Source organism: Nonomuraea sp. NPDC050783 (assembly GCF_040802095.1).
GTDB lineage: Bacteria > Actinomycetota > Actinomycetes > Streptosporangiales > Streptosporangiaceae > Nonomuraea.
This window is the reverse complement of the sequence record NZ_JBFAHK010000010.1, coordinates 230687-329213: the sequence shown is the minus strand read 5'-3', so window position 1 is coordinate 329213 and position 98527 is coordinate 230687. Positions and strand designations below refer to the sequence as shown.

General features: G+C 69.9%; 84 protein-coding genes (1 of these 84 only partly in view). 44 read left to right on the top strand and 40 right to left on the bottom strand.

Features of this window, described 5'->3' with window-relative positions; genetic code table 11:
* Positions 1-1863: 1863 nt before the first annotated feature.
* Both AB0H75_RS27230 and AB0H75_RS27225 read left to right on the top strand, forming a co-directional pair.
* Complete coding sequence (locus AB0H75_RS27230) at positions 1864-2463, top strand: TetR/AcrR family transcriptional regulator (protein WP_367800804.1); 600 nt, start codon at positions 1864-1866, stop codon at positions 2461-2463.
* Positions 2464-2581: 118 nt separating this feature from the next.
* Positions 2582-3985, top strand: coding sequence for an MFS transporter (locus AB0H75_RS27225; protein ID WP_367800802.1), 1404 nt, complete (start codon positions 2582-2584; stop codon positions 3983-3985).
* An 881-nt stretch (positions 3986-4866) separates the two neighbouring features.
* Here the strand turns inward: AB0H75_RS27225 and AB0H75_RS27220 are convergent.
* Positions 4867-5766, bottom strand: a complete 900-nt coding sequence (locus tag AB0H75_RS27220) for a LysR family transcriptional regulator (RefSeq protein WP_367800800.1) — start codon at positions 5764-5766, stop codon at positions 4867-4869.
* Positions 5767-5913: 147 nt separating this feature from the next.
* Between AB0H75_RS27220 and AB0H75_RS27215 the strand changes: the two genes are divergently transcribed.
* From AB0H75_RS27215 to AB0H75_RS27205, 3 genes are read left to right on the top strand one after another with little or no spacing between them, the layout of a single operon-like run.
* A complete protein-coding gene (locus AB0H75_RS27215) occupies positions 5914-7143 on the top strand; it encodes an FAD-dependent oxidoreductase (protein WP_367800798.1) in 1230 nt (409 codons plus the stop codon).
* The gene (locus AB0H75_RS27210) at positions 7140-8027 is read left to right on the top strand and encodes an alpha/beta hydrolase (protein WP_367800796.1); all 888 of its coding nucleotides are present in this window, start codon (positions 7140-7142) and stop codon (positions 8025-8027) included. Before AB0H75_RS27215 ends, AB0H75_RS27210 begins: the two co-directional genes overlap by 4 nt.
* On the top strand, positions 8024-9301 hold the full coding sequence (locus AB0H75_RS27205) for a multidrug effflux MFS transporter (RefSeq protein WP_367800794.1): 1278 nt from the start codon (positions 8024-8026) through the stop codon (positions 9299-9301). Before AB0H75_RS27210 ends, AB0H75_RS27205 begins: the two co-directional genes overlap by 4 nt.
* A 16-nt stretch (positions 9302-9317) precedes the next feature.
* Here the strand turns inward: AB0H75_RS27205 and AB0H75_RS27200 are convergent, their stop codons facing one another.
* Complete coding sequence (locus tag AB0H75_RS27200) at positions 9318-10340, bottom strand: family 78 glycoside hydrolase catalytic domain (RefSeq protein WP_367800819.1); 1023 nt, start codon at positions 10338-10340, stop codon at positions 9318-9320.
* 156 nt (positions 10341-10496) lie between these two features.
* On the opposite strand from AB0H75_RS27200, the gene AB0H75_RS27195 reads away from it, so the two are divergent.
* The 9 genes from AB0H75_RS27195 (at position 10497) to AB0H75_RS27155 (ending at position 18666) form a co-directional block, all read left to right on the top strand.
* Positions 10497-10751, top strand: a complete 255-nt coding sequence (locus AB0H75_RS27195; RefSeq protein ID WP_367800792.1) for a hypothetical protein — start codon at positions 10497-10499, stop codon at positions 10749-10751.
* A gap of 102 nt (positions 10752-10853) precedes the next feature.
* On the top strand, positions 10854-11120 hold the full coding sequence (locus AB0H75_RS27190) for a hypothetical protein (RefSeq protein ID WP_367800790.1): 267 nt from the start codon (positions 10854-10856) through the stop codon (positions 11118-11120).
* Positions 11120-11353, top strand: a complete 234-nt coding sequence (locus AB0H75_RS27185; RefSeq protein WP_367800817.1) for a LysR family transcriptional regulator — start codon at positions 11120-11122, stop codon at positions 11351-11353. Before AB0H75_RS27190 ends, AB0H75_RS27185 begins: the two co-directional genes overlap by 1 nt.
* Positions 11354-11558: 205 nt before the next feature.
* Entirely contained in the window at positions 11559-11762 is a 204-nt protein-coding gene (locus AB0H75_RS27180; protein WP_367800788.1) for a hypothetical protein, read from the top strand.
* Between the two features lie 440 nt (positions 11763-12202).
* Entirely contained in the window at positions 12203-13366 is a 1164-nt protein-coding gene (locus tag AB0H75_RS27175) for a sugar ABC transporter substrate-binding protein (RefSeq protein WP_367800786.1), read from the top strand.
* A complete protein-coding gene (locus tag AB0H75_RS27170) occupies positions 13366-14952 on the top strand; it encodes a sugar ABC transporter ATP-binding protein (RefSeq protein ID WP_367800784.1) in 1587 nt (528 codons plus the stop codon). The genes AB0H75_RS27175 and AB0H75_RS27170 overlap by 1 nt, the downstream gene beginning before the upstream one ends.
* A complete protein-coding gene (locus tag AB0H75_RS27165) occupies positions 14949-16004 on the top strand; it encodes an ABC transporter permease (RefSeq protein ID WP_367800782.1) in 1056 nt (351 codons plus the stop codon). Before AB0H75_RS27170 ends, AB0H75_RS27165 begins: the two co-directional genes overlap by 4 nt.
* Before the next feature lie 518 nt (positions 16005-16522).
* Positions 16523-17749 carry an FAD-dependent oxidoreductase gene (locus AB0H75_RS27160; RefSeq protein WP_367800781.1) on the top strand — a complete coding sequence of 409 codons (1227 nt, stop codon included), beginning with the start codon at positions 16523-16525 and terminating at the stop codon, positions 17747-17749.
* A gap of 32 nt (positions 17750-17781) precedes the next feature.
* Positions 17782-18666, top strand: coding sequence for an alpha/beta hydrolase (locus AB0H75_RS27155; protein ID WP_367800780.1), 885 nt, complete (start codon positions 17782-17784; stop codon positions 18664-18666).
* Positions 18667-18792: 126 nt separating this feature from the next.
* On the opposite strand, the gene AB0H75_RS27150 is transcribed toward AB0H75_RS27155, so the two are convergent.
* The 7 genes from AB0H75_RS27150 to AB0H75_RS27120 form a co-directional block, all read right to left on the bottom strand.
* Positions 18793-19218 carry a heme-binding protein gene (locus AB0H75_RS27150; RefSeq protein WP_367800779.1) on the bottom strand — a complete coding sequence of 142 codons (426 nt, stop codon included), beginning with the start codon at positions 19216-19218 and terminating at the stop codon, positions 18793-18795.
* On the bottom strand, positions 19215-21407 hold the full coding sequence (locus AB0H75_RS27145) for a malate synthase G (protein ID WP_367800777.1): 2193 nt from the start codon (positions 21405-21407) through the stop codon (positions 19215-19217). Before AB0H75_RS27145 ends, AB0H75_RS27150 begins: the two co-directional genes overlap by 4 nt.
* 155 nt (positions 21408-21562) lie before the next feature.
* Complete coding sequence (locus AB0H75_RS27140) at positions 21563-22612, bottom strand: phosphotransferase family protein (RefSeq protein ID WP_367800775.1); 1050 nt, start codon at positions 22610-22612, stop codon at positions 21563-21565.
* Entirely contained in the window at positions 22609-23412 is an 804-nt protein-coding gene (locus AB0H75_RS27135) for an SDR family oxidoreductase (protein ID WP_367800773.1), read from the bottom strand. The genes AB0H75_RS27140 and AB0H75_RS27135 overlap by 4 nt, the downstream gene beginning before the upstream one ends.
* Positions 23409-24644, bottom strand: coding sequence for an acyl-CoA dehydrogenase family protein (locus tag AB0H75_RS27130; RefSeq protein ID WP_367800771.1), 1236 nt, complete (start codon positions 24642-24644; stop codon positions 23409-23411). Before AB0H75_RS27130 ends, AB0H75_RS27135 begins: the two co-directional genes overlap by 4 nt.
* A gap of 31 nt (positions 24645-24675) precedes the next feature.
* The gene (locus AB0H75_RS27125) at positions 24676-25236 is read right to left on the bottom strand and encodes a flavin reductase family protein (RefSeq protein ID WP_367800769.1); all 561 of its coding nucleotides are present in this window, start codon (positions 25234-25236) and stop codon (positions 24676-24678) included.
* A 166-nt stretch (positions 25237-25402) separates the two neighbouring features.
* Entirely contained in the window at positions 25403-26095 is a 693-nt protein-coding gene (locus tag AB0H75_RS27120; protein WP_367800767.1) for a GntR family transcriptional regulator, read from the bottom strand.
* 242 nt (positions 26096-26337) lie between these two features.
* Between AB0H75_RS27120 and AB0H75_RS27115 the strand changes: the two genes are divergently transcribed.
* Both AB0H75_RS27115 and AB0H75_RS27110 read left to right on the top strand, forming a co-directional pair.
* Positions 26338-27396, top strand: coding sequence for an LLM class flavin-dependent oxidoreductase (locus tag AB0H75_RS27115; RefSeq protein ID WP_367800765.1), 1059 nt, complete (start codon positions 26338-26340; stop codon positions 27394-27396).
* A gap of 123 nt (positions 27397-27519) precedes the next feature.
* On the top strand, positions 27520-28398 hold the full coding sequence (locus AB0H75_RS27110) for an alpha/beta hydrolase fold domain-containing protein (protein WP_367800763.1): 879 nt from the start codon (positions 27520-27522) through the stop codon (positions 28396-28398).
* Positions 28399-28725: 327 nt separating this feature from the next.
* Here the strand turns inward: AB0H75_RS27110 and AB0H75_RS27105 are convergent, their stop codons facing one another.
* The 4 genes from AB0H75_RS27105 to AB0H75_RS27090 all read right to left on the bottom strand — a co-directional run bounded on the left by AB0H75_RS27105 (position 28726) and on the right by AB0H75_RS27090 (position 32505).
* Complete coding sequence (locus AB0H75_RS27105) at positions 28726-28929, bottom strand: hypothetical protein (RefSeq protein ID WP_367800761.1); 204 nt, start codon at positions 28927-28929, stop codon at positions 28726-28728.
* Positions 28930-28948: 19 nt separating this feature from the next.
* A complete protein-coding gene (locus tag AB0H75_RS27100) occupies positions 28949-29119 on the bottom strand; it encodes a hypothetical protein (protein WP_367800759.1) in 171 nt (56 codons plus the stop codon).
* A gap of 72 nt (positions 29120-29191) precedes the next feature.
* On the bottom strand, positions 29192-30775 hold the full coding sequence (locus AB0H75_RS27095; RefSeq protein WP_367800757.1) for an acyl-CoA carboxylase subunit beta: 1584 nt from the start codon (positions 30773-30775) through the stop codon (positions 29192-29194).
* Positions 30772-32505, bottom strand: coding sequence for an AMP-binding protein (locus AB0H75_RS27090; protein ID WP_367800755.1), 1734 nt, complete (start codon positions 32503-32505; stop codon positions 30772-30774). Before AB0H75_RS27090 ends, AB0H75_RS27095 begins: the two co-directional genes overlap by 4 nt.
* A 145-nt stretch (positions 32506-32650) precedes the next feature.
* On the opposite strand from AB0H75_RS27090, the gene AB0H75_RS27085 reads away from it, so the two are divergent.
* From AB0H75_RS27085 to AB0H75_RS27070, 4 genes are all read left to right on the top strand, one after another.
* Positions 32651-33445, top strand: coding sequence for an enoyl-CoA hydratase-related protein (locus AB0H75_RS27085; protein WP_367800753.1), 795 nt, complete (start codon positions 32651-32653; stop codon positions 33443-33445).
* A 19-nt stretch (positions 33446-33464) separates the two neighbouring features.
* Positions 33465-35210, top strand: a complete 1746-nt coding sequence (locus AB0H75_RS27080) for a biotin carboxylase N-terminal domain-containing protein (protein ID WP_367800815.1) — start codon at positions 33465-33467, stop codon at positions 35208-35210.
* 26 nt (positions 35211-35236) lie between these two features.
* Positions 35237-35710, top strand: a complete 474-nt coding sequence (locus AB0H75_RS27075) for a MaoC family dehydratase (RefSeq protein WP_367800752.1) — start codon at positions 35237-35239, stop codon at positions 35708-35710.
* Between the two features lie 123 nt (positions 35711-35833).
* Complete coding sequence (locus AB0H75_RS27070) at positions 35834-36706, top strand: fumarylacetoacetate hydrolase family protein (RefSeq protein WP_367800750.1); 873 nt, start codon at positions 35834-35836, stop codon at positions 36704-36706.
* A gap of 29 nt (positions 36707-36735) precedes the next feature.
* Here the strand turns inward: AB0H75_RS27070 and AB0H75_RS27065 are convergent, their stop codons facing one another.
* Positions 36736-37440, bottom strand: a complete 705-nt coding sequence (locus AB0H75_RS27065) for a GntR family transcriptional regulator (RefSeq protein ID WP_367800748.1) — start codon at positions 37438-37440, stop codon at positions 36736-36738.
* A 799-nt stretch (positions 37441-38239) separates the two neighbouring features.
* Between AB0H75_RS27065 and AB0H75_RS27060 the strand changes: the two genes are divergently transcribed.
* The 6 genes from AB0H75_RS27060 (at position 38240) to AB0H75_RS27035 (ending at position 44248) form a co-directional block, all read left to right on the top strand.
* Entirely contained in the window at positions 38240-39628 is a 1389-nt protein-coding gene (locus AB0H75_RS27060; protein WP_367800746.1) for an FAD-binding oxidoreductase, read from the top strand.
* Positions 39629-39727: 99 nt separating this feature from the next.
* Entirely contained in the window at positions 39728-40486 is a 759-nt protein-coding gene (gene fabG, locus AB0H75_RS27055; RefSeq protein WP_367800813.1) for a 3-oxoacyl-ACP reductase FabG, read from the top strand.
* Positions 40487-40515: 29 nt separating this feature from the next.
* Complete coding sequence (locus AB0H75_RS27050; RefSeq protein WP_367800744.1) at positions 40516-41709, top strand: acetyl-CoA C-acyltransferase; 1194 nt, start codon at positions 40516-40518, stop codon at positions 41707-41709.
* A 59-nt stretch (positions 41710-41768) separates the two neighbouring features.
* Positions 41769-42554 carry an SDR family oxidoreductase gene (locus AB0H75_RS27045; RefSeq protein ID WP_367800742.1) on the top strand — a complete coding sequence of 262 codons (786 nt, stop codon included), beginning with the start codon at positions 41769-41771 and terminating at the stop codon, positions 42552-42554.
* Positions 42555-42588: 34 nt separating this feature from the next.
* Positions 42589-42900 (top strand): hypothetical protein, encoded by a 312-nt coding sequence (locus AB0H75_RS27040; protein ID WP_367800740.1) that lies wholly within the window; start codon positions 42589-42591, stop codon positions 42898-42900.
* Positions 42901-43000: 100 nt separating this feature from the next.
* Positions 43001-44248: a DUF3500 domain-containing protein gene (locus tag AB0H75_RS27035; protein WP_367800738.1), complete on the top strand. Its 1248-nt coding sequence runs from the start codon at positions 43001-43003 to the stop codon at positions 44246-44248.
* Between the two features lie 464 nt (positions 44249-44712).
* Here AB0H75_RS27035 and AB0H75_RS27030 read toward each other — a convergent pair whose 3' ends face one another.
* The 3 genes from AB0H75_RS27030 to AB0H75_RS27020 all read right to left on the bottom strand — a co-directional run bounded on the left by AB0H75_RS27030 (position 44713) and on the right by AB0H75_RS27020 (position 47745).
* Positions 44713-46242, bottom strand: a complete 1530-nt coding sequence (locus AB0H75_RS27030; protein WP_367800736.1) for a carboxylesterase/lipase family protein — start codon at positions 46240-46242, stop codon at positions 44713-44715.
* A gap of 194 nt (positions 46243-46436) precedes the next feature.
* Positions 46437-46742, bottom strand: coding sequence for an indolepyruvate ferredoxin oxidoreductase subunit alpha (locus AB0H75_RS27025; RefSeq protein WP_367800734.1), 306 nt, complete (start codon positions 46740-46742; stop codon positions 46437-46439).
* A gap of 1 nt (position 46743) precedes the next feature.
* Positions 46744-47745 (bottom strand): NAD(P)/FAD-dependent oxidoreductase, encoded by a 1002-nt coding sequence (locus tag AB0H75_RS27020; RefSeq protein ID WP_367800732.1) that lies wholly within the window; start codon positions 47743-47745, stop codon positions 46744-46746.
* 165 nt (positions 47746-47910) lie between these two features.
* Between AB0H75_RS27020 and AB0H75_RS27015 the strand changes: the two genes are divergently transcribed.
* The 4 genes from AB0H75_RS27015 to dmpG are packed head-to-tail and all read left to right on the top strand — an operon-like array spanning position 47911 to position 51628.
* Positions 47911-48873 (top strand): ABC transporter substrate-binding protein, encoded by a 963-nt coding sequence (locus AB0H75_RS27015; RefSeq protein WP_367800730.1) that lies wholly within the window; start codon positions 47911-47913, stop codon positions 48871-48873.
* A 48-nt stretch (positions 48874-48921) separates the two neighbouring features.
* Entirely contained in the window at positions 48922-49716 is a 795-nt protein-coding gene (locus AB0H75_RS27010) for a 2-keto-4-pentenoate hydratase (protein ID WP_367800728.1), read from the top strand.
* On the top strand, positions 49713-50609 hold the full coding sequence (locus AB0H75_RS27005) for an acetaldehyde dehydrogenase (acetylating) (RefSeq protein WP_367800726.1): 897 nt from the start codon (positions 49713-49715) through the stop codon (positions 50607-50609). Before AB0H75_RS27010 ends, AB0H75_RS27005 begins: the two co-directional genes overlap by 4 nt.
* Entirely contained in the window at positions 50606-51628 is a 1023-nt protein-coding gene (dmpG, locus tag AB0H75_RS27000; RefSeq protein ID WP_367800724.1) for a 4-hydroxy-2-oxovalerate aldolase, read from the top strand. The genes AB0H75_RS27005 and dmpG overlap by 4 nt, the downstream gene beginning before the upstream one ends.
* 41 nt (positions 51629-51669) lie before the next feature.
* Here the strand turns inward: dmpG and AB0H75_RS26995 are convergent, their stop codons facing one another.
* The 8 genes from AB0H75_RS26995 to AB0H75_RS26960 all read right to left on the bottom strand — a co-directional run bounded on the left by AB0H75_RS26995 (position 51670) and on the right by AB0H75_RS26960 (position 58663).
* Positions 51670-52062, bottom strand: coding sequence for an acyl dehydratase (locus AB0H75_RS26995; protein ID WP_367800722.1), 393 nt, complete (start codon positions 52060-52062; stop codon positions 51670-51672).
* The gene (locus AB0H75_RS26990) at positions 52059-52574 is read right to left on the bottom strand and encodes a MaoC family dehydratase N-terminal domain-containing protein (protein ID WP_367800720.1); all 516 of its coding nucleotides are present in this window, start codon (positions 52572-52574) and stop codon (positions 52059-52061) included. The genes AB0H75_RS26995 and AB0H75_RS26990 overlap by 4 nt, the downstream gene beginning before the upstream one ends.
* Entirely contained in the window at positions 52571-53371 is an 801-nt protein-coding gene (locus tag AB0H75_RS26985) for an IclR family transcriptional regulator (protein ID WP_367800718.1), read from the bottom strand. The genes AB0H75_RS26990 and AB0H75_RS26985 overlap by 4 nt, the downstream gene beginning before the upstream one ends.
* Complete coding sequence (locus AB0H75_RS26980; protein ID WP_367800716.1) at positions 53368-54156, bottom strand: alpha/beta fold hydrolase; 789 nt, start codon at positions 54154-54156, stop codon at positions 53368-53370. Before AB0H75_RS26980 ends, AB0H75_RS26985 begins: the two co-directional genes overlap by 4 nt.
* 11 nt (positions 54157-54167) lie before the next feature.
* Positions 54168-55025 carry an alpha/beta fold hydrolase gene (locus tag AB0H75_RS26975; protein WP_367800714.1) on the bottom strand — a complete coding sequence of 286 codons (858 nt, stop codon included), beginning with the start codon at positions 55023-55025 and terminating at the stop codon, positions 54168-54170.
* A gap of 2 nt (positions 55026-55027) precedes the next feature.
* Entirely contained in the window at positions 55028-55975 is a 948-nt protein-coding gene (locus tag AB0H75_RS26970; protein ID WP_367800712.1) for a hypothetical protein, read from the bottom strand.
* A complete protein-coding gene (locus AB0H75_RS26965) occupies positions 55972-57315 on the bottom strand; it encodes a M20 family metallopeptidase (protein ID WP_367800710.1) in 1344 nt (447 codons plus the stop codon). Before AB0H75_RS26965 ends, AB0H75_RS26970 begins: the two co-directional genes overlap by 4 nt.
* 109 nt (positions 57316-57424) lie before the next feature.
* A complete protein-coding gene (locus AB0H75_RS26960; RefSeq protein WP_367800708.1) occupies positions 57425-58663 on the bottom strand; it encodes a Rieske 2Fe-2S domain-containing protein in 1239 nt (412 codons plus the stop codon).
* Positions 58664-58795: 132 nt separating this feature from the next.
* On the opposite strand from AB0H75_RS26960, the gene AB0H75_RS26955 reads away from it, so the two are divergent.
* From AB0H75_RS26955 to AB0H75_RS26925, 7 genes are all read left to right on the top strand, one after another.
* Positions 58796-59563 (top strand): SDR family NAD(P)-dependent oxidoreductase, encoded by a 768-nt coding sequence (locus tag AB0H75_RS26955; protein ID WP_367800706.1) that lies wholly within the window; start codon positions 58796-58798, stop codon positions 59561-59563.
* Positions 59564-59971: 408 nt separating this feature from the next.
* A complete protein-coding gene (locus tag AB0H75_RS26950) occupies positions 59972-60742 on the top strand; it encodes an ABC transporter ATP-binding protein (RefSeq protein ID WP_367800704.1) in 771 nt (256 codons plus the stop codon).
* Positions 60739-61560 carry an ABC transporter permease gene (locus tag AB0H75_RS26945; protein ID WP_367800702.1) on the top strand — a complete coding sequence of 274 codons (822 nt, stop codon included), beginning with the start codon at positions 60739-60741 and terminating at the stop codon, positions 61558-61560. The genes AB0H75_RS26950 and AB0H75_RS26945 overlap by 4 nt, the downstream gene beginning before the upstream one ends.
* A gap of 5 nt (positions 61561-61565) precedes the next feature.
* Positions 61566-62516: a zinc-binding alcohol dehydrogenase family protein gene (locus AB0H75_RS26940; RefSeq protein WP_367800811.1), complete on the top strand. Its 951-nt coding sequence runs from the start codon at positions 61566-61568 to the stop codon at positions 62514-62516.
* 121 nt (positions 62517-62637) lie between these two features.
* Positions 62638-63501, top strand: a complete 864-nt coding sequence (locus AB0H75_RS26935; protein ID WP_367800700.1) for an alpha/beta fold hydrolase — start codon at positions 62638-62640, stop codon at positions 63499-63501.
* A complete protein-coding gene (locus AB0H75_RS26930) occupies positions 63501-65786 on the top strand; it encodes a CoA transferase (RefSeq protein WP_367800699.1) in 2286 nt (761 codons plus the stop codon). The genes AB0H75_RS26935 and AB0H75_RS26930 overlap by 1 nt, the downstream gene beginning before the upstream one ends.
* The gene (locus tag AB0H75_RS26925; RefSeq protein WP_367800697.1) at positions 65783-67258 is read left to right on the top strand and encodes an AMP-binding protein; all 1476 of its coding nucleotides are present in this window, start codon (positions 65783-65785) and stop codon (positions 67256-67258) included. The genes AB0H75_RS26930 and AB0H75_RS26925 overlap by 4 nt, the downstream gene beginning before the upstream one ends.
* Before the next feature lie 740 nt (positions 67259-67998).
* On the opposite strand, the gene AB0H75_RS26920 is transcribed toward AB0H75_RS26925, so the two are convergent.
* Positions 67999-70968: a chemotaxis protein CheB gene (locus tag AB0H75_RS26920; protein ID WP_367800695.1), complete on the bottom strand. Its 2970-nt coding sequence runs from the start codon at positions 70966-70968 to the stop codon at positions 67999-68001.
* A 499-nt stretch (positions 70969-71467) separates the two neighbouring features.
* Between AB0H75_RS26920 and AB0H75_RS26915 the strand changes: the two genes are divergently transcribed.
* On the top strand, positions 71468-72658 hold the full coding sequence (locus AB0H75_RS26915; protein WP_367800694.1) for a DUF2786 domain-containing protein: 1191 nt from the start codon (positions 71468-71470) through the stop codon (positions 72656-72658).
* A 313-nt stretch (positions 72659-72971) separates the two neighbouring features.
* On the opposite strand, the gene AB0H75_RS26910 is transcribed toward AB0H75_RS26915, so the two are convergent.
* The 6 genes from AB0H75_RS26910 to AB0H75_RS26885 form a co-directional block, all read right to left on the bottom strand.
* Positions 72972-75476 carry a S8 family serine peptidase gene (locus tag AB0H75_RS26910; protein ID WP_367800692.1) on the bottom strand — a complete coding sequence of 835 codons (2505 nt, stop codon included), beginning with the start codon at positions 75474-75476 and terminating at the stop codon, positions 72972-72974.
* Position 75477: 1 nt separating this feature from the next.
* Complete coding sequence (locus tag AB0H75_RS26905; RefSeq protein WP_367800690.1) at positions 75478-76695, bottom strand: hypothetical protein; 1218 nt, start codon at positions 76693-76695, stop codon at positions 75478-75480.
* Positions 76696-76705: 10 nt separating this feature from the next.
* The gene (locus tag AB0H75_RS26900; RefSeq protein WP_367800688.1) at positions 76706-77941 is read right to left on the bottom strand and encodes a hypothetical protein; all 1236 of its coding nucleotides are present in this window, start codon (positions 77939-77941) and stop codon (positions 76706-76708) included.
* A 14-nt stretch (positions 77942-77955) separates the two neighbouring features.
* Positions 77956-80358: a hypothetical protein gene (locus tag AB0H75_RS26895; protein ID WP_367800686.1), complete on the bottom strand. Its 2403-nt coding sequence runs from the start codon at positions 80356-80358 to the stop codon at positions 77956-77958.
* Positions 80359-80649: 291 nt separating this feature from the next.
* Entirely contained in the window at positions 80650-83577 is a 2928-nt protein-coding gene (locus AB0H75_RS26890) for an AAA family ATPase (protein WP_367800684.1), read from the bottom strand.
* Positions 83578-84370: 793 nt separating this feature from the next.
* Positions 84371-84913 (bottom strand): TIGR00730 family Rossman fold protein, encoded by a 543-nt coding sequence (locus AB0H75_RS26885; RefSeq protein ID WP_367800682.1) that lies wholly within the window; start codon positions 84911-84913, stop codon positions 84371-84373.
* 70 nt (positions 84914-84983) lie between these two features.
* On the opposite strand from AB0H75_RS26885, the gene AB0H75_RS26880 reads away from it, so the two are divergent.
* From AB0H75_RS26880 to AB0H75_RS26870, 3 genes are all read left to right on the top strand, one after another.
* Entirely contained in the window at positions 84984-85550 is a 567-nt protein-coding gene (locus tag AB0H75_RS26880) for a helix-turn-helix domain-containing protein (protein ID WP_367800680.1), read from the top strand.
* Between the two features lie 20 nt (positions 85551-85570).
* On the top strand, positions 85571-86026 hold the full coding sequence (locus tag AB0H75_RS26875) for a GNAT family N-acetyltransferase (protein WP_367800678.1): 456 nt from the start codon (positions 85571-85573) through the stop codon (positions 86024-86026).
* Positions 86027-86314: 288 nt separating this feature from the next.
* Positions 86315-86587, top strand: a complete 273-nt coding sequence (locus AB0H75_RS26870) for a MerR family DNA-binding protein (protein WP_367800676.1) — start codon at positions 86315-86317, stop codon at positions 86585-86587.
* 111 nt (positions 86588-86698) lie between these two features.
* Here AB0H75_RS26870 and AB0H75_RS26865 read toward each other — a convergent pair whose 3' ends face one another.
* Genes AB0H75_RS26865 through AB0H75_RS26840 form a run of 6 tightly spaced genes read right to left on the bottom strand, consistent with a single transcriptional unit; the run spans position 86699 to position 92655 of the window.
* Positions 86699-87625: a fumarylacetoacetate hydrolase family protein gene (locus AB0H75_RS26865; RefSeq protein WP_367800674.1), complete on the bottom strand. Its 927-nt coding sequence runs from the start codon at positions 87623-87625 to the stop codon at positions 86699-86701.
* Between the two features lie 11 nt (positions 87626-87636).
* Entirely contained in the window at positions 87637-88569 is a 933-nt protein-coding gene (locus tag AB0H75_RS26860; protein ID WP_367800672.1) for a VOC family protein, read from the bottom strand.
* On the bottom strand, positions 88566-89555 hold the full coding sequence (locus AB0H75_RS26855) for an amidohydrolase family protein (RefSeq protein ID WP_367800670.1): 990 nt from the start codon (positions 89553-89555) through the stop codon (positions 88566-88568). The genes AB0H75_RS26860 and AB0H75_RS26855 overlap by 4 nt, the downstream gene beginning before the upstream one ends.
* Positions 89552-90760 (bottom strand): FAD-dependent monooxygenase, encoded by a 1209-nt coding sequence (locus AB0H75_RS26850; RefSeq protein WP_367800668.1) that lies wholly within the window; start codon positions 90758-90760, stop codon positions 89552-89554. The genes AB0H75_RS26855 and AB0H75_RS26850 overlap by 4 nt, the downstream gene beginning before the upstream one ends.
* 7 nt (positions 90761-90767) lie before the next feature.
* Positions 90768-91706: a cyclase family protein gene (locus AB0H75_RS26845; RefSeq protein ID WP_367800666.1), complete on the bottom strand. Its 939-nt coding sequence runs from the start codon at positions 91704-91706 to the stop codon at positions 90768-90770.
* Entirely contained in the window at positions 91696-92655 is a 960-nt protein-coding gene (locus AB0H75_RS26840; protein ID WP_367800664.1) for a fumarylacetoacetate hydrolase family protein, read from the bottom strand. The genes AB0H75_RS26845 and AB0H75_RS26840 overlap by 11 nt, the downstream gene beginning before the upstream one ends.
* A 99-nt stretch (positions 92656-92754) precedes the next feature.
* Between AB0H75_RS26840 and AB0H75_RS26835 the strand changes: the two genes are divergently transcribed.
* Together AB0H75_RS26835 and AB0H75_RS26830 are read left to right on the top strand one after the other, a co-directional pair.
* Positions 92755-93663, top strand: a complete 909-nt coding sequence (locus AB0H75_RS26835) for a LysR family transcriptional regulator (RefSeq protein ID WP_367800662.1) — start codon at positions 92755-92757, stop codon at positions 93661-93663.
* Positions 93664-94203: 540 nt separating this feature from the next.
* Positions 94204-96117, top strand: a complete 1914-nt coding sequence (locus AB0H75_RS26830; protein WP_367800660.1) for an endo-1,3-alpha-glucanase family glycosylhydrolase — start codon at positions 94204-94206, stop codon at positions 96115-96117.
* 102 nt (positions 96118-96219) lie between these two features.
* Here the strand turns inward: AB0H75_RS26830 and AB0H75_RS26825 are convergent, their stop codons facing one another.
* Positions 96220-96678 carry a nuclear transport factor 2 family protein gene (locus AB0H75_RS26825; protein WP_367800659.1) on the bottom strand — a complete coding sequence of 153 codons (459 nt, stop codon included), beginning with the start codon at positions 96676-96678 and terminating at the stop codon, positions 96220-96222.
* Positions 96679-96762: 84 nt separating this feature from the next.
* Here AB0H75_RS26825 and AB0H75_RS26820 point away from each other — a divergent pair, with 84 nt between their 5' ends.
* The gene (locus tag AB0H75_RS26820) at positions 96763-97422 is read left to right on the top strand and encodes a TetR/AcrR family transcriptional regulator (protein ID WP_367800657.1); all 660 of its coding nucleotides are present in this window, start codon (positions 96763-96765) and stop codon (positions 97420-97422) included.
* A gap of 29 nt (positions 97423-97451) precedes the next feature.
* Here the strand turns inward: AB0H75_RS26820 and AB0H75_RS26815 are convergent, their stop codons facing one another.
* Positions 97452-98527, bottom strand: partial view of a BTAD domain-containing putative transcriptional regulator gene (locus tag AB0H75_RS26815; RefSeq protein ID WP_367800655.1) — the 3' end only. 2032 nt of this gene lie beyond the right edge of the window; the window shows 1076 of its 3108 coding nt (coding positions 2033-3108); its start codon lies beyond the right edge, outside the window; it ends in the stop codon at positions 97452-97454.

The following is a 98527-nucleotide window of genomic DNA, read 5'->3' as shown; positions in this document are numbered from 1 at the left end:
CGAGCATCACATGATCGAGAAAAGGACAGCCTCATCGGCCCTGCTGAGGACCGCTGTGGCATAGAACCGTCTCCACGTTTTCAGGGGATTGACAGCCCACAGCAACCAGTCTCTATCACACTCATACGAGTGGCCCACGGCTTGACAGCAGCATGAAGAGTGGATAGATCAATACGATGAAGCGCAGAATAGACCCCAGAAATCCTCCACTTGCTCCGTGTCCCCATGATGCCGCGTGTCCCGGACACCCTGCAGAGAAGCCGAAGCTTTCGGCCTTAGCAGTCGTCGGACTCGCTCTGGTCTTGTTGTCACCCGCAGTCCCCCGAGAAGGGGGCCTGTTGACCGCAGCCGTGGGCTTTCTCGTCAGTTTGGCCGGCATTTTTGCGACGCGGCGGAAGCGACAAGCAATCGGACTCAGTCTGGCAATCACTGGAGTGGCGCTTGCGCCCATTTGTTTTCTGCTTGTATTCGCGTCCGCCTCACTGCACTCCGAGGAGATCGACCGACTCGAAGGGAGGATCGGGAATCTTGATGACCGCATTCGGTCAGTGTGCCAACAGGTTGAGGTCCAATACTGTTGATTGAGAAGGTAGCAGCCCTCAGAGATCTGAACACAGCGCGCATGTGTGCTGTCCACAACGCCGTAAGCCAATGGACCATCAGTTGCAGTCCACGTTGCAGTTCAAGTCCATGCTAGGTCGTTCAGGCTGGAACAGACATGTCCACTGACCTGCATTGAACTATCTGTAATGGCTCGAACTGGATTTGATCCGCGAGCCCATGGCCAGCCCTCAGCCGCTTCGGTGTGGGCCAGGGCATACGGACGATCAGGCGAGCGAGGCGTACACGGACGTGCTTTTCAAGATCCGGCACATACGCGGAACGCCATCAGAGCGATCTGAGCAACGTCCCGCCAAGGCGCAGCTTAGAGCACCAACTGCCCACTAAGATCAACTCCACTCATAATCCGTGGGGCGTGGGTTCAAGTTCCACCCGCCCTACTCACCAATACCGCGTTCGACCTGGGGTTCCTCGGTTTTCGCCAGCCTCTGAGCATGTTGCTGATCATGGCTGTTGCTCGGTGGCCGCTCGTCGGCGTGGGTCGTGAAACGCGGTAGATCATTTAAGTCGCCTCCGTCATGGCAGGCCGTGGCGACGATCTAGAAAAGACCAATCCGGAACGCCCGCACCGCCTGCTCGGCCGAGCCACGGCAACGGCAACGGCAACGGCAACGGCAACGGCAACGGCACCATCTTCTATTGGTTCCTCAGCGCGTTCCCCCAGCCTTCGCCTCGGAACCGAGCGGACTTTTGGTCCGCTGGTTCACAGTAGCTGCAGGACGGGGCAGGGTCCGCAGAAGCCGCGGTCCCGCCTGAGCTGCTGCATGAGGCCGACAGGGAGCACTGCCGTCAGACCCGAAGGTGAGACCCTGCGGCGAGCCCGCCAAAGCGCTCCAGAGGCTCCGTATCACCTGTTCGCTGGACGTCTGCTTCAGGAGCGCAGCGTGCTCCGGCGGCGCAGTGGCTTGGGGCTGAGGGCGACCTTGGGTTGTGGCCTACCAGCGACCCACCGCCTGAGGCACGTCGGCAGGGGTGGACGTCGGCAAGGGTGGGCGTCGTCGCCGGACCGCCCATCGTGGCAGGCTTTCTCGTCGGATCCCTGGCGTGCCGGCCCTCCATCAACGCGGTTCCGCCCATACCTGGTGGCGCCACCTCGCCTCCAAGATCAGCCGAAAGATCGACGGCTCGCGCGGGGGCGGCTCGCACAGTTCGACGTCCTCGCCTCGCGTATGGAACGTTTGCGTTCTATCCATGCGATGGCCTACCTTGAAATAGAACGGTCTCGTTTTATTTGGGGGGTCAATGACCGTCGAGCACAACGCGGGCACCATCCGGCGCCCGCGTGTCACCGCCGAGCGGGAACGAGAGCTGCTGTCCACCGCTCTCGATGTACTCCGGGAAGCGGGCTATGAGGCCCTGACCATGGAGGACATCGCGAGCCGGGCGCACTGCGGCAAGGCGACGCTGTACCGGTTGTGGGGCGGTAAGGCCGGCATGATCGCCGCGGCGCTGCAGGCGACGGGGCAGGTACGTGCGGCCGAGGTCGACACCGGCAGCCTCCGCGGCGACCTGGTCACCGTGGCCGAGAACCTCGCCCAGCACGCCGCGCAGGACACCCGGCTGTTCGCGGCGATGCACCACGCGGTCCTGACCGACCCGGATCTGGCCGCCGCCGTGCGGTCCTCCTTGCTCGAACCGGACAATGCGCACGTCATGCGGTTCATCGATCGGGCCGTGGAACGCGGAGAGCTTCCCTGCCGCCCGCAAGCCGCGGACTTCCTTCCCCAGCTGTTCATGGGAGCGGTCATGAGCCGCCCGGCCGCCGAGGGACAGTACGCCGACTCCGCCTACCTCGTGCGGTTCATCGACCAGTGCGTTCTGCCGGCGCTGCGCAACGGCTGACCATCACCTTTTCTCTTCGCTTCGGAGTTTCTCCTTGTCTGTAGCAAGTGCTGCCCGGACACCCGTCCGCGCGCAACAGCCCGCCCGCCGTCACTGGTGGATTCTGGTCTTCATCGGCATGGCCCAACTGATGGTGGTCCTCGATGCCACCATCGTGAACATCGCCCTGCCGTCCGCCCAGGCGGACCTCGGCTTCTCCGACGGCGACCGCCAGTGGGTGGTCACCGGCTACTCCCTGGCCTTCGGCAGCCTGCTCCTGCTCGGCGGCCGGATCGCCGACCTGTTCGGCCGCAAGGTCACCTTCCTGACCGGGCTCGTGGGCTTCGCCGCGGCCTCCGCTCTCGGTGGTGCCGCCCCTGGTTTCGAGTTGCTCATCGTCGCCCGCGCCCTGCAGGGCGTCTTCGGAGCACTCCTGGCCCCGGCCGCCCTGTCGCTGCTCACCACCACCTTCACCGAGCCGAAGGAACGTGCCAAAGCCTTCAGCGTCTTCGGCGCCATCGCCGGCGCGGGAGGCGCCATCGGCCTGCTGCTCGGCGGGCTTCTCACCGAGTACCTCACCTGGCGCTGGACGCTCTACGTCAACGTCGCCTTCGCCATCGTGGCCTTCGTCGGCGCGTTCCTGCTGCTGAGCCGGACCGGCCGCGACCGCGACGTGGTCCTGGACGTGCCCGGCACCATCCTGGTCTCCGCCGGCTTGTTCTCCGTTGTCTTCGGCTTCTCCAACGCCGAGTCCCGGGCCTGGAGCTCCCCGTTCACCTGGGGCTTTCTCGCCGCTGGAGTGGTTCTGCTGGTCGCCTTCGTCTGGTGGCAGACCAGGGCGCGCCACCCGCTGCTGCCCCTGCGTATCCTGACCGACCGCAACCGCGGCGCCTCCTTCGTCTCCATCCTGCTGATCGGCGCCGGCATGTTCGGGGTCTTCCTCTTCCTCACGTACTACATGCAGCAGATCCTCGGTCTCACGCCCGTGTGGACCGGTGTGGCCTTCCTGCCGATGGTCGCCGGCATCATGACCGGCACGATCGTCGCCAACAACGTGCTGCTCCCCCGCATCGGACCCAAGCCCGTCGTCCCCGCCGGCATGGCCCTCGCCGCGATCGGCCTGCTCTGGATGACCACCCTCGAACTGCACAGCGCCTATCTCACTCACGTCCTGCCGCAGCTCGTCATCACCGGTCTCGGCATGGGCCTCGTCATGGCCACGTCGATGAACCTGGCCGTCTCCGGCATCGGCCCGCACGACGCGGGCGTCGCCTCCGCGGCCGTCAACACCATGCAGCAGATCGGCGGCTCCATCGGCACCGCGCTGCTCACCACCATCGCCACCAGCGCCTCGACCGGCTACCTCACCGGCCGGAACGTAAACGATCCCGCCGTGCTCGCCCGGGCATCGCTGGAGAGCTACTCCGCCGCCTACACCTGGACCGCTGTGATCTTCATCGTCGGTCTCGTCGTCAGCGTCCTGCTCTATCGTCGGGGTGTTCCCCGGCAGGACACCGAATCCGGCCCCGCCATCCACATGTGACTCCGAACGCAGTGATGTTCGCGTACGCCGCCAGGACACGGTCCGAAGACATCGGGTGGCGCGCAGCAAGAGCACGGTGCGGCTGGACACGCTGTCGGCGGAGGACGTCGGCATCGCTCGTCGGCGTGCACGGCCCGACGTGGCGCTCCGCCCTCCAGGCCATCATCGCGTGGAGCACCTCGCGGACGTTCCGCGAGGAGGTCATGACCTCCTGCGACTTCCCGCTCCCGGGTGACCTGCCGGCCTTCCCCTCGTGGTCGATCAGCTCGTCTACTTTCGACACGCTTGAACGTCTCCTGGCCAAGCTCGCCACGACCTTTGGCGTCCCGTCCGGGCACCCGTTCTCCGGCCCGCAGGGGCTGATGCGCTCTTCCGTCATCGCCGGCGGGTCTCGTCGAGGTCTTGGTCCTCGACCTGGAACCCGGTGAGCCTGGGGTGCGCCGTGTGGAGTGGGCGATCGCGGTGGAGAGCTGGGACGCCGGCGACCTCGAAGTGATCACCGAGGACCGGGGGCCCGGAGGTCAGCGGCGTCGGCGAGTACACCACGACGTTCACCCTCGGCCGGGCGCCCGCCCAAAGTGAGCGGTACGTGCTGGACCTCAGAGTCCACGGCGGGCGGTCTCGGCTCCGTCCGGGTGAACGGGGGTGCGGCCAGAGGCTTCGACACCTCGTGCCCGCGTGTGAGGGTCGCCACCGGCCTGCGGGAGGGCGAGAACACGGTGACGTCCGGGTCGCCGGTTCGCAGAACAACCAGCTGCTCGCCCGGGGCTACGACGACACCATTCCCGACGTGGTGGCCGGGATCGGCGGAAGCGGCCGAACGTTGCGGACCGAGGTGCACGATCACCGGCCGCTCGGGCCGGTGCGGCTGCTGCGGGCTGTCAGTCCAGGCCGGTGATGGTGGCCGCGGCGCGGGTGGCGGCCTCCCTGAGCCACCTGTGCCCGGGGTCGAGGTCGTTGATCGGGTGCCACCACAGCGCCTCGACCAGGATGCCCAGCTCGAACGGCAGGCGCGCCGTCGTGAGACCCGGCGTGCCGCCGTTCAGGCGGGCGACCCGCTCGGGGACCAGGCCGATCCGGTCGGTGCCGCGGACCAGGTGCGGGACCGCGAGGAAGTTCTCCGTGGTGATCTCGGCCCACGGCTCGACGCCGGCGGCGTGCAGCCGGTGCAGGACGGACAGGACGGGAAAGGGGCTGGCGTACGGCAGCACCCAAGGCCGGGCGCGCAGATCGGCGACGTCGAGCCCGACCGGCCCGTCGCCGTCCACCAGGCAGGCCCACCGGTCCTGGTACAGGTCGAGGCTCGGATAGCCGGTGAGGATGCCCTGCGGCAGCACCAGCATGTCCGCGTCGCGCAGGTAGGTCTCCGCCTGCAGCACCACGGACCTGGTGCTGTGCTGGAAGCGGACCCGCAGGTTCGGCGCCTCGCGCTTGAGCAGCTCGGCCAGCGCCCGGCCGAAGTTCGGCAGCTGCGCGTCGGAGGCGATGACGGTGAACTCGCGCGCGGCGGTGGCCGGGTCGAACTCCGCCCGATTCTCGAAGACCCGGTTGGTCCACGACAACGCCATCGCGGCCTGTTCGGTCAACCGCTCGGCCAGCGGCGTCAGGGTGTAGTGGTTGCCGGTGCGGTGCAGCAGCTCGTCGTCGAAGTGGCGGCGCAGCCGGCCGAGCGCCGCGCTGACCGTGGGCTGGCTGAGCCCCAGCCGCTGGGCGGCGCGGCTGACGTTGCGCTCCTGGAGCAGCGCGTCCAGCGCCAGCAGCAGGTTCAGGTCGGTGCTCATCGTCACGCCCTCCAGGTATCGACACTATCTATATGTTAACCCAATATTTCCGCCTTCCCTCGCCGTTCTTCTGCTCGTAATACTCGACATGTCGGCTCCGACGAGCGCGATCGCCGATGCCCTTCGAGATCGATGAGGTCTATACCCATGTCGTTTCACGTCTTGATCGCCGGCGGCGGGATCGGCGGGCTCTGCCTGGCGCAGGGTCTGCGCCGCGCCGGGATCAGCTGCGCGGTCTACGAGGCCGCGCCCGGCGTCGTCCGGGCCGGCTACCGGCTGCACATGAACGGCGCCGGCGGCGCCGCGCTCCGGCAGTGCCTGCCGGAGCACCTCTTCGAGCTGTACATGCAGACCTCCCGCAAGCCCCCTCGCCGCGAGTGCTTCGTCATCCTCGACCACCTCGGCAACGAGGTCGGCACCCGCCCGCACATCGGGCCGCCGAACGACCCGGAGCGCCCGCACACCGCCGTCAACCGCCGTACGCTGCGGCAGATCATGTGCGAGGGCATCACCGACGTCCTGCACTTCGGCCACACCCTCACCGGGTACGAGATCGTCGAGGACGGCGTCCGCGCGCTGTTCGCCGACGGCTCTTCCGCCACCGGTGACGTGCTCGTGGCCGCCGACGGCATCAACTCGGCGATTCGCGCCCAGTTGCTGCCCGGCGTGCCCGTGCTCGACACCGGCCTGCGCGGCGCGTACTCGCTCGCGCCGGTCGACGAGGCCCTGATGGCCGAGGTGCCCGAGGCGCTGAACGACGGCTTCGTCATCGCCATCGGCCCGGACGGGACGACGCTCGCCTTCGGCCTGTTCGACCCGCGCCGGCCCATCGAGGAAGCGGTCGCCGATCTCGCGCCGGGCGCCGCCGTCGACCCCGTGAGCCCGTACATGATGGTCAACCTCGGCGCCCAGGCCGGCTCGCCGGCCGCGAGCGCCCTGCCCGACCTGTTCACCCAGACCCCGCAGCAGCTCCACGACCTGATGCGCGCCGCGACCCGCGACTGGGCGCCCGGCATCCGCAAGCTGGTGGACCGGGTCGAGATCGCCTCGATCTTCCCGGTCTCGATGCGTCACCTCGAACCCGCCGAGCCGTGGGCGCCGAGCCGGGTCACGCTGCTCGGCGACGCGATCCACGCCATGCCGCCGACGTTCGGCGCCGGCGCCAACAGCGCCCTGCGCGACGCCGCCGCGCTCGCCACCGAGCTGGAGCACGCCGCCCACGGCCGCAAGGACCTGCTGAGCGCCATCGGTGACTACGAGGACGACATGCGCGCCCAGGTCTTCCCGATCCTGCGTGCCTCGGCCGACCCCCGGGCGTTCAGAAGCGACTTCCTGCCCGACGACGTCCAAGCCTCCCGAAAGGAACCCTCAGCATGACCACCGGAGAAGACCTCGAACTGCTCGTCGCCGGCACCCTCCTGCGCGGCAAGCTCTTCCACCCCGCCGGCACCGGGCCGCACCCTCTGATCATTCTGCAGGGCGGCCTCGGCGGACCGGCCGAGTCGTCGTTCGGCACCGCGGCGGCCTTCACCGCGCAGGGCCTGGCCTGCCTGGTCTACGACCACCGCGGCACCGGCTACAGCGACGGCGCGCCCCGCCAGCAGTTCGACCCGTGGCAGCAGTGCCGCGACCTGCGTGACGTCATCACCCTGATGACCCTGCGCGACGACATCGACGCCGGCCGGATCGGCCTGTGGGGCATCAGCATCGGCGGCGCGAACTCCCTGTTCGTCGCGGCCACCGACCGCCGCGTCAAGGCGGTCGTCGCCATCATCCCGCCGGTCAGCGGCTGGAGCGCGCGCAAGCTCCAGCCCGCCGATACCCTCGCCGAGCTGGAGGCGCTGATCCCCGTGGACCGGCAGGCCCAGGCCCGCGGCGAGCAGCCCATGACGATCCGGCTGCACGGCACCCCGGGCCCGGGCGACCCCGTCATGTTCAGCGACCACGAGGGCATCGAGTTCGTCGAGAACATGATCCACCACCTGCCCAGCTTCAAGAACGAGATCACCATCTCCACGCTCGACCGCCTCTTCGAGATGGAGGTGCGCGCCTACGCCGAACGCATCGACCAGCCGCTGCTCATGGTCCTCGCCTCCGAGGACACCGTGGCGCCGGTCGAGGAGGCGCGGGAGATGTTCGAGCGGATCCCCGGCGAGAAGGAGCTCGTCGAGTACCCCGGTCAGCACTACGAGATCCTGTCGAATCACTTCCCCGAGATCATCTCCCGCACCGCAGGATGGCTCGCCACCACGCTGCGATGACCGCCGACGCCTGGGCCGCCGAGCGGCGGAGCCGGCGGCTGCGGCCCGTCACTCTGGCGGTGCTCGGCGCGCTGTCGGCCATCGGCCCGCTGTCGATGGCCCTGTACCTGCCGGCCCTGCCCGCCCTCGCCGCCGGCCTCGGCGTCCGGCCGGCCCAGGCGGAGCTCACCGTCACCGCGTGCATGATCGGGCTCGCCGCCGGGCAACTGATCGCCGGCCCGCTCAGCGACCGCTACGGACGCCGCAGGCCGCTGCTGATCGGCCTGGTCCTGTACGCGGTGACCTCGCTGGCGTGCGCGTTCGCCGGATCGCTCGGGCCGCTGATCGGGCTGCGGTTCGCCCAGGGCCTGTTCGGCGGGGCCGGGATCGTCATCGCCCGCGCCATCGTCCGCGACGTCTGCGACACCGCGGCCGCGGCCCGGATCTTCTCCACGCTCGTGATGATCACCAGTGTGGCACCGGTCGTCGCGCCGCTGGCCGGCGGGCAGCTCCTCCGCCTCACCGACTGGCCCGGCATCTTCGTCGTCCTCTGCCTGGTCGGCGTGGCGCTGCCGGTCGCGGCGGCGGTGACGCTCCCCGAGACCCTCCCCGAGACCCTTCCCGAGACCCTTCCCGAGACCCTTCCCGAGACCCTTCCCGAGACGCCGCCCGCCGCGAGCGGGACGAGCGCCGCGAGCCAGGCGCCGCCCCGCCGGTGGTCCGCGATGGCCGCCGACCGGCGCTTCCTCGCCTACGCCGCCGTGCTCGCCCTCGGCAGCGCGCTGCTCTACTGCTACGTCTCGATGAGCTCATTCGTCCTGCAACACGACTTCGGGCTCAGCGCCCAGCAGTTCAGCTTCGCCTTCGCGACCATGGCGGTGGGGATGGTGGTGGCCGCGTCGATCGGCTCGGCCCTGGTACGCCGCAAGAGCGCCCGGTACGCGCTGATCGCCGGGCTCGTCGTCGCCACCGCCGGCTCCACGGCGCTGCTGGCGGCCACCGTCCACGGCGTTCCCGTCCTGGTGTTCCTGGCGATCCTGCTGCCGACCGTCTCGTCCGTCTCCATGATCGTCCCGAGCAGCACCGCCCTCGCCCTGACCGGCCAGGGCATGAACGTCGGCACCGCCTCCGGGGTGCTGGGGCTGCTGCAGTTCGGGGTCGGCGGCATGCTCGCCCCGCTGCTGTCCGGCGGCGGCTCCATCGCGATCAGCATGGCCGCGGGAATGGCCTGCTGCGCCGCCGGGGGCATCCTGGCCGCCGGACTCGCCGGCAGATTCCTCTCCACCCGGTCCTGATCCGACGTTGCGAGGCTTACCCGGCACCCTGGAGGCCGGCGAGCAGCTCGTGCCGGCCGGTACCGACGGTGCGTGCCAGGGAGCCGACCTCGATCAGCGCGGTGACACCGGCCGGCACCTCCACCGTCAGGGCGACCTGCCCGTCCCGGCGCGCGAAGGCCTCCCGGATGACGGCCGCGCGGGCGGCCGGCCGCTCGGCGTCGCTCTCGCGCCCGAGCACGCGAGCGACCTGAGCCACAGTCCAGGTCGAGCGGACGTGGAACATCGCCGCGACCATCTCGCTGTGCAGCGTGGGAAGCACCATCGTGATGGGGTCCAGCCCTTGAGCCACCCCACTCGGCGCCAGCCAGTCGCCGAACTGAGGGCCGGTGTTCCACATCGTCAGGTGACGTGCGCGCCGGGCCTCGTCAAGGTCGTCCCCGAGCCGGTCGGGGACGCTGGAGGTCGCCTGCCGCCACTGGCAGGCCACCCAGCGACACATCGCCTCGTCATTGTCCTGAAGAACCCTGCGGTCGGCGTAGCGCTCCCACAGCGCCCACGGCACCAGGGCGATGGCGTCGCTCCAGCCGGCTGCGGCGCGCAGGCTCGTCGGGCTCTCCATCGACGGGATCACGGGGACGACGGTGGGCGCCGCGCCCTCGTCGTGCTGCTCGGCGCGGACGTTGGCCGGCCATCGTTCGGCGAAGTTGCGCACGTCCACGTTGTTCGACGCGGCGGGCGCGAAGATCTGGAAGTCGCCCGTCCAGCCGGCGCGTTCGCGTTGCGGGCAGTCCGTGGGGACCGACAGGAAGTTGCCGCGTTGCGACCACACGACGTTCTGGTGCAGCCGGTCGATCGGCGGGTCGGACGTGCGCAGTTGGGAGGTTTCCGGCGGGTCGGAAGCGATGACGACGGCTTGCACGTCGGCGAGCCTGAACGGTGCCGACGCCGTGAGCCGGGCGTAGCGGAATCCGTGGAAGGTGAAGGCCGGCTCGTAGGTCAACGGCTGGTCGTCCGCGCAGATCAGCACGTCGGTCTGGTCCTTGTTCGGTCCGGCGATTCGGAAGGAACTCCGATTTCTCCATCCTCATAGCCTCAGCAGACACTCCTGTTATCAGACGGCCGCTCGACCAGCGCCCTTACCGGGATTCCGGTCCAACCGATATAGCGAGCAGAGGCGAGCTGCCGATGGCAAGGCATGCCGGCGTCGAACACCGTGTCACACCAGCTGCCCGCCCGCGGCATCGTCGGTGACGGCCTCATCGATCTCGGGCCGGACGGCGTCGCCGCCGTCGCCGAGGTCTCCACCGTCAGCTTCGCCCTGCGCACCCCCGACGAGCAGGACGTCCTGGCCGCCGTGTTCGGCCGCTGGCTCACCTCCCTGTCCGGGCCCGTCCAGACCCTGGTCCGCGCCGCACGTTCGGCACCCCGGCGCCGGCGGCGGCGTTCCCCTTCACCAGCCCGGACCTGACCACCGAGCTCGGCGAGCGTCACCGGCCGGCGCTGCCCGCTCCAGGTTCATCGCCAGCGCCCGCGAACACCACCTGGTCACCTCCTCCCCGCACTGCACCCGTTGCGCCAGATCGCCGTAGCCCGGCCTGCCCTCACCAAGGCCTGGGCCGACAGCGCCCACCGCACCAGCGTCATCGAGGGCGCCGTCATCCTGGGCATCGACCTCGAAGCCGTCCGCGAAGACCCCGCCGCCAAGGGATTCACTCCGCTGCCACGCCGCTGGGTGGCCGAGCGCACCTTCGGCCGGTTGGTGCCCCACCCCACCTGGACCCTGGACCAGACAGGATTGAACGCCCACCAGGTGGCCTCGTGCCGGATCTCAATCTGATGCGGGCCCTCGATGCGTTGCGGAAGGAGCACAGCGTGAGCGGGGCGGCCAAACGGCTCGGGTTGAGCCGACCCACGCTGAGCGCGTTCCTCAGCCGTCTTCGTCGTCACTTTGCAGACGACCTTCTGGGTACGTCGCGGAACCAGTACATCCTCACGCCCCTGGCGAGCGCCTCCTCGACCAGGTTTCCCAGGCGCTGCTGCCGGCGTTCGGTCGAGCACTCGCCGATCTAGTGCGTCTTGAGGCGCCGGGCGTGCGGTTGAGGTTCCAGCACAGCACCGCGGCGGTGGTCGAGGGCGCTACCGGCATCCTCCGTCATCTGTACCAGGACACCTGGAATTGCCTGATCGCGGCCGAGTACGACGGGGAGCTGACCGTCGACGACCTGCGTAGCCGCCCGTGGATCCTGGGTACTACCGGCCGCTCGGTGAGGGAACGGTGGTACAGAAGCTGCGGCAGGCGGGTGTCGAACCGCGCCAGGAAATCACCACCGAGGACTACCTCGCGATGCCCCACCTGGTCGCCGGCGCCAGTCGCATCGCGTTGACTCCTGCGCGTGTTGCGGCCCTCGCACCGTCAACCGGCGAGGCGCTGACGGCCGCTCCGGCGGCGTTCGCGTCGCACCTGAACATGTCGATCTGAGCAGCGATTTGCGACATGGTGGTGTATTTTCGATTTTTTCTTGACTGCACTCTGAGGACGGACTTAGGCTCCCGGCATCGCCCTGAACCTAAGGGTGATCACCGCAAACACGAGCCGCGCGACCGCCGGAGGTGCTGAGTGGCCGAGTCACGACTCTGCCTGGCGATCCGCTGGTGGAAGAGCACGACGCAGCGACACGAGGCGATCCCTGCGCGCCGATCTGCTGACCCTCGGGGGCTCTACGACACCTCGAGCACCGCCGGTCGGGGCGTACGCCCTGCCCTGGAGCAACCAGCACCCAGGTGATCTCGAGCGGGCCTTGACCAGCCCGGACCGTGCCCCGCAGGAGAGCAGCAACGGCACGGACGTCGATCGACCGCTTTATGTCCCCGGCGGTTGACGCATCCACGCAGACCCGCCCGCATACCAACGGAGAGACCATGTCGAAGACCGCCGGAGCCAACGTTCGCCGCGGCGCCGCGTTTGTACTGATGTCACTACTGACACTGCCTCTCGCCAGTTGCTCGAGTGGCGACGACACCGCCAAGGCCAGCGCCACCGACAACGTCGCGGTAGCCGCCAAGGAGCGGGTGGCCTCGTTCCTGAAGCCTGTCGAGAACATCAAGCTCGACATGCCCGCTTTGTCCAAGGCCCCGGATCTTCAGGGCAAGAAGGTTCTTGTCGTCCCGGTCGCAAGCTCCATCTTCAGCACCTATGTGGACGGCGTCACCGATGCTCTGAAGCGGGTCGGCGCCGTACCGCAGGTGTGCGACGGGCAACTCTCGCCATCGACGGCGACCACCTGTTTCAACCAGGCGAAGTCCATCGGCGCCGCCGGCGTCATCAGCATCGGCAACAACTACCAGCTGATGCCCAACGCGTTCGACGACCTGGCCGCGGCGAAGATCCCGGTCATGGCGGCCACGACGTCGCCCGACGGAAAGGAGCCCACCGATTATCTCGCGTTCCAGCCGGTGGTCGACAGTCAGACGGCGGCCATGACGGCTGCTCAAGACTACATCCTGTCCAAGGCGGGTTCCCACGCCAACATCCTCATGCTCGGCATCTCGGATGTGCCGGTCCAGCTCAAGCTGGCTCAGGCGGGCAAGAAGTACCTCCAGGAGAAGTGCCCCGGCTGCACCATCGACCTCAAGAACGTCGCGAGCACGCAGACCGACCAGGTCGCCTCGCTGGTCAGCTCCGCCGTGCTGAAGAACCCCGGCCTCAACTGGATTTACCCCGTCAACGTCGAGGTCTCCGGCCCGCAGGTCAACACGGGCCTCCAGAGTGCCGGCAAGATCTCGGCCGTCTCCCAGGGCGGTACGGGAAGCGGGCTGGGCGGTGCCCAGCTCGTCGAGAAGAAGCAGGCGATGTTCACGGCGCAGACCTCTGTCAATGTCCTGGCCTGGAACGCCGTCGACGGACTCCTCCGGCTGCTCGACCACCAGCCTGTTCCGGACAAGTACCCCTACGCAGTGCGTGTCGTCGACGCGTCGAACATCGGCTCACTCACGCTGGACGCCAAGTCCGCGACCGGCTTCGACTGGTTCGGCGAGCCGACCTACCAGGACGAGTACCTGAAGCTTTGGCACGTGGCCGAGTGATGAGCGAGAACGGCGACCGCGACGCCGGTCAGCAGATCCGGCTCCGCGTCGGCGGGCTGTCCAAGCGGTTCGGTCCGAACCTCGCACTGGACGGAGTTTCTCTCGACGTGCGCCGGGGTGAGGTCTACGGGCTCATCGGTCAGAACGGCTCGGGCAAGTCGACGCTGACGAAGGTGCTGGCGGGCTACCACGTTCCGGAGCCCGACGGCACTGTTGAGATCGACGGGACAGCGCTCCGCATGCCACCTCGGCCGAAGGAGCTGCTGAGCGCGGGGATAGCGTTCGTGCACCAGGATCTGGGCCTGCTCGACCACATGACCGTCATGGACAACATCTGTGTCGGGAACCTGGAGGCCTCGCGAATCCTGCGGCGGGTGCAGTGGGCCCGCGAAGCCGAACGCGCCCGCAGGGTATTGGCAGGACTCCGGGTCGACATCGACCCGGCCAGATTGGCGGGCGATCTGGGCGCCGAGGAGCGGGCGATCGTCGCGATCGCCCGCGGCCTCCTCCGGCTGCCCCCCTCCGGCGGCCTGATCGTCCTGGACGAGGCGACGCGTGCGCTGCCTGAACACAGCCTCGCGGAGGTGCACCGGGTGATGCGCGAGATCGCCCACCAGGGCGGCTCCGTCGTGCTGGTCAGTCACAACCTCGACGAGGTCATGGCGGTGACTGACCGGGTGGCGGTATTCCGCGACGGTCGCGTCGTCACCGCGGGCTTGGAGACAACGTCGACGGACAAGCGTGAGCTCGCGCGGATGATGTTGGGCTACGACGTCCGGGACGACGAGTTCCATGTCGCGGGTGTGGCGGACGACGTCCGCCCGACGCTCAGCATTCGCTCGCTCGCGGGACGACAGATCGAGTCCCTGGATCTCGAGGTCAAGCCGGGCGAGATCGTCGGCATCACGGGACTGAACGGGTCCGGGTTCGAGGATCTGCCGGCGCTGCTGTCGGGCGCGGCACCGAGCTCGGGACACCTCCAGATCCGAGGGCGCGCCATTCCGCCCGGGAAGCGCTCGATACGGGCCATGCTCGGCGCCGGGGTCGTCGTGATCCCGGAGCGGCGCGAGCGCGACGGGCTCGCCTTCGACATGACCGTGGAGGACAACATCACCTTCCCTCGGTTGCACACACGGGGCACACCGTGGTTCGTGGGCAACAAGTGGCGGCGTGAGGAGGCCGGCTGGGTTGTCGACCTGCTCGACGTGCGACCGCGCGACCCTTCGCTGCTCGTCCGTCAGCTCAGCGGCGGGAACCAGCAGAAGGTGCTGCTCGGCAAGTGGCTGGCCTCGAAGCCCGACCTCATGGTGCTCCACGAGCCGACCCAGGCCGTCGACGTAGGCGCGCGCCGGGACATCCTCGAGGCCGTCCACAGCGCCGCTCAGTCGGGAGTGGCCGTCGTGATCGCCTCGGCCGAGATCGGTGACCTCGCTGCCATCTGCCATCGCGTCATCATCATGCGTGCTGGTCGTGCTGCGGCACTGCAGCAACGCCCGACCCGAGACGAGATCCTCCGGGAGCTTCACACCGACGCCATGAGCGATCAGCCAACCGCCACGAGCAACGCTGAGGAGGGGACGGCATGAACGACGCCGACACGACCCGAGAACTGACAGACCCAACCGACGTGACATCTACCGTGGCCGGCCCGGGGAGGCTCGCGTCTTCCTCCAGGCCCGCACCTTCCAGGTTCTCGATGCGTCTCCTTCTGGAGCGCTACCTGCTGGTCGGCGTCTGGATCGCGCTGGTGATTCTCCTCGGGCTCACTCAGCCGGACAGCTTCCTCACCTCCACCGCCATCCAGGTGATCTTCGGTGCCTCCGCCGTGTACGTCGTCCTGGGACTGGCCGCCATGTGCACCACGCTGGTGGGCGAGATCGACCTGGCAGTCCCCTTCATCATGGGACTGGCTGCCACCAGTGTCCCCGTTCTCGTCAGCAAGATGGGCTTCAGCGTTCTCGCCGCTTGCGCGGTCGCGCTGGTGCTGAGCGCGGTGGCCGGGCTCATCAACGGCCTGCTGATCGTCAAGGTCGGCGTCGATGCGTTCATCGTGACGCTGGCTTCCGGCACCATTCTGCTCGGATTGGCCGGAGGGATGTCACATCAAGTCCCCGTCTCCGGACTTCCGCCCGAGTTCTCCCAGGTGGCCATCAGCAAGTTCATCGGCCTGCCGGCCTTCACTTGGTACGGCTTCATCCTCGCGATAGTGGGCGCCTATGTCCTGGCCTTCACGCCTCTAGGACGTGACATTGCCTTCGTCGGCGCCAACCGTGAGGTCAGTCGTCTCGCGGGGATCCGCGTCGACACCGTACGCCTGTTCGCCTACGTCCTCGGGAGCCTGCTCGCCGGCATCGCCGGAGTGCTGCTGGTCGCGCAGCTCGGCGGCTTCGAAGCATCCACGTCGGGCAGCTACCTCCTCCCGACCTTCGCGGTGCTCTTCCTGTCCGCCGCTGTGGTTCGACCCGGGCGCTTCACGCCGATCGGTCTGTTGATCGCCGTCTACTTCATCGCGACCGGGAATCTTGGGATTCAGCTGTTCGGCTACAGCGGCTGGCCTCAGCAGCTCTTCTACGGCGGCTCCCTGGTCGCAGCCGTGACTGCCGTCCACATCGTGCGTCGCAAGTCGAGCACCTTCTGAGTTTCCCCCCGGATCGAGAGGCGCCATCGCGATGGACACCCCGAACGACGGACCGCGCACGGGCCGGCTTCCTCGTCGATGCCTCGGTCGCGGCCGCCGCGCCTCCTGAGCAGGACCGAGTAGCGAGGTGTCGGACGACGTTGACGGGACAGGAGCTCGGCGTCCTGCCGTTCGCGCCAGCCGGCCGAAGGGGTGGCCCGCCATCGCATCGACCTGCCGCAGCCACGGTTCGAGTCGATCCTGGAGTGGAAGATCCAGGCCCTTCCTCGGCTCGACTATGTGATCGGCATCCTCATCGCTGAGATCAACGAATGGCTCCGACCGACCTCGATACAGGCATGAGGTAGGGGTCGGGGTCATAGATGCCGTCGATAACGATGGCGAAAAGTATCGGATTCCCAAAACCGGCGCGGGCTGTAACCGTCATATCCACGGTGCCGTCCACGGCACCGTACGGTCTGAGGCCTCGACGCGCCATGGAGCCGGCGAAAGAACACTTTCGCGGCAAGGAGTGACGCATGTCCTTTCATGTTCTCATCGCGGGCGGAGGCATCGGAGGTCTCTGCCTGGCACAGGGATTGCGCAAGGCCGGGATCAGCTGCGCGGTGTACGAGAGTGCTCCGGGCCTCGTGCGGGCCGGCTACCGGCTCCACATGAACGCCGTCGGGGGAGGCGCCCTCCGCGAATGCCTGCCGCCCAACCTCTATGAGCTCTATGTGCAGACCTCCCGCAAGAACCCACGCCGCGAGATGCTCACCGTGATCGACGATCAGTGCAACGAGCTCGGATCGCGTCCGCACGTCGGGCCCCCCAACGACCCGGACCGTCCTCACACCGCGGTGAACCGCCGAACGTTGCGGCAGATCATGCTGCACGGGATCGAGGACATCGTTCACTTCGGTCATGCCGCCGTCGGATACGACATCGAGTCCGACAGGGTCCGGCTCAAGTTCGCCGACGGCTCGTCAGCCGAAGGCAGCGTGCTGGTGGGCGCGGACGGTCTCCACTCGGTCGTGCGCCAACAGCTCCTTCCCGAGGTGGCGACGCTGCACTTGGACATGCACGGGTGTTACGCGTCGGTGCCGATCGACGATGCTCTCATCGCTCGGATCGAGCGGGAGGCGCCCGCCCTTCTCGATGGCTTCGTCATCGCCACCGCACCCGACGGCCGGATGTTCACCCTCGGCTTGTTCGACCCCCGCCGTCCCATCGGCGAAGCCGTCGCGGAGCTGGCGCCGGGCGCGGACATCGACGATGTCCCTCCCTACATGATGATGAACGTCGGCGCCGCCCCCGGTTCCCCGGCCGCGGAGGGTATGCCCAACTTGTTCCAGGCCGACCCGGGGCGTCTGCACCAGCTGATGCTCGACACCGCGAAGGGCTGGGCACCGATCGTCCAGGACCTCGCGGCCCGCGTGACGCCGGAGTCGATCTTCCCGGTGGGTATCCGGTACCTCGCACCTGCCGAGCCCTGGGCACCAGGACGGGTCACTCTCCTCGGCGACGCCATCCATGCCATGCCGCCCACCCTCGGCGCCGGAGCCAACAGTGCCCTCCGCGATGCCGGCTCGCTCGTGCGAGCACTCGTCGCGGCAAGCTCGGGCCAGCAGTCCATCGAGGCAGCCATCGGCGCCTACGAGCAGGACATGCGCGAGGAGATCTTTCCGATGCTGCGGGCCTCGGCCGACCCCCGCGCCATGGACCTGGACTTCGTGCCCGGCAAACCCGAGACCACCACTCACTGAACGTCACACACCCGCTAAGAGGAGTCACCATCATGACCATCACTGAGGACATCGAGCTCGATATCGCCGGCACCACCCTGCGCGGGAAGCTGTTCAAACCCGATGGCGGGGATCGCCATCCGCTGGTCGTCCTGCAGAGCGGACTCGGCGGACCGGCCGAAGGCCAGTGGGGCATGGCGGACAGCTTGACCTCCGCCGGACTCGCCGCGCTGATGTACGACCACCGTTGCAGCGGCTACAGCGACGGCGAGCCGCGGCAGCAGTTCGACCCGTGGCAGCAGTGCCGGGACCTGCGCGACGTGCTGACCCAGATGATCCTCCGTGACGACATCGACGGCGAGCGGATCGCACTGTGGGGGGTGAGCATCGGCGGCGCCAACTCGATGTTCGTGGCCGCCACCGACCGTCGCGTCAGCGCCGTCGTCAGCATCATTCCACCGGTCAGCGGCTGGAGCGCTCGCAAGCTCCAATCTGCGGACACCCTCGCCGAGCTCGAGGCCCTCATTCCGGTCGACCGGCTGGCGCAGGCCCGCGGCGAAGCCGCCATGACCATCCGCCTGCACGGAACCCCCGAGCCGGGTCGCCCGGTCATGTTCTCCGACCAGGAGGGTTTGGACTTCGTCGAGAAAGCGGTTCACGGTCTGCCCAGCTTCCGGAACGCGATCACCATCTCGACGTTGGACCGCTTGTTCGAGATGGAGGTGCGAGCCTACGCGGAGCGCATCGACCAGCCGCTGCTGATGATCCTCGCCTCTCACGACACCGTCGCTCCCGTCGAGGAGGCGCGGGAGATGTTCGAACGAGTTCCCGAGCCGAAGCAGCTCATCGAGTACGAGGGTCAGCACTACGAAATCCTGTCGAACCACCTGCCCGAGATCATCTCGCGCTCGATCGCCTGGCTGGCCGAGACGCTCTGAGCTCCCGCGCGTGGCCGTCCCGCCGACGGTCACGCGCCGGCTTCGTCGTGCTCCGCGGTCAGGATCGTACCGGCGACCAGCGGCGGCGGCGCCACACCCTGCCCCTTGACAGGGCGGACCTCCCTATCAGTCGACGACCCCTACCAGGCCCGCTGCCTGGATGCCCGCGAGGGCCGCGGCCTCATCATTGTCAGAGGTATCGCCTGAGACGCCGACCGCGCCGATCACGGCGCCGTCCGCGTTCTTGACGAGGACGCCTCCTGGGACCGGCACCAAGGCGCCCACGGCGTGTGTCACGGCGGCGATGAAGTAGGGCTGTTGTTCGGCTCGTCCCATCAGCGCCCGCGATCCCATGCCGAGTGAGACCGCGCCGTACGCCTTCCCGTAGGCGACCTCGTAGCGCTTGTTGCTCGACCCGTCCTCGCGTTCGACGGCGACGACGTGCCCGCCACCATCGAGCACCACCACGGTCAAGGGCTTGTAGGAAGCGTGTTTCGCGGCGCTCAGGGCACCCGAGATGATCGCGCGGGCCTGGGAGAGGGACAGATTCACAAGGAGGCTCCGTTCTGGGTCGACTTCACATTGCGGCGGCGCCGATGGAGGATCGGCTCGGTGTAGCCGGACGGCTGGGCGAGGCCCTCGAAGACGAGGTCATGGGCTGCGGCGAAGGCATCGCCGTCGTACGACGGCCCCATCGGCCGGTAGCCGGTGCCGGCGTTCTGCTGGTCGACGACATCGGCCATCCGGCGCAGCGCCGTCTCGACCTCGGCGGCCGTCACGACGCCGTGGGCCAGCCAGTTGGCGACATGCTGAGAGGAGATCCGGCAGGTGGCGCGGTCCTCCATCAACCCCGTGCCGTGGATGTCAGGCACCTTCGAGCAGCCGACGCCGTCGTCGACCCACCGCTTCACGTAGCCGAGAATCCCCTGCAGGTTGTTGTCGAGCTCGGCGATCCGGTCCTCGTCACTCCACGCAGAACGCTCGGTGTCCCCGGCGAAAGGTATCGTCAGCAACCGTTCGAGGGTCGAGCGCTGCTGCTGTCCGGCGAGCTCACGCTGGCGCGCCGCGACATCGATCTGGTGGTAGTGCAGGGCATGAAGCGTCGCCGCCGTCGGTGACGGCACCCAGGCACAGGACGCACCTGCGCGAGGGTGTGCGATCTTCTGCTCGAGCATCGCGGCCATCGCGTCGGGGATCGCCCACATGCCCTTGCCGATCTGGGCGCGACCCTGCAGACCGCAGGCCAGCCCGATGTCGACGTTCTGGTCCTCGTAGGCCGCGATCCACTCGGTGGACCTCATGTCGGCCTTTCGCACCATGGCGCCGCCGCGCATCGACGTGTGCAGCTCATCGCCAGTGCGGTCGAGGAACCCGGTGTTGATGAAGGCGACGCGACCGCGGGCAGCATGAATGCATGCCTTGAGGTTGGCGGAGGTACGGCGCTCCTCGTCCATGATGCCGAGCTTGATCGTGCCGAGCCGGAGGCCCAACAGACGCTCGACGGCGGCGAACAGGTCGTCGGTGAAGGCGACCTCGTCAGGACCGTGCATCTTCGGCTTGACCGCGTACATCGCACCAGTCCGCGAGTTACGCAACGCGCCGCGGCCTTGGAGGTCGACCAGACTGCACAGGGCGGTCATAACGGCGTCGAGGATGCCCTCGGGGACCTCCTCTCCGTCGATCAGGATCGCGTCGGTCGTCATGAGGTGGCCGACCTGACGGATGAACAGCAGTGATCGGCCCGGGAGCTCGAACGGACCATCGGGTCCGTCGTACGAGCGGTCCAAAGCGAGACGGCGTGTATAGGTCGCTCCGCCCTTGGTCACCTCGGCGCTCAGCGTGCCCTGGTTCAGCTGGAGCCAATTCCGGTAGCCGGCGACCTTGTCCTCCGGGTCGACCGCGGCGACCGAATCCTCGAGGTCCATGATCGTGGAGACCGCGGACTCCACGAGCAGATCTCTGACTCCCGCAGCATCGCCGCGGCCGACAGGGTCGCTGCGATCGATCTGGATCTCGACCTGCAGGCCGTGATGGATCAGGAGGATTCCCTCCGGGACGGCTGGGTCGCCTCGGTGGCCGACGTACTGGGCAGGATCCCTGAGCGATGTCGTCCGCTCCCCGAGGCGGATCTGCAGGGTGCAGCCGTCGATGGCATAGCCGGTCGAGTCGACGTGGCTGCCCTCGGAGAGAGGGAAGTGCTCGTCGAGGAAGGCTCGGGCACAGGCGATCACAGCAGCACCGCGCCGCGGGTTGTACGACGTGCCACGCTCCTGCCCGTCGCGTTCGGGAAGGGCGTCAGTTCCATAAAGCGCGTCGTAGAGCGAGCCCCATCGGGCGTTGGCCGCGTTCACGGCGAAGCGCGCCTTGAGCAGGGGAACAACGAGCTGAGGCCCGGCCTGGAGAGCGATCTCGGTGTCGACGTCCTGGGTGGAGATGGTGAAGTCGGCCGGCTCGTCGACGAGGTAGCCGATCTCGCGAAGCATGCGCACGTAGGCCGCACGGTCCTGCACCGGTCCGGGGTTGGCGGCATGCCAGGCATCGAGTTCCGCCTGTAGCGCGTCTCTGCGGGCCAGCAGCCGTCGATTGCGCGGAGTGAACTCCGCGAGCAACCGCTCAAGCCCGGACCAGAAGGTCGCCTCGTCGATCCCCGATCCGGGGAGCGCCTCGTCCCGCACGAAGGCGTGCAGGACAGGAGCGACCGACAGCCCGCCAAGCTTGACGCGTTGCGACATCTGATTCATCTCTCCGTAGAGCGGAATTGAGCAGTTTCAAGCCGGAAGAACATGTGGAGATGCGACCACGGAAATGAGCGGCAGCGGAAGCCGTGGCCGGCTCCGCGGCATGCGTGTCCCATCGGGGTCCTGCAGGCCGGCGCCCTGTGCCCCCGGTTGCCTCGTCACTTTGGGCCAATGAGCCCCCCGGCCTCTGCGTGGTGCCATGCCTGGTCGACGACAGCATCGATGCTCCGCGTCGTGGGCGGCCCGCCCTCTGCCGCGTTCCGCGGGTCGTCCAGTGCCCGCCGCAGGATGCCTTCACCGATCACAGCGATCTTCCACAGGCCGAACACGTGCCAGTAGGCGAGATCGGCGCCGTCGCGGCCGGACGCCTTGAGGTACGCCTCCGCGAGTTCTTGACGGCGCGCGAAGCCCGGCAGCGCCGAAGCTCCGAAGAGGAAGGACCGGGACTCGCCGGCCTCGGGCCAGTACGCCAGCAGACTGCCGACGTCCGCCATGGGGTCACCGAGGGTGCTGAGCTCCCAGTCGAGAATCGCGCGCACGGTGCCGTGGTCGGGATCGACGATGACGTTGCGCATATGGAAGTCGCCATGTACGAGCGACTCGTCGCGCTGGTCAGGCATGCGGGTCTGCAGCAGTGCCGTCAAGGCGTCGAGCTTCGGAAGATCGCGAGTGCGCGACTCCTGCCACTGCCGTGACCACCGCTTGAGCTGACGGGCTGCGTAGGGCGCGCGGCTGCTCAAATCGCCGAGACCGACTTGGTCCACGTCGACCTCGTGCACGCGTGCGAGTGCAGTCGCCAGAGACGGCCCCAGAGCCGCCCGCAGCTCAGATCCGAGACTCGCTGCGGTCTCTTCCCTGTCGACGACCAAGCCGTCGACATGCTCCATGACGACGACGGGAGTGCTCGCGAGCCGCTCGTCCTCGAAGCGGGACACGGTTGCGGGAACCGGAACGCGGGTGTCCCTGAGCGCGCTCAAGATGCGGTACTCGCGGAGCACGTCGTGCGCCGACGCCAGAAGGCGGCCTCTCGGCGGTCGCCTGACGATCCAGCGACGTCCGGACCGGTCGGTGACCCGATACGTCAGGTTGGACTGCCCGAGTCCGACTCTGGCAGCTGCCAGCGGCCCCTCGACCTCGATGCCGTCCGCGAGTAGGAGCTGCTCCAGCACACGCAGGTCGAAGGCGACCTCCGCGGTGGCGCTGCTCACGTTCTATCGCCCGCGCTATCGCCCGCGCGAAAATCCGCAGCGGTGACGTCCGGTATGGTGGCACCGAGTCGCTGCCCGCCGTCGATCACGAGCGTCTCGCCTGTGATCCAGGACGAGGACGGCGCGGCGAGGAACACGATGGCGGCCGCGACGTCTTCCGGTTCACCGATGCGCTTGAGCGGGATACGTCCGGCCACTTCTGGCTCGTGGTCCTTCCACAGCAGTTCCGCCAAGCGGGTGCGGACGACACCAGGAGCGATCGCGTTGACTCGGATGCCCGGACCCAGCTCGGCCGCGAGCTGCTGGGTCAGGAAGATCAGTGCGGCCTTGGAGGCACCGTAGAGGCCGAGGTCCGGGTCCGGGGCGAGTCCGCTGATCGACGCGGTGTTGATGATCGAGCCGCCGTTCGCCTGCATCCACGCCTCAACGACCAGCTGTGACCACATCACGGGTGCCCAGAGGTTGACGTCGAAGGTCTTGGCGAACCGTGCGTGGTCCTGTGACAGCACGCGTCCGTACGCGGGGTTGGTGCCGGCGTTGTTCACCAGGATGTCGACGCTGCCGAAGGTTTCCATCGTCCGGTCCACGCACGCGCGGGCACGCGTCTGGTCGGTCGCGTGCGCTCCGATGCCGAGCGCTCTCTCCCCCACCGTCGATGCGGCTGCTTCTGCGGCCTCTCGCGTCCGGGCGGTCAGGACGACATTCGCGCCAGCGGCATGGAGGCCCGCGGCGGCCGCCAGGCCGATGCCGCGCGATGCGCCTGTGACGATCGCGGTGCGGCCTTCGAGCGGCGCGGTCATCGCTTCACGTTCCAGTCCGGGTCGATGCGACGCAGCTCGACCTGGGCAATGGTGCGCTTGTGCACCTCGTCGGGCCCGTCTGCCAACCGGAGTGTGCGCTGGTGGGCGTAGAAGCTCGCGAGAGGGAAGTCGTCGGTCATGCCGCCACCGCCGTGCACCTGGATGGCCCGGTCGATGATCTTAAGAGCGATCTGCGGAGCGGCCACCTTGATCGCGGCGATCTCGGTACGAGCCGCTTTGTTCCCGACCGTATCCATGAGCCAGGCGGTCTTGAGAGTCAGGAGCCGGATCATCTCGATCTCTATGCGCGCCTCGGCGATCCAGTCCTGGACGTTCGACCGGGTCGCCACCGGCTGTCCGAAGGTCACCCGAGACTGCGCGCGCGCGATCATGAGGTCGAGCGCCCGCTCAGCGGCGCCGATCGAACGCATGCAATGGTGAATGCGGCCTGGCCCGAGACGGGCTTGGCTGATCATGAAGCCGTCCCCTTCACCGGCAAGGAGCGCCGTCTTCGGCACGCGTACGTCGTCGAAACGGATCTCGGCGTGTCCCTCTCGGTCGAGGTAGCCGAAGACCGGCAAGCCTCGCACGAGGGTGACGCCCGGCGTGTCCAGCGGCACCACCATCATGGACTGCTGACGGTGGGGAGCGGCGGTGGTGTCGGTCTTACCCATCACGATGAGCACCTTGCACTTCGCATGGAGGGCGTTCGTCGCGAACCACTTGCGCCCGTTCAACACGTAGTCGTCCCCATCGGCGTCCATCCGGAGTTCGACATTGGTGGCGTCGGAACTCGCGACGCCGGGCTCGGTCATGCAGAACGCCGAGGCGATCTCGCCGGCGAGCAGGGGCTTGAGCCACTTCTCCTTGTGCTCGGCTGTGCCGAAGAGCTCGAGGACTTCCATGTTGCCCGTATCAGGCGCGTTGCAGTTGATCGCTTCGGGGGCGAGGAAAGGGCTGCGTCCTGTGATCTCGGCAAGCGGGGCATAGTCGAGGTTCGACAGTCCCGGCGCTCCCCAGTCCTCGCGCGCATGAGGGTGAAACAGGTTCCACAGGCCGCGCTTCCTCGCTTCGCTCTTGAGGTCTTCGAGGATCGGGGGGTGGAAGTAGGGGTCGCCCGCGTCCGCCATCTGCGCGGCGTAGACGGGCTCCGCCGGATACACGTGGTGGTCCATGAAGTCCAAGAGCTTGTCCCGGTACTCCAGCGCTCGAGGGCTCGCTGCGAAGTTCATGAATTCTCCTGCGTCGGATAGGGCTGTGGGATCAGGCGGTGAGCGAGCGATCGGCTGCGACGTGACAGTGACCGGTCCTCGTCTCGGTGCTGCGAGGTTCGGCATAGCCGCCCCGAACGAAGACCAGAGGAGCGTTGGGCTCGTCAGCCAGACGCACATCGCGGACAGCGCCCACGACGAAGTCGTGGTCGCCGACTTCGAGTACGGTCTCGATCTGGCAGTCGATCCACATGATCGCGCCTTCCAGATGCGGGTCCTGGCGAACGTCGGCATCGACGAGCCGGTCGAAACGGGTGGGGTCCTTCGTTGTGAAGGCCCGGCACACCGACTCCTGATGCGAGCCGAGGACATTGACGCAGAAGCGGCCGGCTCGGCGGATGTGGGGCCAGGTCGTGCTGCTGTGATCGGCGAGGAAGCCGACCAGCAAGGGGTCGAGTGAGACGGCCGTGAAGGACCCGACGACGAGCCCGACGGGCGCGCGCTCCTCGTCGCGTGAGGTGATCAACGCGACGCCCGTCGGGTAGTGGCGAAGCGTCGCTCGAAACTCATGGGTGCTCACGTGGCGCGATGTCGTCATGTCCTTGCCTTTCACTTCACACTCCGGGGCGTACTGGCGCTGCGGCGATGCCGGCGCTGACCCGAACGGCGAGGCATTGAAATTTCAGAGAAACATCTCTGCAATGTCAGCACCATAGATGTGACGTTCATAACGGTCAAGAGTGTGGTGGTGCGAAGGCCCGGCCGAGGTACCCGTGGGGCTAGGAGAGGCGCAGGGGCGCGTCAGCGATGCCCGGCGCAGACTGCAGCACGCCAAGAGCGAGGCGGCGGACCGTCTCGGTGACGATGTCGAACCCTTCGATTGCCCACTGCGGGTTCCGCTCACGCATCGAGCGGAGGAGATTGCCGTCCTGGGCTCGCAGAGCCTCTCCCATCTCGGTCCCGGCGCGGTTTGCGATGACCAGGACGCGGCTGAGGTCCACCGAGTACCTGTCATAGATCGCGGTAAGTCGCTGGCTGTGCGCCATGCCGACGATCGAGCTGAAGATCCCGTAGGTCCAGTCGGTCACGTCGGCATCGCCGGAGGGAAAGTGCTCAGCCCATGCCTCACGGTCATGCGCGCGCTGGAACTCGGCGACCTCCTCCGGAGTGGCTCGCTCGACAGCACGCTCGATGATCGCCCGACCGACGACCGCCCACACGTCGAAGAGGTCCGCCACGTCCGCGAGGGTCATCGGGGCGACTCGGTATCCGACGCGAGGTGTGGCGATGAGGAAACCGTCGTGGCGCAGTGTGGTCATCGCCGAGCGGACCGGCGTCAGCCCGAGGCCGGTGGCATCGGACAGCTGCTTCTCGGTGACCCAGGCCCCAGGTGCGAGCTGGCAGTTGGCGATCATCTCTCGCAGGCGTCGCAGCGCCAACCCGCGCAGCGCCTCCTTCTCCACCTCAGTCACGTTGACATGTTAGCCATCGCGGCCGGCTCGGGTAGACGCGGAAGTGCGGGAGGTGCGCCGGCGGCCGATCGGTCATCGTGAGCGTTCTGCTGCCCGCGTTCCGGGGTGGCGGTGCTGAAATTTCTCAGTAACTTATCTGGAATTTCAGGGCGTGAACCTGCATGCTGTCGTGATGACGGCGCTCACGCTGGCCTTCAGTGCTGGAGCGGTTAACCCATCGACCAGAGAACGGACCAGGGACGATGAAGGTCGCCTACACGTGCCTCAACCACTACGCCGACAAAGAGGTCCTCGACCTCAATTTCACGCCGACGGCGCGTCGCCTCTGGGATCGCCAGCGCGCACAGCAGTCGCTCTCGGAGACCTTGTCCCTCGTCAAGCTCGCTGACGACCTCGGTTTCGACTACATCAGCTTCTCCGAGCACCACTACACGGGCGGCATGATGAATCCGAATCCCGCGGTCTCTGCGGCGGCTGTGTCCCAGTTGGTGAAGAACGCAGGCGTGGCTCTCCTCGGGCCGCTCGCCTCGATCAACAACCCGGTTCGCATCGCTGAGGAGCTTGCGATGCTTGACCACCTGACCGATGGAAGAATCATCTGCGCGCCGCTCCGCGGCACGCCCAACGAGTTCGTCAACTACAACGTCGACGCAGACGAGACGCGGGGACGAACTCAGGAAGCCATGCTCCTGATCCGCAAGGCCCTCACGAGCCTGGAGCCCTTCAGCTGGGACGGGACGTACTTCCAGTTCCCCGTCGTCTCGGTCTGGCCAGGCCCTACCCAGACGCCCCACCCACCTCTCTACAGCTCGGTCAACAGCCCCGAATCGGTCGACTTCGCGGCGCGTCACCGGTTCGCTGCCGCAGCCTCCTACTACGAGCCTCAGATGATCGCCAACATCATGGACAGCTACCGCGACCAGTGCGAGAAGCACGGGTGGACTCCGTCGCCCGAGCAGCAGCTGTACCGCTCCTACGTCGTCGTGGGAGAGAGCCCGGCGCACGCAGTTGAGCTGAAGGAACGCTTCGCCGGCGACAATCCGCCGCCTCACGCGTTCGCCCCCGGCTTGACGAGCGATGCCGAGATGACGAAGAAGGACATGGCAGGCTTCGGCTTCGGCTTCCTGCAGTTCGTCGGGGATACCAGCGAAGTGACCGAGCAGATCATCGAGTTCCAGCGGATGACGGGCGTCGGCATGCTCGACCTCGGATTCACCTACGGCTACTTCACCCACGACGAGACCGCTGACATGGTCACCCGCTTCGCCAAGGACGTGCTCCCGAAGCTGCGAGGGCTATAAACAGTGGCTTGAGGTTGACGTCGATGCCAATGATCACGACGGCGAGCAAGCAGCCGGCGTCGCTCTGCGCACCTTTCATCGCTTTCCCCCCATCCCGACCTGCCTGAGCAAGGACGTTCCACCGTGGAGACCTTCCGCCTGCCCAACGGCCTGAGTGCCGACGTGTTTCGTCCTGTCTCCGCCGGCTGGGGGTGCGCGGTGCTCGTGCTGCACGGCGGCGGATGGAGGCACGGCGCCAAGGAAGGTGTCCACACCCGCTGCGCGGCGCTCACGAGCGCTGGCCTCACCGCGGTGGCAGTCCAGTACCGGCTTCTGGGATCGGCTCATTGGCCCGCGCCGCTCGATGATGTCGCGGTCGCCTTGAAGTGGGTTCGAGGGGCGGCGGACGAGCTCGGGGTCTCGCCCGACAGAGTCGTCGTGCAAGGCCACTCCGCGGGGGGTCACCTCGCGCTACTCGCTGGAACTCTGCCCGACGAGGTCCGCCCTGCGGCGATCGTGGCCTACTACCCGACGACGGGGTTCTACGCTGCCCGCGCACCGGAGGGTCCGCGCTTCGCCGAGGCCGCGGAGTTCGACAGCGAGGGCCGGGCGCCTGCGTGGACGCTGTTCGACGTTCCCGTGCCGGCGGCCGAGCTCCGGGCGGCGAGTCCCATCGACCTCGTGAGTCCTCAGTCTCCGCCGACCCTCCTGATCCACGGCACGGCTGACACTGTCATCCCGTGGCGGGTGAGCAGCGCCTTCCATGAGCGTCTGCTCGATCTCGGTGTGCTCACCGACCTCCTCCTCGTCGGAGGGCGAGATCACGAGTTCGATCGTGCACCGTTCATGCGATCCACCCTCGCCCACGCTACCGAGGCGTTCGTGCGGCGAGCCGTCGTCGACCGTCAGGCCATCGAGGCGGAGTCATCGCGCTACCCGTTCCCTCCTCGCGACGGCGAGGAGGAAACAGATCCCAGTAGCCACGCACGCCCGAAAGCGACGAGCCGGGTGGGCTTGAACTGAAGCAGGCATGCGGCGGGCGTCCTGAAGAGACGATATAGCGCAGGAACGGGGCCGCAGAAAGGGGCGCTCGGCGGCACGAGGTACGTTTCTTCGCCACGCCAGAGGAACTGTACGCCGCCATGGACGTCGCCACGATCCGGGCACAGGTGATCCGAACTCGACCCCGACCCCGACCCCGACTTCGAGCCTGCTCGCGGGTTCATGGCCGTGGTCGATGGAGTTCTCGCCTCCACCGACGTCGGTGGTCCCGAGGATGAGCTGTCGGTGGGTTTGGCCGTCAGGGTCACCCGCCTGCCAGATGGAGGAGTCCAAGGGGTGTGGCCGAAGTCAGTGGTCGTAGGCGGTCAGTGACCGGTTGGTCGGCTGATTGGTCTTGCCGTTGTGCCAGATGGCCGTGGTCAGGGCCAGGATCTTGATGAAGCTGCGGGCAATGGTCTGGCGCAACGGTTTGAACAGACGCGCTCCGGCTCGCTCGGCGATGATCGTCTGGCCGAGGTGCCCGGCCATGACCTGCGGCGCGCTGTGCAGCATGTCCAGGAGCACCTCACGCTCATCGGCCTTGGCACCGGCCAGCGCGGGCCCAGCCGGCCAGCATCCGGATCACCGCCATGAGCAGCCCGATCGACCTGCGCAGCCGGCGACGCTCGCAGTGGTGGCCGAGCAGAGCCGACAGCACCGCCAGCGTGATCAGCTCGGCATCAGCCAGCTTGGACTCATCCATCTGGAGACAGCCGAGAGGTCGAACGGCTCCTGATACGAGTGGCGCCCAGGTGTGGTCGGTGCACCACGTCCGTCAGCGCATGAAGGGGGTGGTCGGCACCCCGACCTGACCCTTGAGGATGCGCTGGGCGTCGCGAACGAAGTCCACCGCGCGGGCTCTGGTCTCGACCGGGTCGATTATGTCCTGACCGGTGACTTCCGCTGTGCGATAGACCGACGAGATGGCCTCGAGCCGGCTCTGGATCGCGGCCAGCTCCGCCTCGGGATCGGGAGCCTCGGCGATCTCGCGGCGGTACGCCGCACTCACTCCTCCGGCCAGGTGCATGGAGCCCCAGCGAGCCGACGGCCAGGCATATCGCCGGAACATGCCGGAGGGCCGGTGGTGGCACTGGCCGGCGACGCCGAACAGGCGTCCCACTACGAACGTGACCATTGGCATGCGGCTTCGACACACGGCGGCGACGAGCCGTGCTCCGGCGGTCTCGATTCCTTGCCGCTCTGCGTCGGGGCCGACCATGAAGCCGGGTTCATCGGCAAGGTCGACGACCGGAAGGTGGAAGGTGTCGCACAGCTGGATGAGGCGGGCAGCCTTCGATCCTGCCGCGACGTCAGTCGAGCCGCCCAGCTCGCACGGGTCGTTCGCGAGAATTCCGACGGGGTAGCCGTCGATCCGTGCCAGCCCTGTGATCCGCGAGCGTCCGTGATGCTCTCCGATCTCGAAGAACGAGCCTCCGTCCACGACGGCTCCGATCGCGTGCCGCATGTCGAATGCCTGGCGCGGATCCCGGGGAACGAGGTGACGCAGTTCTCCGACCTCCACGTCGGGCTTCACGGGCGCCGCCAGAGGGGCGAGCTCGTTGACGCTGCTCGGCAGGTAACTGAGGAACCGACGGATCTGCGACAGCGCGTCGTGTTCGTCATCTGCCAGGTTGTCGACGGTGCCGCTCACCGACACGTGGAACTCGGCGCCACCCAGATCCTCCTTCGTGACGTCGATCCCAAGAGCGGCCTTCACGACGGGCGGCCCCCCCGGAAAGAGGAAGGAAGTGCCGCGCACCATGACGTTCCAGTGGGCAAGGCAGGCATTGATGGCGGGAAGACCGGCGACCGCGCCCATCACGGCGGAGACGACCGGCACACGGTCGAGCAGTGCGACGTCCACTGCGGACCATGTGTTGCCGTCCGGGGTGTAGGTGCGCCCCAGTTGCTCGAACGTGCGAACGCTGCCGCCGGATGCGTCGAGCAGTCTGACGAGTGGCAGATCCCACTCGAGTGCACGTGAGTTGGACGGCATCTCTTCGCCGAGCGCCCCGTGGGAGGCCCCCATCGCGCCGCCGCGCACGGTGAAGTCACCGGCCGTCAGCACCACCCGACGGCCGTCGATCGAGGCGATGCCGTCGATCTGGCCCTCGGGCACGACCGACATGAAGCGGCCGTGGTCGTCGTACGTCGCTGTGCCCACCAGGTGACGGAAACGCTCGAAGGAACCGGGATCGACCAGGCCGTCGATGCGGTCGGTGACGAGAAGCTTGCCTTGCGCGCGCTGCTTGGCGACTCCCTCCTCTCCGCCAAGGGCCCTGGCCATCTCACGACGGCGATGGAGCTCGGCCAGCTCATCCGCCCAGGGGCCGGGGTCGTCGGTCCGCAGGTCGCTCATCGGGGTCCTTTCGTGCTGGCGTCCCGTGCATGAAGGAAGTCCTCGCGGAGTCGGAACTTCTGGATCTTGCCGGTCGGTGTCGTGGGGATCGCCGGAACGACGATGACGTGCTGAGGACACATGAACCGTGGCAGCTCGTTCTCGGCCCAGGCCAGCAGTGCCGGGGGTTCGAGGGCGGCCCCGGCCACCACGGTGACGGCGACGACGATGTCGTCCTCGTCCCCCTCGGCGGAGGGCACGCCGAACGCGGCGGCCATGTCGACGGCAGGGTGTCGGCGGATGAGCTCCTCGACGAAGTAGGCCGTCACGTTCTCTCCGCGTCGTCGGATGCGAGATCCCATGCGCTCAACGAAGTAGAGGAATCCGTCGTCGTCCGCCAGGACCGCGTCGCCGGTGTGGAACCACAGGTCCCGCCACGCGCCGGCGGTCGCCTCCGGCTTGTTCAGGTAGCCGAGACTGAGCAACGCCGGTGCCTTGGGCCGCAAACCGAGCTCCCCGGTAACGCCCGCCGGCAGTGGTGTTCCGTCGTCGTCCAGGACGGCGACTTCGTACCACGGGTTGGGCCGACCCATGAATCCCTTCTTGTTCACATTTGCGCCATCCATGAAGCAGCCGCCCGCGCTCAGGACGCGGGCGCTGATCTCCTCGTGGCTCAACCCGCGGTAGAGCTCATCGGGCGTTCCTGTGCCCGGTGGGCACTCCTCGAGTAAGGCGGCAAGGACGTGGCCGGACTCGGTCTGACCGAAGCCGGCGAGGACGAAGTCGATGCCGAAGCGCTGCGCGATCTCGCGGTGGTTGGAGGGCAGGGGCTGCATCGTGACGAGCTTCAGCGTATTACGCGTGTCGTCCGGACCCTCCGGTGCGTTCATGAGCCACGGCGTCATGACGTCCATCAGCGTTGCCATGGTGGCGCCGACCTCGTCGATACGCTCCCAGAAACGGCTGGTGCTGAACTTGTCCCACAGGCCGACTCCAGCCCCGCTCCAGCTCGCCCGGGCGATGCAGAAGACCGCACCGCCGACGTGGTAAAGCGGGAGATCGCTGTAGACGACGTCGTCCGGAGTGGTCAGCTGCCGGGCCAGCCACGTGTACTGGGCCATCCACCGATGGCTGATGATGACGCCCTTCGCAGGCCCCGTGGTGCCGGACGTGTAGATGACGCAGGCTGGATCGGCGAAGCCGACGGCCGGTCGTTCCCACGTGCAGGCGACATGGAACTCGGGCTCCCTCAGCACGCCCTCGGGCAGGGGAGCGGCGTCGTCATCCGTGGACACCACGAGGGGTGACAGCGGCGATGCCTCGATGGCCGGTAGCAGTCGCGCCAGCTGCTTCTGTTCCGTCAGGATCACCGCGGGTGCGGTGTCATCGATGAGGTAGGTGAGGATCTCACCGTCGTAGCCGTCGTTCAACGGGCTGAAGACGGCGCCGAGCCGCCACGAGGCATACATCCAGAGGACTCCTGGCAGCGGGTCGCGCAGATAGGTGGCGACTCGATCGCCCGGCCGAACTCCGTGTCCCTGCAGGTTGGCGGCGATCGCATCGGTGGCCGCCACTACCTGACCGTAGGTCCACCACCGCCTGCGAGCACCGTCGTAGAGCATCCGCCGGCCGGGCTCCCGGAGTGCCCAGTCGTCGACCGCTTCGGAGACGACCTCCGGGGCCTGTTGCAGGAGATCGGTCACCGACCGCGTCTCCTGGTGCTTCGCGACCCAGGTGGGGACGTCGTGCACAGCGCCTCCTCTTCTTCACCGCGGGGTGGGGGAAGCATATCGAATTTCCCCAAAATTTCGACATCTTCTCAAAATATCTATCTTTCGCTACGCTGCATCGGACGCTCGATCGAGCGCCACGATCCTCAGACAACAGGGAGTGACGATGAGTCCCCTTGATCCCGTACTCGCCGAGCGTCATGGCGCCGTCCTCCTGCTCACCCTCAATCGACCCGAGCGTCTGAACGCGTGGACCGACGAGATGGAGGATCTCTACTTCGACCTGCTGGCGGATGCCGATGCCGATCCCGACGTCCGCGCGATCGTGGTCACGGGAAGTGGCCGGGGCTTCTGCGCCGGAGCCGACATGGAGGTCCTCTCCTCCGTCGCCTCGAAGACGACGGAAGAACTCCGGCGGCCACGCCCCAAGTCGTTCCCGCTCACCATTCGCAAGCCGATCATCGGTGCCGTGAACGGGGCCGCCGCGGGTCTCGGCTTCGTCCAGGCGATGTACTGCGACGTCATTCTGGCGTCGTCCCGAGCCGTCTTCCTCACGAGCTTCGTGCGGCGGGGCCTCATCGCCGAGTACGGCATCGCCTGGGTGCTGCCTCGCCGCCTCGGTCACGGCCGGGCCTCGGACCTGCTTCTCTCCGGCCGCAAGGTCGATGCCACTGAGGCGGCTCAGATCGGGTTGGTGGACCGGCTCGTCGAGGGCGACGTGGTCCGTGCCGCCCTCGACTACGCAGCGGAGCTGGCCGAATGGTGCTCTCCCACCTCAATGGCGGTGATCAAGCGTCAGCTCCGGGATGATGCAACCCGCGGCTTCGACACCGCTTTCAGCGAGGCGGACCGCCTCATGCTCGAGTCGTTCGCCCGCCCTGATCTCGATGAGGGCGTCGCCAGCTTCGCCGAGCGTCGCTCGCCTGAGTTCGCTCCGCTTGCGAGCGCGCAGGATGCCTGAGTCTGCGCGACCGCGCACGATCCGCCGCCTTCTCATCGCCAATCGCGGCGAGATCGCGGTCCGGCTCGTGCGGGCTTGTACCGACGAAGGAATCACCAGTGTCGTCACGCACGTGGACGCCGACGCCGACGCACTCTCCGTCCGCCTCGCCGATGAGGCCATCCGCCTCGGCGACGGCTCGCCGTCGGCCTACCTCGATGTCGCAGCGGTCGTCGCAGCGGCTCGAGCGGCGCATGTGGACGCCGTCCACCCAGGTTACGGCTACCTCTCCGAGAGCGCGGAGCTGGCAGCCGCTGTTGAGGACGCGGGCCTGATCTGGGTCGGCCCTTCTCCAGAGGCGATCAGCCGGCTGGGTGACAAGGTGTCCGCGCGTGAAGTCGCAGCGTCGATCGGAGCTCCCCTCGCACACGGGACGCCTGGGCCCCTCTCGGACCCTGCTGACGCCCGCTCGTTCGTCGAGCTCCATGGTCTCCCGGTCATCATCAAGGCTGCGCACGGCGGTGGGGGTCGCGGCATGCGGGTGGTCCGTGACCTCAGTGAGCTCGACGAGGCGTTCGGTGCCGCGACGCGCGAGGCGACGGCAGCGTTCGGCCGCGGTGAGTGCTTCGTCGAGCAGTACCTTGATCGGCCTCGTCATGTCGAGACGCAATGTCTCGCGGACATGCACGGAAACGTCGTGGTGCTCTCGACGCGTGACTGCACCGTCCAGCGGCGCCATCAGAAGCTCATCGAGGAGGCTCCGGCACCCTTCCTCGACGATGCGCAGACCGCGGTCCTTGTCGCCACGTCGAAGAAGCTGCTCGCCGAGGTCGGTTATGTCGGCGCCGCCACCTGCGAGTTCCTCCTCGCGGCGGATGGATCGATCGCCTTCCTTGAGGTCAACACCCGGCTCCAGGTGGAGCATCCCGTGACGGAGGAGGTCGTCGGCATCGATGTCGTGCGGGAGATGCTGCGTATCGCCCGGGGCGAGCCGCTCGGCTACGACGACCCGACAGTGCGGGGCCACGCCATCGAGTTCCGGATCAATGCAGAAGACGCGGGCGCAGGCTTCGTGCCCGCCGGTGGCAAGCTGCGCCGCCTGCGACCCCCCGGAGGTCCCGGTGTCAGATTCGACGCGGGTTACGAGGAGGGCGACGAGGTACCCGCGCTGTTCGACTCCCTGATCGGAAAGCTCATCGTCTGGGGGCGCGATCGTGGACAAGCGCTCGAGCGGGCTCGGCGCGCTCTCCGCGAGTTGCGGGTCGAAGGAGTGCCGACCCTCGTGCCCGCACATCTCCAGATCGTCTCGGCGCAGGACTTCGCAACGCTCGAACCGCCTCTCCGCGTGCACACGACCTGGGTGCAGGACACAGCGGACCTCGACGTCGCTCCATGGGCTGACGGCGAGGACCGGGTCGACGACCGCGGGAACACCATGCCCGTGGAGGGAACCGAGCTGGTCGTCGACGTCGACGGACGGCGCCTCACCATGACAGTCCACGCCGTGCGTCCAGCCGGTCGAACGGACCGGGGCCGGAGCGTCGCTGCGGCCCGAGCGGGCGTCATCAGCGATCACGGGTCTGTCGTCGCCCCGATGCAGGGTGTCGTGATTCGAGTCCTCGCCCAGGAGGGAGAGGCCGTCGAACGAGGGCAAGCGATCGCCGTGCTCGAAGCGATGAAGATGGAGCAGGTCGTCCTGGCGCCCCGTGCAGGCATCGTGGGTGACCTCTGCATCGCTGCCGGCGACACCGTGAGCCGCCACCAGGTCCTGGCTCGGATCACCTAAGCAGCCTTCGAGACGGAGAAGAGACCGTGACAACCCAGATCGCACGACCCCGCAGCTATGACGATCTCGCCGCCCTGGTCGGCGACGAACTCGGCGTCTCCACATGGTTCGACATCACCCAGGAGCGCATCGACGCGTTCGCGGACCTGACCCGAGACCGTCAGTGGATCCACGTCGACCCGGTTCGCGCCGCTGCGAGCAGCTTCGGATCGACCATCGGGCACGGGCTCATGACCCTGTCGCTCGGACCGGCGATGCTCGAAGAGCTGATCTCCTTCGAGGGATTCGCTCATGCGTTGAACTACGGCTACGAGCGGGTCCGCTTTCCGGCTCCGCTGCCCGTGGGGTCGCGTATTCGCCTACGCGCGACGATCACTGCGGTCAAGCCGGACGAGGGACAGGGCATCCACACTCTCGTGGCGCAGGTCTTCGAGCGCGAAGGGCACGAGAAGCCGGTCTGCGTGGCGACCCAGGCCGCCCGGTTCTTCGAGCGGTCCTGACGATGGCGATGCCTCGCGCAGAGAATCACAACGACGCACATTCCGATACGAACTTAACTTGTCGAACAAAGGCCCTGGACCGGGGTCCAGCAGCCGTCGACCTGAAGGTTGGGAGCTCCCGCCATGAAACTGGCCACCTACCTCCACGCCGGTCGTCAGTCCTTCGGGCTCGTAACGTCCGACGGACTGGTCGACCTCAGCGTGCGGCTTCCTGGGGTCGACTCGATTCGCTCCCTCCTGGAGCGCCAAGCGCTCGCTGACGCCGGCGCCTTCGTCAATGCGGCCGCTGACCACCACCTCGCCGAGGTCACCCTCCTTCCGCCCCTCCCTGACGCGGGCAAGATCCTCTGCGCGGGAGTGAACTACGAGGACCACCGAAAGGAGGGTGACCAGCCCAAGGCCCCGTACCCGACGTTCTTCATGCGTTTCAACGACAGCCATGTCGGTCACGGGCAGGCGCTGGAGAGGCCCTCGGTGAGCGAGCAGTTCGACTACGAGGGCGAGCTCGCGGTCGTCATCGGTTCGACGGCGGAGGGCGTGAGCCGGGAAGAGGCGCTCAGCCACGTGGTGGGCTACTCCCTCTACAACGACGGATCCGTCCGGGACTGGCAGACACACACGTCCCAGTGGGGTCCGGGTAAGAACTTCGACCGCTCGGGAGCCTTCGGGCCGTATCTGTGGACGGTCGACGAAGTCCCCGACATCACGGCATCGAGGCTCATCACCAGACTGAACGGTGAGGTGCTGCAGCAGGCCGTGGTGAGGGACATGACCTTCGACATCGCCACTCTCGTGAGCTACGCCTCGACCTTCACCACCCTCCGGCCCGGTGACGTGATCGTCACCGGAACTCCCGCAGGCGTGGGCATCGCGCGCAACCCTCAGGTGTTCATGCGGCCGGGCGACGTGATCGAGATCGAGGTCACCGGGCTCGGTGTGCTGTCCAATCCGGTGGTGGAGTCCTCGAGGGCCGCCCAGGAGCCGAGCTGGCTCTGAGCGCATGGCGCAAAGACCCGGGCCGCCCGTCAGGAGGCGGCGTGCTCCGCGCGGAAGCGGATCAGGAGGTCGGCCGTCGTCTGCAGGTGTTGCGTCAGCAGCTCGACGGCCTCGTCCTCCGCGCGGGCGAGCGCCGCGCGGGCGATCGCCGCGTGCTCGGCGTGCACGTCGCGATGGTGGTCGGCGGCGGGCACCGACGCCCACATCCGGTAGAGCTCCGACGATGTGAACAGCTCGTCGCGCAAGTCGAGCAGGAGCGGGCTGCCGCAGCCGCTCGCCAGCGCGTAGTGGAAGTGTCGGTGCACCTGCGGCCAGCTGCCGCCCGGGTCCTCCGCGGATCCCGGGAGCGTGACGGGAGTCCGTTCGAGCGTGTGGAGGCTTGAGACGATCCCGGCTTCCCAGTCCACTCCTCCACGCTGGATCGCCCAGCGCAACGCGACACCCTCGACCTCGCAGCGGACGGCTGTGAGATCCCGGAGGTGCGCCTCGTCGATCGAGACGACCGCGAACCCGAGCTGAGGTGCGGAGACGACCAGACGGCTCGCGACCAGTCGAGTGAGGGCTTCCCGGATCACCGACAGGCTGACGCCGAAGCGCTCGCACAGGGGCTTGAGGCGCAGACGTTCCCCCGATGGGATTCGGCCCTCGAGGATGTCAGACCGAATGGCATCTGCCACCTCCGTCGCGAAGCTGGTGCCCGATCCTGCTCGTCGAGCATCGCTCTTGGAAGGCATTCTGGCTCCTCAAGGTGAGTGGAAGAGGGTGCCCCCCGGCACCGTCCACGCGGCGCCGGTCCATGCTTGAGGCACGGGCGCGGGCCCGTGCCTGCTGATTGACGCTCAGATTCCTGCGCCCCTCAGCGCGAAATCGACCTCGAGGTCCCCCTGCCCTTCCCGATGGGGCGCGGCGGCAGAAGCACGATCTGGCGTTCATCACGTCCCCCCGCAGGTTCGGATACTCGGAGCCCATGAAAGCATCCACGTCCGCCGACCGACGAGAGGTGGATTCGATCGATGTACCGCGCCATCTCATCGGGCCGGCGGGCAGCAGACCCCGTCGGCCCGAGATCGGTGTACAGCCGAACGAGGCCGACGAGAAGGTCGCGCTGCTCGTGACCCCGTCGGTCCGCCGGCCGATCGGCCTCGAACCGGTCTGGGGAGATCGGGAATGGGCTTTCAGGTGGGAAACCCCGATAGCTGCGCCCTGCCACTCACCCCTCCTGGACTCATCACGCGAGCCGCCGACCGATCGTGAGGATCGACCTCTGTCCTGGCTGTCGACAGGGGCGGCGCGATCCCCCGCAGCTCACAGAATATCGATATCTAGTGGATTTATCTACACGACAACGCGCAGCCCGCGCGGAGCTGGAGCCGCCCTCCACGCCGTGCCGCCCGGCATGAGGCAGGCACATCTCCAGGTCGCGGCCGTCCCCCGGCCGATAGGGCGCGGTCATTGACGTCGGTAGACGGCATGGTTATCGTAATGGTCATCAAAAATCGATATTTTCGATGATGTTCCTACTGAGAGGCTCCCATGAGCGGCATTACGACCTCCTCTCGTGGCGTCGACGTGGCGCCGCTCGTCGACGCCCTGTCCGAGGGCATCGTGCTGACGGATCCGGACAGCATGGCGAGCTATCGCTGGGATCGTGCCAACGATCCTGAGGCGGGAACGCCGCTCGTCGTCGTCCGGGCTACCTGCACAGAAGACGTGCAGACAGCCGTCCGGTTCGCTGCGGAGCACGGGCTCCCCGTCATCCCCCGGGGCGCGGGATCGGGTTTGTCCGGCGGGGCGACGGCGATCGATGGGAGCGTGGTCATCTCGACCGAACGGATGAGGGCCATCACGGTCGACCCGAACACCCGCACGGCCGTCGTCGAGCCGGGACTCTTCAACGTTGAGGTCAAGGCTGCGGCCGCGCAGCACGGCCTCTGGTACCCACCGGACCCCTCATCGTTCGAGTTCTGCAGCATCGGCGGCAACGTCGCGACCAACGCCGGCGGCTTGTGCTGCGTGAAGTACGGGGTCACGGCGGACTATGTCCTCGGTCTCACGGTCGTGCTCGCGGACGGCACGGCCGTCGAGCTCGGCGGGCCGCGTCTCAAGGATGTGGCCGGTTTGGCGCTCACGAAGCTCTTCGTCGGAAGCGAAGGGACACTCGGCATCGTCACGCGGATCGTCCTTCGCCTCATCCCCCCGCAGCGTGTCCCGTCGACACTGGTCGCGACGTTCGCCTCCCTCGATGACGCAACAGCGACGGTTCTCGACATCTCCCGTGTCATGCGTCCCTCGATGCTCGAGTTCATGGATCGGGCCTCGATCAACGCGGTGGAGGACCTCACCCGGATGGGACTCGACCGAAGCGCAGCTGCGATGCTGGTCGTGCAGTCCGACGAGCCTGCGGGCTTCGCCGCGCAAGAGATTGAGGAGGTCGCCCAGATCTGCCGACGGCATGCGGCCGTCGAGGTCTTCTCGACCGACGATCCGGATGAAGGAGAGGCGTTCGTCGTAGCACGCCGCATGGCCATTCCGGCGGTGGAGCAGAAGGGCGCCCTGCTGCTGGAGGATGTGGGCGTTCCCCTCCCGGAGCTCGGTGCCCTGGTCCGCGGGATCGAGCGCATCGCCGAGATGCGCGAGGTGACCATCGCGGTCATCGCCCACGCCGGGGACGGCAACACGCACCCGCTCATCGTCTTCGACCCGGCCGACGAGGACCACGCCCGGCGCGCTCAAGTCGCGTACGGCGAGGTCATGGACCTTGCGGTCGCCCTCGGCGGCACGATCACCGGCGAGCACGGCGTCGGCAGACTCAAGCGCGCTTGGCTTCCCGGCTACCTCGGACCCGAGGTGCACGCCCTCAACAAGCGCATCAAAGACGCTCTGGATCCACAGAACATCCTCAATCCAGGCGCAGGTATCTGACCGCCGACAGGTGACCTCGCACTCTTCTCAACGGCCGCGAAGTCTCCGGCCGGCAGCGCCTTGCGGCGCAGATCGAAGCCGACAAGAACAGGATCTGACATGTCAACACCACAGCGCGTCGCCATCGTGACCGGAGCAGCGCGAGGGATCGGTGAGGCGGTGGCGCACCGCCTCGCCACGGACGGTCACGCCGTCGTGGTACTCGATCTCCTGGAGAAGGACTGCGCACGAGTCGCGGACGCCATCTCAGCGGCTGGCGGTGTGGCCCTCGCTGTCGGTGCCGACGTCTCGGACGAGGCGGCTGTCGAGGCGGCCGTCAGCGAGGTCGCCGACAGGCTGGGCCCGCCCACGATCCTGGTCAACAACGCAGGCATCATCCGCGACAATCTCCTGTTCAAGATGTCGGTCTCGGATTGGGACCAGGTCATGGGCGTCCATCTCCGTGGATCCTTCCTGATGTCGCGGGCTGCTCAGAAGTTCATGGTGGAGGCCGGTTTCGGCCGCATCGTCAACGTGTCGAGCTCGTCCGCGCTGGGCAACCGGGGCCAGGCCAACTACGCAGCGGCGAAGGCCGGCATCCAGGGTTTCACCAAGACCCTGGCTCTTGAGCTCGGCCGCTTCGGCATCACCACGAACAGCGTCGCTCCCGGCTTCATCGAGTCCGACATGACCCGCGCCACCGCGGAGCGTCTCGGCGTCTCGTTCGAGGAGTTCCGGGACACGTTGGTCAGCAACATCCCCGTCGGCCGCCCGGGCGCACCGGAGGATGTGGCCGCCGCGGTCTCCTTCTTCGCCCGAGAGGACGCCGGGTTCGTGTCAGGACAGGTCCTGTACGTCGCCGGCGGCCCCCTGAACTGACCGACGTCGTTCTGAAGGAGGAGGACATCATGCGTAACGCCGTGATCGTGTCGACCGCCCGCACTCCGATCGGACGGGCCTACCGCGGTGCCTACAACGACACGTCGGGACAGGAACTGGCAGGACACGTCATCAGGGCCGCGGTCGAACGAGCGGGCCTGGAAGGTCCGGAGATCGACGACGTCATCCTCGGATGCGCCATGCAGCAAGGCAGCACCGGTTTCAACGTCGCTCGGCAAAGCGCTCTGCGCGCCGGTCTCCCGGACTCTGTGGCGGGAATGTCGGTGGACCGGCAGTGCGCATCCGGTCTCATGGCGATCGCGACGGCGGCCAAGCAGATCGTGCACGACGGGATGCAGGTGGTCGTCGGTGGCGGGGTGGAGTCGATCTCGCTGGTCCAGAACGACCACCAGAACGGCTATCGCGCTGAGGACTCGTGGCTCCTGGCCCGGATTCCTGACATCTACTTGCCGATGCTGAACACTGCGGAGATCGTCGCCGACCGGTACGGCGTCACGCGTGAGGAGCAGGACGCGTTCGCCCTGATGTCTCAGATGCGTACGGCTGCCGCCCAGGCCGAGGGGCGCTTCTCGGACGAACTGGCACCGCTGACGACGACGAAGGTCGTGCGGAGCGAGGACGGTCCCCGGCGCGAGACCGTCACCTTGACCGCAGATGAGGGGAATCGACCTGGGACCACCATCGAAGCGCTGGCGGGTCTCCGGACGGTGTTCTCGGACGGGCAGGTTTCGACGCGCGCGACGATCACGGCAGGCAACTCATCGCAGCTGTCGGACGGCGCGTCCGCGTCGGTCCTGATGGAGGAGGCCGAGGCGGAGCGGCGCGGTCTTGCGCCGCTGGGACGCTATGCCGGCATGGCAGTGGCCGGTTGCGCTCCGGACGAGATGGGGATCGGCCCGGTCTTCGCGATCCCCAAGCTCCTCGACGCGCACGGACTCAACGTCGATGACATCGACCTGTGGGAGCTGAACGAGGCCTTCGCCTCACAGGCCGTCTACTGTCGAGACAAGCTCGGCATCGATCCCGCGACGTACAACGTCAATGGCGGGGGCATCTCGATCGGACATCCGTATGGGATGACGGGTGCACGCCTTGTGGGGCACGCGCTCATCGAAGGGCGTCGGCGCAACGCCCGCTGGGTCGTTGTCACGATGTGCGTGGGCGGCGGCATGGGTGCGGCAGGTCTGTTCGAGGTCCTCTGAGGACCGCGGCACAACAAGTTCCAGGTACAAACCCCACTTCAGAGGAGATTCGGCACGTCATGGATCTAGGTATCGCAGGACGCACGGCGCTTGTCCTTGGGTCGAGCCAGGGCCTCGGCCGCGCGTGTGCGGAGGCTCTGATCGCCGAGGGGGTGAACGTCACGATCAACGGCCGCGATCGTCACAAGCTCGCTCAAGCGGCCGCTGAAGTCCAGGCCAACGCCGCGTACGGAGCGACGTGTAGCTACGTGGAGGCCGACGTCCTGACCGACGCCGGTCGAGCGGCCGTGCTGAGCGCGCTCCCGGAGGCGGACATCCTCGTCACCAACAATCGAGGTCCTCGCCCGGCTGCCTTCGACGACGTGACGACCGACGATCTGGAAGAAGGGATCCGGCTCCATTACCTGACCCCCATCTTCTTCGTGCGTCACTATCTGCCTGGAATGCGGGCCCGGCGCTGGGGGCGGATCGTCAACATCACCTCGGCGATGGTCGCCGCTCCTCATGCGCTGATGCTGGCGTCAGCCGGTGCTCGAACCGGTCTGACGGCGGTCATGAAGGCCATTCAGCGAGACGCCGTCCGTGACAACGTGACAATCAACCAACTGCTGCCTGAGCGCATCGACAGCCCACGCCAGCTACAAGTCGCCAGGGTCGAGATGGAGCGCGACGGCCTGACCTTCGAAGAGGCACGCGCCCGTCAGGCCAGCGGCGTGGCCGCCAAGCGCCTGGGACGCCCCGAGGAGTTCGGGGCCGCCTGTGCCTTCCTCTGCAGTGAGAACGCCGGCTACATCTCCGGGTCGAGCCTGCGCGTCGACGGCGGAAGCAACGCCGGACTCCTCTGAGGACCATCCGGAATTCAGGTGTACAGGAGGAAGCGTGTCGAATATCCAGTTGCTCCGCTACAACATCGAGCCCGGTCGGATGGACGACTTCATCGGCTGGTGGCGAGGGCTCGTGCCGATCCGGGAGCAGTACGGCTACCGGCTCCTCTTCGCTCTGGCCGACCGCGAGAACCACCAGTTCGTGTGGGCAGTCGAGCATGATCTCCCCATGGAGGAGGCCGAGGCGGTGTACAGGCGCGCCCCCGAGCGCGACGAGCACTGGTTGACGAACCCGGATGTCGTCGTGAGCTCGGTGGTGAACGTAGTCGATCCCATCATGACCGCTTGGCCCGGGAGCGCTGGGTGAACAGGCAGCACTCGCCAGAGGTCTTGTGAGCCTCACGTCACTCAGCATGGCCGCGACACCCTGAGCGCATGACGCCCGGGCACTGAGGAAAGGGAAGCCGATGCCGGAGAGTTACCTCGACTACGTTCGCAAGCCGGACGACGAACGGATTCGCATGCTGCGCGATGTGGATCCCCGCGGCCACGCCGCCCGTGCGGCTGCGATCCCTGAGGTGAACGCGGTCTTGCAGGAGTGGCTCGGGTTGTACCGGTCTGGTCCCTTCACCGGTGTGACCTCGGACGGAGAGCGGCGCGCCGGCCTGTTCGGCCGTCGTGACGAATCGGCTCCGAGCAAGGAGGCCGCTGCTGCGGCTGTGGCCTTCCTCGACCTGCTGTCTCCCGAGCAGCAGGAGGTCGTCTCGCATCCGATCAACAGCCGCGTCTGGCGGGCGTGGATGAACCCGGAGATCTACCTGCAGCAGTACGGCCTTCGGCTCGATGAATGCAGTCCTGAAATCCGGCTCGCCGCTCTTGAGCTCATGGCGTCGTCGCTGAGCGAAAGCGGGTTCGCCAAGGTGCAACAGGTCATGCGGGTCAATGACGAGCTCGGACGCCTCGTGCTCGCCCCTCAGATCATGAACGAGTTCAGCTACAACGTGAACGTGTTCGGCGATCCGCGGGCCGACGATGTCTGGGGCTGGCAGGTATACGGCCACCATCTCGCGCTCAACTGCTTCTTCGCGGGGGCGCAGATGGTGCTCACCCCTGTCTTCATGGGTGCGGAGCCAACCCGTCTGGACAGCACCAGGTGGGACGCGTCGTACTCGCTCTTCGCTCCTGAGGAGCGCCTCGCACTGCTTCTTGTCCGCAGTCTCGACGCCGAGGAGCGAGAGCGCGCCGTCCTGTTCGGCAAGAAGCGTGATTCAGCCATGCCGCCGGACCGCATCCACCCGGCGGACGAGCTCAACCTTGCTGGCGCGTTCCGCGACAACCGGGTGATCCCCTATGAGGGCATCTCGCTGACTGAGGTCAGCCCCGACAAGCAGCGCCTGGCTATGGCCATCGCGCGAGAGATGCTCGACTACCTCCCGTCCGGTCCATTGACCCACCGCATGCGCGAGCTGGAGTCGCACCTCGCAGACACCTACTTCGCTTGGATCGGGGGCACCGGCGACGACGACCCGTTCTACTTCAGGCTCCAGTCGCCTGTCGTGATCCTGGAGCTCGATCACCACGCGGGTGTCTTCCTCTCGAACGAGGAACCGAAGAAGTTCCATACCCATACAGTCATCCGGACCCCGAACGGCAATGACTACGGGGCGATGCTGCATGGACCCGCGGACGGCCCAGCCACTCTCGACGAGGATTGACATGCTCCCATCCCAGCGAATCTACGGATGTACGACAAATCCGATCAGGTCGGGATGATCAAGGCCACGCAATCGCGCCGTCGGCTGCTCGCTGGTTGCTCTTCGGCCAACGGCACCCTGAAACACCAAGCGACATTTTTGAACATTCTTGGCATGGGCATTTCCATGCGGAACGACGCGTACGGCACATTGCGTAAGCGCCCGGCACGAGAGCCACTTACTGTCTCTCCGCTACTTCAGCGGCAGAGGGACCGTCAGCGTTCCGGCGAGAGCGCTTCCGCGCCACCTGGGACCAGGGTTCGGATCCGGGCGTGGTTGATCCACTTCTCAGCGGCAGAGGGCTGCCGGCGCGAAGGCGGCGCCGGCCATGACGGCGTCCGTCTCGCCCTCGGCGACCGAGGGCGAGACGGATCCGCGTTCACAGGTGTGGCGAGATCATCCGGGTCCGGGAGAAGAGCCCGTCCTCAGGAGCTTGCCCGCTGGGCGAGCTGGTCCGGATTGAGGGTGAGCCAGTCGTAGTCGATGCTGTTCCAGAACGAGCACTGGTGCTGGGTCTCAAACGCCTCGGTCTTGAACGCGTGGCTGTTGTCGCCAGGCAGCAGCGACATGTACCTGCCGCTGCGGTACGGCGGCCAAGCCGCCTGCCCGATGGCCGTGGGGTTGGCGTTGCTCACGAACGAGCCCCAATAGCGCACCATCGCGTCGGACAGTTGCCGCTGTTCCGCAGTCAGCAACGTCGAGGCCTGCGAGGGGAACAGGTAGGGGAGCTCACTGCCGTGCGGGGCGCCGGGGTCGAAGCCGGGCGGAGCGTAGGAGCCGCCCGGAGCGTAGGCGGGCGGGTGGGGGTCGTCGAACTCGTAGAAGTACGTCCTCGGCTGCCTGGCCGCGAATCGCGCCGTGAGGTTCTGGTACTGGCAGCCGCCCAGTCCGTAGAAGACACTGCTGTCGTCCCATACCGAGCTGATGGCGTACGTCCCGGTGTACGGGCTGGGGTAGGCGCTGTAGGGGTAGTGCGCGAGCACCGCATCTGCCTGTGCCCCGAACTCGAGCCTGATCGCCCGCTCGTACTGTTCCTTGGTCGCGTTCGCGAACGGCAGTGCCCATCCACGCACCTCGTCGCGCGTGCTGCCGATCATGAGCGGGACCTTGTTGTACTGTCCGGATCGTACGGCGTCGGCCGGCGCGAGCGGCAGCTCAGGAGTCCCGGACACCGGCAGCGGTCCGGTCAGGATGCCGCCGATGAACCCGCGGCCGGCGGCCTCCAGCGCTTGGGAGGTCAGGCCCCGCAGACAGGACACGCTGGTGGCCGGATCGGTACAGCCTGCGGCCGTGGCGTAGTCCTTGCCCCGGGCGGCGGCCTGGGCGGCCGTGTGGCTCGGGCATCCACCGCTCTGGATGATCGCGCCGGTGAACAGGCCGCGCGCCGAAGGCGAGGCCATCAGGGCGCAGACGGAGTGGCCGCCGGCCGACTCGCCCGCGATCGTCACCTTGCGGGGGTCGCCGCCGAAGGCTCTGATGTTGCGCTGGGTCCAGCGCAGCGCCGCCTCCTGGTCGAGTAGGCCGTAGTTGCCCGCGCCCTGGTTGCTCAGCCCGGGCAGGGAGAGGAAGCCGAACACGTTGAGCCGGTAGTTGATCGACACGACCACGATGTTGTTGGTCTTGGCGAGCAGCGAGCCGTCGTTGTCGGCGCCCGAACCGCTGGAGAAGCCTCCGCCGTGAATCCAGACCATCACCGGCAGCGGCCGGTTCGTGCGCTGTTCGGGGGTGTAGACGTTGAGGTACAGGCAGTCCTCGCTCATGCCCGCGCCGTACGGCTGCATGCAGCGCGAGCCGAAGGCGGTCGCCTGCCGGACACCCGACCAGGCGGGAGCGGGCGCGGGAGGCTGCCACCGCCTGGCATCGACCGGCGGCGCGGCGTACGGGATGCCGAGGAACCGGTCGACCCCGTCCGCCGTGACTCCGGCGACCGCGCCCTTGTCGGTGGAGACCGTCAAGGAGTGGGACGTCGCGGACGCCGGTGTGACAGGTGTGACGGCCAGCAGGGCGAAGAGGCTTGCGACGACGGCAAGCCATCGCCGGAGGGTGAAACGCACTGAACCTCCCAAAGGATGGCAACGGGCGAGGCGCCAAATGTCCCCTTGAGATCAGTGGGTGCCAACGCCGCCGTTCCGTTCAACGGATCGAGTCTTTAAAGGGGGTCCACACCGATCGGTCCCACCTTGGAGGCGCCTCCTGGAGCGCCCAGGGGTGCGTCGCGGCCGGGCAACACTCCCTCGAAGAAGCGCCGGTTCTCGTCAAGGACGTCCGGGGCGGCCTTGCGGTCGGCGGAGATGGCCTGTTCCGGGCAGACCGTCTCGCAGGCGCCGCAGTCGATGCACTCGAGCGGGTTGATGTAGAGCTTGTGCCGCCCCTCGTAGATGCAGTCGACTGGACACTCCTCGACGCAGGAACGGTCCATGACGTCCGTGCAGGCGGGGCCGATGACGTAGGGCATGTCAGGTGTCCTTTTCTGTGGAGTGCCCGGGGAACAGCACAGCCCGGGGATCGATGACGGTGGCGGCGTTGTTGACGGCGGTGGCGGCCTCGCCGAACCCGACGGAGATCAGCCGGACCTTGCCGGGGTAGTCGGTGATGTCGCCGGCGGCGAAGACGCGCGGGAGGTTGGTGGCCATCCGGGTGTCCACGGTGATGTGGCGGGCGTGAAGGTGCAGGCCCCATTCCTCCATCGGGCCGAGGTCGGCGGTGAAACCGAGGGCCGCGACCACGGTCTGCGCCTGCAGCACCCGTACGGCGCCGTCCCGCAGCCGGACCTCGGCGGCCTCCACGTCGCCCTCCCCGCGCAGGGCGGTGACCTCGGCGTTGACGATGATCTCGATGCCGAGGTCGCGGACGTGCTCGATGCTCGCCCGGTGCGCGCGGAAGCGGTCCCGGCGGTGGACGAGGCGTACCGAACGGGCGATCGGGGCGAGCGCCGCGGCCCAGTCGAAGGCGCTGTCGCCGCCACCGACGATGACGACGTCCCGCCCGGTGTGCTCGTCGGGGTCCGGGACGAAGTACACCAGCCCGCGGCCGAGATACGCCTCCCCGGCGGGCAGCGGCCGGGGTGTGAACGTGCCGATGCCGCCGGTGATGACGACGGCTTCGGCACGGATGGCCTCGCCGCGGTCCGTGTGGACGACCGGGCGTCCCTCGCCGTCGTGGACGAGCGCGACCGCGCGGCGCCCCAGAAGATAAGTGGGCTTGTACTGATTCGCCTGCGCGAGCAGGTTGTCGACCAGGTTGCGGCCCTTCACCGCGGGGAACCCGGCGATGTCCAGGATGGGCTTCTCCGGGTACATCGCGCTGACCTGCCCGCCGACTTGGGGCAGGACGTCCAGGACGACAGTGCGCAGGCCACGGAAACCGGCATAGTACGCGCCGTAAAGCCCCGCGGGACCGGCGCCGATGACGAGCACCTCGGTCTCCATGACCACAGGGGCGTCGGTGGGAACGGACATGATGGAAGACCGTAGGGACGGTCGTAAACTTCGCAAATCGCCCCGTTCCGGTGAGCAGGACGCCGCGCTTATGCGAGCCGCGACCGGCTGGGAGGCTCCCTCCACAACCGACACGGCCTCCGGTGACAAGGGAGAGCTCACGTGAACACAAAATCCAGACCGAGTGTGAGGGCGGGTGTGATCGCCGCCTGTTCGGCTCTGCTCCTCCTCACCGGCTGCACTGCCGGAACCACCGATTCCAGCGAGGGGAACGCGGCCCAGGGGCCGCTCGTCCGGATCGCTCTCGGCGTCGACGCCTCCTACGCGCCGTTGTACCTGGCCCAGCAGAAGGGGCTGTTCGCCAAGGCGGGCCTCAACGTCCAGCTCATGCAGACCGAGGGGGGCCCGGCGGCCTCCCAGGCCGTCCAGGCGGGGACCGCGCAGCTGGCGCTCCAGTCCAACTCCACCGCACTGTCGCTGATGGCGGCCAGTGACGACCTGCGGGCCCTGGGCGTGTTCGAGTCCTCGGACCGCTACCTCAAGGTGGTGCTGCGCAAGGGCATCGACAAGCCCCAGCAGATCAAGACGATGGCCTCGATCCCAGGGATCGGCCTCTACTCGACGTACTCCTACCTGCGCTACAACAAGATCGATCCGGCCTCGGTGAAAATCCTGTCGAGTTCGGCGCCGGAGATTCCCGCCCTGCTGACCCGCGGCTCCATCGACGGCTACGTCCTCTTCGACCCGTGGGTGACCAAGGGGGTGGAGGGCGGGGGCCACATCGCGGGCCAGATCGGCGACTTCGGCGTCGGGTTCAGGCAGTGGCTGGTGGCCGGGCGCACCTGGCTGGAGAAGAACGAAGACCTCGCCGGGAAGGTGTTCCAGGTCATCGCGCAGGCCGACGAGATGGTGACCGCCGACCCCAAGGCGGCTGCCGAGGCGACCGAGAAGGAGGTGAAGATCCCCGCCGCCCAGACCGTCAAGGCGCTCCCGGAGATCAACTTCAAGGCACGCGGCTTCACCGACGAGGACTACACGAACGACAAGAAGCTCGTGGACTTCCTGCTGGAGCAGAAGCTCATCAAGAAGGCGCCCGATCTTCAGACCGTGATGCTGAAGGGCTGGTACGAGCAGCACGTCCGGCCATAGGCGCCTCATCCGATGTGCGGCGATCCTCAACCATCGAAGGGAACAGCCATGGACACCGGTTCCGTGGAGAAGGCGGCGGCCGCGTTGCTCGACGCGTACGCGACCGGCACCCCAATTCCACCACTAAGCACCACATATCCCGGCATGTCGATCGACGACGCCTACACGATCCAGCTCGCCCAGGTCCGCGAGTGGATCGCGGCGGGCGCCGTGGTCAAAGGTCACAAGGTCGGACTGACCTCAGCGGCGATGCAGCGGCAGCTCGGGGTGGACCAGCCGGATTTCGGCCATCTGACGGAACGGATGCTCTTCCAGGACTCCGCCCCGATCGACTCCGGGCGCTTCCTGCAGCCGCGGATCGAGCCGGAGATCGCCTTCGTGCTGGGCCGCCCGCTGTCGGGCCCCGGCGTGACCGCCGCTCAGGCGGCGGCCGCCGTCGACTTCGTTCTGCCCGCCCTGGAGATCATCGATTCCCGGATCGCGGACTGGAAGATCACCTTGGCGGACACCATCGCCGACAACGCCTCCAGCGGCGGCGTCGTGCTCGGCACCCGGCCGGTCCGGCTGGACGGTCTCGACCTGGCGCTGACCGGCTGCCTGCTGCACCGCGACGGCGTACTGGAGCAGACCGGCGCGGGCGGGGCGGTGCTCGGCGACCCGGTCAACGCGCTGGTCTGGCTGGCCAACGTGCTCGGCGAGCGCGGGGTGAGCCTGGAGGCCGGGCAGGTCGTGCTGCCCGGGTCGGTCACCGCGGCGATCCCCGTCGCGCCGGGCCAGACCGTCACCGCCACGTTCGCCGGCCTCGGCCCGGTGACCGCGGCCTTCGCGGAGGTGGCGCGGTGAGCAGGCTGAGCGCGGCGATCGTCGGGCCCGGGAACATCGGCACCGATCTGCTGGTCAAGCTGCTGCGCAGCGACGTGATCGAGATTCACTCGATGGTGGGCGTGGACCCGGCCTCCGACGGATTGGCCCGTGCCGCAGATCTCGGCGTAACGGCCTCCGCCGGCGGGGTGGACTGGCTGCTGTCCCAGGACACCCTGCCCGACCTGGTCTTCGAGGCCACCTCCGCCAAGGCGCACCTGGCCAACGCCCCGCGTTACGCCGGGGCCGGGATCACGGCGATCGATCTCACCCCCGCCGCCGCCGGGCCGTTCGTGTGCCCGCCGGTCAACCTGGACACCCTGTCCGACGCGCCCAACCTCAACATGATCACTTGTGGCGGCCAGGCGACCATCCCGATCGTGCACGCCGTCTCGCGAGTGGTCCCGGTCGCCTACGCCGAGATCGTGGCCTCGATCGCCTCCCGCTCGGCGGGCCCGGGCACGCGGGCCAACATTGACGAGTTCACCGAGACGACCGCCCGCGCCATCGAGCAGGTCGGCGGCGCCGCCAGGGGCAAGGCGATCATCATACTCAACCCGGTGACGCCCCCGATGATCATGCGGGACACGGTGTTCTGCGCGATCCCCGAGGACGCCGACACCGGCGCGGTCAGCGACTCGATCCACGAGATCGTCGCCGAGGTGGCCGCGTACGTGCCCGGATACACCCTGCGCGCCGAGCCGCAGTTCGACCCTCCCCGCGACATCTGGAACGGCATGGCCCGCGTCGCGGTGTTCCTGGAGGTCCGGGGCAACGGCGACTACCTGCCGCCGTGGGCCGGCAACCTCGACATCATGACCGCCGCCGCCGCCCGGGTGGGCGAGCAACTCGCCCTGAGGAAGGTGACCGCGTGAGCACCAAGATCAGGATCACCGACTCCACCCTGCGCGACGGCAGCCACGCCATGGCCCACCGCTTCACCCAGGAACAGGTACGCGGTGTCGTCCACGCGCTCGACCGGGCCGGGGTGGAGGTCATCGAGGTCAGCCACGGCGACGGACTCGGCGGGTCGTCCTTCAACTACGGCTTCTCCCTGGAGGACGACGTCAAGCTGGTCGCGGCCGCAGTCGACGAGGCGCGCCAGGCGAAGATCGCCGTCCTGCTGCTGCCCGGCCTCGGCACGGTGGAGGACCTGAAGCAGGCTCGGGACGCCGGGGCCTCGGTCGCCCGGATCGCCACCCACTGCACCGAGGCTGACGTCTCCTTGCAGCACTTCGCCGCCGCCCGCGCCCTCGGTATGGAGACCGTGGGCTTCCTCATGCTGTCGCACCGGATCGGCCCCGAACAGCTCGCCGCCCAGGCCCGGATCATGGTGGACGGCGGCGCGCAGTGCGTGTACGTCGTGGACTCCGCCGGAGCCCTCGTGCTCGGCGAGGCACAGGCCCGGATCAGCGCGCTGGTCGCCGAGATCGGCCACGAGGCCCAGGTCGGCTTCCACGGTCACCAGAACCTCTCGCTCGGCGTGGCCAACTCGGTGCTGGCCACGCAGAACGGCGCACTCCAGATCGACGGCGCGCTGTGCGCCCTCGGCGCAGGAGCCGGCAACTCCCCCACCGAAGTGCTCGTCGCCACCTTCGAACGGCTCGGCATCCCCACCGGCGTGGACGTGCAGGGCGCGCTGGCCGCCGCCGAAGACGTCGTCAAGCCGTTCCTGCACCGCCTGCCGTTCGCCGACCGCTCAGCGATCACCCAGGGCTACGCCGGGGTGTACTCCAGCTTCCTGCTGCACGCCGAACGGGCCGCCGAGCGGTACGGCGTACCGGCGCACGAGATCCTGCAGCGGGTCGGCGAGGCCGGGTACGTCGGCGGCCAGGAGGACATGATCATCGACGTCGCCCTGCAGCTCGTCGCCGAACGCGACCGCGTCGCCTGACAAAACGGAAAGGGAAGGCTCCCGGGAAACCCCGGGAGCCTTCAGGACGGCCGGAGCAGCTCGACCGTCCCGACGACGCAGGGCGTGCCGTCGGCCTTGACGATGGCCGCTTCGAGGCACAGGCGCACTCCGTCGTCCTCGGGCTCGGACTCGCGGACGGACGCCGTCCAAACAAGGGGCTCGCCCGCCACGGCGGAGGCCTGGTTGCGCCAGCTCACCGAGCGCAGCCGCGCCTGCGGCCCGGCCCAGTCGAGCGCGTGCCTGGCGAGCATCTCGCCGTGCAGCGTGGACTGCACGACCGTCCCGGTGAAGCCCTCGGAGATCGCGTACGGTTCGTCGTAGTGGATGCGGTGCGCGTTCCACGAGACGGCGCTGAACCGGAACAGTTGCACCGTGCTGTGGGAGTAGGCGCGCGGAGGGCATGATTCGGTCACGGCAGGTCCATCACAATGATCGTCTCGTCCACGGAGGCCAGGTCCGTCCCGTCCTCATCGATGAAGCGCGTCGTGACGCCCAGCACGACGAAGTTGCCGGAGCGGCCCCGCTTCGGGGCGGCCGAGCACACCGCGCGCAGCGCTCGGACGTGTGTGCCCGCCACGAGCGGACCTCCCAGCCGGACCGTCTGGCCGCCGTGCACCTGACGCACCGGCAGACCGCGCGTGCACGGCGACTCCCTGACCGCCAGCCCGTCCGGCCGCAGCTCGTCCTCGACGGGACCGTCCTCCCAGCTCATCACGCCGGTGAGGAACAGCGGCGGGGCCGTCACGGGCCGTCCGGCCGCCTCGGCCGCGCGCGCGTCCCGCAGGTAGGCGGTGTCGTTGACCGCCGCGGCGTACCGGCGGAACTCCTTCGCGGTGACGACGCCGCAGTCCTCGTCCTCCCAGCGACCGGCCAGCTCACCGGCCCGCGCCAGCACCTCGGCCAGCGCGGGACTCAGGGTGCTCACAGGACCCGCTGCAGCGAGCGGGTGATGCCCATGCTCGCCGTACGCAACGCGCCGGAAAGCTTGCCCGGGTCCATCCGGTAGGTGGGTCCCGTCACCGAGAGCGCACCGACGAGCGCGGCGTCCCGGTCGAACACCGGGACGGCGGTGCTCATGTAGCCGAGCCGGACCTCCTCGAACTCGGTCGCGACCTCCTCCAGCCGGATCCGGTCGAGCTGGGCGCGCAACCGGGCGGGGGAGGTGATGGTGTGGCGGGTGAGCGGCTTCAACCCGTTGCGTACGACCTCGATGAAGAGCGACTCCGGGCCGAAGGCCAGGATGACCTTGCCGGTGGCGGTGCAGTAGAGCGGGAGCCGGCCGGCCACCCGCGACTGCTGCCCGAGGCCCCGGTGCGCCAGGATCTTCTCCAGGTACAGCACCTCCAGGCCGTCGTGGATCGCGAAGTGGATGGTCTCGTGCGTGCTGAGCAGGAGATCCTCCATATAGGGCTGCGCGATCTCACGGAGGATCCGTTGCCGGTGCACCCGCTGGCCGATCTCGAATAACCGCAGGCCGAGCCGGTAGTCGCTGCCCTCCCGCTCCAGCAGCCCCCATTTGACGAGCTCCTGGGCCAGCCGGTGCACGGTCGCCTTCGCCACGCCGGTGCGCCGGACGAGCGCGGCCAGGGACAGGGTGGCGTCGTCCGCGGTGAACGCCTCGATGATCAGCTGGGCCTTGCCGAGCACGGAGTTCATGGGATCGGGGCAGGTGGCCTGCTTCGGAGGCTCGGAACGGGGGGTTTCGAACGAGATGATGGTCATGGGAAAAACCTGGCGAGCAACTCAGAAACCTCCACCGACCGTTGTTCCATCAATGGAATCATGCCCCCGTCGATAATCGCTACCTTTGACATCTCCAGTTGCGATGACAGTTTTCCGAGGTCAGGCACGGTGAACGGGTCGGCCGAGGCGCCCACGCAGAGCGTGGGGCAGCGGATCAGACCGATCCGGTCCTCCATCCGGTAGCGGCTGACGGCCTCGTGGCCGCGTTCCACGTCGTCACCGACGATGAGGGCGTCGCGTACGAACCGGGTCAGCAGATCGGGCCTGGCGGGAGGATAGTACGGCTGCCTGCGACGCCAGAGAGCGGTCAGGTGCGCACCGTCCGGGTCCGGCTCGACGGCGTCGATGGGCGGCCGGTGCCGGCGCGCCTCCCGTGCCTCCGCGTCCACGTACGGCGTGGAGGACAGCACCAGCGCCGTCACCCGTTCAGGCGCCCGGGCCGCCACCTCGACCGCGATCACTCCGCCGGTGTGGTGGCCGACCAGCGCGACCTCGGCCAGCCCGAGCGCGTCCAGGAACTCGACGACGGTCGCGGCGTAGGTCTCGATCGAGTGCTCGGCGAGCGGCGCCGACGCGCCGAAGCCGATGGTGTCCATCGCGATGGCCCGGTGGGTGCGGCCGAGCAGCGGAAGCACCTCCCGGTACTCGTCCCACGACCGAGGGGTCTGGTGCAGGAGCAGCACCGGCGCCCCGGTGCCGCACTCGGCGTAGTGCACCTGCCCGCGGGAGGTGTCCGCGTAGCCGAACCGGATCGTTCGGCCCACGGCCTCGTCCGTCATGATGACGCGGCGAGAAAGGCCAGGCTCATCGGGTTGTAGAGGTCGGCCTTCTCGTGCTGCGGCCAGTGTCCGCAGTCGTTGAAGATCTCCAGCCGGGAGCCCGGGATGGCCTCCGCGATCGCCTCGGCCTCCGGAATCGCCCCGAAAGGGTTCTTGTTTCCCCAGACCACCAGGGTGGGCGCCTTGATCGCGGCCATGCGCTCGGGCCGCAGCAGGTTGCGCTCGCGCGTCTCGACGTGTTGCAGGGCCAGCAGGTTGTGCAGGTTCGCCGCGAACTCCGGCCGGTGGTAGATGTCGAACCGGACGTCGGTCAGCTCGTCACCGAGGTCCTCGTCCCAGTGCGCCCACAGCAGCCCCAGCCGCTCGCGGGTGAGCGCCGGATCGTCACTCTCCACGGCCGCGCGGGTCGAGGTCTTCAGCCGTTCCATCACCGCCGGGTTGACCTGCGTCCCGCCCATGCAGAGCAGCTGGAGCGAGGCGACCCTGTCGGGATGCTCACTCGCCGCCCAGGACGCCACCCAGCCGCCGAGCGACTCCCCGACCAGGTGCGCGCGCTCCGCGCCGACCGCGTCGAGGTAGGCCAGCAGGTGCTCGACGTAGGCGGGGATCTCCCCCGGCTTGTCGGGCTTGCCGGTGTGACCGTGCCCGAGCATGTCGATGGCGTGGCAGCGGTAGCGTTCGGCGTGCGCGGGGATGTTGCGTACGAACGCCTCCAGGTGCCCCGTCGTGCCGTGCAGGAAGACGACGTGCTCGCCGTCCTCGGGCCCGGCCTGCAGAGCACGGGTACGGATGCCGCCGGCGTCCACGTACGTGTGCCGGTAGTCGACGTCGATGAGTTCGGTCCAGATGCTCATGATCACCCTTCGTGGTTCGTCGGATCGAGGACGGCGACGCCCATCCCGGTGAGCCATTCGGGGATGACCTCGTAGGCCAGGCGTCGTGCGGGGATGTGGTCCATCACGGCCGCCATGAGCAGCCAGGTGCGCAGTTCCTGCGCGCCGTTGCCGGCCACCTCCTCCAGCCGTTCGGTGGTGTACTCGCTCAGCCGCGCCGCCTTCCCGCTCTCCAGCAGGGACAGGAACTCTTCGTCGAACTCCGTGTTGACGGCCGACTCGGCGGCTCGGATGATCTCGCGGCGACGCGCGTCGTAGTCCTGCCAGTTGTCACGGCCGTCGAGCCAGGCCCTGACCATGAACTCCTCTTCGTCCCCGTGCGGGTCCCGCCAGTCCGGCCAGGGCAGCCGGTGCGACAGGCCGCCGGACCCGACCACCGCGACGCGGCGGTCACCGGGGAAGGCGAGCACGGCCTCGCGGATGGCTCTGCCCAGCCGTTCGCATCGGTCCAAGGTGGGCAGCGGGTGGGCGAAGACGTTCACCACCAGCGGGACGATCCGCACGTCCAGCCCGTCCAGCAGGTACTGGATCGCGTGGGACTGCCCGTGGTCGATCTGCAGCCTGGCCGAGAAGGCCAGGTCGAACCGTCCGCTCTCGACGAGCGTGCCGGCGAGGTGGTGCGCGAGCGGCTCGTCCACCGGCTGCGGGCCCTTGGGCGTCCCCGACTCGCCGCTGGCCAGGCATTCACCGACGCCGATCGTGAAGCTCGGGATCAGGTCGAGCCAGAAACCGCGGAAGTGGTTGGAGCCGATGATGATCACGGTGTCCGCACGCGCGGCGGCGATGGCGTCGCGGGCCTGCCAGAGCGCGTTCCGGAACCGCTCCGCGCGGTCCTTGTGGAGGGTCTGCTCCCAGTGCGTGTTCATCAGCGTGGAGTGGGAGGCTCCCACGCCGAGGACGATGTCGGTCATACGTCCGTCCCTCGGGTCGTTTCGTGCCGGGCGCGGGTGAGCGTGTCGACGGCGGTGCGGACCAGGAGGCGGGTCAGGCGCTCCATCTCCTTCAGGTCCACGGTGTTCATGCCGAGCGAGAAGTCGAGGTCGAACGGCGCGTCGGTCACCTTCGGCATCCCGATCCTGGCCGTGGGGACCCCCCTGGCACGCAGGATGTTGGCGTCCGTCGCGCCGCTGTTGCCGCGGATCACCTCGTGGCCGCGGCCTTCCAGAGCCTCCCAGCTCGCGATGGCGCTGCGGCATACCCAGCCGTCCGGATCGCTCGCGGTGCCGGGGATCGCGAGGATCATCTCGGCGCGGGCGTCCAGCCCCGGATGGCCGGCCCTGATCTTCTCCAGGGCCGCGAAGAACTCCCGTTTGGCCTCCATCGGCGTCATCCGGGGGCTGAGCCGCAGGTCGACCCGGAGCTTGCAGGCGGCCGGGGTGACCGCGGCCATCCGCGGCCACCCGCCCCGGATCGAGGAGACGATGCCCTGGGGGGCGACGATGCCCTCGGTGTGCCGCTCGGCGTAGGCGGCGAACCAGTCCTCCAGTTCCCGTACGACCAGGCCCGCCGCCGCGATCGCGTTGTCGTAGGGCAGCCGGTGCCGCGAGCCGACGTAGGTGTGCGTGCCGCGGACGGTGACCTCGAACCAGGCCAGCCCGACCTCCTCCCAGGAGACCGTCCAGCCGGGCTTGGCGATCAGGGCGTAGTCGGCCCAGACGCCCTGCTCCAGCAGGAACGAGCAGCCGGCGCCCTGCCCGGTGTTGCGCCGGGGGCCGGTGGGCCGCGCGTTGGTCGGCATGCCGCCCGCACCGAACGCGGCGATCAGGTCGCCGGTCAGCGGGACCTCGGCCCGCGCGATCGCCTCGGCGGCCATCATCACGCACGCGGCGTGACCCTTGGGATTCGAGGCGCCGAGCCCCATCACCAGATCCCCGTCGGCGATCGCCTCGGGCCGCATGTCGGGACGGAGCTCGTCGCCGATCCAGGGCACGTCCTCGGCCGGATCGCCGACGGTCAGCGTGTCGATCGGGGCGTACAGCATCACATCGGGACCGGTTCCGTCGCCGTCCAGCCGCGCCCACGCGTTGGCCTGCCGATCGTCGAGCGGCTGCACCCGGGCGTGGCACCCGGCCGCCGTGAGCACGGCCGTGATGTGCTCGGCCAGCGGCCGCTCGTCGCCGGTCGGGCTGGGGATGTCCACGAGCCCGGTGACCAGCTCCTTCAGCCGCTCGCGGGTGATGTGCGCCCAGGCTCCGGAGACCAGGTCGCGCCGCCGCTCGTCCAGGCCGGTGAGCCCGCCGGGAGCCGTCACTGGTTGATCCGGTGGACTTGAGTGCCGCTCGTGCGGGCGATCCACCTCCACAGCGCGGGGACCGCCACGGCGAGGGCCACACCCGAGAGCAAGGCGATGACGACGCGTTTCATGACTCTTTCCTTTTCGTGGTGGTTCCGGCACCGCATTCGGTGAGTTTCTTGGCGTACTGCTCCTCGCTGAGGCTCCGCCAGGCGGTCAGCGAGACGTCAGGGCGGTAGAGCTTCTCGGGAGGAGCGTCGGTGACGTCGACCATCCAGGCGTCCTGGGCGGAGAACTGGCCGTGGAACAGCCAGCGGATCGCGCCCAGGTATTTCGCGTAGAAGCCGAGGGTCTTCCAGCCCTGCGTGAAGTTCACCATCACGCCGACGTACCGGTGATGGCCGGCATCGACGGGGACGTAGAACTCGTAATGGATGAAGTTCGGGTAGGCGATGCGCAGCGTCCCCGGCATCGACAACGAGGCGAACCCGGGGAAGCCGCGCGACTCGATCACCGGGTCGACCCGCTTCGGCTTGCCGGTGTTGCCGATGTTGAACGACTCCTTGGGCGGCTGGAACTTCCACCACCGCTTGTTCGTCCACCGCCCCACGCCCGGGAAGTCGGCCTCCCAGTGCACCTCGTCCTGGACCCGGAAGATCCACCGGCCCTCCTGGACGATGCGGGTGATGTTCCAGGTCGGCATCGGCTTGAACAGCCGCCACAGCGCCGTGCGGTGCAGGTACTTCGCGTGGCCCTCGTCGAAGCCGTTCTCGCAGGCGAAGCGCCAGTTGCCGCGGCGCGGCTCGATCCGCCCGCCCATCACGAAAGCGTTGCCGGCCAGTTCCTCCGGGAGCTGTTCGTCGATCGGGGGCGGCGGTTCGGCGGCGATCGGGACGTACACCCAGACCATGCCGAGGCGCTCCTCGACCTTGAAGGTGCGCACCCCGAGCTTTCCGCAGATCCGCGAGTCGGGCCCGTCGGTGATCACCGCTGCCAGGCGGCCGCTGGGCAGGTCGAACGTCCAGCCGTGGTACGGGCAGCTGATCGTGCCCGGGAACTGCTGGTTGCCCTCCGACAGCGGCACCCCGCGGTGCGGGCAGCGGTCGTGCAGCGCGTATGCCACTCCTTTGTCCCTGATCAGGACGATCTTCTCGCCGCAGATCGTGTACGGGCGGGGATCGCCGGTGATGTGGCTCGACCAGGTGACCGGGTACCAGTAGCCCCGGAAGCCCTCGGCCGCGGCGTCGTAGTGCGGCCACGTCGACCAGTTCTGCCTGCCCGGCGCGGCGGCCGGGCGGCGTGCCCGGGACTCTGCCGCGGGCTCCGACCCGGCCGCCCGATCGAACGAGTCCTCACCCGTCGTCATATGCGTGTCCTTCCATCTGCTGCACCGATGTGTCCGAGAATCGGCCTTCTAGCCCGGATTGCCTACGGACCCGTCTCGCTAGACGGACCGCCGGAGGGCGGCGAAGCATCCTGGTGATGCGAGATTGCGGGCATGGATGAGCTCACCCCCACCGCGATGTTCTCCCTGGCCGGTCGCACCGCCCTGGTCACCGGCGGCACGTCGGGCATCGGCGCGGCGGCGGCCGAGGCACTGCTCGCGGCCGGCGCCAAGGTCGCGATCCTGTCCCGGGACGTCCGACGGGCGGAGCGTAAGGCAAAGGACCTCGGGCTCGGCGCCGCCGGGTTCGGCTGCGACATCACCGACGAAGCACAGGTCGACGCCGCCGTGACGGAGGTCGTACGGCGGTGGGGGCGGCTGGACGTGCTGGTGACGAGCGCGGGGCGGCTGGCCAGAGGAGCGGTCACGGCGCTGCCGACGGCGGACCTGCACGACTGCTTCGCCACCAATGTCTTCGGGACCTGGTACGCCTGCCGCGCCGCCGCCCGTGCCATGACCGCCACCGGCTTCGGGCGGATCATCACGCTCGGCTCGGTGCTCGGCCAGGCCGGGGCGCCGGAGCGCGCCGCCTACGCGGCCTCCAAGGGGGCGGTCGTCCAGCTGACGAAGTCGCTGGCGCTGGAGCTGGCGGGCACGGGCGTCACCGCCAACTGCCTGATGCCCGGGCCCATCCTGACCGAGATGAACGCGGAATCCCGGGACGATCCGGTGGCTCGGGCGTTCGTGGAGCGGGAGGTGCCGCTCGCCCGGTGGGGTGAGCCGGCCGACCTCGCGGGCGCGCTGCTGCTGCTCGCCTCGCCGGCCTCGGCGTTCATGACCGGCTCCGTGCTCGTGGTCGACGGCGGCTACCTGGCCCACTGAGGGCGTTCCGCTCAGCGGACCCATAGCCATGCGGCGACACGTAAGCGCAATCTACTGTTCGCCGAATCCGGCTACCGACCCCGTTGTACTCGCTCTACCAGCTGTCCCATCCAACTTATGAGGTGTTATGGAGGCACGGGCCACAAGACGCCACCCCGCCGGCGTCCTCCCGTTCATCACCCCGCCGCGCGCGCTCCCGGCGCGCGGCAGCGGCACTGCCGAGAAGGCCGCGAAGATCTGCACGAGTCGCACCCGGACCGCGGTCGAGGACGTGCGCTTCGCCGCGCGGGCGAAGGGACTTCGATGACGAAGGCCAACGGCACCGGCCACCGTGCGCCCGACGCGGCCGGGCTTCACGCGGGTCCGAACGCCGGCACACCGCATGGGGCCGGGGTATCGATCGCCGGGGTGAGCATCGGTTTCGGATCCTTCGAGGCCGTGCACGACGTCTCGCTCGACGTCGCCGCCGGGGAGTTCCTGTGCCTGCTGGGCCCGAGCGGCTGCGGCAAGTCCACGCTGCTGTCGTCACTGGCCGGGTTCATCCCCGTACGACAGGGCCGCCTCACCGTCGACGGTGTGCCGATCAGCGGCCCGGACCCCGGGCGCGGCATGGTGTTCCAGAGCAGCGAGGCTCTTTTCGACTGGATGACCGTCCGGCAGAACGTCGGGTTCGGGCCCCGTATGCGGGGCAGGCCGAAGGCCGAGCAGAACGCCGTCGCCGACGAGTACCTCGGCCTGGTGGGGCTGAGCCACTGCGCCGACCGGTTCCCGGGGCAGTTGTCCGGCGGCATGCGCCAGCGCGTGCAGATCGCCAGAGTGCTCGCCAACGAGCCGCAGATCGTGCTGATGGACGAGCCGTTCGGCGCGCTCGACGCGCAGACCCGGCAGGTGATGCAGGAGGAGATGGCCCGGATCTGGGAGGCGTCCGGCTGCACGGTCGTGTTCGTCACCCACGACATCGACGAGGCCATCCTGCTCGGCGACCGCGTCGCGGTGATGACGGCCGGTCCGGCCGCGGCCATCAAATCCGTCTATGACGTGGACCTGCCGCGGCCCCGCGACGACACCGCGCCCGAGACGGCGGAGCTGCGCGCGCGCCTGCGCGCCGACATCGGCGAGGAGGTCCGCAAGGTGCTGCGGGACCAGGGCGTCGACGAAGTGAAGGTGGAGCGGAAATGACGATCGTGTCAGCGGATACCCCGGCGACCCCGCCGATCGAGCGGCGGCGGAGCGGGGCGACGACCGCGCGGTTGCGCACCGCGGGGCTGTTCGCCATATCGATCATCGCCGGCATCGGGATCTGGCAGGTGCTGTCGATGCGGTACGGCCCGGCGCTGGTCGCCTCGCCGAGCCAGACCCTCTCCTCCGCCCGGGAACTGGCCGCCGACGGCACGCTCACCAACGCGGTGATCGCCTCCAGCCGGCGCATCCTGATCGGCTGGGGTCTCGGCCTGGTCGTCGGCGTGCCGGTCGGGCTGCTCATGGGACAGGTGCCGTTCATCCGCCGGTTGCTGGACCCCTACATCGAGTTCTTCAGGTTCATCCCGCCGGTCGCGTTCGTCACGCTCGCCGTGGTCTGGCTGGGCATCGGCGAGTCGTCCAAGGTCGTACTGATCTTCTACACCTCGGTGTTCATCGTGACGCTGAACACGATCGCCGGGGTGCTGTCGGTGAACGAGACCAAGCTGCGCGCCGCCGCCGCCCTGGGCGCGGGCCGCTGGCAGGTGATGCGGTCGGTCGTCCTGCCCTCGACCGTCCCGCACATCGTCACCGGCGCCCGGCTGGCCATGGGCAACAGCTTCCTCACCATCGTTTCGGCCGAGATCGTCGCCGCGCAGGTGGGACTGGGCGCGCTCATCTGGACCTCACGCAATTACGGCCGTATCGACTGGGTATTTGTGGGCATCATCGTGCTGGGGATTCTGGGGTTCGTGTTCGACCGGGTGCTGCGCATCGTGGCGGCCCGCCTCCTGCATCGTTACGGGGTGAAGCTTTGAGTGGTGTGCCGAGGTCCTCGCGGGCGCTGGTCCTGGAGCGGTTCGGCGAGCCGCCCCGCCTGGTGTCGCGGCCGGTTCCGGACCGCCCGCCGCATCACACCCTGGTCCGGGTACGGGCGGCGCAGGTCAGCCATCTCGACCTCAACGTCTTGGACGGACAGTTCGGCATTCTCCCGGAGCTGCCTGTGGTGCCCGGTACCGAAGCGGCCGGAGTCGTGGTGGCCTCCGACGTTCATCCTGAGGGGACGGAGGTGCGGATCCGGGGCGGTGGCATCGGGCTGAAACGCGACGGCGGCTGGGCCGAGCACGCGCTCGTGCGGGACAAGGTCGTCGTGCCCGTACCGCCCGGCACCGATCCGGCATTGGCCTGCTGCTTCTTCTCCCCCGCCGGGACGGCGCAGGTCGCGGTGCACCAGGTCGCGGCGATCCAGCCGGGTGAACGGGTCGCGGTGACGGGCGCGGCCGGCGCGGTCGGGTCGCTGACCGTGCAACTCGCCGCCCGCGCCGGCGCCAAGGTGTTCGGGGTCGTCGGCCGTCAGGCCAAGCTGGGCAGCGTGCCACCGCCCGCCAAGCCGCTGCTGGTGTCCGAGCTGACCGCGGACGTCGTGGGCGGCCCGCTCGACGCGGTCATCGACACGGTGGGCGGCCCGGTGCTGACCACGGCGCTCGGGCTGGTGCGAGGCAGGGGCCGGGTCGCCCTGGTCGGTTACACGATGGGCCGCGAGCTTCGGCTGGACCTCGCGGATTTCCTGCTCGCGGACGTCTCGCTGCTGCCGGTCAACCTCATGACCCGCGGCGAGGAGGTCATGACGGACGCCGACCGGCTGCTGGCCGAGCTGAACGCCGGCGAGCTGACCCTGCCGATCGAGCGATACCCGCTGGACCGGCTGGACGAGGCGATCGGGCGGCTGCGCAGCGGCGAGGCCATCGGCAAGGTGGCGCTCGAGTTCGACTGACCCGCTCTCCCTTCGGTACGGCCCCGGCAGCTCATGCGTCCGGGGCCGTCGCTTTTCGAACGGCCCGCTCAGCGGACCGCAGCGCTATGGGCGGAACATCCCTCTCCATCACGATCGGCGCATGGACCTCATGCAGATTCGGCCGGCCCCGGAAGGGGCGTACGCACAGGCTGACGGCGTCACGTACCACTACATCGAGCTCGGCCAGGGCAGCCCGGCGATCTTCCTGCACGGCGGCGGGCCAGGCTGCACGGGCTGGTCCGACTTCGGGCAGGTGGCGCCGCTGTTCGCCCAGGACCGCCGGGTCCTGCTGGTCGACATCCTGCAGTACGGCAAGTCCGAGAAGCCCGTCATCAAGGGCCCGATGTGGGACTTCCACGCGGCCAAGACCGTGGCGCTCATGGACGAGCTGGGTGTCGAGCGCGCTGACTTCATCTGCAACTCCTGGGGCGGGACGATCGCGCTGAACCTCGCGGCCCGCTACCCTGCCCGGGTGCGGTCCCTGGTCATCACGGGCAGCCAGCCGGTCTGGCACGGCCCCCTCGCGCCGTTGCCCGAGCGCGGCCACCGGGGGCGCAAGGCCCGCGACCGCTACTTCGGCGGCACGGGCCCGTCCTGGGAGAAGATGCGCGAGCTGATGGCCCGCCTGGAGTGGTACGACCCCGACGCCATCCCCGACGCCACCGTCACGATGCGCTACGAGCAGAGCATCGACCCGGAGGAGATGGCGCTCGCCGCGGCATCTGACGACCCTCGCGGGGACTGGCAGGATTTGTCCGGCGTCCTCGGCGACATCCAGGCGCCGACGCTGTTCATGTGGGGGATGTACGACGCGTTCCTCACCCCCGACTACCCGCTGATGCTCGCCCGGATGCTGCCGAAGGGAAACCTGCACGTGATGGACCGGGCCTCGCACCATCTGCAGGAGGAGCGCCCGGCCGACTACTACAGCGTGGTGACCGGCTTCCTGGACCAGGAGCACTGATGGGCGGGTCGGTCGTGCGGGTCGTCGAGCTGTCCAGCCCGTTCACCCGGTTCGCGGGACGGCTCCTGGTCGGTCTCGGCCATGAGGTGGTGCTCGTCGAACCGCCGGGAGGTGACCCGGCCCGGCGGGATGTGTGGTCCTTCGCCCACTGGAACGCAGGCAAGCGGTCGGTCACCCTCGCCGAGGACGACCGCGCCGGGCTGCGGCGGCTGCTGGCGAGCGCCGACGTCCTGCTGGACGGAACGCCACAGGGCGCCTGCGCGCCCGGCCATCTCGTCCACGTCAGGGTCACTCCGTTCGGCTGCTCGGGACCGCGTAGCGGCTGGCAGGGCACCGATTTCGTCGTGGCGGCGCTCGGCGGGATGCTCGCCCAGGCAGGCGACCCCGGCGGGCCCCCGCTGACGTTGCCGGAGAACCAGGCCGAGCAACTCGCCGGAGTGAACGCGGCGATCGCCGTCCAGCTCGGGCTGCGGGCGCGGCGCCGCGGGAGCGCCGGGCAGCTCGCCGATGTGTCGGCCCAGGAATGCGTCGCCGCCGCCCTGGAATCCGGTGCGCTGGCCTATCTGCACGAGGATCGCGTGCCGCCGCGCCCTGGACGTGAGCATCCACTCGTCCCGCACGGCCTGTTCCGGGCGGCGGACGGGCAACTCGGCGGCGGGCTCGGCGGGAGCCCTCGCATGTGGGACGGGCTGCTGGACTGGCTCCGCGAGGAGCACGCCCAGGCCGACCTGGACGAGCCGCGCTGGCAGAGCCCCGTCGAGCGCAAGAAGGACCAGCGGCACGTCTTCGAGGTTCTCCAGGACTTCACGGGCAAGTATCCGAAGAACGAGTTCGCGGAGCGGGCGCAGGCGCGCAAGCTGCCCTGGGCGCCGGTGCAACGCCCGGACGAACTGCCCGGCGACCCCCAGCTGCGAGCCCGCGACTTCTTCGTGACGGTCCGCACCGTCGAGGAGGAGCGCACCGACCTCGGCTTCGGATTCGCCTTCCCCGAGGGACGGCGCATCGCGTCGCTCACCGTGCCGGAACCGGGCGCCCATCAGGCCCTGCTCAGCACGCCCCGCGAGCCGATCCCGGCCGGTGACGACACCTCGGACGCGCCCGCCCTCACCGGCGTCCGGGTGCTCGACCTGACCTGGGTGCTCGCCGGGCCGTACTGCACCAAGGTGCTGGCCGACCACGGCGCAGAAGTGATCAAGGTCGAGTCGCGGAACAGGCCCGACCCGACCAGGTTCGCCCCGTTCATGCATCTGTCGAGGCGCCCGTACACCGGCGTCGAAGACGACGCCTTCTTCAACGGCAACGGCTATTTCAACGAGGTCAACCGCAACAAGCGCAGTGTTGCGCTGGACCTGCGGACGCCCGAGGGGCTGGAATTGCTGCGCGAGCTGATCGCCACCAGCGACGTCCTCGTGGAGAACTTCTCCTCCAGCGTGATGACGAAGATGGGACTGGGCTACGACGCGCTGCGGAGGATCAAGCCGGACATCGTCTACGTGAGCATGTCGGGCATGGGTCACACCGGCCCGCGCAGCGGCTGGGTCTCCTACGCCGACACCGTGTCCGCGCTGTCCGGGCTCACCGGCCTGATGGGCTGGGCGCCGGACGACGTGGTCGGCGTCGTCTACGGGCACGGCGACATCGTCGCCGGTCTGCACGCCGCGCTCGCCACGGTCGCCGCGCTGGAGCACCGTGACCGCACCGGGCGCGGGCAGCACGTCGACCTGTCCCAGCTGGAGGCGATCGCCGCTCATATGGGCACCAGCGTGATCGCCTCGCAGCCGCCCGTGCCGCGCGGCAACACCCACCCGTCGTTCGCCCCGCAGGGGGTCTACCGTTGCCTCGGCCCGGACCGCTGGCTGGCCGTGAGCGTCCGTTCGGAGGAGGAGTGGACGGCGCTGCGCACGGTGATCGGCCGTCCTGACCTCGGCGACCGGCGAGCCGGGGAGGCCGGTGCGGCGATCGCCGCGTGGGCGCGCACCATGCCCGCCGACGCCGCCGCCGAACTGCTGCAGGCCGTCGGCGTGCCGGCCGGCGCGGTGCAGAACGGCCAGGACCTGGTCGAGCAGGATCCTCAGCTGCGGGCCCGCGGCTTCTACGTACGGGCGGAGCATCCGGTCGCCGGCGCCTTCCTGCACGAGGGAGTGCCGATCCGGCTGTCGCGTACTCCCGGCGGGATCCGGCGTACCGCGCCGCTGCTCGGGGCCGACACCGAGGCGGTCCTGCGCGACCTCGGGCTGCCGCCCGCGCGGATCGCGGCGCTGCGTGCGGCCGGAATCCTGCGATGAAGCAGCCGGCGACCATTCCCGGCCTGCTCACGGCGGCGGCCGGGCGCTTCGGTGACCGCCCGTTCCTGCGCGCGGAGGGGAAGACCCGGACGTACCGTCAGTCGGCGCAGGCCGCCGCCCGCACGGCGGGGGCCCTGGCCGGGCGGGGCATCCGGCCCGGCGACCGGGTGGCGGTCATGTCGGCCAACCGCTGGGAGTTCGTCGATCTGTTCCTCGGCTGCGCGTGGCTTGGAGCGACCTTGGTCCCGCTGAACACCGGGCTGCGCGGACGGGGCCTGCGGCACGTCCTGGACGTAGGCGAACCGGCGGCCGTGGTGGCCGAGCAGCAGTACGCGGACCTTCTCACCCGCTACACGGACAAGCTCTGGCCCATCGATCTGTTCCCCGGAGAAGCGGAACCGGTCTCCCCCGCCCCCGTTCGCCCGGGCGACACCGCGGCGATCCTCTTCACCTCGGGGACGACCGGTCCGTCGCGCGGGGTGCAGTGCCCGCATGCCCAGTTCGGCTGGTGGGGCGCCAACGTGGGCGACGCGCTCCGCCTCGCACCGCAGGACGTGCTCCACACCTGCCTGCCGCTCTTCCACATCAACGCCCTCGCCGCGCTGATGCAGGCCATGGTCGCCGGCGCATCGTACGTGCTCGGGCCGCGCTTTTCCGCATCCCGTTACTGGTGGCAGGTCGCCGACGCCCGGGCGAGCGTCGTCTACCTGCTCGGCGCGATGATCCCCATGCTCATGGCCCGGCCACCGGGCCCGCACGACCGTGCCCACCACGTCACCCGCGCGCTGGCCCCCGCGACGCCCACACACCTCTGGGAGCCCTTCCAGGAACGCTTCGGCATCACGCTCATCGACGGTTTCGGATCCACCGAGACCAACTACGTCATCGGCTGGGACGTGGGCGGCGGCGTCCCCGGCTCCATGGGGACCGTGCGGCCGGGATTCTCGGCCCAGGTCGTCGATGAGGAGCTCAACCCGCTGCCCGACGGCGTACCCGGCGAGCTCGTGGTGCGCAGCCACCAGCCGCTGGCCTTCTCCACCGGCTACGTCGGGGACCCGGTGGAGCTGCCGGGCTCGTGGCGCAGAACCGGCGACCGTGTCGTCCGCGATCGGGACGGGCGGTACCGTTTCCTCGACCGCATCAAGGACGTGATCAGGCGCCGAGGTGAGAACATCTCCTCGCACGAGGTCGAGGAGGCCGTCCGCACCCATCCCTGCGTCGCCGACGCGGCCGCGTTCCCCGTCCCGTCCGAGCTGGCGGAGGACGAGGTCATGGTCGCGGTCGTCCCGCGTCCTGGGTGCTCCCCGGACCCATCCGACCTGATCGCCCACTGTGAGCGCGACCTGCCGCCGTTCGCCGTGCCCCGCTACCTCGAGATCGTCGCGGACCTCCCTCTGACGGAGACCGGCAAGGTCCGTAAGGTGGCACTGCGCGAACGGGGAGTGACGCCCGCCACCTGGCGGCGCTACTGAACCCCACGAGTCCGCACCATGGGCAGCGGTGATCGCTGTCATGCGCAGGACTGAGTTCTGTGCGGCCCGTCTCACTGTTTCACTCGGGACAGCGTCAGTTGGCGGCCGCACTTTCCAACGGAAGCTCAGGTGCTGCATGAAAAGAACCAGGAGACTGAGCATCCTTGCCGACGGCGCCGTGCCGGCGTTTCTGACGACGTCTTAGTCCTGTACCGCTCGAATTTCGCCGATCATTCCTGCACCTACAGGTTTCCGGCGGATGGATCGCAGGTCGTCGAGGCCGGTCACGTCAGGGGAGGGCCGCGGCGCAAGGTCCGGAGACCGTCGGCGCCGGGACTGGTGCGGCCGGTGTCCGTTGTGAGGGATCAGATACTCCTGCAGCACGCGGGCCAGATGGCGTTCATTGAGGATGAGGATCCGGTCCAGGAGTTTTTTCGCGGAGCATCTCGCCGGCGGCGCGTACCGCGGCCCCGGACGACGGCGCGGGAGCCGGCCAGTCCGGCTTCCCACCACGCTCGTCAGCGGGTGTGCTGAGCGGTGGGGCGCAGGCCCTGGCCGCGGTTCCGGATCGAGGTCCGCCACCCGCTTGCGCCCTCCACCGGGGCGTCGAACCCGGCCCAGCGGCTCCTGTCCCGACTCCAGTTCCTCCACCCCGCCCGACACCGCTCATCCAGATGCGGAAGGACTGCCTCGAACTTCGCCGCCAGCATCGTCACCGTTTCCGCCGCCACTGCAAGCCCCTAGATGACGTCCGGGTCGCCGGCCTGCCGGGCGAGCTCGTCGGGGGTCCGCTGGGCGGCGGTGCTCGGATTGGTCACTGCAGCAGACTGAATCGTGCCGGTAGGCGCGTCACGGTCGCTGCGCCCGCGGGCGAGGGCCAGCTGGGCCTCGATCCTCGCGATGAGTTCGCGGGCGGTGAAGGGCTTCACGATGTAGTCGTGGGCGCCGGCGGAGAGCGCGGCGACGGTGGAGTCGGTGGCGGCGACGGCGGTCAGGAGGATCACGGGGGTTCCGCGGTGGCGCTCGTGTGAGCGGATGCGATGCAGCAGTTCGAGCCCGTCCAGCTCGGGCATCATGACGTCGGTCAGGACGAGGTCGACCCGCTGCGTGTCGAGTTCGGCGAGGGCGGCCTTGCCGTCGCCGACGGCGATCACCTCGAACCGGTCGGCGAGCAGCCTGGTGACGTAGCCACGCAGGTCGGCGTTGTCGTCGACAAGGAGCACCGTGGCTCGCCGGCCCGGCGGCGGTGGGGCGGCGTCGGCGATGCCGGAATGCCTTCCGGCACCGGCCAGCCACAGTTCGGCTTCGTCGACGACCGCCTGACGGTAGGCCTTCCGGACGTCCGGATCGGGACGGTGCTCGGCGGCGGCGCGGGGTTGCGCCAGTGGCACCCAGACGGTGAACGTACTTCCCTGGCCGACGCGACTGCGGACGCGGACGCTGCCCCGGTGCAGCCGCACGAGCTGCTGGACCAGCGCGAGCCCGAGCCCGGAACCCTCGTGGCCACGCGCCTTCGCGCCGCGCACCCGGTGGAACCGTGTGAACAGGTTGCGCTGGTCGGCCTCGGGGATGCCGACGCCGGTATCGGTGACGGTGAGCTCGGCGTGTTTGGGCTGCAGCCGCAGGGTCACCGTGACGCCACCGGTGAAGGTGTGCTTGAGCGCGTTGGAGAGCAGGTTGAGGACGATCCGCTCCCACATGTCGGGGTCCACGGGGAGCGGGCGGCCCAGCGGCGGGCAGTCGACGTCGAGGGTCAGACCCGCGGCCTCGAACGAGGAGCGGAACAACGCGACCAGGCCGGCGGTCAGCGCGGCCAGGTCGACATAGGCGAACCGAGGGACGACAGCGCCCTGCTCGGCCTGCGCGAACTCCAGCAGGGTGTTGACCAGCTTGAGCAGCCGCAGGGCATTGCGGTGCGCGAGTCGCGCCGCGTCGGCGTGTTCGGGCCGCAGGTCGGACCCCGCCTCGATCAGCTGCTCCAGCGGGCCGAGCAGCAGCGTGAGCGGGGTGCGGAACTCGTGGCTGACCCCGGTGAAGAACTCGGTGCGGGCCCGGTTGAGCTCGCGTAACGCGGCGATCCGGGCTGCGGCGTCGGCCCGACGCCGGGCGGCGAGCACCGCCGCGCCGATCCGGTCGGCGACCAGTGCCAGGAAGCTGCGGTACTCGGCGTCCAGGGGGATGAGCGGGTTGATCCCGGCGATCACGACCGCGGCCGGGACGTCGTCGTCGCGGCGACCGGCCGGCAGCACCAGCGCCCTGTCCGGCACCGACTCGGCCGCAGCGGTGTCCTCGGCGGCAGGCAGGGCCGTCCCGAAGCGAGACCGCAGGTCGTCGACCTGCCACGGCTCGCCGCTACGAAGCGCCGCTGTCACCGGCCACGGCGAGCTCACCCGCCCGTTGATGCGCCGGGGGGCCATCTCAGCTCCAGGCGCCGGGCCTGCTGCGCCGGCCAGGTGCAGCTCGGTGCCGGCCGAGTCGGGCAGGTAGACAAGAGCGAAGGCGATGTCCGCCGGGTTGTCGGCCAACACTGCGGTGAGCCGTGCTGCCACCGCCGTCTCCCCGGCTTCGTCGTCGACCGGCACCGCGGCCAGCTTGTCGAGCAGGTTCAGTCGCCGGTTGGCCCGGACCTGGCCTGTGGTTTCGATGTAGTTGGCGAACGTCCCGGCGATGCGGCCGCGTTCGCGCAACGGGCTGTAGCACACGGTGTAGAAGTGCTCCTCCAGCCGCCCGTCGAAGCGGAGCAACACGCGCTGATCCGCGTAGGTCACCGCGCGCCCCGCGCCGGTCGCCTCGACCACCGGGCCGAGAAGCTGCGCGGCGGCCTCCGGGTAGTCCTCCAGGATCGGCCGCCCCAACGACGCCGGGTGCCGGTCGCCGATCACCGGCACGGCCGCGTCGTTGTACAACTGCGCGTGTTGCGGCCCCCAGAAGACGTGCAGCGGCATCTCATTGGGCAGGATCATCGCCAGCACGGTCAGCAGCTCGGACGACCACGTCTCCACCGGACCCAGCGGGGTCGCCGCCCAGTCCGTGCGAGCCATCGCCTCGCCGACCTCGCCGCCCAGGGCGAAGACCGCCTGGGCGGCCGGCACGCCGGGCAGCGGCAGCGGGAGCCCGGCGCCGAGCGCGTCGTCGAGCAGCCGGGGGATCTCGCCCAGGGGCAGCTCCAGGTCCGCCAGGCCGGCCGCGACCACCGACCCCGGCATCCCGTAGGCCAAGCTCGTGGGCTCGTCCTGAGCGAGCACGGTGCCACCGGCCCCGCGCACCGCCTGGGCACCAGCGAGGCCGTCGTGCCCGGTGCCCGTCAGAACGATCGCCAACACCGCCGGCCCCAGCGCGTCGGCCGCCGAGCGGAACAGCTCGTCAACGGATCCGGAAGAGATTTCCCGGTCGTGTGTCCTGGCGGTCAGCGTGCCGTCCGGCTCCAGCCGAAGCGTTCCACGCGGCGGGCACAGATAGACCCGGCCAGGCTCGGCGGCCTCGCCGTCAACGGCGACGGTGACCGGCAGCCGCGAGGTTGCGCCCAGAACCTTGTCCAGCATCCGGGAACCCGGGCCCGCGTGCTGCGCGACCAGCACCGGCACCCCGATCCTGGTTCGCAGGCTGCCCAGGACCACCTGCAGCGCTTCCACCCCGCCCAGCGAAGCGCCGACCACCAGCGCGCGGTAGCGTCCCCCATCCGGCAGGTCAGCAGCATCCGGTGCGACCATGCGGTCAATACTGCCCCGGCCAGGGCATGGCCGGAAGACCGATCAGCGCGAAGGCTCGCCCGGCCGTGGCCCACAAGCTCAACGTGATCAAAGCTCCCACAACGGCCACGGCGTGGTGGGCCACCGGGCTTCGACGCCCAGCAGTCCTACCCCGCTGTGCGAGACGTGCCCGTCTCACAGCGAACCGGCCACGGAATCGCCGCAGGTTCGTCGTCGACGCAGGCCGTTTCCCCATCGCCGGCGGTCTCGATGAGAACGACATCGAGCTCGGCGAGGCCGATCCAGCATGGGTGCGGCACCCACTGGGCCGTGACACGCGGCCTGACCAGGTCGGTCTCCGGTTGATCTCGATGACCGGCAGCGGGGTCGCCGCGGCCGGTCCAAGGCGGCCTGGCCGTCGTCGGCGAGTACCTCATCGCCTTCCACCACGCCGGTGAACGAGGACGAGGTTCGCTCGCGGTAAGGTTCTGGCGGACTTTTCTCGGATGGGGCGGCACGGGTGGGTAAGACCGATGAGCTGGTCAGCGCGGCGCTGGGGGCGCTCGCCCGCGAGGATCAGGCGGCCTTCGACTCCGCCGCCGCGTTCCTGGCCGACCGGGACGACGCCGATCGCGTGCTGGTGGAGGTGGCGAGCCGGGCGATCTCGGCGTTGTGGCGCAACGGCTGGCAGCCCGCCGACGTGGTCAGGATCGCGGCCAGGCGGCTGACGGACTGGCACGGGCGGGTGGCGGCCGACCTCGTCGCCTGGGAGATGCGGGCCTACGCGCCCGCCACGGTGGACGAGCGCTGGCGCGACCAGCTCGCCGCCCTGGAGGCCGCGGTGTGGTGGAAGGGCGGCTACCTGGCGGCGCGGCAGGCACGCGACGGAGCGGGGGCCGGCCGGTTGATGACCGTCTCCGGCGTGCTGGAGCTGCTGGGACTGCTGACCGGGCTGCCCCGGCTGGAGTCGTTGGGCCCGCCGCCCGGGACCGCCCGCCGTACGGTCCGGGCACGCCCGCACGCGGTCAGCGAGAAGACGCTCGCGCGGGTGCGGGCGCTGCTCGCCAAGGCGGAGTCGACGACGTACGAGGCGGAGGCGCAGACGTTCACGTCGGCGGCGCAGAGCCTGATGGCGAAGTACAGCATCGACGCGGCGATGCTGGAGGCGCGGTCAGGCGGAGGCGAGGCTCCGGCGGGTATCCGGGTCGGCATCGACGCGCCGTACGAGCAGCCCAAGGCCGTGCTGCTCAACCTTGTCGCCGAGGCCAACCGGTGCCGGGTGATCTGGTCGCAGGAGCTGGGGTTCGCCACCGTGCTGGGGTTCTGGGCGGACCTGTCCTGGGTGGAGGTGCTGTTCACCTCGCTGCTGGTGCAGGCGCAGACCGCGCTGGTGAACTCGGGCACCAAGAAGCACGGCACCGGCCGGTCGAGGAGCAAGGCGTTCCGCCAGTCGTTCCTGTCGGCGTTCGCCTCCAGGATCGGCGAGCGGCTCGCCGAGGCCACGGCGGCCGCGGTCGCTCAGGAGAGCGCCAGCCGGGGCACCGACCTGGTGCCGGTGCTGGCGGCCCGCGAGCAGGAAGTGGAGCAGGCGGTCGAGCGTATGTTCCCCCACCTGGTCTCGCACGCGGTCCGCACGTCGTGGGACCGGGAGGGCTGGGTGGCCGGCCGTACCGCCGCCGATCAGGCCGACCTCGGGGCGCGTGACCGATAGCGCTCCGGGTGCCGGATCGCCGTCCTCGGTGTCCTCCCCGGTCCTGGGGGAACACAGCTTGACCGGGCTGCTGTCAGGTGAGCCCTGTCCGTCCGGGCCTTGGCTGCGTTTCCCACTGCTTCAAGGGGTGATCGTGCGTGCTCGTACGACGTCCCGTAGGGCAGGCAGGTGGTCGGTGACGGTCCGGACATGTGCGGACAAGGCCCGACATAGATCGCCGTCATTTGTAGAGCGCCTTCCCGCGACGCCCCCCGCCCGAGCCGCTGCCCCCGGGCGGTCTCCGTCCCGGGGGCGGCGGCGCGCGGCGGTGGGGTCAGGTCGCCGCGGGCCGGCAGGTGCGGTCGCCGACGAACACGTCGTCGACGGCCCACCAGCCGGACAGCTGGCCCCGGTAGTGGAGGCGGACCCGCACGTCGGCCCGCCCCGCCGCGTCCGGCAGCGGGACGACGTGGACGGCCGGTCCTGGAGCGCCGGGGAAGCCCTTGGCCGACCACACGGTCTTCCAGGTACGGCCCCCGTCCACGCTGAGGTCGACGCCGGTCGTGGAGTTGACCGCCGGCTTCAGGTCGTGGGCGAACTCCAGGGTCGCCGAGGTCCGGGCGGTCAGGTTGTAGGAGGGGCTGGTCAGGTAGGTGTCCTGGAGGTGGCCCTTGCCGGAGTGCAGGGAGTCGACGATGGCGAACCCGCCCGCGCCGCCGGTGTGGTTGCCCCGCCCGCCGGCGTCGGTGAAGACCCAGCCGGGCTGGTAGGCGTAGTTGGGGATGCGGGGATCGACGTTGGTGACCGTCCAGCCCTTGGGTGCCGCGGCGCCGTCGAACGGCTCGGTGCTGCCGTCGCGGATCACCTCGTAGCCGCGGGCCACGCAGGACAGGGAGACGGTCAGGCCGAGGTCGAGCCGCCGGCCGGTCTCGCCCATGGTGACCTGCTGGACGGACGGGTCGTAGCCGGGCTCCGTGGCGCGGGTGGTGAGGGTGTAGGTCCTCGACGGGAGCAGGGACAACGTGTAGGCGCCGGTGGCGGGGTCGGACTCGGCGGTCCACGTGTGGCCCTTGCCGTCGTCGGCGGTGATCTTCGCGGCGAGCCCCCTGCCGAGGCCGGAGCCGTCGGAGACGGTGCCGGTCAGGTTGATCCGCTCGGTTCGCGGCAGGGCGACGTCCAGGGTGAGGGAGCCGTCCTTGGCCAGGGTGGCGGTCTTCGTCGTGGTCTGGTAGCCGAACGCCTCGGCCTTGAGCTGGTACTCCCCCGCGACGAGGGTGTAGCGGTAGGTGCCTTCGGCGCCGAGGGTGGAGGTGCGGGTCAGCGGGCCGGTGAGGGTGACGGTGGCGCCCTCGACCGGCCGGCCGGTGGTCGCGTCCGTGACGGTGCCGGCCAGCGTGGCGGTGCCGCGCGTTCCGGCCTCGACCAGGGCCAGGGCGTCGAGGCGGCCTTCGCCGTAGACGGCGTTGTCGGCCGCGGTGCCGCCGCAGGTGGTGTCCTCGGTGTCGATGGCCGACAGGTCCAGCAGCAGGCGGGTGGCCGTGGTGTCGCGTACGTACTCGGGGCGGGCCGACCACAGCAGCGCGACCGCTCCCGCGACGTGCGGCGCCGCCATCGAGGTGCCGTCGAAGAACGCGTAGGCGCCGCCGGGCACCGAGGAGCGGACGCTCACGCCCGGTGCGGAGATGTTCGGCTTGATCTCGCCGTCCTGGCCGGGACCGCGGCTGGAGAAGCTCGCGATCTTGTTGTTGACGTCGTACGCGCCCACCGAGTAGTTGATGACGCGCCCGCCGGGCGTTCCGGAGGTCTGGCAGGCGGAGCCGTCGTTGCCGTTGGACCAGATGCCCATGATGCCGGAGGCCGCCCAGGCGAGCTGGATGTCTTCCATGAACGGCTGGGTGGTCAGCCTCGCGCCCCAGGAGTTGTTGACGATGTGCGGGCGCTTGGACGCGTCGGGGTTGGCGCCGGTGGAGTCGGTGGGCGCGAGCATCCACTGCGAGGACGCGACGAGGGCCTCCTCCGAGCACTGGTCGGTGGTGCAGCCCTTGGCGGCGATCCAGCGCACGCCCGGGGCGACGCCGATCTGGTTGCCCTGGCCGTCGTCGCCGGCCATGGTGCCCATGGTGTGGGTGCCGTGGGAGTTGTTGTCGCACGGCGCGCCGCCCGGGCACTCGCTCAGCGGGTCGTACCAGTTGTAGTCGTGGGTGAAGGTGCCGTCCCCGTTGTTGCCCCGGTAGCTCCTGGCCAGGGCGGGGTGGTCGTACTGGACGCCGGAGTCGATGTTGGCGATGACGATGTCCTCGCCGCGGCGGCCGGTCCGCGCCCACACGTCGTCGGCGTTGATGTTGGACACGCCCCAGGTGAGGCCCGTCGCCGCGGCGGCCCCGGCGGGCGTGCTCCGGATCGGCTCGGGGATGGTGTACGTGACGGGCGCGCGGATCTCCTCGACCCCGGGTAACTTCGCGATCTTCCTGGCCAGCGCCTGCGAGGCGTTCTTCACGTAGACGGCGTTGGTGACCCAGAACGCCGTGGACTTCACTCCCTCCGCCTTGAGCAGCTTGCGCAGCGGCTCCTGGTCGCGGTCGGCTCTGGCGTGCAGCCGCTCGACCACGTCCCGGCCACGGGCGGCGGGGCCGGCGATCTTCTTGGCGGGGGCGAGGTCGGCCTTGCCCGACATGCGCACCCAGAAATCCGTGGTGGCTCGCGCGTCGAAGCTCGCCAGCACCTCCGGCGCGATCACCGGATCGTCCGCGGCGGCCCGTGCGGGGAGGGCGCCCGACAGGGCGGTGGCCACCAGGGTCAGGGCGCACGCCAGCGCGGGCGCCTTTCGGGGAACTCTCACGTCACTCACTCCCGCAGCTCAGGTGGGCGATCAGGCGGCGCGGCAGCAACTGCGGGTAGCCGATGTCGGAGGGCACTGTCCGGTTGGAGCTTCCGGTCACCCACACGTCGTCGGGGCCGCTGCCGTCCACGTCGTGGAAGATGAAGCCGAACGCCTCCGGCTGCTCGCCCTGAGGCTTGGCCTCCTGCCAGGAGGCGCCGTCCCAATGCCACACGTGGAACACGCCCATGCTGCTGTCGTTGGTGAGGGCCCACAACTGGCCGGGGGCGGGGGCGTACAGCTTGAAGATGTCGCCGCCGTAGGGGCCCGGCTCGGGCACGGGCACGGTGGTCCAGCTCCGGCCGTCCCAGTGGAGCAGGAGCGGTCTCGGGCTGCTCTGGCTGCCGGAGATGCCGGCGACCCAGACGTCGTCGGGGCCGGAGGCGTCGAGCGCGTACAACATGCCTTCCGCGCCGGGGTCCGGCAGTGCGACGTCGATCCAGGCCGTCCCGTCGTGGCGCAGGACCATCGGCTGGTACGAGCCCGTCCGCTCGTTCTTCTGGAAGCCGGCGGCCCAGACGCCGCCGCCCGGCACGGCTTTCACCGATCTCAGATCGGCGGAGGCGCGGCGGGCCGCGGGGTGGTCGACCGTCGTCCACTCCGTGCCGTCCCAGCGCTGGATGAGCGCGCCGCCCGCCGGCCCGTCGACGCGGCCCACCGCCCACGCCCGGGAGGAGTCCAGCGTGGCGACGCCCTCCAGCCAGGACGGTCCGGTCTCCGGGCTCTGCGACGCGCCCGCCGTGGTGAGCGTCCAGCGGCCGCCGTCGAGGCGGGCCAGCACGCCTGTCCCGTCCGGCTGGAAGGGGCCGTGCAGGTTGACCAGTGACCAGCCGCCGGCGACGTCGAACGAGCCGGCGCCCACCTGGAAGAGGCTCGCGGTGCGCGGGGGCACAGGGATCTGGGGGCCGTTCTCGACCAGCGAGCGGCCGTTCCAGCGCAGCGACCGGGCGCCCTCCTCAAGCTGCTCGGAGAAGCGCACGTTGTCACGCGAGATCACGTCGACGTCGACGACGCCCTCGCTCGCGGGCGCGTCGAGCATCGTCCAGGTCGGTACGCAGCCCGTCCCGGCGGTGGCGGGAGCCTGAGTGGCGGCGGTGGCGGCGGTGCTCAGCAGGGCGGTCAGGCCGACCGCGACGGTGGCCCGGCGCAACCGCCTGCGGGGAGGTCGTGGTGTTCGCATCAGGGTTCTCCTAGAAGGCGCCGGTGCCGTTGGGGGTGCCCATGCCGCTGGGCCCGTCGTAGCCGCGCACCGCGGTGCAGATCTTGCCGCCGCCGCAGGCGCCGTTGCTTCCGGCGATGATGTCGTTCAGGTACGGCGAGGCGGCGTAGAGCCGCTTGCCCGCCGGGACGGCCGAGTCGGTGCCGGCCAGGCCGTACACGCCGGCGATGAACGCCGCCGCGACGGGGGTGCCCGCGGCGGTGCCCCAGCCGCCCAGGCTGGTGCTGTAGACCTGGACCGGGGTGTCGGAGGAGGCCACCGCCGCGACGTCGGCCACGGTGCGCCGGCTTCCGCACGCTCCGGCCGGCTGCCAGGCCGGGCGCGGGGCGTACATCGAGCAGCCGGAGGCGGTGTCGCGCCAGGCGGACTCGTTCCAGCCGCGCGTGGTGGCGGGGTCCCGGTAGAGCTGGGTGCCGCCGACGGCGATCACCGACGGGTAGGCGGTGGGGAGGATCTGGCGGCCGCCGCTGTTGAAGCCCGCGCCGGAGGGGGCGACGACGGTGGTCGGCGCGTGGTCGAAGTGGGCGGCCAGGGCGTTCTGGCCGTCGTACTCGGCCACGCCCCACATGGGCACGACCGCGGTGGCGCCCTGCGCGGCGGCCTGGTCCACGGCCGCCGCCATGCTGGCCAGGGACGGGTCGTCGGCCTGCACCAGCAGGAGCTTGCAGTTCGGGCAGGCCGCCGCGGCGAGCTGCAGCCCGACGCTGCTGTGCACCGCCCAGGCGGGGCTCGGGGCGGGCGGGGTGTCGCCGCCCCGCTGATTGATCTTCTTGAAGCAGGGGAAGTCGGCGTCGCACGGGGGCATGCCGTTCGCCTTGCGGTACTCGGCCAGCTCGTCCCCGGCCTCGGGGTTGTCGTACGGGGTGACGACGGCCACGCTCTGGCCGCCGCCCAGCCAGTCCGAGGGCAGCCGGTAGGCCTCCTGGAGGTCCCCGGCGGTCAGCGGGCCCCGGCCGGCGGTGACGCGCGGCAGCGGCTGGTCGCCGCCTCCCGTGCCGGCGCGCAGGAGGCACGTCGCCGGCCCGGTGTCCTTGGCGTCCTTGGGGCAGGCCGGGCTCGTGGCGGGCGGCGCGGCGGCAGCGGCCCCGATGGAGGCGGCCCCGATGGAGGCGGCCGCGGCGGAAGGGGTGAGCAGGGTCAGCGGGGTGATCGTGGTGAGCAGCGTCGCCACCACGCCCCCGAGCTTCGTCCATCGACGGGTGCGCATGTCAGGTCTCCCGGTCAGCTGGCGAGCCGGTAGGCACGGATGTTGGTCTGGGTGACGGTGCTGCCGTCGCCGGCTCCCGCCTTGACCCGCAGCGACACCCAGCGGACCGGCTCGGAGTACTCCGGATGCGTGATCGGCGCGGAGAACGTGCCGTCCCGCCTGGGGGTGGCGGTCTTCGGAGCCGACCAGGTCCTGCCGTCGTCGTACGACACCTCGACCGTGGCCCGCACGCCCGTGGGCCGGGCCTGGTGCTCCTGGCGCGAGACCCGGAACGCGACCTCGAACGGCTGCCCGGCCCTGGCTCGGGAGTCCAGGCCGAGCGACAGGTTCCAGTGCACGAACAGCAGCGGCAGGAAGGAGCACGGGCGCGTGGATTCGGCGCACTGCACGGTGCGGGGCAGCGCGGCGGCGGCGTCACGCGGGCCGCTGCGGAAGGTCCACTCGGTACGGCTCGGCGACTGGGAGTTCGCCCGGCTGGCGAAGTCCCACACCAGGCGGTAATCGGCCGGGCGCGGTGCCAGCGGCAGCGACAACGGCATGGGCAGGTAGGGCGTGTAGCCGCCGGTGCCCAGGTCGAAGGCGAGCTTGCCGTCCCGGTAGAACGTCGTCCGCGACGTGGCGTACGCCTCCGACGTCGAGTGCAGCGGCGCCGAGTCGGCGAACCCGTTCAGGTAGACCGTGCCCAGCGAGCCCTGCCTGCACGCCAGGCACACCTGCAGCCACGGTTTGTCCACCCTGCTGCCCGGGCCTCCGACCCCGAGAAGGGTCTCCTGCACGTAGGTGGCGGCCGCCGACGGCGTCCGGGGGCCGAGGTTCCACACCTCTCTGATCTCCTGGCCGGGGCGCAGCTTGCGGCGCTCCCCGAGGATGACCTCGTTGGTGTCGGCGGCCATGACGTGCTGCCAGTACGTCTCGTCGGGCCTGGTGCTGTAGACGTAGTCGACGCGCTCGCCGGCGGCCGGCAGGAAGCCGTGGCTCACGTCGGACCACCCCCACGGCAGGAACACGAAGGACGCCCGGCTCACCGGTCCTGGCGAGGCGGCGTCGGAGGCCGTGTTGTAGAGCGTGGAGCGCACCGCGGCCAGCTCCGACTTCCTGACGACCGGCGTCAGCCTGCCCGGCACGGCGTCGCCGTAGGCGAACACCAGCTTGTACGTCGCGCCCATCTCGGGCCCCGAGTCGGCGTTCTCGGCCAGCAGCGTGAAGCCCGTGAACGTGAAGTCGCCCTTCCTGACCGGCCTGGTCGGGGTGACGTAGAGGTCGGGGCTGCCGGTGACCGGGTCGGAGTAGGTCCTCCAGGTGAAGCCCGCGATCAATCCTGAGGGGCTGACGCCCGTCTCGTCTCCCGCGGCGCTGGTGCGGACGAACGACAGGGATTCGGAGCGGATCAGCGGCGCCTGCGGCGGCGAGGCCAGAGTCGGCCGGTAGCGGACCGCCTTCCTGGCGTCCAGCACCACGCTGGTGTCGGCGCCGACCCGCACCTCGGGCTCGATCACCAGTGCCGTCTCCGACGTGAGGTCGGTGGCCGGGGCCGTGAGCACGCTGGCCATGATGCTGTAGGTGCCTTCCGGCACCATGAACGACTTCTTGCCCTCGCCCGGGTAGGTGAAGGCGAAGGTGGCCAGGGCCCCGTCACTGACGTTCTGGACGGCTCCGATCATCGTGCCGGGCGTGCCGTCCCTGGCGATGGAGTCGACGGTCAGCATGTAGTAGCTCAGCTCCCCGCCGGATGCCTTGGCCGCGGGCGCGTCGGCGGCCAGCGGCGAGGGCGGCGGCTCGGGAGCGCCCTTGGGGGCGGCCAGCTCGATCCGCTCGATTCCGGGCAGTGTGCCGACGGCGTCGCCCTTCGCGCCGCGCCAGGTCTCGGCCAGCAGCCTGCCGAGCGCCGGAGCCTCCTTCTTGGTCACCGTCGCGGTGGCCGCGTTGCCGGTGGCGGCGGTGACGCTGGTGGCGGGCAGGGCCTCGGCCTGGGCACGACCGGCCCGCACGGTGACCGGGAGGGTGGCGCTGCGCTCGTCGTCCAGCTTGGCCCGCACCAGGTAGCCGACGTTGAACAGGCGCAGGTCGATGGTCTTGCCGAGGTAGGGCACCACTTCGGACGGCACGACGTAGGTGTCGCCGCCGATGGTGAACTGCGAGAACGTGCCTCCGGCCGGGCCGCCGCCGGGGAGCCTGCTGACCTGCTGGCCGCCGCGCTCGTCGATGTCGACCTGGAAGCGGTCACCGGTCAGCAGGGTCACCGTCGAGGTGCCCGTCTCAGGCGCTCTGGTGGCGGGGCCGGCGGCGTGGGGGGTGGGGTCCAGCGGCGGGGCGGCCGCGGCGGGCGCGGCGCCCGCCGCCAGCGCCAGTGCCAGCACCAGGCCGGCCGTGGCCAGGCGGGGAAGGCGTGGAGAGCCTAACCGGTGGTGGATTGTCATCTCTGTCCCGCTTTCTGACCGCGCCTGTACGGCAGGCGCACGACGTGCTGGTTCACAGCGGCTCGTGTGCGCCGTCGGGCGCCGCCTCACCCAGGAGGCTCTCCTCGGAAACGGCGTCCGGCCCGGCATCGGGCCCAGCGTCAGACACCGCGTCCGGCCCAGCGTCAGACACCGCGTCCGGCCCAGCGTCCGGCTCGACATCCGGTTGATCGTTATGCATGAAGATCAGGATCGGACGGGCCCGCCGACGTCGCGAGTCGGTAAATCACCCAATTAATAGGGAAAAGCAATCTATGTCGGTGTCTCGTCCAGCAGTCCGTCGGCGGCGGCCGTGGTGACGAGGGCGGTGCGCGTGGGGACCGACAGCTTGCGCATGGCCGCGCTGAGGTGGCGCTCCACCGTACGCGGCGACAGCGTCAGGCTCTCCGCGATGCGCTTGTTGGTCCATCCGAGCGCCACCAGACGGACGATCTCCACCTCGCGCGGGGACAGGCGGTCGCCGTACCCCTTGCGCCCGCCGCGCCACGGCCTGGCCACCTCGACCCCCTGCTCGCGCAGCAGGTGAGCGACCCGGTCGGCGTCCCAGCGCGCGCCCAGCGCGGCAAGCTTCCGCTGGCTCTCCGCCAGCACCGTCAGCGCCCGCTCGCGCTCGCCCGCGTCGAGCAGGCGGCGGCCCTGGCGCTCGGCGGCGAGCAGCCCGTCGTAGGGGCGGGGCAGCGCCGCCCACATCGCCGCGGCCCGGCCGAACAGGCCCGCCGCCGGCCCCGGGTCGGCGGTGACCATGGCCTGGCAGGTCACGACCGCCGCGGCGGCGGCCGGAGCGTCACGTCCCGCCATCCCGGCGGCGAAGGCCCCCGCCAGGCCGGCCCGCTCCTCCGTCCGCCCGACGGCCAGCAGCGCGTCCAGATGGACCGGCAGCAGCTCCGTGGCCCACAGCCACACGTCCTTGCGGGCGATCATCTCCAGCATCGGTCCGGTGATCTCCACCGCGGCCTCCGGCTCGCCGCGCGCGAGCAGGATCCGGGCCAGCGCCACGTCGGGGAAGATGAACGGGTCCGCGTGCCCGCGCGCCAGGCTGGCGGCGAGGACCTCGCGCAGCCGCTGCTCGGCCCGCTGCGGTACGCCGCGCGCCAGGTCCAGGCAGCCGAGGATCATGCGGGCCTCCAGGCGGGTCGCCTCGTCGGCCGTCTCCGAGCCGGCCAGCTCGGCCGCCACGTCGTCCAGGCCGTCCCAGTGCCCGTCGTGCCAGGCCAGGTGAGCCCGCGCCAGCCTCAGCACGTCCTCGATCCGGCGGTAGCCCGCCCGTTCCACCAGCGCCGCGGAGGAGTCCAGGTAGGCGCGGGCGTCGTCGTGCCGGCCCCATAACGTACAGAACTGACCGACCATCAGCCGCCCCCGGGCGATCTCCTGGCGCTCCAGGCGGCTGTCCCCGTCGGCGGGAAGGGCGCGCGCCACGCGCCAGCCGTCCTCCTCGCCGAGGCAGAGCAGCGCCGCGGCCTGGTTGGACAGGAACGCGGCCCGCTCGGCCGGCAGGCCGACCAGCGGGAAGAGGCGTTCCGCCCGGCCGGCCCACTCCAGGTGGCGGGCCCGCGGCCAGGCGCGGATCATCGGGTTGGCCAGCAGGAGCATGGCCTGGACGGCGAGTTCGGGCCGGTCCTCCAGATCCGGCATGGCGGCCTCCAGGCCGGCCATCGCGGCCTCGAACTCGCCGAGGTGGAAGCGGAGCCGCCCCAGCCGCAGCCCGAGCTCCCCCCTGGCCTCGGCCGGCAGCCCGGGATGCGCGAGCGTCTCCTCCAGCGCGGCGCGCACCCGCTCCCCCAGCCCCAGCAGCGGCTCGGCGGTGACGGAGACAGCCGCGCCGAGCCGCCTGGCCAGGCGCACCAGGCGCTCCACCGGGTGGTCGGCGGCGGTCAGCAGGTCCAGCATCATGGCGACCGTCGTGTGGCCGTCGCCCGCCTCCATGGCGAGCTCGGCCGCCGCCTCGGCGTAGCGGCACCACTCCTCGACGTCGCCGGACTCGCGGAAGTGGCGGCACAGCCGTACGACGGGAGGGTGCTCGCCCTCGCTCAGGGCCAGGGCCGCGCGGTGGTGCAGCCGGCGGCGCGACGGGATGGGGGTCGCCTCGGCGACCGCGCGCGAGGCCAGAACATGGTTGAAGCCGAACGTGCCCCGGCCGGCCTCGCGCAGCAGGCCGGAGGCGAGCGCGACGGCCAGGCCGTCCCGGACGGAGGCCTCGTCGAGGCCCGCGACCGCCGCGAGGAGCGCCTCGCCGGCGGGCGCCTCCAGCACGGCGGCGGCCTCCAGCACGGCGCGGGTGGGCGGGTCGAGCCGGGTCACGCGTTCCAGGACGGAGTCGCGCACCGTGGGCGGCACGCGCAGCTCCTCGGTGATACGGCGGCGCCAGCCGCTCTCGGCCCGGAAGATGTCGCGCCGGGCGCGCAGCAGGCGTACGGTCTCCTCCAGCGCGAGCGGGATGCCGCCGGTGTGCTCGTGCAGGAAGGCCGCGAAGTGGTCGGACACGTCGGCGGTCGCGAACATCGACTTCACCAGGGCGCCGGTCTGCGGCACGTCCAGCGGCTCCAGCGCGATGCGTTCCCAGGACATGTTCCTGGGCGGGCGCGAGGTCAGGCGCAGCAGCGGCGAGCCCTCGCCGACGTCGAGCGGCCGGTAGGTGACCACGATCGAGCGCGCGGCGCCACGCGAGGTGGTGAGGGTGAGCAGCCAGTCGAGCGTGGCGGCGTCCGCCCAGTGCGCGTCCTCGACCACCAGCACGTCCACTCCGAGCGCGTCGATCAGCTCGCCGAGCGCGCGGAAGAGCCGGTGGCGTGTCTCCTGCGGGTCGGGCAGCACCTCCAGCGCCGGCGGCAGCCACGACGCCCACTCGGGGAACAGCGTGCGCAGCGCACCGGCGAGCGGGCTCAGCGCCAGCTCGCCCAAGCGCTCGTGGAAGGCCCGCAGCCCGTCCACCACCGCGCCGAGCGGGAACGGCTCCCGCAGGGGCGGGCAGGCGGCCATCAGCACGGTACGGCCGCGCAGGCCGGGATCGGCCAGGCACTCGTCCAGCAGGCGGGACTTGCCGATGCCCGCCTCGCCCTCGACGAGCACGAGGGCGTGTCGTGACACCGCGGCGACCATCGCGGCCATGGCGTCGTCGCGGCCGATGAGCGCCGGCGGGAGTGCGTCCGAGGGCGCCTTCCGCCGAACATGAGTTTCGTTCATCCCTTTATGGGTGTATATATCACGCCCGAACCCGCAAGGGCCGCCGCGAACGGGGACCTCGCCGCACACGGCCGGCCCATCAACGACGCCGCATGGCGCGACGCCCTTGACGCGGCTCCGCCGGGGACCACGCCCTCCACGAGGTCCACGGAGCGGTCACCCGGGCCTCCCGGCGCATCCGGCCGCGCGCGGCGCTTCACCGCCTGGATCACCGCCGAACGGCCCTCCGACTGATCAATCGAGCTTGTCGTTGTTCGTCATGCTCTGGACGGCCACGCCGGTGGACATCAGAAAAACCCGGTTGGTCCGCGCCCGCTCGCTTGGGCCGCGGCAAGTGATCACGAAGGAGACAGGGCAGTGAGCGATGTCAACGAGCTGGACGCCACCATCGCGGCGGTGCGGGACCGGTTCGGGGGTTGACGTTCAGCTCGGGCGGGGCCGCCGACGCCCACCACGACGTCGCCCGGTTCACCCGGCATCTCGGCACGGCGCGCACAACACGGCCGTCATCGGCGGCCGGACGGTCGAGTACCCGGCCATCTACCGCGTGGTCCTCGACAAGTCGGGCGACGCGGTGCGGGGCGGCGCTACTACGACCGGTACGCCTGGTTCGCCCCCATCGCCACCGGCGAGCTGAAGCTGGACAACCTGTTCGCCGGCATCACCGACGCCCCGGCCGCTACCGCACCCCCGGCGCAGAGGCCGGCGGCCGGGTCGGCGCAACGGGTCGGCGCAACGGGTCGGCGCGACGGGTCGGCGCGACGGGTCGGCGACGGCCGCCTGGAGCCGGCCCTCAGCCGAGGAGGGACAGCGCCTCCAGGGCGGCGGGCAGGTCCCGTTCGACGACGACGTCCCTCATGGCCGCGGGAGACAGGAATCCGTCGGCCGCGATGGTGTCGAGCGCGGCGAGCAAGGGGGTCCAGAAGCCGCCGGCGTTGAGGAAGCCCACCGGTTTGCGGTGGAAGCCGAGTCGGCGCCAGGTCCACACCTCGAAGATCTCTTCGAGGGTTCCGAGCCCTCCGGGCAGGGCCAGGAAGGCGTCGGACTTGTCTGCCATGATCGCCTTGCGCTCGTGCATCGTCTCGCAGACGTGCAGCTCGGTGATGCCGTCGTGGGCCCATTCGCGCTCGACCATGCTGCGGGGGATCACGCCGATCACCTCGCCGCCGGCCTTGAGCGCCCCGTCGGCGACCGCGCCCATGAGGCCGGCGCGCCCGCCGCCGTACACCACGCCGATCCCCCTGGTCGCCAGCTCACGGCCGACGCCGGCGGCCAGGTCCGAGAAGGCGGAGGCGGCGCCGGGCGTCGAGCCGGTGAAGATGGCGATGCGCTTCATGCGTCCCCCTTGCGGATGCCGGGCGGCGGCGGAATTGTAGCGTTCTCATATAAGGGATAGGATCCCATATATGAGAACCGCGGAAGACCTGGAGACCCGGCTCGCCGGGCGGCTCGCCGACTTGCGGGTCGAACGCGGCTGGTCGCTGGACGAGCTGGCGGCACAGGCGGGCGTGAGCCGTTCGACACTGTCGCGGCTGGAACGCGCGGAGGTCAGCCCGACGGCCGCACTGCTGGGCAAGTTGTGCGCCGTCTACGGACGGACGATGTCGCAACTTCTCGCCGAGGTGGAGTCGGAGCCCCCGCAACTGATGCGATCCGACCGGCAGCAGGTGTGGCGGGACGAGGAGTCGGGCTTCACCCGGCGCTCGGTGTCCCCGCCGCACCCCGGGCTGAAGGGCGAGGTCACGGAGGGCCTCCTGCGGGAGGGGGCCGACATCCCGTACGACAGGCCGCCCGTACCGGGCCAGGAGCAGCACATCTGGGTGCTGGACGGCACGGTCGAGCTCACCGTGGACGGGCAGCGGCACGTCCTCCGGAAGGGGGACTGCCTGCGGTTCCGCCTGTGGGGGCCGACGCGCTTCCGCAACCCCGGCCCCGGTGCCGCCCGCTACGCCGTGCTGGTCGTCCTGCCGTGAAACACCGTCCGAGGAGTGAGATGAACATCGTCGTGGACGACCTGTCCGGCCCGGAGATCGCCGCTTTCCTCAACGAGCACGTCGAGGAGATGAAGTCGATAACACCGCCGGAGAGCGTGCACGCCCTCGACCTCGACGGGCTCCGCAGCCCCGGGGTCACCTTCTGGTCGGCCATGGACGGCGGCTCGGTCGTGGCCTGCGGCGCGATCAAGAGGCTGGACGCGGCGCACGCCGAGCTGAAGTCGATGCGCACCGCGTCCCACCTCAAACGCAGCGGGCTCGCGTCCCTGATGCTGAAGCACATCCTCGCCGAGGCCAGGCGCATGGGCTTCACCCGGCTCAGCCTGGAGACCGGTTCGACCGATTTCTTCCTGCCGGCGAGAAGGCTCTACGAGAAATTCGGCTTCGACTACTGTGAACCCTTCGCCGGTTACCGGCCCGACCCGCACAGCGTGTTCATGACGAGACTCCTCTGATCGAGCCCGCCCGAGCCGAACGCCGCCCCCCGTGTCAACCCCGAAGGAGCGGGAGGGGTTCTGGCGGGTGACGCCGATCACCTTCCCACTGGCCCCCGTCGTCCTGGTAGCGGAAGTAGCCGTGGGGGTGCGGCCGCGGCAGCTCCGGCGAGGCGCCCGGCGGCACCGTGTCCCGCAGCTTGAGCGGGCCCACGATCCGCCGCTTCATCTCCTCGGCGATCGAGTGGCCGGTGACCTTCTCGATAACCGGGCGTCCGCCCGCTGATGTGCTGCAACAGCATCCGCGCCGTGATCCGCCGGCGCAAGGAAGCCGGCTTCACCTTGAAAGAGCTGCGCACGCTGCTGACCGCGCCCAGCCCGTTGGACCACCGGGACCTGCTGCGCCGCCACGTCCAGGAGCTCGAACAGCGCATCTCACAGGCGCGGGCGGCCAAGGAGCTGATCGAGCACGCGCTCGCCTGCCCGCACAGCTTCGCCGAGCGCGGCATGCTCGCGACCGGATCGCCGCACGGATTCCTGGTCACCTCCACGGACGTGGCGGATGAAGCGATCTTCGCGTGATCCTGTTTCTGCGGGTCGAACGGTGAGTGCCCGCAGGAGCGGGTCCCGCGCCGCCGGTGACGTCGAGGCGGCGGCCACGACGCCCTCCCTCGCACGCGTTCCGCGCCTCTCCTAGGGGCGATGCCGGGGGCGTGAGCGGGCCCTGGGCAGCGGCACCGGGTCCGCGCCGGCGACGACGGTGTTGCGGACGGTGCCGATGCCCTCGACGGTGATCTCCACCGTGTCGCCGGGCCGGAGCGGGGGCGGGTCCTGCCTGCCGCGCAGGCCCCACAGCTCGGCGAGGCAGCCGCCGTTGCCGCAGGTGCCGGAGGCGAGCACGTCGCCGGGGCGGACGCGGGTGCCGCGCGAGGCGTAGGCGACCAGTTCCTCGAAGGTCCAGCTCATGTTGGACAGCAGGTCGCGGCCGACCTCCGTCCCGTTGACCCGCACGGACAGGGCCAGGCGCAGGAAGCCGTCGGCGTCCCGGTACGGCTCCAGCTCGTCCGCGGTGACCAGCCACGGGCCGAGAGTGGTGGCGGTGTCCTTGCCCTTGCACGGGCCCAGGCCGACCTGCATCTCGCGGGACTGCAGGTCGCGGGCCGACCAGTCGTTGAAGACGGTGTAGCCGTAGATGTGGTCGCGGGCCCGCTCCGGGGTGAGGTCGGCGCCCTCCTCGCCGATGACCGCCGCGACCTCCAGCTCGAAGTCGAAGGCGTGGCAGCCGGGCGGGACCGGCACGTCGTCGTACGCGCCGATCATGGCGTGCGGGTTGCCGAAGTAGAAGGCCGGGGCGTCGTACCAGGCGCCGGGGACGCCGCCGCGCCCTTCCACGCTCCTGCGCACGCCTTCGACGTGCTCCTCGAACGTCACGTGGTCACGGACCGAGGGCGGCTCGACGGGCGGCAGCAGCCGCACCTGCGCCAGCGGGACCGGCTCGCCGGTCCGCGCGCCCGCGGGCACGTTCAGGGGGCCGACCCCGTCGGGCAGCGGCCTGATCGTGTCGCCGTCCACGAGACCGCAGCGGGTGCGCCCGTCATGGCTGTAGGTCGCGATCCTCATCGGAGCGGCCCCTAGACCGGCGGGGCGACGAACACGCCGCGGTCGGGGTCGTTGAAGGACTCCTTGGCGATGAGCTCGTTCATGGGGTTGGCGGTGCCCCACTGGTCGGTGACCTCGGGCTCGGAGAAGTCGTAGACGTGCGGGTGCCAGGCGTCCTCGTCGAGCTCCTCCAGCTCGGTGGTGTACTCGACGGTGTTGCCGTGCGGGTCCAGGAAGTAGGAGAAGGTGTTGTCGCCGGCCAGGTGGCGGCCGGGGCCCCAGATCATGCGGACTCCGGCGCGCAGGAGGCGCCCCGTGCCGTACATGTACTCGTCGAGGCCGCGCAGCTCGAAGCTGATGTGGTGGAGGCTGGCGTGCGGGCCGCGGGCGATGGCCATGCTGTGGTGCTGCGGGTTGCAGCGCATGAAGTGCATGACCTGGCCCATGCGGGGGTGGGCGAGGGTGTCGGACAGGGCGAAGCCCAGGTGGGTCTCGTACCAGGTGCGGGTGGCGTCGATGTCGGGCGCGTTCAGGACCACGTGTGACAGGCGTACGGGGATCGCCTCCTTGGCCTCCAGCTTGCGGTGCCCGCGGACGGCCACGTCGGCGGAGACCTCGACGGTGCGGCCGTCGAGGTCGAAGAAGCGGAAGCCGTAGCCGCCGCCGGGGGTGTCGAGCTTGCCGGGCTCGGAGACCAGCGTGACCTCGGCGGCGCGCAGCCGCTCGGCCAGGGCGTCCACGTCGCCGGGGGTGGCGGCGCCGAAGGAGATCAGGTCGAGGCGCTTCTCGGCGGCCCTGCGCAGCCGGACGACGTACTGCTCGGGCGAGCCCTCGGCGGCCAGGAAGCTGATGCCGGAGTCGCTCGCGACCTCGGTCAGGCCCCAGACGCCGGCGTAGAAGTCGCGCTGCTTGTCGTAGTCGGGCACGGCCAGGTCCACGTGCCGCAGGTGGGTGATGAGTCTCATGAGGGATCCTTCAGGTCGAACAGCCGGACGGCGTTGCCGCCGCTGATGGGGGTGTCCGCGAGCCCGGCCGCGCGCAGGGCCGCGAGCGGGTCGGGGTCGCCCATGTCGAAGGGGAAGTCCGAGCCGAGCAGCACCCGCTCGGGCCCGGCGACGCGGACCAGCTCGCGCAGCGCGGCCGGGTCGTGGGTGAGGGAGTCGAAGTGCAGGTCGCGCAGGTAGCTGCTCGGCTCGCGGGCGCAGCCGCGGGCGTCGGGCCGCACCCGCCAGCCGTGGTCGGCGCGGCCCAGGTAGTACGGCAGGTAGCCGCCGCCGTGCGCGGCCAGCAGCTTGAGCCGGGGATGCCGGTCCAGGACGCCGGAGAAGATCACGTGGGAGAGCGCGACGGCGTTCTCGACCGGCTGGCCGACGAGGTTGGACAGGTACCAGCGGTCCAGCCGCTCGTCCAGGGTGCAGCCGAAGGGGTGCAGGAACACGACCGCGCCCGTGGCGGCGGCGCGCGCCCAGAACGGCTCGTAGGCCGGGTCGGACAGCTCCCGGCCGGGCGCGTGGGAGGAGATCTGCACGCCTCTCAGCCCGTGTGCGAGCGCGTCGTCGAGGGCGCCGGTCATCAGCGAGGGGTGCTGGAGCGGGACCAGTCCCAGGCCGGACAGCCGGTCCGGCGCCTGGGCGACGTGCGCGGCCACGCCCGCCGCGGCCAGGCGGCACACCTCGGCGGCCAGGCCGGGATCGGCCCAGTAGTGGTAGTGGGAGGGCGACGGCGAGACGACCTGCACGTCCACCCCGGCCGCGTCCATCGCCGCCAGCCGGTCGCCGGCCCGCGTGAGCAGGCCGATCCGCTCGCCGATCATCGCGCCCGACACGGCCGTGGCGTGGGGCCCGTTGCGGCGGGCGTCCAGCTCCCGGTGGGCGTCGTGGCCGGGTCGCCCCGCCACCGCCCGCTCGATCTCCGGCAGCAGGACGTGCGCGTGCACGTCAACGGTGATCATGGGCGCTCGCTCACCATCCCCGCGATCGTGCCCATCAGGCCGGGCAGGTCCGCGTCCCGTACCCCGTCGAGCTGCCAGCGGGCGAGCTGCACCGACGCCTCGACCACGGCCTTCACCCGGGCGTGGCGGCGGTCCATGAACGCCTCGAACAGGTCCTGGTCGAGCCGGTCGGCGGCGAGCAGCAGCTCGGCCAGGACCGCGGCGTCCTCCAGGCACTGGGCGGCGCCCTGGGCCAGGGTGGGCGGGCAGGCGTGGGCGGCGTCGCCGATCAGGACGGTGCGGCCGCGGTTCCACGGGCGCGGCACGAGCAGCGACTCGAACCAGGTGTAGTTGATGCGGGCCGGGTCGGTGATGTCGGCGCGGATCTCGTCCCAGGCGCCGCCGTACCCTCCGGCCAGCGCCCGCATGTGCGCGACCTTGTCGCCGACGGCCTCCCTCGGCCTGGCCTGCTCGACCAGGTACGCGTACATGGTGTCGGCGCTGGTCGGGCAGTAGCCGGCGATGAAGCAGGGGCCGCCGTAGATCAGGTCGGTGCGCTCGACGTCCTTGGGGCGGCGGGTGTGGACGCGCCAGATGCCCATGCCGACCGGCTCGGGCGCGGCCTCGACGCCGATCAGGCCGCGGACGCGCGAGCGGATGCCGTCGGCGCCCACCACCAGGTCGTAGCGCCCGGTGGTGCCGTCGGAGAAGGTCACCTCGCCGGTGCCGGACACGGCGTCCACTGTCAGGCCGTACCTGACGCGCGCTCCGGCGTCGCGCACGGCGGCGGCCAGGATGGCCGCCAGCTCCGGGCGGTTCATGCCGAGGGCGGCGGGCAGGCCGGGGCCGCCGGTGCGGGCATCGGGGATCTCGGCGAGCAGGCGGCCGTCGGGCGTGCGCAGCCCGAGCGAGTCGAACGCGAACCCGGCCGCGCTCACCTGCTCCCACACGCCGAGGTCGCGCAGCACCCGCAGCGCGTTGCCCTGCAACGTGATGCCCGACCCGAGCGTGGTCGGGCCCGGCTCGATCTCCGCGATCTCCACGGTGACGCCGGCGCGGGCGAGCAGGACGGCCAGGGCCGGGCCCGCGGTGCCGCCGCCGACGATGAGGACGTTGCCTACTGCTGGGCCTACTGCTGGGCCTACTGCTGGGCCTACTACTGGGCCTACTACTGGGCCTACTACTGGGCCTACTGCTGGGCCTACTGCTGGGCCTACTGCTGACATGGGGGCCTCATTTGATGGCCAGGGGGTTGACGGGGGAGCCGACCGCGCCGGTGACCGGCAGCGGCGGGGCGGTGAGGAAGAACTCGTACACGCCGTCGGCGGCGCAGTCGGCGGCGAGCGCCTCCAGGTCCCACATCTCGCCGACGAGCAGGCCGAGGTGCGGGATGACGACCTGGTGCAACGGCTGGAACGCGCCCTCGAACTCGTTGGGGCGCACCTCGAAGCCCCACGTGTCGGTGGCGATGGCGGCGATCTCGGTGCGGTGCAGCCAGCCGGCGCTCCAGAACGACAGGCCGGGCGCGGGGCCGCCCGCGTAGTCGCCCCAGCCCTCGCGCCTGGCCCTGGCGAGGCGGCCGGTACGCACGCACACCAGGTCACCGCGCCCGACCCGGACCCCCTGCGCCTCGGCGATGGCGGTCAGGTGCTCCTCGGTGACGGCGAAGCCGTCCGGCAGCTCCCCGTACGCCGCCGCCACGTCCAGCAGCACGCCGCGGCCCGCCACCGGGGCGGCCAGGTGCTCGATGCCGGTGACCTGGTCGCCCTCGCTGGTGACGACCTTGTCGGCGGGGCGGCCGTTCCAGGCCCGGCCGTGGTCGAAGATGTGGCCGAGGCCGTCCCACTGGGTGGAGCACTGCAGCGGCATGGCGATCACGTCGTCCGCGCCGCCGAACCCGTGCGGGAAACCCTGGTTCCCGTGGACGGCGTCCAGGCCGGTGTCGGTCATGGTGTGCACCGGGTTGGTACGGCGCCGCCAGCCCTTCTGCGGGCCGTCGGCATCGAAGCGCTGCGCCAGCGAGAACGTCTCGCCCCGCCGGACCAGCGCGGCGGCGGCGCGGCGCTCGGCCGGGCCGATGAAGTTGACGGTGCCCAGCACGTCGTCGGCGCCCCAGCGGCCCCAGTTGGAGTACTTCGCCGCCGCCTCGGCGATGGCCTGCTCAGCGTTCATCGACGCACCTGTTCCGCTGCGTGCCGAGGCCCGTGATCGTGCCCTCCATGACGTCCCCGTCGCGCAGCAGGCGGCCGTGGTGCAGGCCGTTGCCCGCCGGGCTGCCGGTCAGCACCAGGTCGCCGGGCAGCAGCTCGACGGTCTGGGACACGTAGGACACCAGGCGGGCCACGTCGAAGATCATGTCCTTGGTGGACTCGTCCTGCATGACCTGGCCGTTCAGCTTGAGCGTCACCCGCAGGCCGGACGGGTCGCCGACGAAGGCGGCCGGCACCAGGTACGGGCCCAGCGGGGTGAAGGTGGGCGCGTTCTTGGCGCGCAGCCAGTCGGTGCCGATCTCCGGCATGTCGCGGCGGAAGACCAGCTCGCGGGCGGTGATGTCGTTGGCGATCGTGTAGGCCGCGACGTGTTCGCGAGCATTTTCCGGATCTATCCGGAACGCCGGGCGGCCGATGACGGCGGCCAGCTCCAGCTCCCAGTCCGGCTTCGCGCACCACGGCGGGATCACCACGTCGTCGTACGGGCCGGTGACCGAGGACGGCAGCCCGACGAACACGTACGGCTGGTCCTCGGCGGCCCGCCGGTCCATCATCGCCGCGACCTCGGCCCGTACCTGCTCGGCGGGGCGGCCGCCGGCGGGCTCGTGCGCCACGGCCAGGTCGATGACGTGGGTGCGGTAGTTGGCGCCGGACTGCAGGATCTGGCGCGGCTCGACCGGGGCGTGCACGCGCAGCTCCGCCAGCGGCCGCCACTCCCCCGGCGCCGTCGCGGCGGCGTGCAGCAGCGGCAGGACGTCGTCCCAGCGCTCCAGCAGCGCGCGGGTGCTGGACGCGTGCTCGCTCAGGTCGAGCACCCGGTCGCCGGCGACGAGACCGGGAAAGGCCGGGCCGGGACCGGCCGAGAAGGTGCCGAGCGCGAACGGGCCGGCAAGGGACGAGGATGTTTCCACGAGGTTTCCTCCGAGGGGATCGGCTTTAACCTTGGAACATCCGCCGCAATCTGGGAAATCGATTCTCTGGATCGTCTCCATCCACGACATGGATGTGCCATGAACCTCGCCAGCCTGGACCTGAACCTGCTCGTCGCCCTGCGCGCGCTGCTGGAGGAGCGCAACGTCACCAGGGCGGGCCTGCGCGTCGGGCTCAGCCAGCCGGCCATGAGCGCCGCCCTCGCCAGGCTCCGCCACCACTTCTCCGACCAGCTCCTGGTGCGGCGGGGCAACCGGTACGAGCTGACCCCGCTCGGCACCGCCCTGCTCGCCCCGGCCGTCACCGCCTCGGCGATGCTGGAGCGGCTGTTCGCCAGCCGCGCCGACTTCCAGCCGGCCACCGAGCAGCACGAGTTCACCCTGCTGTCCTCCGACTACGGCATCGCCGTCTTCGGCGTCCGGCTGGCCCGCCTCCTGCACGAGGAGGCGCCCGGGGTGCGGCTGCACTTCCGGCACGTCACACCCGAGATCGTCGAGCACGCCGACGCCGCGCTCAGCGGCGTGGACGGCATGCTCATGCCGCACGGCGTCATCAGTGACCTGCCCGCCGTGGAGCTGTACCGCGACGAGTGGGTGTGCCTGGTCGCCGACGACCACCCGGAGGTCGGCGAGCGGCTCACCATGGACGACCTGGCCCGCCTGCCCTGGGTGATCTATCAGCGCCCGTTCGACGCGCCCGTCACCCGGCAGCTCACCATGCTCGGGCTGGACCCGTACGTGGACGTGTCCGTGCAGAGCTTCCAGCTCCTGCCCAGCCTGGTGGCCGGCACCCGGCGCGTGGCGATGATGCAGCGGCGCCTGGCCGGCCTGCTGCGCGACCTGGCCCCGGTACGCGTGCTGCCCTGCCCGTTCGAGGCGGTCGACCTGCGCGAGGCCCTGTGGTGGCACCCGGTGCACACCCACGACGCGGCCCACGTCTGGCTGCGCGAGATGGCCGTCCGGGTGGCCGGGGAACTGGCGGGAGGCTGAGCGGCCGGGGCGACGGTCGCCGCCACGCTCTGCGACGCCTTCGACCGCGACTGTCGCCTGGACTGTCGCCTGGACTGTCGCCTGACCGTGCTCAGCGACGCCTGCGCCGACGCGGAACCGGACGTGCACGACTTCTTGACCAGGCGGGTCTTCCCGGCCAGGGGTGCTGACGTCCTCATGGGCGATGAGTGGATCGCCCGCCTGTGACCGCTCTCGGCTTCGGCCGATCTCCCGGCTTCCGGGTGCGTCCTGCGTACGGCCCGCGGACCGCGCGGGTTTCGGGAAGACCTCCGGAAGAGGACCGGAAGCCCGCGCTCCTAGCCTCTGCAGCCATACATCGGACGGAGGGGCGCGCCGTCACGGCCTCCCCCGGGTGGTGGCGGCACTTCGATCACGGAACCCAGATCCGGGCGGCACGGCACGACGTCGCGGTGGCACGTTATGGAGTGATCATCGATCACAGCGGCATGCCGGAGGCATGCCAGGACCACGGTCATAGGAGTCTTCTTGTTCCACCGATATCGGGCCTTACTCGGGGCGGTGACCGCCCTCGTCACGCTCGGGGCCCTCGCCCCGTCGCAGGCCGCCGCGGCCGCGCCGGTCAGCGTGACCTTCGCCGCCGCCGATGACGTGTTCGTCAGCCAGGCTGAGCCGGCCAAGAGCTTCGCCGCCGCGACGTGGCTGAGCGTCTGCGGCTCCGGCTGCGGCGGCGCCGGCGCGGGACAGCGCGTGGCGCTGACCCGTTTCAAGGTCACCGGCATCCCCGAGGACGCCGAGGACGTCAAGGTCACCCTGGACGTGGTCCCGGCCAGGACGACCGACACCACCGTCTCCGTCCTGCCGGTGAGCGGTTCCTGGACCGAGGCGACCACCTGGAGCGACCGGCCGGCGGTCGGCGGGAGCGCGATCGGCTCGCACACCGGCTTCACCGCCGGCGCGACGGCCAGGCTGGACGTCTCCGCGGCCGTCCAGGGCAATGGCACCTACGCGTTCGCCCTCACCGGAACGTCCAGCACGACCACGGTGCTGATGTCCTCGCGCGAGAGCGGCAACCGCGGCCCGAAGCTGACCGTCACCTACACCGGGGGGAGCGGCGAGGAGCAGGGTGACGGGCCGTTGCCCTTCACCCCGGCCGCCACGGCGGCGCTGCGGGCGGCGGGCAAGAAGGTGTTCGGGCACTACTTCACCCCCTACCCGATCTCGCTGGACAACCAGGCGCCGGCCGGCGACTACTACGCCAGGAACTACCTCAAGCCGGAGGGCGAGAGCGGCAAGCACGCCGCCTACGGCGGGCTGCTGCGCGACCGGCCGATCGGCCGCGCGCCGCTGAGCGGCGACTACGCGCTGGCGGACTTCAAGACCGAGGTCAGGCAGGCCGTCGCCGCCGGGCTGGACGGCTTCACCGTCGACATCCTGTCGGTGACCAGCGCGCACTGGACGCGGGTGCAGAGCCTCATCAAGGCCGCCGAAGCGGTCGATCCCGGCTTCAAGATCGTGCTGATGCCGGACACGAACGGGCTGGCCTCGGTCGACAGCGCCACCCTGGCCACGGCGATGGCCAAGCTGGCGGCCTCCAAGTCGGTCTACCGGCTGGCCGACAACCGCCTGGTCGTGGCGCCGTTCAAGGCCGAAGGCCGCACCGCGGCCTGGTGGGCCGACTGGATGAGGACCATGGAGACCGCCCACGGCATCAAGGTCGCCCTGGTGCCGGTCTTCCTGGACTTCAACAAGAACCGCGCGGCCTTCGCCTCCATCAGCTACGGCTTCTCCAACTGGGGCGGCCGCAACCCCGCCGCCAACGCGAGCCTGACCACCAATATCACCACCGCGCACGGCATGGACAAGATCTGGATGCAGCCGGTGTCGGTGCAGGACGAACGGCCCAACCAGGGCATCTTCGACGAGGCCGGCAACACCGAGAACCTGCGGGCCACGTGGAAGGGCGCCATCGACGGCAAGGCCGACTGGGTCCAGCTCACCACCTGGAACGACTACTCCGAGAACACCCAGTTCGCCCCCTCCGCCAACGCCGGGTGGACTTATCTGGACATCAACGCCTATTACCTGACCTGCTACAAGCTGGGCTGCCCGAAGATCACCAACGACGTGGCCTACCTCACCCACCGTGTCCAGCCGGTCGCGGCCACGCCCGGCCACGCTCAGACCAAGCTGATGAAGCTGCGCGGCGGCAGCACCGCGGCCCGTGACACGGTCGAGGTGCTCAGCATGCTCACCGCGGCGGGCAAGGTGTCGGTCACGATCGGCGGCACGACGCAGACCTACGACGCGCCCGCCGGGGTCTCGGCCAAGACGTTCCCCCTCAGGGCGGGCACCGCCTCGGCCACCGTGACCCGCGGCTCCGCCACCGTGGCGAAGGTCGTCTCGCCCTACCCGATCACCACCACGCCGTACGTGCAGGACCTGCACTACCGGGCGGCCTCCAGCGGCCGCTGACCCGGACGCCCGGGTTCCTGGATCCCGCGGGCCGGAGGATTCAGGGACCCGGCCGCGCCACTCGGCTCGCCGTCTCGGGTGACGCTCCCGCACGCCCGGCGGTCAGGCTCCGGGTTCGCCGAGCCTTCCGGCGCCGGCTTCGGGATGGCCCGCCGCCACCAGACGGCGGCTGGCCCCGTGCCAGGTCAGGGTGTCCTCCAGGATCAGATCCTCCACCACCTTGCCCCATCGCATGGTGAGGAACTGGGCGAACTGGTTCTGGTAGGGCTCGCCCAGGACGGTACTGCGGATGATCACATGAGCGGCCAGGCGCTGGTTCCACAGGGGGCCGGCCACGACGAGGCGCTGGATCTCGAAGCGTGGATCGGGAAGCAGCCGCCCGAACCGTTCGAACCAGCGCCGCAGGCCGGCACGGGTGGAGAGATGAGCACCGAGCGCCGTGTCACTGATGAAGATCAGCTCGCAGTCGGCCCGGAAGTTGGCGAGAAGGGCGTCGATGTCCCCTCTTTCGAGGGCGGCCAGCCCGCGCCGGTAGACCGCCGCCGCGACGCGGCCGATCATCCGGCGTCCCGCCGTCGTGTCGTGAAGGTGTGCACCGTCTGAACCTCCGTTAGATTGACACTGTCAATCTAACGGAGTTGGACAGTGTCAATCAACCGTGATCCGCACAGCGGTAAGCGCCCCGAGCGCGCCCGCGACGTCGGCGTGCACTTCGACGGGGACCTCCGCCGCGCCCTGATCCAGGCCGCCGCGACCGCGCTCGACGAGGTCGGCGCCGACCACCTCAGCCTGCGCGACGTCGCACGCCGCATCGGGGTGTCGCACACCGCCCCGGCCCACCACTTCACCGACAAGGCCGGGCTGCTGACCGCCGTCGCCGTCGAGGGATTCCACCTGTTCATCGAGCATCTGGGCGGCGCGCTCGCGGCCACGCGCGACCGGCGGCCGCTCGACCGGCTTCCCGCCCTCGCGCGGGCCTACGCCGAGTTCGCCGAGCGGCATCCCGGCCGGTTCGAGGTGATGTTCCGCCCCGCGCTCATCCGTCCCGACGACCCCGACTACCAGCGCGCCGGCGATGCCGCCTTCGCCGCCCTGCGCGAGCACATCGGCCTGTGCCAGCGGCAGGGGTGGCGGCCTGACGTTCCCACCGCGACCCTGGCCGCGGCCACCTGGGCGTTCAGCCACGGCATCGCCACCTTGCGCGGGCACGGCTCCCTGGCCCGGCACTATGGCGACGCGTCTTTCGGAGGCGTGGAACTCCTGGTCACCGCCATGCTGGGGGGAGCGGGGCAGGATCCGGGGTGAGGCCGTGACGCCTCGTCAACAACGAGGCGTCACCTGCCGGATCCGGTGGCCAGGGACGGCGCCAGTTTCCCGGCGCACGGGGCGTGCCCGATCTGCTCGCACAGCCGCAGGGCATGCGCAGCCGTGCGCGCTCCCGCCTCGTGATCGCCGCGCCTCCGTTCCAGCCCGGCGAGCTCGGTCAGCGCCGCCAGCTCAGGAAGGCGGTAGGCGTTGTCCCGCGCCACGTCGCGGGCCTGGAGCGCGTGGCGGATCGCCCTGTCGTGCTCGCCCCGGGCGTCGTGCAGCCGGGCGCGGGTGACCAGCGCGTACGCCAGGTGCCAGCGCAGGCCGCCCGCGCTGACGAGCTCGTCGGCCCGCTCCAGACTCCGCGCGGCCTCCGCCGTCAGCCCGAGCGGGATCGCGGCGTCGGCCAGGGCGATCCAGGCCGCCGCCTCCACCAGCCGGTCCTCCTGGTCGCGGGCCACCTCCAGCGCCCGCAGCGCCTCCTCCCGCGACCGCGCCCACTCGCCGCGCTCCCAGTGCAACCGGCTGATCCAGGTGTGGCTCGCCGCGGCACCGTGGCCGCCGAGCGCGGCGAGCAGTCTCGCCGACTCGCGCAAGCAGCTCTCCGCCTCCTCGTACCGGCCCTGGTCGAGCAGCACGGCCCCCAGGTGCCGCAGATCGGCGCCCTCGGCCGGGGACAGGCCGTGGGCCCGGCTCAGCGCGAGCGCCTGCCTGCAGCGTCGCTCCGCCAGGTCGAGCCGCCCCAGATGGTGATACTGGCCGGCGAGCGTGTTGAGCGCGTGGTTCTGCCCGGACACCGAGCCGAGCGCGCCGAACAGCTGCGCGGCCCGCAGGTTGCCGGCCAGGGCCTCGTCGAGGTGACCGGTCCAGGTATGCGCGAAGCTCAGTCCCACACGTGCCGCCGCCTCGCCCTCTCGCCCGCCGCTGTCCCGGGCGATGAGGACCGCCTGCTCCAGGTGCTGGACGGCCTCCTGGGAGCGGCCGGCCCGGAAGAGCCCCTCCCCCAGGCTGGTGTGCAGCATGACCCTGGCAGCCGGCACCTCCCGTGCGCGGGCGGCCTCCAGCATGGCCGGTGCGATCTCCAGCCACTCGCCGAGGCGGC

Excerpts from the sequence above, each read along its gene's own strand:
- AB0H75_RS27230 (WP_367800804.1), top strand. The coding sequence starts at position 1,864 with ATGACCGTCGAGCACAACGCGGGCACCATCCGGCGCCCGCGTGTCACC.
- AB0H75_RS27225 (WP_367800802.1), top strand. The coding sequence starts at position 2,582 with ATGGCCCAACTGATGGTGGTCCTCGATGCCACCATCGTGAACATCGCC.
- AB0H75_RS27220 (WP_367800800.1), bottom strand. The coding sequence starts at position 5,766 with ATGAGCACCGACCTGAACCTGCTGCTGGCGCTGGACGCGCTGCTCCAG.
- AB0H75_RS27215 (WP_367800798.1), top strand. The coding sequence starts at position 5,914 with ATGTCGTTTCACGTCTTGATCGCCGGCGGCGGGATCGGCGGGCTCTGC.
- AB0H75_RS27210 (WP_367800796.1), top strand. The coding sequence starts at position 7,140 with ATGACCACCGGAGAAGACCTCGAACTGCTCGTCGCCGGCACCCTCCTG.
- AB0H75_RS27205 (WP_367800794.1), top strand. The coding sequence starts at position 8,024 with ATGACCGCCGACGCCTGGGCCGCCGAGCGGCGGAGCCGGCGGCTGCGG.
- AB0H75_RS27185 (WP_367800817.1), top strand. The coding sequence starts at position 11,120 with ATGCGGGCCCTCGATGCGTTGCGGAAGGAGCACAGCGTGAGCGGGGCG.
- AB0H75_RS27175 (WP_367800786.1), top strand. The coding sequence starts at position 12,203 with ATGTCGAAGACCGCCGGAGCCAACGTTCGCCGCGGCGCCGCGTTTGTA.
- AB0H75_RS27170 (WP_367800784.1), top strand. The coding sequence starts at position 13,366 with ATGAGCGAGAACGGCGACCGCGACGCCGGTCAGCAGATCCGGCTCCGC.
- AB0H75_RS27165 (WP_367800782.1), top strand. The coding sequence starts at position 14,949 with ATGAACGACGCCGACACGACCCGAGAACTGACAGACCCAACCGACGTG.
- AB0H75_RS27160 (WP_367800781.1), top strand. The coding sequence starts at position 16,523 with ATGTCCTTTCATGTTCTCATCGCGGGCGGAGGCATCGGAGGTCTCTGC.
- AB0H75_RS27155 (WP_367800780.1), top strand. The coding sequence starts at position 17,782 with ATGACCATCACTGAGGACATCGAGCTCGATATCGCCGGCACCACCCTG.
- AB0H75_RS27145 (WP_367800777.1), bottom strand. The coding sequence starts at position 21,407 with ATGAATCAGATGTCGCAACGCGTCAAGCTTGGCGGGCTGTCGGTCGCT.
- AB0H75_RS27135 (WP_367800773.1), bottom strand. The coding sequence starts at position 23,412 with ATGACCGCGCCGCTCGAAGGCCGCACCGCGATCGTCACAGGCGCATCG.
- AB0H75_RS27130 (WP_367800771.1), bottom strand. The coding sequence starts at position 24,644 with ATGAACTTCGCAGCGAGCCCTCGAGCGCTGGAGTACCGGGACAAGCTC.
- AB0H75_RS27115 (WP_367800765.1), top strand. The coding sequence starts at position 26,338 with ATGAAGGTCGCCTACACGTGCCTCAACCACTACGCCGACAAAGAGGTC.
- AB0H75_RS27105 (WP_367800761.1), bottom strand. The coding sequence starts at position 28,929 with ATGCTGCACAGCGCGCCGCAGGTCATGGCCGGGCACCTCGGCCAGACG.
- AB0H75_RS27100 (WP_367800759.1), bottom strand. The coding sequence starts at position 29,119 with ATGGATGAGTCCAAGCTGGCTGATGCCGAGCTGATCACGCTGGCGGTG.
- AB0H75_RS27095 (WP_367800757.1), bottom strand. The coding sequence starts at position 30,775 with ATGAGCGACCTGCGGACCGACGACCCCGGCCCCTGGGCGGATGAGCTG.
- AB0H75_RS27085 (WP_367800753.1), top strand. The coding sequence starts at position 32,651 with ATGAGTCCCCTTGATCCCGTACTCGCCGAGCGTCATGGCGCCGTCCTC.
- AB0H75_RS27070 (WP_367800750.1), top strand. The coding sequence starts at position 35,834 with ATGAAACTGGCCACCTACCTCCACGCCGGTCGTCAGTCCTTCGGGCTC.
- AB0H75_RS27065 (WP_367800748.1), bottom strand. The coding sequence starts at position 37,440 with ATGCCTTCCAAGAGCGATGCTCGACGAGCAGGATCGGGCACCAGCTTC.
- AB0H75_RS27060 (WP_367800746.1), top strand. The coding sequence starts at position 38,240 with ATGAGCGGCATTACGACCTCCTCTCGTGGCGTCGACGTGGCGCCGCTC.
- fabG (WP_367800813.1), top strand. The coding sequence starts at position 39,728 with ATGTCAACACCACAGCGCGTCGCCATCGTGACCGGAGCAGCGCGAGGG.
- AB0H75_RS27050 (WP_367800744.1), top strand. The coding sequence starts at position 40,516 with ATGCGTAACGCCGTGATCGTGTCGACCGCCCGCACTCCGATCGGACGG.
- AB0H75_RS27045 (WP_367800742.1), top strand. The coding sequence starts at position 41,769 with ATGGATCTAGGTATCGCAGGACGCACGGCGCTTGTCCTTGGGTCGAGC.
- AB0H75_RS27035 (WP_367800738.1), top strand. The coding sequence starts at position 43,001 with ATGCCGGAGAGTTACCTCGACTACGTTCGCAAGCCGGACGACGAACGG.
- AB0H75_RS27025 (WP_367800734.1), bottom strand. The coding sequence starts at position 46,742 with ATGCCCTACGTCATCGGCCCCGCCTGCACGGACGTCATGGACCGTTCC.
- AB0H75_RS27020 (WP_367800732.1), bottom strand. The coding sequence starts at position 47,745 with ATGTCCGTTCCCACCGACGCCCCTGTGGTCATGGAGACCGAGGTGCTC.
- AB0H75_RS27010 (WP_367800728.1), top strand. The coding sequence starts at position 48,922 with ATGGACACCGGTTCCGTGGAGAAGGCGGCGGCCGCGTTGCTCGACGCG.
- AB0H75_RS26985 (WP_367800718.1), bottom strand. The coding sequence starts at position 53,371 with ATGACCATCATCTCGTTCGAAACCCCCCGTTCCGAGCCTCCGAAGCAG.
- AB0H75_RS26975 (WP_367800714.1), bottom strand. The coding sequence starts at position 55,025 with ATGAGCATCTGGACCGAACTCATCGACGTCGACTACCGGCACACGTAC.
- AB0H75_RS26970 (WP_367800712.1), bottom strand. The coding sequence starts at position 55,975 with ATGACCGACATCGTCCTCGGCGTGGGAGCCTCCCACTCCACGCTGATG.
- AB0H75_RS26960 (WP_367800708.1), bottom strand. The coding sequence starts at position 58,663 with ATGACGACGGGTGAGGACTCGTTCGATCGGGCGGCCGGGTCGGAGCCC.
- AB0H75_RS26955 (WP_367800706.1), top strand. The coding sequence starts at position 58,796 with ATGGATGAGCTCACCCCCACCGCGATGTTCTCCCTGGCCGGTCGCACC.
- AB0H75_RS26945 (WP_367800702.1), top strand. The coding sequence starts at position 60,739 with ATGACGATCGTGTCAGCGGATACCCCGGCGACCCCGCCGATCGAGCGG.
- AB0H75_RS26935 (WP_367800700.1), top strand. The coding sequence starts at position 62,638 with ATGGACCTCATGCAGATTCGGCCGGCCCCGGAAGGGGCGTACGCACAG.
- AB0H75_RS26930 (WP_367800699.1), top strand. The coding sequence starts at position 63,501 with ATGGGCGGGTCGGTCGTGCGGGTCGTCGAGCTGTCCAGCCCGTTCACC.
- AB0H75_RS26925 (WP_367800697.1), top strand. The coding sequence starts at position 65,783 with ATGAAGCAGCCGGCGACCATTCCCGGCCTGCTCACGGCGGCGGCCGGG.
- AB0H75_RS26920 (WP_367800695.1), bottom strand. The coding sequence starts at position 70,968 with ATGGTCGCACCGGATGCTGCTGACCTGCCGGATGGGGGACGCTACCGC.
- AB0H75_RS26905 (WP_367800690.1), bottom strand. The coding sequence starts at position 76,695 with ATGCGAACACCACGACCTCCCCGCAGGCGGTTGCGCCGGGCCACCGTC.
- AB0H75_RS26900 (WP_367800688.1), bottom strand. The coding sequence starts at position 77,941 with ATGCGCACCCGTCGATGGACGAAGCTCGGGGGCGTGGTGGCGACGCTG.
- AB0H75_RS26895 (WP_367800686.1), bottom strand. The coding sequence starts at position 80,358 with ATGACAATCCACCACCGGTTAGGCTCTCCACGCCTTCCCCGCCTGGCC.
- AB0H75_RS26890 (WP_367800684.1), bottom strand. The coding sequence starts at position 83,577 with ATGAACGAAACTCATGTTCGGCGGAAGGCGCCCTCGGACGCACTCCCG.
- AB0H75_RS26885 (WP_367800682.1), bottom strand. The coding sequence starts at position 84,913 with ATGAAGCGCATCGCCATCTTCACCGGCTCGACGCCCGGCGCCGCCTCC.
- AB0H75_RS26880 (WP_367800680.1), top strand. The coding sequence starts at position 84,984 with ATGAGAACCGCGGAAGACCTGGAGACCCGGCTCGCCGGGCGGCTCGCC.
- AB0H75_RS26875 (WP_367800678.1), top strand. The coding sequence starts at position 85,571 with ATGAACATCGTCGTGGACGACCTGTCCGGCCCGGAGATCGCCGCTTTC.
- AB0H75_RS26865 (WP_367800674.1), bottom strand. The coding sequence starts at position 87,625 with ATGAGGATCGCGACCTACAGCCATGACGGGCGCACCCGCTGCGGTCTC.
- AB0H75_RS26860 (WP_367800672.1), bottom strand. The coding sequence starts at position 88,569 with ATGAGACTCATCACCCACCTGCGGCACGTGGACCTGGCCGTGCCCGAC.
- AB0H75_RS26855 (WP_367800670.1), bottom strand. The coding sequence starts at position 89,555 with ATGATCACCGTTGACGTGCACGCGCACGTCCTGCTGCCGGAGATCGAG.
- AB0H75_RS26850 (WP_367800668.1), bottom strand. The coding sequence starts at position 90,760 with ATGTCAGCAGTAGGCCCAGCAGTAGGCCCAGCAGTAGGCCCAGTAGTA.
- AB0H75_RS26845 (WP_367800666.1), bottom strand. The coding sequence starts at position 91,706 with ATGAACGCTGAGCAGGCCATCGCCGAGGCGGCGGCGAAGTACTCCAAC.
- AB0H75_RS26835 (WP_367800662.1), top strand. The coding sequence starts at position 92,755 with ATGAACCTCGCCAGCCTGGACCTGAACCTGCTCGTCGCCCTGCGCGCG.
- AB0H75_RS26825 (WP_367800659.1), bottom strand. The coding sequence starts at position 96,678 with ATGATCGGCCGCGTCGCGGCGGCGGTCTACCGGCGCGGGCTGGCCGCC.